At 69.6% G+C, this 113147-nt stretch carries 108 protein-coding genes (1 of these 108 running past the window's edge); 50 read left to right on the forward strand and 58 right to left on the reverse strand.

Going from position 1 to position 113147, the window contains the following annotated elements:
• Positions 1 to 107: 107 nt before the first annotated feature.
• Positions 108 to 1049, reverse strand: coding sequence for a beta-ketoacyl-ACP synthase III (locus ABZV40_RS14320; protein WP_355440155.1), 942 nt, complete (start codon positions 1047 to 1049; stop codon positions 108 to 110).
• 80 nt (positions 1050 to 1129) lie between these two features.
• Here ABZV40_RS14320 and ABZV40_RS14325 point away from each other — a divergent pair, with 80 nt between their 5' ends.
• Entirely contained in the window at positions 1130 to 1732 is a 603-nt protein-coding gene (locus tag ABZV40_RS14325; protein WP_355440158.1) for a TetR/AcrR family transcriptional regulator, read from the forward strand.
• Here the strand turns inward: ABZV40_RS14325 and ABZV40_RS14330 are convergent.
• The 4 genes from ABZV40_RS14330 to ABZV40_RS14345 form a co-directional block, all read right to left on the reverse strand.
• Positions 1719 to 2435: an alpha/beta hydrolase gene (locus ABZV40_RS14330; protein WP_355440161.1), complete on the reverse strand. Its 717-nt coding sequence runs from the start codon at positions 2433 to 2435 to the stop codon at positions 1719 to 1721. The genes ABZV40_RS14325 and ABZV40_RS14330 overlap by 14 nt on opposite strands.
• A complete protein-coding gene (locus tag ABZV40_RS14335) occupies positions 2432 to 2896 on the reverse strand; it encodes a hypothetical protein (RefSeq protein ID WP_355440164.1) in 465 nt (154 codons plus the stop codon). Before ABZV40_RS14335 ends, ABZV40_RS14330 begins: the two co-directional genes overlap by 4 nt.
• 294 nt (positions 2897 to 3190) lie before the next feature.
• Entirely contained in the window at positions 3191 to 4120 is a 930-nt protein-coding gene (locus ABZV40_RS14340; RefSeq protein ID WP_355440167.1) for a hypothetical protein, read from the reverse strand.
• Positions 4121 to 4417: 297 nt separating this feature from the next.
• Complete coding sequence (locus tag ABZV40_RS14345; RefSeq protein WP_355440170.1) at positions 4418 to 6040, reverse strand: C39 family peptidase; 1623 nt, start codon at positions 6038 to 6040, stop codon at positions 4418 to 4420.
• Between the two features lie 63 nt (positions 6041 to 6103).
• On the opposite strand from ABZV40_RS14345, the gene ABZV40_RS14350 reads away from it, so the two are divergent.
• The 7 genes from ABZV40_RS14350 (at position 6104) to ABZV40_RS14380 (ending at position 14343) form a co-directional block, all read left to right on the forward strand.
• Positions 6104 to 8647, forward strand: a complete 2544-nt coding sequence (locus ABZV40_RS14350) for a BTAD domain-containing putative transcriptional regulator (protein WP_355440173.1) — start codon at positions 6104 to 6106, stop codon at positions 8645 to 8647.
• A 23-nt stretch (positions 8648 to 8670) separates the two neighbouring features.
• Complete coding sequence (locus ABZV40_RS14355; protein WP_355440176.1) at positions 8671 to 9579, forward strand: LysR family transcriptional regulator; 909 nt, start codon at positions 8671 to 8673, stop codon at positions 9577 to 9579.
• A 116-nt stretch (positions 9580 to 9695) separates the two neighbouring features.
• Positions 9696 to 10844, forward strand: coding sequence for a CoA transferase (locus ABZV40_RS14360; protein WP_355440178.1), 1149 nt, complete (start codon positions 9696 to 9698; stop codon positions 10842 to 10844).
• Positions 10841 to 11584: a crotonase/enoyl-CoA hydratase family protein gene (locus tag ABZV40_RS14365; protein ID WP_355440180.1), complete on the forward strand. Its 744-nt coding sequence runs from the start codon at positions 10841 to 10843 to the stop codon at positions 11582 to 11584. Before ABZV40_RS14360 ends, ABZV40_RS14365 begins: the two co-directional genes overlap by 4 nt.
• A 1-nt stretch (position 11585) precedes the next feature.
• On the forward strand, positions 11586 to 12317 hold the full coding sequence (locus ABZV40_RS14370) for an acetoacetate decarboxylase (protein WP_355440183.1): 732 nt from the start codon (positions 11586 to 11588) through the stop codon (positions 12315 to 12317).
• Positions 12314 to 13150 (forward strand): 3-hydroxyacyl-CoA dehydrogenase NAD-binding domain-containing protein, encoded by an 837-nt coding sequence (locus tag ABZV40_RS14375; RefSeq protein ID WP_355440186.1) that lies wholly within the window; start codon positions 12314 to 12316, stop codon positions 13148 to 13150. The genes ABZV40_RS14370 and ABZV40_RS14375 overlap by 4 nt, the downstream gene beginning before the upstream one ends.
• Before the next feature lie 2 nt (positions 13151 to 13152).
• Positions 13153 to 14343, forward strand: a complete 1191-nt coding sequence (locus ABZV40_RS14380) for an acyl-CoA dehydrogenase family protein (protein WP_355440189.1) — start codon at positions 13153 to 13155, stop codon at positions 14341 to 14343.
• An 84-nt stretch (positions 14344 to 14427) separates the two neighbouring features.
• Here ABZV40_RS14380 and ABZV40_RS14385 read toward each other — a convergent pair whose 3' ends face one another.
• From ABZV40_RS14385 to ABZV40_RS14405, 5 genes are read right to left on the reverse strand one after another with little or no spacing between them, the layout of a single operon-like run.
• The gene (locus tag ABZV40_RS14385) at positions 14428 to 15081 is read right to left on the reverse strand and encodes a pyridoxal 5'-phosphate synthase (RefSeq protein WP_355440192.1); all 654 of its coding nucleotides are present in this window, start codon (positions 15079 to 15081) and stop codon (positions 14428 to 14430) included.
• A gap of 1 nt (position 15082) precedes the next feature.
• Positions 15083 to 16111 carry an ABC transporter ATP-binding protein gene (locus tag ABZV40_RS14390; protein ID WP_355440194.1) on the reverse strand — a complete coding sequence of 343 codons (1029 nt, stop codon included), beginning with the start codon at positions 16109 to 16111 and terminating at the stop codon, positions 15083 to 15085.
• A complete protein-coding gene (gene modB, locus ABZV40_RS14395; protein ID WP_355440196.1) occupies positions 16108 to 16887 on the reverse strand; it encodes a molybdate ABC transporter permease subunit in 780 nt (259 codons plus the stop codon). Before modB ends, ABZV40_RS14390 begins: the two co-directional genes overlap by 4 nt.
• Complete coding sequence (gene modA / locus ABZV40_RS14400) at positions 16884 to 17642, reverse strand: molybdate ABC transporter substrate-binding protein (protein WP_355440198.1); 759 nt, start codon at positions 17640 to 17642, stop codon at positions 16884 to 16886. The genes modB and modA overlap by 4 nt, the downstream gene beginning before the upstream one ends.
• Position 17643: 1 nt before the next feature.
• Positions 17644 to 18042 (reverse strand): helix-turn-helix transcriptional regulator, encoded by a 399-nt coding sequence (locus ABZV40_RS14405; RefSeq protein ID WP_355440201.1) that lies wholly within the window; start codon positions 18040 to 18042, stop codon positions 17644 to 17646.
• A gap of 113 nt (positions 18043 to 18155) precedes the next feature.
• Between ABZV40_RS14405 and ABZV40_RS14410 the strand changes: the two genes are divergently transcribed.
• A complete protein-coding gene (locus ABZV40_RS14410) occupies positions 18156 to 18311 on the forward strand; it encodes a hypothetical protein (protein ID WP_355440204.1) in 156 nt (51 codons plus the stop codon).
• Positions 18312 to 18380: 69 nt separating this feature from the next.
• Here the strand turns inward: ABZV40_RS14410 and ABZV40_RS14415 are convergent, their stop codons facing one another.
• Positions 18381 to 19346, reverse strand: coding sequence for an aldo/keto reductase (locus ABZV40_RS14415; protein ID WP_355440206.1), 966 nt, complete (start codon positions 19344 to 19346; stop codon positions 18381 to 18383).
• 155 nt (positions 19347 to 19501) lie between these two features.
• Here ABZV40_RS14415 and ABZV40_RS14420 point away from each other — a divergent pair, with 155 nt between their 5' ends.
• The gene (locus ABZV40_RS14420) at positions 19502 to 20506 is read left to right on the forward strand and encodes a polyprenyl synthetase family protein (protein WP_355440209.1); all 1005 of its coding nucleotides are present in this window, start codon (positions 19502 to 19504) and stop codon (positions 20504 to 20506) included.
• Here the strand turns inward: ABZV40_RS14420 and ABZV40_RS14425 are convergent.
• Together ABZV40_RS14425 and ABZV40_RS14430 are read right to left on the reverse strand one after the other, a co-directional pair.
• Positions 20412 to 21263, reverse strand: a complete 852-nt coding sequence (locus tag ABZV40_RS14425; RefSeq protein WP_355440212.1) for an NAD(P)-dependent oxidoreductase — start codon at positions 21261 to 21263, stop codon at positions 20412 to 20414. The genes ABZV40_RS14420 and ABZV40_RS14425 overlap by 95 nt on opposite strands.
• A 28-nt stretch (positions 21264 to 21291) precedes the next feature.
• Positions 21292 to 22194, reverse strand: coding sequence for an NADP-dependent oxidoreductase (locus ABZV40_RS14430; protein ID WP_355440216.1), 903 nt, complete (start codon positions 22192 to 22194; stop codon positions 21292 to 21294).
• Positions 22195 to 22326: 132 nt separating this feature from the next.
• Here ABZV40_RS14430 and ABZV40_RS14435 point away from each other — a divergent pair, with 132 nt between their 5' ends.
• The 4 genes from ABZV40_RS14435 (at position 22327) to ABZV40_RS14450 (ending at position 26863) form a co-directional block, all read left to right on the forward strand.
• Positions 22327 to 23580, forward strand: a complete 1254-nt coding sequence (locus ABZV40_RS14435) for a response regulator transcription factor (RefSeq protein WP_355440219.1) — start codon at positions 22327 to 22329, stop codon at positions 23578 to 23580.
• A gap of 217 nt (positions 23581 to 23797) precedes the next feature.
• Positions 23798 to 24586: an endo alpha-1,4 polygalactosaminidase gene (locus ABZV40_RS14440; RefSeq protein WP_355440222.1), complete on the forward strand. Its 789-nt coding sequence runs from the start codon at positions 23798 to 23800 to the stop codon at positions 24584 to 24586.
• Between the two features lie 19 nt (positions 24587 to 24605).
• Positions 24606 to 25919, forward strand: coding sequence for a nucleotide sugar dehydrogenase (locus tag ABZV40_RS14445; RefSeq protein ID WP_355440225.1), 1314 nt, complete (start codon positions 24606 to 24608; stop codon positions 25917 to 25919).
• On the forward strand, positions 25916 to 26863 hold the full coding sequence (locus tag ABZV40_RS14450; RefSeq protein WP_355440227.1) for an NAD-dependent epimerase/dehydratase family protein: 948 nt from the start codon (positions 25916 to 25918) through the stop codon (positions 26861 to 26863). Before ABZV40_RS14445 ends, ABZV40_RS14450 begins: the two co-directional genes overlap by 4 nt.
• Before the next feature lie 65 nt (positions 26864 to 26928).
• Here ABZV40_RS14450 and ABZV40_RS14455 read toward each other — a convergent pair whose 3' ends face one another.
• Genes ABZV40_RS14455 through ABZV40_RS14480 form a run of 6 tightly spaced genes read right to left on the reverse strand, consistent with a single transcriptional unit; the run spans position 26929 to position 35426 of the window.
• Positions 26929 to 27828, reverse strand: a complete 900-nt coding sequence (locus ABZV40_RS14455; RefSeq protein ID WP_355440230.1) for an NAD(P)-dependent oxidoreductase — start codon at positions 27826 to 27828, stop codon at positions 26929 to 26931.
• Positions 27825 to 28559, reverse strand: coding sequence for a sugar phosphate nucleotidyltransferase (locus tag ABZV40_RS14460; protein ID WP_355440233.1), 735 nt, complete (start codon positions 28557 to 28559; stop codon positions 27825 to 27827). Before ABZV40_RS14460 ends, ABZV40_RS14455 begins: the two co-directional genes overlap by 4 nt.
• A gap of 15 nt (positions 28560 to 28574) precedes the next feature.
• The gene (locus ABZV40_RS14465) at positions 28575 to 29882 is read right to left on the reverse strand and encodes a hypothetical protein (protein ID WP_355440236.1); all 1308 of its coding nucleotides are present in this window, start codon (positions 29880 to 29882) and stop codon (positions 28575 to 28577) included.
• Positions 29879 to 31276: a GT4 family glycosyltransferase PelF gene (gene pelF / locus ABZV40_RS14470; protein ID WP_355440239.1), complete on the reverse strand. Its 1398-nt coding sequence runs from the start codon at positions 31274 to 31276 to the stop codon at positions 29879 to 29881. Before pelF ends, ABZV40_RS14465 begins: the two co-directional genes overlap by 4 nt.
• Entirely contained in the window at positions 31273 to 33327 is a 2055-nt protein-coding gene (locus ABZV40_RS14475; RefSeq protein WP_355440242.1) for a hypothetical protein, read from the reverse strand. Before ABZV40_RS14475 ends, pelF begins: the two co-directional genes overlap by 4 nt.
• Positions 33324 to 35426, reverse strand: coding sequence for a hypothetical protein (locus ABZV40_RS14480; RefSeq protein WP_355440245.1), 2103 nt, complete (start codon positions 35424 to 35426; stop codon positions 33324 to 33326). The genes ABZV40_RS14475 and ABZV40_RS14480 overlap by 4 nt, the downstream gene beginning before the upstream one ends.
• Before the next feature lie 738 nt (positions 35427 to 36164).
• Between ABZV40_RS14480 and icmF the strand changes: the two genes are divergently transcribed.
• Positions 36165 to 39371 (forward strand): fused isobutyryl-CoA mutase/GTPase IcmF, encoded by a 3207-nt coding sequence (gene icmF / locus ABZV40_RS14485; RefSeq protein WP_355440248.1) that lies wholly within the window; start codon positions 36165 to 36167, stop codon positions 39369 to 39371.
• 58 nt (positions 39372 to 39429) lie between these two features.
• Here the strand turns inward: icmF and ABZV40_RS14490 are convergent, their stop codons facing one another.
• Both ABZV40_RS14490 and ABZV40_RS14495 read right to left on the reverse strand, forming a co-directional pair.
• Complete coding sequence (locus tag ABZV40_RS14490) at positions 39430 to 40110, reverse strand: MOSC N-terminal beta barrel domain-containing protein (RefSeq protein ID WP_355440250.1); 681 nt, start codon at positions 40108 to 40110, stop codon at positions 39430 to 39432.
• Positions 40111 to 40114: 4 nt separating this feature from the next.
• Positions 40115 to 40549, reverse strand: a complete 435-nt coding sequence (locus ABZV40_RS14495; RefSeq protein ID WP_355440253.1) for a nuclear transport factor 2 family protein — start codon at positions 40547 to 40549, stop codon at positions 40115 to 40117.
• A gap of 82 nt (positions 40550 to 40631) precedes the next feature.
• Here ABZV40_RS14495 and ABZV40_RS14500 point away from each other — a divergent pair, with 82 nt between their 5' ends.
• From ABZV40_RS14500 to ABZV40_RS14510, 3 genes are all read left to right on the forward strand, one after another.
• Positions 40632 to 41195, forward strand: a complete 564-nt coding sequence (locus tag ABZV40_RS14500; protein WP_355440256.1) for an ABATE domain-containing protein — start codon at positions 40632 to 40634, stop codon at positions 41193 to 41195.
• Between the two features lie 82 nt (positions 41196 to 41277).
• The gene (locus tag ABZV40_RS14505) at positions 41278 to 42435 is read left to right on the forward strand and encodes a hypothetical protein (protein ID WP_355440259.1); all 1158 of its coding nucleotides are present in this window, start codon (positions 41278 to 41280) and stop codon (positions 42433 to 42435) included.
• Between the two features lie 125 nt (positions 42436 to 42560).
• The gene (locus tag ABZV40_RS14510; protein WP_355440262.1) at positions 42561 to 43235 is read left to right on the forward strand and encodes a family 16 glycoside hydrolase; all 675 of its coding nucleotides are present in this window, start codon (positions 42561 to 42563) and stop codon (positions 43233 to 43235) included.
• A 78-nt stretch (positions 43236 to 43313) separates the two neighbouring features.
• Here the strand turns inward: ABZV40_RS14510 and ABZV40_RS14515 are convergent, their stop codons facing one another.
• Complete coding sequence (locus ABZV40_RS14515) at positions 43314 to 43964, reverse strand: hypothetical protein (RefSeq protein ID WP_355440265.1); 651 nt, start codon at positions 43962 to 43964, stop codon at positions 43314 to 43316.
• A gap of 128 nt (positions 43965 to 44092) precedes the next feature.
• On the opposite strand from ABZV40_RS14515, the gene ABZV40_RS14520 reads away from it, so the two are divergent.
• Positions 44093 to 45715, forward strand: coding sequence for a GAF domain-containing sensor histidine kinase (locus ABZV40_RS14520; protein ID WP_355440268.1), 1623 nt, complete (start codon positions 44093 to 44095; stop codon positions 45713 to 45715).
• A gap of 5 nt (positions 45716 to 45720) precedes the next feature.
• Here the strand turns inward: ABZV40_RS14520 and ABZV40_RS14525 are convergent, their stop codons facing one another.
• The gene (locus ABZV40_RS14525; protein ID WP_355440271.1) at positions 45721 to 46377 is read right to left on the reverse strand and encodes a response regulator transcription factor; all 657 of its coding nucleotides are present in this window, start codon (positions 46375 to 46377) and stop codon (positions 45721 to 45723) included.
• An 85-nt stretch (positions 46378 to 46462) separates the two neighbouring features.
• Between ABZV40_RS14525 and ABZV40_RS14530 the strand changes: the two genes are divergently transcribed.
• On the forward strand, positions 46463 to 47266 hold the full coding sequence (locus ABZV40_RS14530; protein ID WP_355440274.1) for a universal stress protein: 804 nt from the start codon (positions 46463 to 46465) through the stop codon (positions 47264 to 47266).
• On the opposite strand, the gene ABZV40_RS14535 is transcribed toward ABZV40_RS14530, so the two are convergent.
• Positions 47253 to 47810, reverse strand: a complete 558-nt coding sequence (locus tag ABZV40_RS14535) for a YceI family protein (RefSeq protein WP_355440277.1) — start codon at positions 47808 to 47810, stop codon at positions 47253 to 47255. The genes ABZV40_RS14530 and ABZV40_RS14535 overlap by 14 nt on opposite strands.
• Positions 47811 to 47904: 94 nt before the next feature.
• Between ABZV40_RS14535 and ABZV40_RS14540 the strand changes: the two genes are divergently transcribed.
• Entirely contained in the window at positions 47905 to 48438 is a 534-nt protein-coding gene (locus ABZV40_RS14540) for a MarR family transcriptional regulator (protein ID WP_355440280.1), read from the forward strand.
• Here ABZV40_RS14540 and ABZV40_RS14545 read toward each other — a convergent pair.
• Complete coding sequence (locus ABZV40_RS14545; protein WP_355440283.1) at positions 48343 to 49287, reverse strand: helix-turn-helix domain-containing protein; 945 nt, start codon at positions 49285 to 49287, stop codon at positions 48343 to 48345. The two genes, ABZV40_RS14540 and ABZV40_RS14545, sit on opposite strands and share 96 nt — an antisense overlap.
• Before the next feature lie 70 nt (positions 49288 to 49357).
• Here ABZV40_RS14545 and ABZV40_RS14550 point away from each other — a divergent pair, with 70 nt between their 5' ends.
• On the forward strand, positions 49358 to 49507 hold the full coding sequence (locus ABZV40_RS14550; RefSeq protein WP_355440286.1) for a hypothetical protein: 150 nt from the start codon (positions 49358 to 49360) through the stop codon (positions 49505 to 49507).
• Here the strand turns inward: ABZV40_RS14550 and ABZV40_RS14555 are convergent.
• Positions 49500 to 50624: a citrate synthase/methylcitrate synthase gene (locus ABZV40_RS14555; protein ID WP_355440289.1), complete on the reverse strand. Its 1125-nt coding sequence runs from the start codon at positions 50622 to 50624 to the stop codon at positions 49500 to 49502. The genes ABZV40_RS14550 and ABZV40_RS14555 overlap by 8 nt on opposite strands.
• 51 nt (positions 50625 to 50675) lie before the next feature.
• On the opposite strand from ABZV40_RS14555, the gene ABZV40_RS14560 reads away from it, so the two are divergent.
• The 3 genes from ABZV40_RS14560 to ABZV40_RS14570 all read left to right on the forward strand — a co-directional run bounded on the left by ABZV40_RS14560 (position 50676) and on the right by ABZV40_RS14570 (position 53645).
• Positions 50676 to 51788 (forward strand): citrate synthase, encoded by a 1113-nt coding sequence (locus ABZV40_RS14560; RefSeq protein ID WP_355440629.1) that lies wholly within the window; start codon positions 50676 to 50678, stop codon positions 51786 to 51788.
• 527 nt (positions 51789 to 52315) lie between these two features.
• On the forward strand, positions 52316 to 52444 hold the full coding sequence (locus ABZV40_RS14565; RefSeq protein WP_355440292.1) for a hypothetical protein: 129 nt from the start codon (positions 52316 to 52318) through the stop codon (positions 52442 to 52444).
• A gap of 103 nt (positions 52445 to 52547) precedes the next feature.
• Positions 52548 to 53645: an acyltransferase family protein gene (locus tag ABZV40_RS14570; protein ID WP_355440295.1), complete on the forward strand. Its 1098-nt coding sequence runs from the start codon at positions 52548 to 52550 to the stop codon at positions 53643 to 53645.
• Here ABZV40_RS14570 and ABZV40_RS14575 read toward each other — a convergent pair.
• From ABZV40_RS14575 to ABZV40_RS14615, 9 genes are all read right to left on the reverse strand, one after another.
• A complete protein-coding gene (locus tag ABZV40_RS14575; protein ID WP_355440632.1) occupies positions 53608 to 55305 on the reverse strand; it encodes a 1-deoxy-D-xylulose-5-phosphate synthase in 1698 nt (565 codons plus the stop codon). The genes ABZV40_RS14570 and ABZV40_RS14575 overlap by 38 nt on opposite strands.
• Complete coding sequence (ispH, locus tag ABZV40_RS14580; protein ID WP_355440298.1) at positions 55298 to 56239, reverse strand: 4-hydroxy-3-methylbut-2-enyl diphosphate reductase; 942 nt, start codon at positions 56237 to 56239, stop codon at positions 55298 to 55300. Before ispH ends, ABZV40_RS14575 begins: the two co-directional genes overlap by 8 nt.
• A 10-nt stretch (positions 56240 to 56249) precedes the next feature.
• Positions 56250 to 57296, reverse strand: coding sequence for a family 2 encapsulin nanocompartment cargo protein polyprenyl transferase (locus tag ABZV40_RS14585; RefSeq protein ID WP_355440301.1), 1047 nt, complete (start codon positions 57294 to 57296; stop codon positions 56250 to 56252).
• Between the two features lie 3 nt (positions 57297 to 57299).
• Complete coding sequence (locus tag ABZV40_RS14590; protein ID WP_355440304.1) at positions 57300 to 58694, reverse strand: family 2B encapsulin nanocompartment shell protein; 1395 nt, start codon at positions 58692 to 58694, stop codon at positions 57300 to 57302.
• A gap of 15 nt (positions 58695 to 58709) precedes the next feature.
• Positions 58710 to 59705: a hypothetical protein gene (locus tag ABZV40_RS14595; RefSeq protein ID WP_355440306.1), complete on the reverse strand. Its 996-nt coding sequence runs from the start codon at positions 59703 to 59705 to the stop codon at positions 58710 to 58712.
• Positions 59698 to 60765 (reverse strand): hypothetical protein, encoded by a 1068-nt coding sequence (locus ABZV40_RS14600; RefSeq protein ID WP_355440309.1) that lies wholly within the window; start codon positions 60763 to 60765, stop codon positions 59698 to 59700. Before ABZV40_RS14600 ends, ABZV40_RS14595 begins: the two co-directional genes overlap by 8 nt.
• Positions 60766 to 60794: 29 nt before the next feature.
• Positions 60795 to 62201 (reverse strand): family 2B encapsulin nanocompartment shell protein, encoded by a 1407-nt coding sequence (locus ABZV40_RS14605; RefSeq protein ID WP_355440312.1) that lies wholly within the window; start codon positions 62199 to 62201, stop codon positions 60795 to 60797.
• Between the two features lie 319 nt (positions 62202 to 62520).
• Positions 62521 to 62994, reverse strand: coding sequence for a heme-degrading domain-containing protein (locus tag ABZV40_RS14610; RefSeq protein WP_355440315.1), 474 nt, complete (start codon positions 62992 to 62994; stop codon positions 62521 to 62523).
• Positions 62991 to 63998 carry a Gfo/Idh/MocA family oxidoreductase gene (locus tag ABZV40_RS14615; protein ID WP_355440318.1) on the reverse strand — a complete coding sequence of 336 codons (1008 nt, stop codon included), beginning with the start codon at positions 63996 to 63998 and terminating at the stop codon, positions 62991 to 62993. The genes ABZV40_RS14610 and ABZV40_RS14615 overlap by 4 nt, the downstream gene beginning before the upstream one ends.
• 37 nt (positions 63999 to 64035) lie before the next feature.
• Here ABZV40_RS14615 and ABZV40_RS14620 point away from each other — a divergent pair, with 37 nt between their 5' ends.
• From ABZV40_RS14620 to ABZV40_RS14640, 5 genes are all read left to right on the forward strand, one after another.
• The gene (locus ABZV40_RS14620; RefSeq protein ID WP_355440321.1) at positions 64036 to 65010 is read left to right on the forward strand and encodes an ROK family transcriptional regulator; all 975 of its coding nucleotides are present in this window, start codon (positions 64036 to 64038) and stop codon (positions 65008 to 65010) included.
• An 87-nt stretch (positions 65011 to 65097) separates the two neighbouring features.
• Positions 65098 to 65889, forward strand: coding sequence for an AraC family transcriptional regulator (locus ABZV40_RS14625; RefSeq protein ID WP_355440324.1), 792 nt, complete (start codon positions 65098 to 65100; stop codon positions 65887 to 65889).
• A 5-nt stretch (positions 65890 to 65894) separates the two neighbouring features.
• Positions 65895 to 66293 carry a VOC family protein gene (locus tag ABZV40_RS14630; protein WP_355440327.1) on the forward strand — a complete coding sequence of 133 codons (399 nt, stop codon included), beginning with the start codon at positions 65895 to 65897 and terminating at the stop codon, positions 66291 to 66293.
• A 64-nt stretch (positions 66294 to 66357) separates the two neighbouring features.
• Positions 66358 to 69756, forward strand: coding sequence for a S8 family serine peptidase (locus ABZV40_RS14635; protein ID WP_355440330.1), 3399 nt, complete (start codon positions 66358 to 66360; stop codon positions 69754 to 69756).
• Positions 69757 to 69902: 146 nt separating this feature from the next.
• Entirely contained in the window at positions 69903 to 70640 is a 738-nt protein-coding gene (locus tag ABZV40_RS14640; RefSeq protein WP_355440333.1) for a methyltransferase domain-containing protein, read from the forward strand.
• 90 nt (positions 70641 to 70730) lie between these two features.
• Here the strand turns inward: ABZV40_RS14640 and ABZV40_RS14645 are convergent, their stop codons facing one another.
• A complete protein-coding gene (locus tag ABZV40_RS14645) occupies positions 70731 to 72392 on the reverse strand; it encodes a DEAD/DEAH box helicase (RefSeq protein ID WP_355440336.1) in 1662 nt (553 codons plus the stop codon).
• Between the two features lie 165 nt (positions 72393 to 72557).
• Here ABZV40_RS14645 and ABZV40_RS14650 point away from each other — a divergent pair, with 165 nt between their 5' ends.
• A complete protein-coding gene (locus ABZV40_RS14650; protein ID WP_355440338.1) occupies positions 72558 to 73400 on the forward strand; it encodes a hypothetical protein in 843 nt (280 codons plus the stop codon).
• Positions 73401 to 73404: 4 nt separating this feature from the next.
• On the opposite strand, the gene ABZV40_RS14655 is transcribed toward ABZV40_RS14650, so the two are convergent.
• Positions 73405 to 73665, reverse strand: coding sequence for a hypothetical protein (locus tag ABZV40_RS14655; RefSeq protein ID WP_355440340.1), 261 nt, complete (start codon positions 73663 to 73665; stop codon positions 73405 to 73407).
• Positions 73647 to 73859, reverse strand: a complete 213-nt coding sequence (locus tag ABZV40_RS14660; protein WP_355440342.1) for a zinc finger protein — start codon at positions 73857 to 73859, stop codon at positions 73647 to 73649. Before ABZV40_RS14660 ends, ABZV40_RS14655 begins: the two co-directional genes overlap by 19 nt.
• Positions 73860 to 73962: 103 nt before the next feature.
• On the opposite strand from ABZV40_RS14660, the gene ABZV40_RS14665 reads away from it, so the two are divergent.
• A complete protein-coding gene (locus ABZV40_RS14665; protein WP_355440345.1) occupies positions 73963 to 74793 on the forward strand; it encodes a helix-turn-helix transcriptional regulator in 831 nt (276 codons plus the stop codon).
• Between the two features lie 10 nt (positions 74794 to 74803).
• Positions 74804 to 74965 (forward strand): DUF397 domain-containing protein, encoded by a 162-nt coding sequence (locus ABZV40_RS14670; protein WP_355440347.1) that lies wholly within the window; start codon positions 74804 to 74806, stop codon positions 74963 to 74965.
• Here ABZV40_RS14670 and ABZV40_RS14675 read toward each other — a convergent pair.
• Positions 74949 to 76898 carry a LuxR C-terminal-related transcriptional regulator gene (locus ABZV40_RS14675; protein ID WP_355440349.1) on the reverse strand — a complete coding sequence of 650 codons (1950 nt, stop codon included), beginning with the start codon at positions 76896 to 76898 and terminating at the stop codon, positions 74949 to 74951. The two genes, ABZV40_RS14670 and ABZV40_RS14675, sit on opposite strands and share 17 nt — an antisense overlap.
• A 161-nt stretch (positions 76899 to 77059) precedes the next feature.
• On the opposite strand from ABZV40_RS14675, the gene ABZV40_RS14680 reads away from it, so the two are divergent.
• A complete protein-coding gene (locus ABZV40_RS14680) occupies positions 77060 to 77581 on the forward strand; it encodes a hypothetical protein (protein ID WP_355440351.1) in 522 nt (173 codons plus the stop codon).
• A 60-nt stretch (positions 77582 to 77641) separates the two neighbouring features.
• Positions 77642 to 78499 carry an ornithine cyclodeaminase family protein gene (locus ABZV40_RS14685; RefSeq protein ID WP_355440354.1) on the forward strand — a complete coding sequence of 286 codons (858 nt, stop codon included), beginning with the start codon at positions 77642 to 77644 and terminating at the stop codon, positions 78497 to 78499.
• A 55-nt stretch (positions 78500 to 78554) separates the two neighbouring features.
• On the opposite strand, the gene ABZV40_RS14690 is transcribed toward ABZV40_RS14685, so the two are convergent.
• Positions 78555 to 79778, reverse strand: a complete 1224-nt coding sequence (locus ABZV40_RS14690) for a family 16 glycosylhydrolase (RefSeq protein ID WP_355440356.1) — start codon at positions 79776 to 79778, stop codon at positions 78555 to 78557.
• 166 nt (positions 79779 to 79944) lie between these two features.
• Here ABZV40_RS14690 and ABZV40_RS14695 point away from each other — a divergent pair, with 166 nt between their 5' ends.
• Entirely contained in the window at positions 79945 to 81117 is a 1173-nt protein-coding gene (locus ABZV40_RS14695) for an MFS transporter (RefSeq protein WP_355440359.1), read from the forward strand.
• 44 nt (positions 81118 to 81161) lie between these two features.
• Here ABZV40_RS14695 and ABZV40_RS14700 read toward each other — a convergent pair whose 3' ends face one another.
• On the reverse strand, positions 81162 to 82598 hold the full coding sequence (locus tag ABZV40_RS14700; RefSeq protein ID WP_355440362.1) for a trypsin-like serine protease: 1437 nt from the start codon (positions 82596 to 82598) through the stop codon (positions 81162 to 81164).
• Between the two features lie 152 nt (positions 82599 to 82750).
• Between ABZV40_RS14700 and ABZV40_RS14705 the strand changes: the two genes are divergently transcribed.
• Both ABZV40_RS14705 and ABZV40_RS14710 read left to right on the forward strand, forming a co-directional pair.
• On the forward strand, positions 82751 to 83314 hold the full coding sequence (locus ABZV40_RS14705) for a WHG domain-containing protein (protein ID WP_355440365.1): 564 nt from the start codon (positions 82751 to 82753) through the stop codon (positions 83312 to 83314).
• Positions 83311 to 83874, forward strand: a complete 564-nt coding sequence (locus ABZV40_RS14710; protein ID WP_355440368.1) for a hypothetical protein — start codon at positions 83311 to 83313, stop codon at positions 83872 to 83874. The genes ABZV40_RS14705 and ABZV40_RS14710 overlap by 4 nt, the downstream gene beginning before the upstream one ends.
• Here ABZV40_RS14710 and ABZV40_RS14715 read toward each other — a convergent pair.
• The gene (locus tag ABZV40_RS14715; RefSeq protein ID WP_355440370.1) at positions 83830 to 84252 is read right to left on the reverse strand and encodes a nitroreductase family deazaflavin-dependent oxidoreductase; all 423 of its coding nucleotides are present in this window, start codon (positions 84250 to 84252) and stop codon (positions 83830 to 83832) included. The genes ABZV40_RS14710 and ABZV40_RS14715 overlap by 45 nt on opposite strands.
• 3 nt (positions 84253 to 84255) lie before the next feature.
• Positions 84256 to 85017, reverse strand: coding sequence for a LuxR C-terminal-related transcriptional regulator (locus tag ABZV40_RS14720; RefSeq protein ID WP_355440372.1), 762 nt, complete (start codon positions 85015 to 85017; stop codon positions 84256 to 84258).
• Positions 85018 to 85110: 93 nt separating this feature from the next.
• On the opposite strand from ABZV40_RS14720, the gene ABZV40_RS14725 reads away from it, so the two are divergent.
• The 4 genes from ABZV40_RS14725 (at position 85111) to paaZ (ending at position 90901) form a co-directional block, all read left to right on the forward strand.
• On the forward strand, positions 85111 to 86763 hold the full coding sequence (locus tag ABZV40_RS14725; protein WP_355440375.1) for an AMP-binding protein: 1653 nt from the start codon (positions 85111 to 85113) through the stop codon (positions 86761 to 86763).
• A 30-nt stretch (positions 86764 to 86793) separates the two neighbouring features.
• The gene (locus tag ABZV40_RS14730) at positions 86794 to 87609 is read left to right on the forward strand and encodes an SDR family NAD(P)-dependent oxidoreductase (RefSeq protein WP_355440379.1); all 816 of its coding nucleotides are present in this window, start codon (positions 86794 to 86796) and stop codon (positions 87607 to 87609) included.
• A gap of 18 nt (positions 87610 to 87627) precedes the next feature.
• The gene (locus ABZV40_RS14735; RefSeq protein ID WP_355440382.1) at positions 87628 to 88803 is read left to right on the forward strand and encodes a hypothetical protein; all 1176 of its coding nucleotides are present in this window, start codon (positions 87628 to 87630) and stop codon (positions 88801 to 88803) included.
• Positions 88804 to 88867: 64 nt separating this feature from the next.
• Entirely contained in the window at positions 88868 to 90901 is a 2034-nt protein-coding gene (gene paaZ / locus ABZV40_RS14740; RefSeq protein ID WP_355440384.1) for a phenylacetic acid degradation bifunctional protein PaaZ, read from the forward strand.
• Between the two features lie 82 nt (positions 90902 to 90983).
• Here the strand turns inward: paaZ and ABZV40_RS14745 are convergent, their stop codons facing one another.
• Positions 90984 to 92462, reverse strand: coding sequence for an FAD-dependent oxidoreductase (locus ABZV40_RS14745; protein WP_355440387.1), 1479 nt, complete (start codon positions 92460 to 92462; stop codon positions 90984 to 90986).
• Positions 92463 to 92613: 151 nt separating this feature from the next.
• Here ABZV40_RS14745 and ABZV40_RS14750 point away from each other — a divergent pair, with 151 nt between their 5' ends.
• From ABZV40_RS14750 to ABZV40_RS14760, 3 genes are all read left to right on the forward strand, one after another.
• Positions 92614 to 93909: an NAD(P)/FAD-dependent oxidoreductase gene (locus ABZV40_RS14750; RefSeq protein ID WP_355440390.1), complete on the forward strand. Its 1296-nt coding sequence runs from the start codon at positions 92614 to 92616 to the stop codon at positions 93907 to 93909.
• Between the two features lie 53 nt (positions 93910 to 93962).
• Positions 93963 to 94469 (forward strand): helix-turn-helix domain-containing protein, encoded by a 507-nt coding sequence (locus tag ABZV40_RS14755; protein WP_355440392.1) that lies wholly within the window; start codon positions 93963 to 93965, stop codon positions 94467 to 94469.
• A gap of 111 nt (positions 94470 to 94580) precedes the next feature.
• Positions 94581 to 95408 carry an extensin family protein gene (locus ABZV40_RS14760; RefSeq protein WP_355440395.1) on the forward strand — a complete coding sequence of 276 codons (828 nt, stop codon included), beginning with the start codon at positions 94581 to 94583 and terminating at the stop codon, positions 95406 to 95408.
• Here the strand turns inward: ABZV40_RS14760 and ABZV40_RS14765 are convergent.
• The 7 genes from ABZV40_RS14765 to ABZV40_RS14795 form a co-directional block, all read right to left on the reverse strand.
• On the reverse strand, positions 95367 to 96029 hold the full coding sequence (locus tag ABZV40_RS14765) for an HAD-IA family hydrolase (protein WP_355440398.1): 663 nt from the start codon (positions 96027 to 96029) through the stop codon (positions 95367 to 95369). The two genes, ABZV40_RS14760 and ABZV40_RS14765, sit on opposite strands and share 42 nt — an antisense overlap.
• 175 nt (positions 96030 to 96204) lie before the next feature.
• Positions 96205 to 96834 (reverse strand): DUF4360 domain-containing protein, encoded by a 630-nt coding sequence (locus ABZV40_RS14770; protein WP_355440401.1) that lies wholly within the window; start codon positions 96832 to 96834, stop codon positions 96205 to 96207.
• 406 nt (positions 96835 to 97240) lie between these two features.
• Positions 97241 to 97753 (reverse strand): ATP-binding protein, encoded by a 513-nt coding sequence (locus tag ABZV40_RS14775; protein WP_355440404.1) that lies wholly within the window; start codon positions 97751 to 97753, stop codon positions 97241 to 97243.
• A 200-nt stretch (positions 97754 to 97953) separates the two neighbouring features.
• On the reverse strand, positions 97954 to 98565 hold the full coding sequence (locus ABZV40_RS14780) for a DUF4360 domain-containing protein (protein ID WP_355440407.1): 612 nt from the start codon (positions 98563 to 98565) through the stop codon (positions 97954 to 97956).
• A gap of 436 nt (positions 98566 to 99001) precedes the next feature.
• Complete coding sequence (locus ABZV40_RS14785) at positions 99002 to 100282, reverse strand: HAMP domain-containing sensor histidine kinase (RefSeq protein WP_355440410.1); 1281 nt, start codon at positions 100280 to 100282, stop codon at positions 99002 to 99004.
• Entirely contained in the window at positions 100279 to 100944 is a 666-nt protein-coding gene (locus ABZV40_RS14790) for a response regulator transcription factor (RefSeq protein ID WP_355440413.1), read from the reverse strand. The genes ABZV40_RS14785 and ABZV40_RS14790 overlap by 4 nt, the downstream gene beginning before the upstream one ends.
• Before the next feature lie 6 nt (positions 100945 to 100950).
• Positions 100951 to 101169, reverse strand: coding sequence for a hypothetical protein (locus ABZV40_RS14795; RefSeq protein WP_355440416.1), 219 nt, complete (start codon positions 101167 to 101169; stop codon positions 100951 to 100953).
• Between the two features lie 139 nt (positions 101170 to 101308).
• On the opposite strand from ABZV40_RS14795, the gene ABZV40_RS14800 reads away from it, so the two are divergent.
• On the forward strand, positions 101309 to 101494 hold the full coding sequence (locus ABZV40_RS14800; protein ID WP_355440419.1) for a hypothetical protein: 186 nt from the start codon (positions 101309 to 101311) through the stop codon (positions 101492 to 101494).
• Between the two features lie 58 nt (positions 101495 to 101552).
• Here the strand turns inward: ABZV40_RS14800 and ABZV40_RS14805 are convergent, their stop codons facing one another.
• The 3 genes from ABZV40_RS14805 to ABZV40_RS14815 all read right to left on the reverse strand — a co-directional run bounded on the left by ABZV40_RS14805 (position 101553) and on the right by ABZV40_RS14815 (position 104838).
• A complete protein-coding gene (locus tag ABZV40_RS14805) occupies positions 101553 to 102692 on the reverse strand; it encodes a glucuronyl hydrolase (protein WP_355440635.1) in 1140 nt (379 codons plus the stop codon).
• A 162-nt stretch (positions 102693 to 102854) separates the two neighbouring features.
• Positions 102855 to 103769, reverse strand: a complete 915-nt coding sequence (locus ABZV40_RS14810; RefSeq protein WP_355440422.1) for a GNAT family N-acetyltransferase — start codon at positions 103767 to 103769, stop codon at positions 102855 to 102857.
• An 85-nt stretch (positions 103770 to 103854) separates the two neighbouring features.
• Complete coding sequence (locus ABZV40_RS14815) at positions 103855 to 104838, reverse strand: alkaline phosphatase family protein (protein ID WP_355440425.1); 984 nt, start codon at positions 104836 to 104838, stop codon at positions 103855 to 103857.
• Positions 104839 to 104947: 109 nt separating this feature from the next.
• On the opposite strand from ABZV40_RS14815, the gene ABZV40_RS14820 reads away from it, so the two are divergent.
• Positions 104948 to 105832, forward strand: coding sequence for an exopolyphosphatase (locus ABZV40_RS14820; RefSeq protein WP_355440428.1), 885 nt, complete (start codon positions 104948 to 104950; stop codon positions 105830 to 105832).
• Between the two features lie 3 nt (positions 105833 to 105835).
• Here ABZV40_RS14820 and ABZV40_RS14825 read toward each other — a convergent pair whose 3' ends face one another.
• Positions 105836 to 106186 (reverse strand): STAS domain-containing protein, encoded by a 351-nt coding sequence (locus ABZV40_RS14825; RefSeq protein ID WP_355440431.1) that lies wholly within the window; start codon positions 106184 to 106186, stop codon positions 105836 to 105838.
• Positions 106187 to 106313: 127 nt separating this feature from the next.
• On the opposite strand from ABZV40_RS14825, the gene ABZV40_RS14830 reads away from it, so the two are divergent.
• A complete protein-coding gene (locus tag ABZV40_RS14830) occupies positions 106314 to 106544 on the forward strand; it encodes a hypothetical protein (RefSeq protein WP_355440434.1) in 231 nt (76 codons plus the stop codon).
• Positions 106545 to 106647: 103 nt separating this feature from the next.
• Here the strand turns inward: ABZV40_RS14830 and ABZV40_RS14835 are convergent, their stop codons facing one another.
• Positions 106648 to 106878, reverse strand: a complete 231-nt coding sequence (locus ABZV40_RS14835) for a DUF6480 family protein (RefSeq protein WP_355440437.1) — start codon at positions 106876 to 106878, stop codon at positions 106648 to 106650.
• A gap of 19 nt (positions 106879 to 106897) precedes the next feature.
• The gene (locus ABZV40_RS14840) at positions 106898 to 107293 is read right to left on the reverse strand and encodes an ATP-binding protein (protein ID WP_355440440.1); all 396 of its coding nucleotides are present in this window, start codon (positions 107291 to 107293) and stop codon (positions 106898 to 106900) included.
• 95 nt (positions 107294 to 107388) lie between these two features.
• Here ABZV40_RS14840 and ABZV40_RS14845 point away from each other — a divergent pair, with 95 nt between their 5' ends.
• On the forward strand, positions 107389 to 107757 hold the full coding sequence (locus ABZV40_RS14845; RefSeq protein ID WP_355440443.1) for an STAS domain-containing protein: 369 nt from the start codon (positions 107389 to 107391) through the stop codon (positions 107755 to 107757).
• Here ABZV40_RS14845 and ABZV40_RS14850 read toward each other — a convergent pair.
• Positions 107730 to 111878, reverse strand: a complete 4149-nt coding sequence (locus tag ABZV40_RS14850) for a HAMP domain-containing protein (RefSeq protein ID WP_355440446.1) — start codon at positions 111876 to 111878, stop codon at positions 107730 to 107732. The two genes, ABZV40_RS14845 and ABZV40_RS14850, sit on opposite strands and share 28 nt — an antisense overlap.
• Positions 111879 to 112009: 131 nt before the next feature.
• Here ABZV40_RS14850 and ABZV40_RS14855 point away from each other — a divergent pair, with 131 nt between their 5' ends.
• Positions 112010 to 113147, forward strand: partial view of a PP2C family protein-serine/threonine phosphatase gene (locus ABZV40_RS14855; RefSeq protein WP_355440449.1) — the 5' portion only. It continues 248 nt past the right edge of the window; the window shows 1138 of its 1386 coding nt (coding positions 1-1138); the start codon lies at positions 112010 to 112012; the stop codon falls past the right edge of the window.

The raw sequence follows: 113147 nt of genomic DNA on the forward strand, positions 1-113147 counted from the left end.
CGCCGAGGGCAGGTTCGTGGAAGCGCACCGCCACCTGGACCGCGCCCTTCATCGACAACAGGGATGCCTGGCATGTCAGGTGACCGAGTTGCTCGTTCAGCGCAATGTCACGGGGCGGTGATGACCTGGCCCGCCCACGAGAGGCCGCCCCCGAAGGCGAAGAGCAGCACCGGCTCGCCGGAGGGGAGCTCGCCCCGTTCGGCCATTTTGGACAGTGCGAGCGGCACGGAGGCGGCGGAGGTGTTGCCGGAGTCCACGACGTCGCGCGCGATCACCACGTCGTCGCGCAGATCGAGGCGGCGGGTCATGGCCTCGATGATGCGCAGGTTGGCCTGGTGCGTGACGATGCCGGCCAGGTCCCTGGTGGTGATGCCGGCGCGTTCGCACGCCTGGGCGGCGACGGCCGGGAGTTCGCTGGTGGCCCAGCGGAACACGGCCTGGCCCTCCTGGGAGAAGCGCGGCTGCCAGGCGTCGACGAGGCGGACGGCGTTGTTGCGGCTCGGGTCGGAGCCCCACGTGACCGGGCCGATCTGGGCGTTGTCGGCGGCGCTGAGCACGGCGGCGCCCGCTCCGTCGCCGAGCAGGATGCAGTTGCTGCGGTCGGTCCAGTCGACGAGGTCGGACATCTTCTCCGCGCCGATGACCAGGGCGTGGCGGGCGGCTCCCGCGCGCAGGGTGTGGTCGGCCGTCGCGAGGGCCGTGCAGAAGCCGGCGCAGGCGTTGTTGAGGTCGAAGCAGACGGCGCTCGGGATGCCCAGCCGGCCGGCCACCTGGGCGGCGATCGACGGGCAGCGGTCGACTGCCGAGCAGGTCGCGACGATGACCTGGCCGATGTCGGAGGGGAGCAGGCCGGAGGCGGCGAGCGCCTTGGACGCCGCCGCGGCCGCCATGTCCGTGACCGACTCGTCGTCCGCGAGGTGGCGGGTGGCGATGCCCGTGCGCTGACGGATCCATTCGTCACTGGTGTCGACCATCTTCTCCAGGTCGGCGTTGGTCAGCACGCGCTGCGGCTGGTGGTGGCCGAACGCGACGACACGGGATCCGGACAAGGTGAGCTCCTTCGGCGAGGCAACGACACGGCGAATATAGCAACCGATCGGTCGGTAGCTAAAGAGGCTAGGATGCGTGCGTGAGCCCACGTCGTTCCGCCGCCGACACGCTTGAGACACGGCAGCGCATCCTCGAACGGAGCCTCGCCATCGCCTCGGCGGAAGGCCTGGAGGGGCTGACGATCGGCAGGCTCGCCGACGAGCTGGGGATGAGCAAAGCCGGTCTGCTGGGCCACTTCGGCACGAAGGAAGGCCTCCAGCTCGCGGTGGTCGACGAGGCGGCGGCGGTCTTCTCGCGCGAGGTGCCGCAACGCGTCAAGCAGCTGCCGTCCGGACTGCCGCGGTTGAAGGCGGTCTGCGAGGCCTGGGTGTCCTACCTCGAACGCGAGGTGCTGCCCGGCGGGTGCTTCTTCACGGCGGCGACCACCGAGTTCGACGGGCGCAGCGGCCGGGTCCGGGACGCGCTGGCCGGCATGAACGCGTTGTGGCGCAGGGACCTGCGCATCCACATCCGCCGCGCGATCAGCGACGGCGACCTGGCGCGGGACACCGACGTCGACCAGCTGATCTACGAGATCGTCGGGATCATGCTGGCGCTCAACCACTTCCTGCAGCTGGAGCACGACGCCGCCGCCCCGGCCAGGGCTCGCAAGGCGCTCGACCGGCTGTTCAGCGGGCGATGAAGTCGTTGACGACCGCGGCGACCTCCGCGGGCCGCTCGTAGACCATGCCGTGCGTCGCGTCGATCTCGCGCACGCGGACGTTGGGGCACACCAGCGGCAGATCGCGGCGCAGGCCCGCGCGGTGGGCGTCCATCAACGGCACGAGGTCCGGTGGCACCGGCAGGTTCCGCGTGGCCAGCGCCAGCAGGAACGGCACGGTCACACCGGCGAACACCGGCAGGGCGTCCGCGAACTCCGGCGACTTCCGCAGCGCCGAGGTGATCTCGCGGTTCGGCCGCGTGATCATCTCCTCCTGCGCGGTGAAGATCGCGTTGAGCTTCGCGAGAGGTCCTGCGACGTCGTCGAGCCCCGCGTAGTTCGCCGGATCCGTTGCGGCGGAACGATGCCCGTCCAGGCTCACGGCACCGGGGCAGTCGGGATGGCGGCGCGCCCACATCCCGGCGAGGATGCCGCCGAGCGAATGCCCGACGACGAACGGCGTGCTCAGTCCGAAGTGGACAGCAGTGCTCTCGATGTCGTCGAGCACCGCGTCCCAGTCCCACGGTCCGTCGGGCGACTGTCCGTGACCACGCAGATCGACCGCCACGCACCGCCCGTTCAGTTGCGGCGCAAGGACGTCCCAGGCCGACATGTCGCCGCCGGCACCGTGCAGCAACAGGATCGGCGGACCGTCACCGCCGTGGTCATGGGCAGCCAGTTTCACGATTCTCTCCGGTGGTCGAGGCGGGCGCGGATCGAGGCGACGGTGACGCCGCCTTCGGGGTGGCGTGCGAGTTTGTTGCGGGTCACCAGGTCGTGGACGCCCTGGCGGGTGATGCCGAGCATCGCGCCGGCCACCCCGAGCGAGACGCCCTCCTTGCTCGGATGACCGGCGCGGCGGGCGGTGACGCGGCCCAGCGGCGTCGCCCACCACGTGTCCGGCGGGTCGAACGGGGCGTCTCCGGGATAGAGGACGGTCATCAGGCGGATGGCTGTTTGTCGGGCCAGTGCGTCGTCGGGGCCCAGCAGCTGGGCCGCCCACATCTCGGCGTCGGCTTCGACGGACTGCCGCAGGCCGGTGAGGTCGGCCTGTGGCAGCAGGATCTCCAGCGGGTCGAGCAGCCGGCTCGTCACGAGCCGGATCAGGTCGTCCCGCAGATCCACGTGCTCCGAGGTGGTCGTCACTTGATGAACTGTAACCGATGCTTGACGTCCGGTGTCAAGTACCCCCCATGTGCGTTCATCTGATCGTCTTGACATAAACTTGAGGTGCGCACCGCTGAGCGTCCCTTCCGGGGCGCTCAGTTGTTTGCTGTGCCTTTCTTCGACTGGTGGGGAACCCCGATCGAGAGAGGCTTGACTCAGTTTGGTGAACAGATGACGAAGTACGCGACAAATAATTCAACAGGTGGTGAATTACGTGTTTGGAATCGGTGGCGAAGGAGGCAGCGGTGGAGCAGACGACAAGTGAGCGCCGCCTTACTTGATGTCCAGCTTCATGCCTACTCGTGAGCCGGTGCTTATCGCATCGGCCACGAGCCTGATCTCCTCGCGCCCGCCGTCGTTGATGTGCTGCTGAATGGAGTACCGTTCAGTGCCCGACTTCAGGCCCACGCTGTCGTAGAAGCTGCTGAAGCCGGGTGGCAGGACCACCGTGTACTCGAGGTGCTCCGGGCCGGGGGTGAATTTCTTGACGAATTGCTCGGGTGCGCCCTGGATGAACGGCAGGCATTTCGCGGGCCATCGAAATTCGGCTTCCAGGCGGATCTCGGTACCACTCGCCGCGGGCTCGCTCAAATGCACCATGACCTTCAGGCGCCCTCTGCTCAGCCAGCAGGTGGTGACGTCGAAACGGCTTCCGCCCTCTCCCTCGTCCTCGACGCTGCGCACGCGGACGTCGACCCCTCGCCGGTGCTTGTCGGGCCACTCCCAGTTCGGGCCCTCCCAGAACGTGAGGAAGTCCAGCGCCTCGCAGTCCGAGACGGCGGTGAACGTGATCGTCTCCACGGTGTCGCCGTTCGCCTCGATCTGGACCACCTGGTGCCAGTCCGAGATGTGCCACGTGTAGTCGCACCGTTCGTGCAGCAGGTCGCAGTAATGCCGCAGGAGCCGCTCATCCCGTTCGGTCTGGCGCCGCCACTCCAGCTTGTTGGCGACAAGAAGAACGAACAGGCCCAGAACGGCCGCTGTCGCGGCGACGACGGCGGTCGTGCGGAGGCCGTTCTGCGTCATCGCCGCACCGACCATTCCGCTTGTCGCAAGAATTACCAGCGTGCCTTCCGCGATGCCGATGACGCCGGCGTGGCGCACGTAGGACCGCAGTGCCTCGACCACTGCGTCCAGCACCGCGGCTGATCCGGTTTTTGACGGCTTGCGGCCTGTCCTGTGTACGTTTGCCCCGAACGTCATCGGCTACATCCTCGTGACCCCCTTGGCGGGTGCACCCGCTGCTGATTCGTACGGTACTTCCGGGGCGAACGCTGACGATCAGGTTCACGCGAACGGGCCAGGGCGAGTCTGCTCCGGACCGGTGAGGTCGGTTCCGGCCGTTCAGGTTCAGGTTAAAATCTTTGCCGCAGGTCGGAGTTTTGTGGCCATTTCCCGGCCAATGCAACCGTTCGGCTCACCGCGGCTGTCACTGGAACGGTCTAATCCTCCTACCCGCGGTGTGCACGGGCAGGAGGACAGGTCGCCGTCCTCAACGGGTCAGGCCGCCCACATCTGCACGGGCGCGATGTAGTTCCACGTGTAGAGCTGGTTCGCGCCGTCGTAGCTGCCGTCCGTCCCCGCGCCGTAGGTGTCGTGGACGTAGAACGACCCGTTGTCGTGGTAGCCGATCACCACGGACAGGTGGCCGGCGGTCGAGCCCCACGAGCCGCTCATGATCACGAACTTGCCCTGGTCGAGGAACGCGCGGACCTCGGCCGGGGTGAAGTTGCCCTGTTGGACGGCGGCGCCGTTGCGGGCCAGGAAGTCGCGTTCGGACTCCCAGGAGGCGCAGGGGCGAGCCGGGTTGCCGCCGCAGTAGTAGCCGGTGATCCAGCCGTGCGCGCCCTTCCAGCTGCCGGTGCGGGACCAGTCGTTCATCGTGCGGTTGAAGGTGGTGCCGCGGTTGGTGAACTCGTCGGTGATGTAGCGGCCCCACTTCGACCAGTGCGAGAACGGCTGCGCGACCTGGACGCCGAACTCGGTGGGCAGCTGGTAGGTGACGAGGTCGATCACGGCGCTGGTCGGGCCGCACGAGGAGTTGCCGTTGAACTCGTTGCGGGTGTCCCACAGCTGGTGGACGTACTCGGCGCGGTTCAGCCTGCCCGTCGTGGTCATCTGGCCGTCCAGCGTCGCGGCTTTGAGGCCCGCTGCCTTCACGTAGCCCTTCTGCGGGCTACCGATGACGGCGTCGGAGCCGTTGACGCCGGTCAGGGCGTAGTTGAACGACAGACCGTCGACCACGCGCGACGCCTTGTGGGTGGCGAGGTCCTGGACGTAGACGCCGTTGAAGTCGTCGAACTGGTTCGGGCCGAGCTTCTTGTCGGACACGCAGCCCATGACCTCGTACGCGACGTGGGTGCCGTCGGTGCTCCACACCGCGCTGCGGTAGTGGTGCTTCGTCTCGCCGACCAACGCGCGGACCTCGCCGGTCTCGGTGGCGAGGCCCAGGTACTGCGGTTCCGCGCCGCCGCAGCGGTAGATCTCGTTGTGCTTGATGAAGCTGACGTGCCGCTCGCCCTTGACGTCGACGAGCTTGAAGTCGCGGTACAAGGACGTGGAGTCGCTGCTGATCAACGGCTTGGCGGCGCCCGACTTCAGGTCGAACCGGACGAGGGAGCCTACGTAGGTGCTGTCGTCGGCCGCGTCCGGGTGTTGCACGGCCAGCAGACCGGTGCCGTCGGAGGTGAAGCCGAGCAGCTGGGGTGCGCGGCCCTTCAACTTGCCGACGGTGACGCCGCCGACGACGACGTTCTCGCCGTCGGCGTAGGCCAGTGTCGGACCGTTGAACACCGCGGACGTGATGGCGCCTCGTGCGACGAAACGGGTCTTGCCGTAGCGGTCGATGGTGTGCAGGGCCTTGCCGACGGTTCCGTCGAAGTCAGAGATCACGGCTGATTCAGAACCATCAGCAGAAGAGGTCGAACGGACTGTGTATGCAGGATCGCTCACGTTGAAGGTGGCTCTCTTGACGCCACCGACGAAGACGTCGTAACCGTCGGCGGAACGGACGGCGTGCGACTGGGACGGGCTCTCGGAATAGGGCTCGACGGCCTGAGCCGGGCACACGGCGGCGGCCGAGGTGCCGAGTGCCACCAGCAGGGCCAGTGAGGTTTTCTTCATGGTTCAAACGTCATGCCGCGTGGCATGTGTCCGGTATGCATCCGGTAGTTACGATCAGGAGTTGTGGAGTTCCGGGTGCTCGGGCCGGTCGAGTGTTACGCCGACGACGGCGCGCGCCTGGGTCTTGGTCCGCCCAAGCAACGGGCCGTGCTCGCGCTGCTGCTCGCCCAGCCCGGGCGGGTGCTGTCGGTCGACCGGCTGATCAGCGTGTTGTGGGACGACGCACCGCCCAAGACCGCGCTGAAGAACCTGCAGGTCTACGTCTACCAGCTGCGCAAGGTCGTCGGCTCGCGGCTGCTGTCGCGGGCGCCGGGCTACCTGATGTCGATCGACCCGGCCGAGCTCGACCTCACGCGGTTCACCGAGCTGCTCGACGTCGCCCGCAGGGAACGCACCCCGCAGCGCTACCGGGAGGCGCTCGCGTTGTGGCGCGGGCCCGCGCTGGCGGATCTCGCCGCGTCCGGACTGCTGCGCGGGGTCGTCGCCCAGCTGGAGGAGCTGCGGCTGGCCGCGCGGGTCGAGTGCGCGGAGGCCGAGCTGGACCTCGGGCGGCACGTGGAGATCGTCGCGGACCTCAACGAGTGGGTGCGCGAGCATCCGTTGCACGAACGCCTGCGCGAGCAGCAGATGGTCGCGCTGCACCGCGCCGGGCGTCCGGCCGAGGCGCTGGCCGCCTACCAGGAGTGCCGCCGGGTCCTGCAGGACGAGCTGGGCGTCGAGCCGGGCGAGTCGCTGCGGCGGCTGCAGGCCGAGATCCTGCGCGCGAAACCCGTTGGCACGTCGGCGATCCGCCAGCTGCCACCGGACGTGGTCACGTTCGCCGGCCGGTCGCGCGAGCTGAACCTGATCAGGGCCCGGCTGCGGCAGGACCGGGTCGCGGTGTGCGTGATCACCGGGCAGGCGGGCATCGGCAAGTCGGCGCTGGCCGTGCGGGCGGCGCACGAGATCGCGGCGCAGTTCCCGGACGGCCAGCTCTACGCGGACCTGTCCGACGGGGCGTCCGACCGGGTCCTGAGCCAGTTCCTGCGGGCGCTCGGCGAACGTCCCGGCGACGAGGAAGCCTTGCGCTACCGCTCGCTCACGGCGTCGCGGCGGCTGCTCGTGGTGCTGGACAACGTTGCCACCGCGGCGCAGGTCAAACGCCTGCTGCCGACCGGTCCCGGCTCGGCCGTGCTGATCACCTCACGCCGCCCGCTCGCCTCGCTGCACGGCGCGTCCTACGTGAAGCTCGGCGCCCTGCCGCTGGAGGAGGCGTCGCAGCTGCTCGCGGGCGTCGCCGGAGAGGTCGGCGACGCAACGGAGCTCGTGCGCTGGTGTGGCGGACTGCCGCTGGCGCTGCGCATCGCGGGCGCCCGGCTCGCCGCGCGTCCACAGTGGACGGCGGCGCTGCTCGCCGCCCGGTTGGCCGACGAGAGGCGGCGGCTCGACGAGCTGAGGCTCGGCGACGTCGCGGTGCGGTCGGCGTTCGAGGTCAGCTACGCCGAGCTCGGGTCTCCCGCGGTGGCAAGGGTTTTCCGTCTGCTGGGCCTGCTGGACGGGCCGGACTTCGCGGTGGCGGCGGCGCGGGCGCTGACCGACGTGCCGGACGTCGAGGAGCTGCTCGCCGAACTGGCCGACGCGCACCTCGTCGAGGAACCGGTGCCCGGCCGGTTCGCGTTGCACGACCTGCTGCGGTTGTTCGCGCGGGAGCGGTGCCGGGCCTCGGAGTCGTCGGACGAGCGGTCGCTGGCGCTGGAACGCCTGCACAAGCACTACCTGGAAGCCTTGGCGGACAACCCGACGGACCTCTGGCTCGCCGAGGAGCGCGACAACCTCATCGCCGCCGCCCACCAGGCCTCCCCGGCCGACGCGATCGCGTTCGCCGCCGGGCTTTCGTGGTACTTCCGGCGCCGTTCCGAGGTGGCGGACTGGGCCGCGCTCAACACCCTGGCACTGGAGGCCGCTCGCACACTGGGTGACGTGCGCGCGGAAGCGTTGGCGTTGAAGGAACTCGGCGCCGCGTGCGAGCGCGGCTTCAAGTTCGCCGAGGCGCAGCAGCACTGGACCGCGGCCCTCGCGCTGGCCCGATCGCTGGGCGACCGGCAGCTCGAAGCCGTGACGCTCAACAACCTCGGCATCGTGCACTGGCGGCGTCGTGAGCTGCCCGCCGCGGTCACGTCGCTGGAGGCCTCGCTGACGTTGCGGGAGGAGCTGTCCGACTCGCAGGGCGCGGCCTACGTGCGCACCAACCTCGGTCTGGTGCACGCCGCCCTCGGTGATCTCCCGGCCGCCTTGGGTTGCTACGAGGAGACTTTGACGACGTTCCGCACGTGCGGCGACCGGTCCGGTGAGCTGCACGCGCTGGCGAACATGGCCGACGCGCACCGCCAGCTGGGCTCGCTGGACCGCGCTCTGGAGCTGTCGGAGGAGGCGCTGCAGCTCGCGCGATCGGTGGGGGACAGGCAGATCGAGGCCGGGGTGCTGCTCGATCGCGGCATCGTGCACGAGCTGGCGGGACGTGCCGAGCAGGCCAGGTCGTCCTACCGCGAGGCAGCGGAGCTGTCGCGGCGCATCGGGTTCCGGTGGGGTGAGTCGGAAGCCTCACGGCGGCTGACCGGCCTCGACTGATCGGGCGCCCTAGTCTGGATCACGTGGAACTGCTGCATCTCAGGTATTTCGTCGCGGTCGCGGAGGAGCTCAACTTCTCGGCGGCCGCGCGGAAGCTGCACATGGCCGCCTCTCCGCTGAGCCAGCGGATCAAGGACCTCGAACACGAGCTGGGCCGGCAGCTGTTCGACCGCAGCACGCATCACGTGGCGCTGACGCCCGCGGGGAACGCGCTGCTGCCGATCGCGCGGGACGTGCTCGACCGGGTCGGATCGATCAGGTGGCGGCTCGACGAGGCCACGAAACCATCCAGGACGACGGTGTTCGTCGGCATGCCCGCCGGGATCCACCCGGCGCTGCGGGAGCGGCTCACGCTGCTGGCCGAGCGCGTGCACGAACGGTTCGAGGTCAAGCGGTGGCCCGGCACGACCACGGACCTGGTCGCGGCGGTGAAGGAGGGGAAGCTCGCTCTCACGCTGGCGCGGTTGCCCGTGCAGGAGGCCTCTCTCGACACGCTGCACGTGATGACTGAACGCCTCGGCGCCGTGGTTCCGGCGGACCAGTTCCAGGGACGTGAGTCGGTCAAATTGGCCGACCTGACCGACCTCGCCTACGCGAAGGGGCCCGAGGAAATGATGCCCGCATATTTCGAACAGCTCGACCGGCAATTGCACGAGCTGGGCATCAAAAAGCGCATCCAGCTGAGCAACACCGGCTACCAGGGCACGTCGGAGATCGTGTCCAGCGGGCTCGGGTTCTCCGTCTCGATGCTCGACGAGGACAGCTCGATGCGCGGTTACCAGCTGGAGAACATGGCGGTGCTGCCGTTCGAGGACTTCCGCGCGCAGCTCGACACCGGGCTGCTGTGGCGGCACGACCGCGGCGCCGACGGTGACCTCAAGGAGCTCGTCGAGGCCGCCCGCGAGGTTTTCGTGGAGCCGATTTCCAAATGAACAATGGTATGACCGCTGTGGTCATAACATTGTTCGCGACATGATCGTTCCCTTTCGCCGAATTCGCCACTAGCTTCGGTTGTGCAAGCAGGAAGCAAGGTGCGAAAGGACGAACGATGAAGGACATCACCGCCGGTCCGCTGGACGGCGTGCGGGTGATCGACCTCTCGACCGTGGTGATGGGCCCGTACGCGGCCCAGATCCTCGGAGACCTCGGCGCCGACGTGATCAAGATCGAGTCGCCTGTGGACACCGTCCGCAACGGCCGCTACCGCACCACGCCGGGCATGACGCCGCTGAGCCTCAACGTCAACCGGAACAAGCGCAGCGTCGCCCTGAACCTCAAGGACGAAGAGGACCGCGAGAAGGCTCTCAAGCTGATCGACACGGCCGACGTGCTGATCACCAACATGCGACCGGGTGCCCTGAGCAGGCTCGGCCTCGACTACGCCGACGTCGCCGAGCGCAACCCCGGCCTGATCTACGCCCACGCGCAGGGGTTCCGCAGCGACTCCGACCGCGCAGGCATCGCCGCCTACGACGAGACGATCCAGGGCGCCTCCGGTCTGGTCGACATCGCGAACCGCGCGATCGGGCGGCCCGTCTACCTGCCGACGATCATCGGTGACAAGGTGTCGTCGCTGACCATCGCCTACAGCGTGCTCGCCGCGCTCGTGCACCGCAACGCCACCGGTGAAGGTCAGCGCGTCGAGATCCCCATGGCCGACACGATGATCGCGTTCAACCTGGTCGAGCACCTCTCGGGGCACGCGTTCGTGCCGGAGGAGGGGCCGACCGGCTTCAACCTCTCGATGGCCAGGGGCCACCACGCCGTGCACACCAAGGACGGCCTCGCCTGCGTCGTGCCCTACAACCCGCAGAACTTCCGCGACTTCTTCGCCGCCGCACAGCGTCCCGACCTGGTCGAGGACCCGCGCGTCGCCGGTGACCACCTCGATCCCGGCGACACCGACGACCTGATGGGTCTCGTCGACGAGTGCGCCTCCGCGCTCACCACCGAGGAATGGGGCGAGGTGTGCGCGAAGCACAGCATCCCGTTCGGGCCGGTGCTGGAGCTCGACAAGGCGCACGAGGACGACTACGTCCGCGACGGCCACCTGCTCGACGTCGTGCAGCACCCCACCGAGGGCGCCGTCCGCTCGATCGGCATCCCGGTCCGGTTCTCCGCCACGCCCGCCACCGTCCGCCGCCTGGCCCCGCTGCCGGGTCAGGACACCGCTGAGGTTCTCGAGGAGTTGGCATGAACGAGATTCGCACCGAACGCATCGGTTCGGCTCTGCTGATCACGATCGACCGGCCGCAGGCGCGCAACGCCGTCAACGCGGCGGTCGCGGCCGGGCTCGCCGCGGCGCTGGACGAGCTGGAGGCCACCCCCGAACTCCGCGTCGGCGTGCTCACCGGGGCGGGCGGCAGCTTCAGCGCCGGCATGGACCTCAAGGCCGCGCTGCGGGGCGAGTCGCCCGAGATCCCCGGCCGCGGCCTCGGAGGGCTCACCGAAGCCGAGCTCACCAAGCCGGTGATCGCCGCGGTCGAGGGGTTCGCGCTGGGAGGTGGGTTCGAGCTGGCGCTGGGCTGCGACCTGATCGTCGCCGCCGAGGACGCGAAGTTCGGGCTGCCGGAGGTGAAACGCGGCCTGATCGCCGCCGGCGGCGGGGTCGTCCGCCTGCCGCAACGGATCCCCTACCACCTCGCGATGGAGATCCTGCTGACCGGTGAACCGGTCGACGGCCGCCGCGCGGGTGCGCTCGGCATCGCCAACAGGGTCGTGCCGAACGGAGAGGCCGCCGCGATCGCGTTGCAGCTGGCCGAGCAGATCGCCCTGAACGCGCCGCTGGCGCTGGCCGCCGTGAAGAACGTCGTGCGGTCGCGGGACCCCTGGGCCGCGCAACGCACCGAGAGCGCGAAGCTGATGACCACGGCCGACGTCCGCGAGGGCATGACCGCCTTCGCCGAGCGTCGCGCTCCACAGTGGACAGGACGTTGACATGCCCAAAATGCAACTCGGCATCACACCCCTGACCGCACCGGCGTTTCCCGCCGTGCAGCCCCGGTTCTTCGACCGCGAGTACCTGAACATCGTGTACCGGACCGATCCGGAGGCGCTGCGGGCCGTCGTCCCGGCGCCGCTGGAGATCGACGAGCCGCTCGTCCGGTTCGAGGTCATGAAGATGAACGACGTCACCGGCTACGGGCCCTACACCGAGGCCGGCCAGGCGATCCAGGTCGTCTTCGACGGCGAACGCGGCGAGTACCTGCACGCGATGTACCTGGACAGCTTCGCCGCCACCGCGTCCGGCCGCGAGGTCAGCGCCTACCCGAAGGTGATGGGCTCGCCGAAGCTCTACGCCGACAACGGCGCGCTGGTCGGCACGCTCGACTACGGAACGCTGCGGGTGGCCACGGCGACCATGGGCTACAAGCACTTCGAGCTGGACCGCCGGGACGCTGAGGCGGAGATCACGGTTCCGACCTTCATGCTGAAGACCATCCCCGACTACAACGGTTCGTTGCGGGTGCAGGAGCTCGTGCGCACGGAGATCACCGACGTCGTGGTCAAGCAGGCCTACACCGGTCCGGCGCGCTTGCAGCTGTTCCAGCACGTCCTCGCGCCGCTCGCCGACCTCCCGGTGCTGGAGGTCGTGTCCGCCAGCCACATCATCACCGACCTGACGCTCGCTCCCGCCAAGCCGGTTCACAACTACTTGGAGGAGTCATGACAACCGTTGCTGTCGTTGGTGCAGGTGTCATCGGCCTGTCGTGGGCGAAGTTGTTCGTCGAGCACGGGATGACCGTGCGGGTCACCGACCCCCGCCCGGACCTCGCGGACGTCGTCCCGGACGGCGCGCAGGTGGCGGCGAGCGTCGCCGAGGCCGTGCGGGACGCGGACTTCGTGCAGGAGAACGGCCCGGAGAACCTGGCGTTCAAGAAGACCCTCTTCGCCGAGCTCGTCCGAGAGGCTCCGGAACACGCCCTGCTGCTCAGCTCGTCGTCGGCGATCCCGTCGACCGCGTTCACCCAGGGCATCGACGGCTCGCGCGTCCTGATCGGACACCCGTTCAACCCGCCGCACGTGATCCCGCTGGTCGAGGTCGTGCCAGGTGAGCAGACGAGCGAGGAGTCGGTCGCCAAGGCCGTCGAGTTCTACCGCTCGCTCGGCCGCACGCCGGTCGTGGAACGCAAGGAGATCCCCGGATTCGTCGGCAACCGGCTGCAGGCCGCGCTGTCCCGGGAAGCCGCGTACCTGGTCGAACAGGGCGTGGTGACGCCGGCCGACCTCGACGCCGTCGTCACGAACTCGCTCGGCATCCGCTGGGCCACCGTCGGCCCGTTCCTCGGCGCCCACCTCGGTGGCGGCCCCGGCGGCTACCGGCACCTCGCCGAGCACATCGGCAAGTCCATGCAGGGACTCGCGCTCGGCACCCCGTCCGACAACCCCGAAAAGCTCATCGAAGCAGTCGAAAGCGCTTACGGCTCCTCCACGTACTCGGCACTGGCCGAGACGCGCGACCGCAAGCAGCTCGCCGTTCTGACGGCATTGGAGGAGAACTAGTCATGGAACGTCTTGAAGACCAGCTCGTCGCCGACTTCTACAACTACGAGGCCCTGCTCAGCGACGAGGAGCGCAAGATCCTGCTGAGCGCCCGCGAGTTCATGACCACCGAGATCAAGCCGATGGTCAACGAGTACTGGGCGCGCGGCGAGTTCCCGCCCGAGCTGATCGACAAGTTCCGCGGCGCCGGCCTCACCGCGTTGTCGTACGAGGGTTACGGCGAACACCCCGCCGCCGTCAGCAACCTGCTCACCGGCATGCTCGCGATGGAGCTGACCCGCACCGACGCGTCGGTCGCGACCTTCTTCGGCGTCCACAACGGACTGGCGATGTACTCGATCTACGCGGGCGGCGACCAGGAGCAGCGCGACCGCTGGCTGCCCGCCATGGCCGCGATGGACAAGATCGGCGCGTTCGCGATGACCGAACCGCTCGGCGGCTCCGACGTGGCGGGCGGCATGCGCACCACCGCGCGCCGCGAGGGCGACACGTGGATCCTCAACGGCGCCAAGAAGTGGATCGGCAACGCCACCTTCGCCGACTACGTCGTCGTGTGGGCCCGTGACGAGGAGGACAACCACGTCAAGGGGTTCGTCGTCGAGAAGGGCACGCCCGGCTTCGTCGCCGAGAAGATCGAGGGCAAGATCGCGTTCCGGATCGTGGAGAACGCCGAGATCACCCTGACCGACGTCCGCGTGCCGGAGGCGAACCGGCTGCAGCGCATCAACTCGTTCCGCGACGTCGCGGAGATCCTGCGCGCCACCCGCGGCGGCGTCGCCTGGCAGGCGCTCGGCGTGATGATCGGCGCCTACGAACTGGCCCTGGCCTACGCCCAGGAGCGCAAGCAGTTCGGCCGCCCGATCGCCCGCTTCCAGATGGTCCAGGACCTGCTGGTGCGCTCGCTCGGCAACATCACCGCCTCGTGGGGCATGCTGGTGCAGCTCGCGAAGCTGCAGGACGCCGGCATCTTCCAGGACGAGCACTCGTCGCTCGCCAAGGCGTTCGTCACCTCCCGGATGCGCGAGGTCGTCGCCTGGAGCCGGGAGATCCTCGGCGGCAACGGCATCGTGCTCGGCTACGACGTGGCCCGCTTCTTCGCCGACGCGGAGGCGATCTACTCGTTCGAGGGCACCCGTGAGATGAACACGCTGATCGTCGGCAAGGCGATCACCGGGCAGAGCGCCTTCGTGTGAGTCCGAGTGCTCGATGAAGGGCGCCTTACTCCACCTCAGGTGGATGAAGGCGCCCTTCATCGACGACGAACGCGTGCCAGAGGTTCAGGGCCACAGCAGTTCGCGCGTCCAGTGCGATCCGCCCTTGCGGACGTACTGGACGCGCACGTGTTTGCGGGTCGTGTCGCCCTGCCAGAACTCGACCTCGTCCGCTGTCAGGTGGTACAGCGTCCAGGCCGGAGCGACGGTGTCCGGTGCGTTCTCGACCCGTTCGACCGACTCGGCGAGCGCGGTGTCGAGCTCCGCGCGGTCGGCCAGCAGGTCGCTCTGCCGTCCCAGCAAAGCGTTTGCGCGGGCGCTGGGGGAGCGGGCCAGGAAGTCCCGCGCGCTGTCCTCGCCGTTGGCCACGCTGACCGCGCCCCGCACCCGCACCTGACGGCCGAGCGCCGGCCAGTAGAACGTGAGTGCGGCCCAGGGCGTGTTCGCGAGCTCCTTGCCCTTGCGGCTCACCGCACTCGACGCGAAGTGCCACACGCCGTCGGCGAGGTCCTTGAGGATCAGCACCCGCGCGGACGGGCGACCGGCAGGGTCCACAGTGGACAGCGTCAGCGCGTGCGGCTCGATCACCCCGGCGTCGACGGCGTCCGACAGCCACGTGCCGAACAGCTCGTCCGGGTCCGAGGGAGCATCGGCGGGGTCGAACGCGGGCAACGGCCCGGCGAGCGACGGCAGGCCACGCAGCAGGTCAGCGACTGTCATGTCACCGAGGATAGGTGTGGATCTCGGTGGCTTTCAGCGAAACCCACAGAGTGGTACCGGGCTGAAGCCGCAGTTCGGCCATCGTGGCGGTGGCGATGTCCGCGAGCACGGCGGGGGAGCCGTCGAGATCGACGCGGGTCGTGTGGGCGTGCTGCTCGACGCCGGACACGACGGCCTGCCAGGTGTTTCGCGGGCTTCCAGCGGGTTTCGACGGGAACAGGCTCACCGCGGACGGCGGGAACACCACGTGCACCGGGCCCTCGGCGGGCTCGGCGATCGTCAACGTGCCGCCCTCGTCGAGCCGGACCTCGGTGCCGGCAGCGACTCCGCGGTAGAAGTTGAGGCCGACGAGGTGCGCCACGTAGTCGGTGCGCGGTTGCCGGACGACCTCACGCGGCGTGCCCTGCTGGACGACGCGGCCGTCCTCCAGGATGACGATCCGGTCGGCGAGCACCATCGCGTCCAACGGGTCGTGCGTGACCAGCAACGTGTGTCCGGGGTAGTCCGCCAGGTGCCTGCCGAGCTCGGACCGCACGCGCAGGCGGGTGCTGACGTCCAGAGCGGCCAGCGGTTCGTCGAGCAGCAGCAGTTCCGGCGACGTGGCGAGGGCGCGGGCGAGGGCGACGCGCTGGGCCTGGCCGCCGGAGAGCGTGCGGGGCTTGGCCCTGGCGAAGCCCGCGAGCCCGACCTGGTCGAGCCACCGCAGCGCGACGGCGTTGGCCTCGGCCTTGCGGGTGCCGCGGGCGCGCAGGCCGAACGCGACGTTGTCGAGCGCGGTCATGTGCGCGAAGAGCAGGTAGTCCTGGAACACCACGCCGATCGGGCGTTTCTCGGCGGGCAGACCGTCCCAAGTGGACTCGCCGACCCGGACGCGGCCACCGGGCAGCAGGCCGGCGAGAGCGCGCAGGGCGGTGGTCTTGCCGGCGCCGTTGGGACCGAGCAGCGCGACGACCTCGCCCGCCTCGACAGCCAGGTCGAGGTGGAGCGAGAAGCCTGCGCGCTGGACGCGGAGGTCGGCGTGCAGGGTCATGCGCTGATCCACCTGTCCCGCAGCCCCGCCAGCACCGCGACGGAGACGAACAGGAGCACGACGCTGAGCACGATCGCGGCGTCCGGGTCGCTCTCCAGCGCCAGGTAGACGGCCAGCGGCATGGTCGTCGTCCGGCCGGGGAAGTTGCCGGCGAACGTGATCGTGGCGCCGAACTCGCCGAGCGCCCGCGCCCAGCACAGCACGGTTCCGGCGACCACCCCCGGCATCACGCTCGGCAGCGTCACGCGGCGGAACGTCAGCCAGCGCGAGGCCCCCAGCGTGGCGGCGGCTTCCTCGTAACGCGGATCAGCCGCCCGCAACGCACCCTCGACCGAGATCACCAGGAACGGCATCGCCACGAACGCCTCCGCGAGCACGACTCCCGCCGTGGTGAAGGGAAGCGAGATCCCGAACCACTGGTCGAGGTACTGGCCGGCCACGCCCCGTCGCCCGAGCACGAGCAGCAACGCCACCCCGCCCACCACGGGCGGCAGGACCAGCGGCACGGTCACGAGAGCGCGGAGCAGCCCCCGTCCCGGCAGGTCGCCGCGCGCGAGCAACCACGCGAGCGGCACGCCGAGGACGAGACAGACGACCGTGGCGAGCGACGCGCAGACCAGCGAGAGCCGCAGCGCCTGCCCGACCTCCTCGCTGAACAGCTGAGCCGGCAGAGTCTCCCACGGCGTCTTGACGAGCAGCCCTGCCAGCGGCACGAGCAGGAACGCGAGCCCGACGACCGCGGGCAGGACCAGGACGACCGGCAGCCGTGACCTCACGGCGCCGCGAAGCCCGCCTCGAAGAGCACCTTCCTGCCCTTCTCCGACAGCACGTAGTCGACGAAAGCCTTGGCGGCCACCGCGTTCGGCGCCTTGGCCAGTGGTGCGACGGGATAGTCGTTGACCGCGCTGGAGGCCTCGGCGAAGTCCACGCCCTCCACCTTGTCCCCGGCGGCCTTGACGTCCGTGCGGTAGACGAGCGCCGCGTCGACCTCGCCCAGCGACACCTTGGTCAGCACGGCCTTCACGTCCTGCTCCAGCGTGTCCGGCGCGGGCGTGACCTTCGCGGCCTCGAACACCTTCTTCGCCGCCGCCCCGCACGGCACCTGCTCCGCGCACAGCGCGATCTTCAGATCGGCCCCGGCGAAGTCGGCGAGCCCGGTGACCTTGCGCGGGTTGCCCTTCGGCACCGCGATCTGCAGCGTGTTCTTCGCGAACGTCGCCGGCGCCGCCGTGACCGCACCGGTGTCGGTCACCTGCTTCATGTTGGCGGGCGCCGCGGACGCGAACACGTCGGCGGGTGCGCCCTGGTTGATCTGCTGCGCCAGCGCCGAGCTGCCCGCGAAGTTGAACGTGACCTCCACGCCGGGGTTCGCGGCCTCGAACTCCGCGCCCAGCTTGCGGAACGACTCGGTCAGCGACGCCGCCGCGAACACCGTGACCTGGCCGGTGACCCCGGTGCCGTTCGTGGTCGCGGGGGCCGGGGACCCGCAACCGGCCAGCAGCAGGGCCGCGACGGCGAGGACTCCCTTCACCTCAGGCCTCCGGGATCTCGACGACGACGTGGGTGGACTTGATGGAGGCGACGGCGACGCTGCCCACCTCGAGGCCGAGTTCGTCCGCGGACTCGCGGCTCATCAGCGAAGTGATGCGGAACGGCCCGGCCTGCATGTCGACCTGGGCCATGACGCCGTCCTTGACGACGCGCGTGACGATGCCCTTCATCCGGTTGCGCGCCGAGGCCGCCACCGTGACGCCGGGTTCGGTCACCTCGGTCATCTTCTGCGCGAACTCGGCCAGTTCGGTGCCGTTCACGCCCTTTCGCCCGTTGTCGAGGACGACGGGGTGAAGGCGTCCCTGGTCTATCCACCGGCGCAGGGTGTCGTCACTGACCCCGAGCAGCGCGGCGGCTTCGCTGATCCGCAGATTCGGCACGGACGGCAGCTTATGTCCGCATCTGCGGAGGATTCAAGCGTGGTGGGACGGTCTTCGTCGAAGGGCTAGCCTGTCGAGTTGAAGAATTCTTCAACTCGACAGGTTGTGGTGCCGTGAACGAGTTCAGGGACAACCTCCTCGCCCGCATCGAGCAGGCCGAGGAAGCCGTGCGCCTGGCGAACGAACAGCAGGACACGTACGCCGCCGAGACGCACGGTGCCGACCTCGCCAACCTCCGCCGGCTCGCCGCAGAGCACGGGGTGAAGTGACGCGCGCTCCACGTCGATGAAGGGCTCCTTCCTCCACCTCAGGTCGATGAAGGAGCCCTTCATCGAACGCTAGGCGTGCCCGGCGATGCGGTGCGGTTCGTACGCGGACTCCAGCAGCTGCACCTCGTCGTCGGTCAGCTCCACGTCCAGCGACGCCACCGCGTCGTCCAGGTGCGCGGGCTTGGTCACGCCGACGATCGGGGCGGTGACCACCGGGTTGCGGTGCAGCCACGCCAGCGCGACCTGGGCCCGTGACACGCCACGGGCGGCCGCGACCTCGGCCACCCGCTCGACGACCGCTCGGTCCGAGTCGACGTACAAAGTGGACCCGAACTCGTCGGTCTCGGTGCGGGCGGTCGTGGCGTCCCAGTCGCGGGTCAGGCGGCCGCGGGCCAGCGGGCTCCACGGGATCACGGCGACGCCCTGGTCCGCGCACAACGGCAGCATCTCGCGTTCCTCCTCGCGGTAGAGGAGGTTGTAGTGGTTCTGCATCGACACGAACCGCGTCCAGCCGTTCTCGCGCTGCGTGAACAGCGCCTTGGCGAACTGCCACGCGTACATGGACGACGCGCCGATGTACCGGGCCTTGCCGGACTTCACCACGTCGTGCAGCGCTTCCAGCGTCTCCTCCAGCGGGACGGACGCGTCGAAGCGGTGGATCTGGTACAGGTCCACGTAGTCGGTGCCCAGGCGCTGCAACGAGTTGTCGATCTCGGCGAAGATCGCCTTGCGGGAGAGCCCGGCGCCGTTCACGCCGGGGCGCATGCGGCCGTGGACCTTCGTGGCGAGCACGATCTCCTCGCGGCGCGCGAAGTCGCGCAGCGCGCGGCCGGTGATCTCCTCGGAGGAACCGGCCGAGTAGACGTTGGCGGTGTCGAAGAAGTTGATCCCGGCCTCGACGGCGGCCTTGATGAACGGCCGGGACTCCTCCTCCGGCATCGACCACGCGTGGTTGCCCAGCGACGGTTCTCCGTAACTCATCATGCCGAGGCAGATCTCGGACACGTCCATGCCGGCGAGCTTGGTGTAACGCACGGTCAGCCCCTCAGGAAAGCAACGATCACGGTCGGGTGACGGCGACGACAACCCGTTCAACATCAACCTAGTCCGGCTCGCCGGATCGTGCCCGTCTTCAACACGACAGTGGCAACTGTGCGGTGACAGCTGACGTGCGGGTTTAGCGTCCTCCTGTGACGAGCATCGAGGTGGTCGCGGCGCCGCAGGACGTGCTGGCGTGGAGCCGGGCCATGATCGACGCACCGCTGAAAGCCGCGATCGCGACGCTTCCGGACGAAACGCGCGAGGTCGTCGAGTACAACCGGTCGGACTTCTCGGCGGCCGCGCTCGCGTTGCTCGCCGCCGACTGCATCGGTGACGCCACCATGGCGATCCAGGTCGCGACCGCGCTCGAACTCGCCGTCCAGCACGAACAGCTGCACGCCGACCTGATGACGCGGGCGGTGAGCCGGAGCCACCAGCCGAGCGCGTGGGTGGAGTTCGGCGACGACCGGGCCGTCTCCGCCGCCGACGCGCTGCTGACGCTCTCCTTCGCGCAGCTCGGCAAGCCGGAGGTGATGATCCTCAACGCCGCTCTGCTGTCCGTTGTGGACGGTTATGTCCAGGAAGCCGAGATGGACGAACGCGACGACGTCGACATCGCCGAGCACCTGGGCGTGGCGGCGGCGAAGCACTCGGCGCTGTCGGCGTGCGCGTGCGAGCTCGGCGCACTGGCCGCCGGGGCGAGCCGGAGCCAGGCCGGCCACCTCAGGGAGTTCGGCGACGACGTCGGCCTGGCGCGCAAGCACGTGGACGACGTCCTGGCCATCTGGGGCGGCGCGCCGGTCAGCGGACGGCCGCTCTACGACGACCTCGCTCACCGCCGCCGCACCCTGCCGGTGGTCGCGGCGATCAACGCGGGTACGGACGTCTACGCGACCGATGCGTCACCACAGGAGCTGGCCGTGCTGGTCGAGCGGGCGGGCGGCCGGAAGTGGTGCGAGCAGCAGGCCGAGCTGCTGCTCGCCCGCGCCCTGCACCACCTGCGTCAGGCGGGGCCCAGGGCGCGGGCGGCGGACGAGCTGTTCGGGCTCGCCAGGGAGGTCACGACCGCCAGGTGTGCACCGGCTCGAACCCCAGCACCCGCCGTGCCTTCTCAATCGACAGCAACGTCTCGTGAGGACCGAACTCCCTCTTGATCGGCACGCCCGGATAGACCTTGGCGACCAACTCGTCGTTCGGCGTCGTCATGCACGTGTCGGCGTTCGCGATGATGAACACGTCGAAGCCCGTCGCGTTGTGCGCCAACGCTTTGCGCACGGCCTGAGCACCGTCTCGTGCGTCGATGTACGACCAGAGGTTCCACTTGCGCGCGAACGGGTCGGCGTCGAACGGGAAGCGCTCGTAGTCGTGCGGCTCCATCACGTTCGAGAACCGCAAACCGATGATCTTCATCTCCGGTTCCCAGCGGCAGAACTGCTGCGCGAGCGTCTCGTCGACCAGCTTGCCCAGCGAGTACGACGTCTCCGGCCGCCCCGCGTACTCCTCGTCGACCGGGATGTACGGCGGGGGCGTGTCGAACGGCAGCCCGAGCACCGTCTCGCTGGACGCCCACACCACGTTGCGCACCTTGGCGAGCCGTGCCGCGGCGAACACGTTGTAGGTGCTCGTCACGTTGTTGTGGAACGTCTTCGCGTTGGGCGCCACGCCAGGACCGGGGATCGCCGCCAGGTGCACCACCGCGTCCAGCCCGTCGTACCGGTCGTCGATCCCGCTGATCGCCTCCACGACCTGGCCGTAGTCGGTCAGGTCGAGCTGGGTGAACTCGCCACCCCGAGGCGTGGACGGAGCCTTCCGGTCGAGGTTGTGGACCTCCCAGCCGTGCTCCAGCAGGTCGGCCACGACGGCGCGCCCGAGCTTGCCGCTGCCTCCGGTCACCGCGACACGTTGAGTCATGAGTCAAATTATTGCCTGACGATGACCGCTACGGGCGCAGGACGAGCTTCCCCGCGGCGTGGCCGGTGGCGCTGAGCTCGTGTGCCCGGCCGGCTTCGGCCAGCGGCAGGCTCTCCGCGACGCGCACGGCGAGCTTGCCGTCGGCGGCGAGGCGGGCGTACTCGGCCAGCCTGGCACCGAACGGCTCACCGCCGCCGCCGGAGAACGTGACACCCAGTTCGGCCGCCTGCGGATCGGCGATGGTGACGATCCGGTCGGTCCCGCCGCGCAGTTCGATCGACAGCGGCAGGTCGCCCTGGCCGGCGGCGTCGAACACCGCGTCGACGCCCTGCGGTGCGGCGGCGCGGACCCGGTCGGCGAGGCCGTCTCCGTAGGCGACCGGGATGGCGCCGAGGGAACGCAGGTAGTCGTGGTTGCCGGGGGACGCGGTGCCGATGACCGTGGCGCCGCGGGCCACCGCGAGCTGGACGGCGACGGCGCCGACCACACCGGCCGCCCCGTGCAGCAGCAGCGTTTCGCCGTCCTTGATCTCCAGGATGTCGAGGACGCGAACCGCGGTCTCGACGGCCACCGGCAACGCGGCGGCCGTGTCCCAGCCGAGGTCCGCGGGCTTCGGCGCGAAATCGGTGGCCAGCGCGTACTCGGCGTACGCGCCCGTGACAGTCCAGCCCAGTACCTCGTCGCCCACCGCGACCCCGGTGACGCCATCGCCGACCTCGTCGACGACACCGGCGGCCTCCAGGCCGGGAGTCACCGGGAACGGCGAGGTGAAGTGCGGCATCCAGCCGTTGCGGATCTTGTAGTCCAGCGGGTTGACCGCGGCCGCCACGACTTTCAGCCGGATCTGTCCGGGTCCGGCGTGCGGCTCCGCGACCTCCTCCAGGCGCAGGACTTCCGGGCCGCCGAACTCGGTGTAGGTGATCGCCTTCATGTCTCACTCCAGTCGTTGATCGATGTGTCAATCCTGGCGACCACGCCGGTCGGGGTGAGCCAGCACTTCGGCTAGTTCGCGCTAGCCGAAAGGCCAGCCGGCGACTCGTCCTGACGGACTACGCTCGACGTCGTGGACCTGCTGACGGCAGTTGAGGTGATCCAGGCGCCGCTGGGCGAGACGTTGCCGCGGCTGTCCGAGGCGCTTGCCGCGACGATTCCCCACCGGGCGGTCGCCGAGCTGTCCAACTGCTCGTTCGCGCCGTTCAAGTTCCGCGGCGAGTCGCCGGGGCCGACCACCGCGGACCTCGACGCGTTGCGGCCGTTCGTGCCCGCGCGGGGCAACTGGCAGGGGCGGGCGGTCATGGCCGGTGTCGAGGTCCCGGTGGTGGTCCTGGCCAGCGAGGTCACCGCGCCGAGTGCGCTGCTGGTCTTCCTGCGCACCGACGACACCGCGCTGCCCGACGAGGTGCTGGCGCCCGCCCAAGCCCTGTGGGACCTGGTGACCGCGCACATGGAGGGCCTGCGCAACGAGGCCGTGCCGGCGACGCTCGCGGTGTCCAGGGCGGCCGCGGCGGCACGTGCCACGACCATCGCCGACCTGGGCGACGCCTACGGCACCGCGCTGACCTCGTTGCTCGGTGTCCTGCGCGACCGCACCGTGGACGACACGACCGCCCGCTCGCGCGCCGTCGACCTCGCCGTGACCGCGCTGGTCGATCTGCGCTCACGGGCCGAGCTCGAACGCGCGCTGACCGAGGAACGGGCGGGCGGCGCCTTCGACCGGCTCGCCGAGTCGGTGCGGCGGGTGTTGCGCGGCCGCGGTGTGCGACTGGACCTCGGCACGCCCGGCGCCGAGGAGGGCGCGGACCGCGGCCTGCCGACCGAGGTCGCGTCCACGGCCAGTGCCGTGGTCAGGTCCACCGTGCACGCGATGCTGGACGACCAGCGCGGCGTGCGGCGCGTGCACATCGCCTGGAAGGTCGCCGGGACGGTGCTGAAGGCGACCGTGCGGGACGACGGTCCGGGCACCCTGTCGTGCGGCAGCCTCGACGTCCGCCGAGTCGCGGAACGCCTGGGCCCGCTCGGCGGAGGGGCGGAGGTGGACGCGGTTCCCGGCTGGGGCACGACCGTGACGATCGAGATCCCGCTCGGCCCGGCGGAGACCCCGCGCGAGGATCCGCTGACCGTGCTGGGCGCGCGGGAGCTGGAGGTGCTGGGTCAGCTCGCCCGCGGCCGCCGCAACCGCGAGATCGCCGGGGAACTGCACATCAGCGAGTCCACGGTGAAGTTCCACGTGGCGAAGATCCTGGAGAAGCTGGGCGTCACCTCTCGCGGTGAGGCGGCCGCGCTCGCCCACGAGTGGGGGGCAACCGCGGTTCGTTAGTTCCCCGGGCAAATTCACCGCGATATTCCTCGCGGCTTGTCCACTTTCTCCGCAGTTCCTCGGAATAGCCCAGGCGGCGCATTGATGAGGAGAAGCGGGTGGGTACTGTGGGTGTGTGACGCGCCGCCTTTTCCGAGCGCTCCTCGTCGTTTTGCTGATGACGTGCGCTGTCGTTTCCCAGGGCTGTTCGGGTGATTCCGGACGGCCGGGAGGCTTTGTGTACCAGTTGCAGGGCTATCCGGACGGGCGGCTCGACGCGCTGGCCGCCGCGCCGTTCCGGATCGCCGTCGTCGACCTGGCCCGCGACGGCGGTTCGTCCTATTTCCGGGCCGATGAGATCAGTGCGCTGAAGGCGTCCGGCAAACGGGTGCTCGCCTACTTCGAGATCGGCTCGATCGAGTCGTTCCGGCCGGACTTCGCGGCGGTCCGCGACGAGGGGCTGCTGCTCAACGAGTGGCCGAGCTGGCCGGGTGAGCGCTTCGTCCGCTACTGGGAGCCGCGCTGGTGGGAGCTGGCCGTGCGGCCGCGGCTCGACCAGGCGCTGAGCAGCGGCTTCGACGGGGTCTACCTCGACACCCCGCTCGCCTACGAGGAGATCGACCTCGCGCTCGTGCCGTCGGCCGATCGGGCCGGGCTCGGGCGCCGCATGACCGACCTCATCATGCGGATCAGCGCGCACGTCAAGCGGGCGAACCCGGCGTTCGGCGTCTTCCCGCAGAATTCGCCGGAGCTGCGCGAAAATTCCGGTTACGTCGACGCGATCGACGGAATCGGAATGGAGGAACTCTTCTTCAGGGCGACCGACGAACCGTGCACCGCGGACTTCTGCGCGGAGAACCTCGCGGCCGTGCGGAAGCTGAAGGAAGCCGGGAAGACGATTTTGGCGGTGGACTACGCGACTCGCCCGCAGAACGTGGCCGAAGCGTGCCGTCGTTATCGCGAAGAAGGATTCGAAGGATATGTGACGGTGCGCGCGCTCGACACGATCGCGGCACCGTGCCACTGATCGCAGGGAGGAGTCGATCGTGACAGGCGAAGAACCGGAATTCCGTCAGGTGGGCATCATCGGAATGGGGTACGTCGGGCTCACGCTCGCCGCGGCGCTGGCCCGCCGCGGCTACGAGGTGCACGGCGTGGACACCCAGCCCGCGCTGCTCGACACGCTGGCGAAGGGCCGTCCGCACATCTTCGAACCGGGCGTCGAGGACGTGTTCCGGGAGTGGGTCGGCAGGCGGATCTTCCTCTCGCACGACCTGCCGGACTCCGGGGTCGACGCGGCGATCATCTGCGTCTCCACTCCGGTCGGCGAGTCCGGGCACGACCCGTACCTGCTCAACCTCGCCGCGGCGGCCGAGCACATCGCGAAGAGGTGCTCGCCGGACACGCTGGTCGTGGTGCGCAGCACCGTTCCGGTCGGCGCGACGCGGTCGGTGGTGCTGCCCAAGCTCCTCGACGCGTGGGGGTCGGCGCGGCTGGTGATGGCACCCGAACGCACGATCCAGGGCCAGGCACTGCGCGAGCTGGTCGAGCTGCCGCAGGTGGTCGGCGGTCTCGACGACGAGAGCCTGCGGCGGGGGCTCGCGTTGTTCGGCGGTCTCTCGGCCCAGCTCGTGCCGGTGTCGGGGCTGGAGACCGCCGAGCTGGTCAAGCTCGTGAACAACTGCCACACGGACGTCATCTACTCGTTCGGCAACGAGGTGGCCCGGCTGACCGAGCGGCTCGGGCTCGACCCGCTGGAGGTGATCAGAGCGACCAATGTGGACTATCCGCGTCCCGACATCGCGAAGCCCGGTTACGTCGGCGGCGGCTGCCTGTCGAAGGACCCGTACCTGCTGCTGTCCGCGGCCGGTCAGGCCGGCTACGTCCCGTCGCTGATCGAGGCCGCCCGCGAGGTCAACGAGGATCTGCCCGCGCACGTCGCGGAACGCGTGCTGGCCCTGATGGGAGAACCGGACGGCAAGAGGCTGCTCGTGCTCGGCTGGGCGTACAAGGGCTGGCCGCCCACCGACGACATGCGCGGCACGCCGATCGCCTCGATGATGCCGGTCTTCACGCGCGACGGCGTGCGGGTGCTCGGCCACGACCCGCTCGTCGGCGACGACGTGATCAGGCAGTACGGCGGCGAACCCGCCGACATCGCCACCGGTTTCGCGACCGCGGACGCGGTGCTGGTGATCACTGATCATCCGGAGTACCGCGCCCTCGACGTCGACGGGTTGCTGCCGGGCTCGAACGTGCGGCTCGTCTACGACTCGTGGCGCGTCCTCGACGAGAGCCGCGTGACCGGGCACGGGGTCCGTTACGCGGGCCTCGGCTACGAACCGGCGGTGGCACGATGAAGCACCTCCTCCTCGGCGGCGCGGGCTTCATCGGCCTGCACCTCGCCCGGCGGCTGCTCGCCGACGGGCACGACGTGACGGTCGTGGACGACTTCTCGCGCGGCCGGCGCGATCCCGAGCTCGACGCGCTGGACGTGCCGGTGATCTCCGCGGACCTCACCGACCCGGCGTCGTTCGCCGCGCTGCCCCGTGACTGCGACCAGGTGCACCTGCTCGCCGCGGTGGTGGGCGTCCGCAACGTCGAACGCGATCCGGCGCGAGTGGTGCGGATCAACACGCTGGTCGTGCTCAACACGCTGGACTGGATCACCGCGCCGCAGCGGTTGTTCTTCGCCTCCACCAGCGAGACCTACGCGGGCGGGGTCTCGATGGGGGTCGTGCCGGTGCCCACGCCGGAGACCGTGCCGCTCGTGGTCGAGGACGTCACCGCACCCCGGTTCGCCTACGCGGTCAGCAAGATGCTCGGCGAGGCCGCGGTGGTGCACGCGGGCCGCGCGAAGGGCGTGCCCGTCGTCGTCGGGCGCTTCCACAACGTGTACGGCCCGCGGATGGGCGCGGACCACGTCATCCCGGAGCTGTCCCTGCGGGCGTTGCGGCGCGAGGACCCGTTCGTCGTCTACGGAATCGACCAGCACCGGGCGTTCTGCTACGTGGACGACGCCGTCGAGGCGGTGGTGCGGCTGACGGGCACGGACGCGGCCGCCGGCCGGATCGTCCACATCGGAGACGACACGGCCGAGACCAACATCGGTGAACTGGCCGAGCTCGTGCTCAGGATCGCGGGGCACGCCCCGGTCGTCGAGAAGGAACCGGCCCCGCAGGGTTCGGTCGCCCGCCGCTGCCCCGACCTCACCCTGCTGCGCGACCTCACCGGGTACGCGCCGCGCACATCTCTCGACGAGGGCGTCCGCCGCACCTTCGACTGGTACCGCGCCCGCTCCTGAACCGCCCGCGATGAAGGGCTCCTTCATCCACTCCAGGTGGATGAAGGAGCCCTTCATCGCAAGCGCTAGGCGTGCTGCCATACCGCGCGCACCGACGACGCCAGGTCCTGGTGGGGCGACCAGCCCAGTGAGCGCTGGACGCGGGTCGTGTCCGCGGCGATCCACGTGACCGCGCCCGACCGCGGCTGGGCCGGGCCGGACTCGATCACCCGGCCCTGGAAGCCCGCCACCGACGCCAGCATCGCCACCACGTCGCGCACCGCCACCGCCCGGCCGCTGCCGACGTTGAGCACCGGTTCCGGCGCGGTGGGCGCCAGGGCCGCGTCCGCGATCGCGTCGGCCACGTCCGCGACGTCGACGAAGTCGCGGTAGGCGCCGAGCGGACCGAGCGTGATGTCGTCACCCTGCCGCAGCGCCACCCGCATCGCCTGCGCCGCCCGGCCCAGCACGGTCCCCGCCGGCAGGTCGGCGCCGATGGGGTTGAAGATCCGCAGCACCACCGCGTCCAGCCGTCCGGCGATCACCGCGTCGCGCACCAGCAGCGTGCTCGCGAGCTTGGTGATCCCGTAGGCGGACACCGGGTCCGGCACCGCGTCCTCCGCGACCGAGAGGCCGTGCGGGACGCGTCCGTACTCGGCGGCGGACCCGAGCGCGACGAGCCGGGCCGACGGCACGGCCTGGGGAATCGCGTTGACGAGGGCCGCTGTCGGGGTCACGTTGGCGGCGACCAGCTCGGCCGCGGTGCCGTCGAGCTGGCCCGTGCAGTTGACGACCACGCGGGGTTCGACCGCCCGCAGCAGCTCGACGAGCTCGCCCGTGCCGCCGCGCACGAGGTCGTGCCGCACCCAGCCGTCGTCGGGCGGAACGGCTCTGCCGACCCGCACGACCCGAGCGCCCCGCTCGCGCAGCGCCTCGTCCGCCGCCCGGCCGAGATAGCCGGACGCGCCGAACAGCAGCACGGTCACGACAGCACGTCCTGCCGTGCGGCGCCGGGCAGCAGCACCGGTCGCAGCCGCTCGAAGTTCCGGTTGGCCTCGTCGTAGTCGTCGGGCCTGCCGATGTCGAGCCAGTAGCCGCCGAACTCGAAGGCCGCCGGCTCCTCACCGCGGTCGAGCAGGTCGAGCACGAGGTCGTCGAGTCCGAAAGGGACGTTGCGCGGGTACGGGGTGAGCGTCTTGCGGGTCATCGCGTACACGCCCATGCTCACGCCGTAGGAGAGCTCCGGCTTCTCCACGAAGTTGACGATCCGGCCGTGTTCGGAGGACAGCGTGCCGAAGTCGATCTTCACCTTGCGCTGGTAGGTCGCCACGGTCAGCGGTGCGCCGCAGGCGATGTGGTGTTCCATCAGTGCCGCGTAGTCGAGATCGGTCAGCACGTCCCCGTTCATGACGAGGAAGTGCTCTGGCAGAAGGTCGACGAAGTTGAGCAACGGCCCGATGGTCGACAGCGGCGCTTTCTCCTCCGCGTAGTCGACTCTCAGCTGCCACCGGGATCCGTCCCCCACGAACGCGCGGATGAGCGAACCCAGATGGCCGATCGCGAGCGTCACGCGGTCGAAGCCCCGCGTGCCGAGCTGTTGCAGGATGATGTCGAGGATCGCGTACTCCTCGCCGATGGGCACCAGGGGTTTGGGCAGCGCCGTGGTGTACGGCCGCAGTCGCACTCCTCTGCCGCCGGCGAGTATCACCGCATGCATGTGGAGATCACTTCCTCATCGGTAGTGGCGGACCTGTCCGACGCTCCCGCGGAGCGCCACGAGCAGAAACAACGACAACGCGGTGGTGCAGACCAGGAAGACCGGCACCGGGTCGGCAGCGAGCCCCGCCACGACGTCGCCCAGCAGAACCGCGGCCAGGATCAGCGGTGCCGTCACCGCGCCCCCGGTCCGGACGAGCACGAACCCCAGGAAGAACGCGCCACCGAGCAGCACGTGGCCGTCGACGAGCAGCGCGCCGGGCAGCGTGAGCACGTCCGCGGCCCGCAGCACGACGAGCAGCACCGCGGCGGCGGAACCGAGTGCCACCAGACACCCGCCCAGCTCCCGCAGGAGCAGGCGCCACAACGCTTTCCGGAACTCCGCCGGTACCGCGCACCTGCGCAGCTCGTCCGACGCCAGCTCGAAGAACCGCTGGGCGCGCCACTCGACCACCCCCATGCCGAGCACCAGGGGCGCGGCGGCCACGGCCAGGTCGAGCGCACTCAGCACATAGCGGGAATCCGTGTACAGCAACAAAGTCGCGCACAACGCCGCGTACACCGCACCGGGCAGCGCGGCGCCCAGCAGTGTGCTTGCTTTTGGCAGGCGCACCCCGTCGGCGTCATGAGCCTCGCGTCCGGCTCGCCACGCACCGGCCGCGGCGAGCAGCACGGTGACTCCGCCGAGCGCCAGCGCGATCCCGGTCGCCTCCCACACCAGGTGGATCACTCCGCCCGCGCTCGCCGGCACCACCGCGGTGACGAGGACGATCTCCCTGCGGTGGAACAGGAGCACTCCGATCGAGAACTGCAGGCCCGCCAGCGCCAGCACGAACAGCGCGGACTGCCAGCCGGACACCGTCGCGACGGCCGCCGCGATCGCCGTCCCGGCCAGGCCGAGCCACCGCGCCAGCCGGGCCGCCGCGGCACCGGCACCCCTGGCCAGCAGCTGGTGGGCCGCCGCGCTCGCACCCGAGCCCCACACCCAGCTCACCGCGGTGGCGACCACCATGGCCCGCACCGCCGCCGGACCGCCGAGCACGTCCGCCACGGCCGGGAACACGGTCGTCGGCGCCAGGTACAACGGCCCGCGCACGGCGTGCGGCCAGCTGCTTCGCCGCGGCTCGCGCTCGGCCTCGACGGTGCCGCGCGGCAGCCGTTCGAACACCTGCCGCCCGAGCGCGAACACGTCCGTGCGCCCGTAGGTGTCGACCGCTACCTGGTCGGTGACGCCCTGGCTTTCCAGCAGCGCCGCCACCTGCAGCTCGTCCACCGGGTCGGGCAGCTGCCCGGCGACGCGGGTCACCAGCTCGTCGAGGATCATCGGGTCAGCTCCGCATATCTCTCGCGGTAGCTGTCGTTCCACCGCTGCACCGTGAACCGTTCGACCACCCGTTTCCTCGCCAGGCCACCGAGCCTGCGCCGCAACCCGTTGTCGGTGAGCAACGTGACGCACGCCCGCGCGACGGCCTCGTGGTCACGCGGCGGCACCACCAAGCCCGCGTCGGCGACGGCCTCGCTGACCCCGCCGACGTCGGTGCAGACCGGCGGGCGCCCGGTCGACATCGCCTCGACGACGGTGAACGGAAACCCTTCCGACACGCTGGTCAGCGCGACGATGTGGCCGGCGTGGTAGGCGTCCACCTGGCTGGGCACCAGTCCCTCGAACGCCGCGCTGCCGGTCAGCCCGAGCTGGTCCATCAACCGCACACAGCTCGCGTGGTAGCCCTTGTTGGCCTCGGGCACCGGACCGAACACCCGCAGGCGCGCCTCCGGAAGCGCGCGGCGGACCTCGCCGAACGCCCTGATCAGCGTGTGCAGGTCCTTCAGCGGGTCGATGCGGCCGACGAACACGATCGTCGGCACGTCCGGTTCTCCCTGCGCCACCGGGAACTCCGCCGGGTCGATGCCGTTGTACATCGTCCACATGCGACTCGCGTCGGCGCCGCTGTGCAGCTGCCAGCGCCGGTTGTAGTCCGAGTGCGGGGTGAGCATGTCGCAGGCCCGGTAGGCCGCGCCCGCGAGTGCGCGGTGGAAGCTCAGCAGCACCACCTTCGCGGGCAGCGCCAGCGACTCGCCGACCGCGCCGAGATACCGTTCGCGCAGGTAAACGCCGTGCTCGGACATCATCATCGGTGTGCCGTAAGCCCACTTGCCCGCCATGCCGACCAGTGCGCTCAACCCGTTCATCGCCAGATGGCACACGTCGACGTTGATCGGCGGGTACGACAACGGCCGCAGCGAGTGTTCGAGCAGGTCGGTCGCGATCACCGCGTCCCGCAACGAGATCGGCCCCTCACCGCAGTCGGCCACCGCGCGGATCAGCCTGTCCACCGAGTCGTCCGACGTCAGCGCCGCGCCCACGTCCGAGGTCTGCGCGAGCACGAAGATCCGGTGCAACGCCGACAGCAACGCCTCGGGGCTGCTGTCGGTGCAGGGCAGGAACGACCTCAGGAAGTCCTCGTGCGCCTGGGCGAACCCGGCGGGCCTGCGCCGCGCCCGCCGGGGCCGTCTACCCCACAACGGCATGGACACCACCTCGGCGAGGTTCGCGGGGGAGGGCCACCACGGCCGCTCGGTGCCGTCCACGGTCAGCGCGACGGTGGTGAACCGGAAGTCGGGCATGCCGCGGATCAGCTGGTCGCACCACAGGCTCACCCCGCCGGGGTGGAACGGGTAACACCCTTCGGAGACGAGGGCGACGTCGAGTGCGGTCATGGCCGTGGACTCGCCTTCAGCACCACGGCCTGCCCCTTGGCCAGGCCCACCCGCGCCACGGTGTCCGCGCCGTAGGTGTCGCTCTCGTCGGCGCTCGACCGGTCGGCCTCGGTCGCCGGACGTTGCTGCACCCCGGTGAGGAACAGCGTGCCGCCCGTTCCCGGCACGTAGGTGATCGCTCCGGTGCCGCGGTCCCACACCGCGTCCTGCCCGGACGCGAGCTCGGCGAAGTGGGCGGTCCTGGCCTCCACGTACCTGGCCAGCGTGAGCCAGTCCGGGCAGAGCAGCGGAACCCGGTACAGCGCCGCGTACTTCGCCACGGTGGCGGTGACCCAGTCGAACGTGAGGGACCGGCCCGGCGCGTACTCCCGCAGGTTGCCCTGGTGCAGCGTGTGCGCGTACACCGATCCTCTCATCAGGTGGCGCACCGCGACCTCGGCCTCGGCGTCGGTGGCCTGTTCGTAGGTCAGGTCGTGGTCGAGGTGGTCGGCGGCCTTGCCGTTGCGGCCGTACTGCTCGTTGTAGAGCGCGGTCTGCTCCTCGGGTGTGGTGGCCTCGAAGGCGATGTTGGTCGGCCAGTCGGGCACGACCAGCACCTCGGGCCGCAACGGGTGGTACACCCCGCAGTTGACGCACTTCGGCCGATGACCGGCGAAGGACATGTTGCCCTGCACGTACTTGACGCCGAGGTCGTGCGCGGCGTCGAGCATCGCCTGGTTCGACCCGTTCAGCCCGAAGTCGGTCGGCGTGTCGGTCGAGTTCGGATCAGGGGTGTACACGCCGAGTCCCGAGTACTCCGGAGTCTTGAGCACCTCGGCCGGCACGGGCAGGCCCGCCTCCGCGGCGATCGCGAGGTTCTCGGCGATCTCGTTCCGGTTGACGTCGTAGGGCGTGTGGTTCATCTGCGGATGGGTCGCGGTGTGGTTGACCCAGCGGAACTCCCGGACCAGCTCCTGGGAGACGGTGCTGAGCGTGTCGTCCGATCTGAACCTGCTTCCGTTGTAGGGCAACGTGAGCGTGAAATCGGCGGCGACCGGATATCGCGTGCGGAGGTCGCGTTGCTGTGCGTTCGTGGCCTTGGCGTCGTCGCCGCTGAGCCGGTACATGTCCGTGACGCCGTCGACGCGTTTGCGGGCGGTGGAGTTGAACCAGTCGTCGACGTCGACGGTGAACCAGTGCCGTTGCTCGCCGAGCAGCACCCCGCGGGTCGCCCACCGCACGAGCCCCGGACCGAGCAGCAGCGTGGCCACGTCCTCCGGCCCGGTCGAGAACGTCAGCGCGAGGCGTTCCCGGCCGTCCGCCGACCGGCTCCTCACCCCGACCACCGCGTCACCGACGGTCAGCAGCGGTTGCGCCGCGCAGCCGGGCGCGAGCCTCGCCCAGTTCACGTACGACCTGGTGAGGGGAATGCGCGCGTCCGGCCTGAGGTGGTCGAAGACGGCGCTGCCGTCGGGTGACAGCGCCATCTCGACCCCGGTGCCGCCCACCTCACCCTCGCCGCCCGCCCGCAGGCAGAGGTCCTCCGGCTCGGTGCCGGGGGAGGTGTTCAGCGACACCTGCCGGACGCCGTAAGCACGTTCGTAGTCCCACAGGACGTTCCACTGTCCCTGGTCGAACGCGCTCGCGTAGCTCCCGTCCGGCTTGGCGTGCAGCAGTGCGCCGTTGGTCAGCAGCACCGCGTTGTACCGGCCCGTGCCGTCCGGCCGGACCAGCCGGTCCGGCGTCAGCGGTTCGGCACCGGCCCGCAGCACGTCGTAGGGCGTGCCGACGGTGTCCAGCACCGACCGCCAGGTGGCCAGGCCGAAGTCGTCCTCGCCGGTCGCGATCACCAGCTGCCGCAACGCCACGACGTCGCCGCGCCGCCCGCCGCCCGCCGGGGGCCGATCCGCGCGCACGGGCACGAACCGCTTGACGGGCAACGGATACGGCACGGGACGCGTCTGGTCGGGGGCCCCGCCCGCCCGGCCGGGGCCGGGCGGGCTGAGCACCGTGATCGTGGTGATGACGAGCGCGATCGCGGCCAGCAGGGGAGCGACCACCTTGACCGTCATGGCCTGGGCACCGCCGTGGCGACGACGGTGGTGCCCGCGGTGATCGACAGGCGGGTGATGGTGTCGGCCCCGTAGCGGTCGACGGTGCCCGCCGGGTGCGTCACGCCGGTGAGGAACAGCGAACCGGTCGTGGCGCTGGTGCGGGTGACGGTGTTGGTGCTCTTGTCCCACACCGCGTCCCCACCGGCGCGGATCTCGGCGAAGTGGCTGGTGCGCGCGTCGACGTAGCGGGCGAGCGTCGGCCAGTCGGGGTTGCGCAGCGGCGCCGAGAACCGGGCGCTGTACCGGTCGACGACCGTGCGCAGCAGGTCGAAGGTCAGGCTGCGGCCGGACGAGAACTGGCGCAGGTTGTCCTGGTGCAGCGTGTGGCTGTAGGCCGACCCGCTCATCACGTGCTGCAGCGCCACCTCGGACTCGTAGCTCAGCAGCTCGGGATAGCTCAGGTCGTGGTCGTAGTAGGGGAACCGGCCGTGCGGGCCGTAGAGGCTGTTGTAGAGCAACGTCTCCTCGTCCGGAGTGGTCACCTGGTAGCCGATGTTGGTGGGCCAGTCCGGCACGATCAGCAGCCCCGGCCGCAGGGGATGGCGGATGCCGCAGTTGAAGCACGACGGCCGATGGCTCGCGAACGACATGTTGCCGTGCAGGTAGCGGACACCCGAGTCCCAGGCGGCGGACAGCAGGGCGGGGTTGGACGCCGACAGCCCGAAGTCGGTCGGAGGATCGGTGTCCGGTGCGTTCGGGTCCGGGTTGTACACCCCGAGCCCGGAGTAGGCGGGGGTCTTGAGCACGTCGGTGGGCACGGTCAGCCCGGCCTGCCTGCCGACCGTGAGGTTGTCCTGGATCTCCCGCCGGGTCGTGGCGTAGTCGGTGAAGTTCAGCTCCGGATGCGTCAGGGTGTGGTTGACCCACCGGAAGGAGCCGGCGAGACACTTCGAGTAGCTGGTGAGCGCGTCCGGCGTGCCGGTGGAGGAGCACTGCGAGGGCGCCGCCGGGGTCAGGTCGCCCCCGTTGTAGGGCAGGTTCAGGGTGAAGCCCGCGGCGGTGGGGTAGCCGGAGCGCAACGCGTTCTGCTGCGTGTTGACCGCCGCGGCATCGGATCCGCTCAGCCGGAAGCCGGGATCGGTCTCCAGGTGGCCGTCCGGGTACAGGTGGTCGCCGGAGTTGAACCAGTCGTCGACGTCGGCGTTGATCCAGTGCCGCTGCTCACCCGCGAACACGCCGCGGGTCGCCCAGCGCACGAGGCCGTAGCCGAGCATGTCGGTCTGCGGCAGGAACTCGTTGGAGGAGAACGTCAACGCCGCCCGCTCACGCCCGTCGGCGGAGGTGCTGAGCACGCCGAGGACGTAGTTGTCCGCCGTCAGCACCGGCTGCGCGGCGCATCCGGGCGCGAGCGTGGACCGGTACACGTAGGAGTAGGTGATGGGCACGGTCGTGGCGGGGTTCAGGCGGTCGAAGAGACCCCGGCCGGCGGCCGTCTGCGCCGCCTCCAGGCCGGCGGCGCCGACACTGCCCTCGACCCCGGGGCGCAGGCAGTAGTCCTCGGGGAAGGTGCCCCACGAGGTGTAGAGCGAGACCTGCCGCACCCGGTAGGTGCGCTCGTAGGCCCAGAGCGCCTGCCACTCCGCCGCGTCGAACGCGCTGACGTAGCCGCCGGAGCCGTCGGGCTGCAGCAGCGCGTTGTCGGTGAGCAGCACCGCGCTGTACCGGCCGCTGCCGTCGGGCCGCACCAGCCGTCCGGCGGTCAGCTGCTCGGTGCTCGCGGTCAGCACGTCGTACGGCGTGCCGATGCGGTCGAGCACGGCCTTCCACGTCGACAGGCCGAAGTCGGCCGAGTCGAGGGCGATCACCAGTGGTCGCAGTGCCACCCGGTCCGCGGTCGCCGCCGATGACACGCTCGCGATCGGTCCGTTCACCGGCTTCAGCCGCGGCGGTGCCGGCGGCTGCGGCCGGGCGACCTCACCGCGGATCAGGCTGTGTCTGTGCTGGCTACCAGACGCCTTCTGTCCTGCTGCTTCCGCCGGTGCCGAAACGGTGGTCAGGGCTGCCGCGACCAGCGCGGCGACGACGGACGCGAGCCACTTCCTGCGTGATGTCAGCATGATGCCTTCCCTCCCCGGAAAGCCGATTCTGGGCATTTGGGCACGCGTCAGTACCGCCTTCACGGCAAAGCGCCGAGAAGGAGACCTGACGTGCGCAGAGTTCGGTCGGGTGTGGTGAGTGAATCCCGTCGTGGCGGTGGTGCCGTCGTCGAGCGACGGTGGAGACGGGTGCGCGTATTTGACCTCCCCTGGTCGGCGCGAGAGAAAAGATAGGACGAGAAGCCCGGTGGCCGGTACCTCAATTCGTGCGATATCCCGCAAAGACACGGAGCAACGTTAGGGCCCGAACGGCCTAACGTATAGGCAGGTGGGATGCCCCTCACTGCTGGTTCTGACGGACGGCTGCCCGAAGCGTTGGGCATGATTTCGGGACTTTCGCCCCTGTTCGTTCGATGCACTGTGTCAGGTGACATGTGTCGTCACCAGGCGCGTGTGCGATTAAACATTCGTACCGTTGGTATGTTTAGCTTAACGTTAGTTGAGGCTGCATTGTTCGAACCGGCACGGTTTCGTTTTCTCGGGAAAATGGAATAATGGCACCGTTGTTCGGGCCGTGCATGTGTTCCCGGATCGCGTGCGTTCGCCGGTGGTCGATCGGGTGTGTCGCGGTGCCTCGACCGCGCCTCCAGCCGTACGGTCGATTCTGGGTTCCCAGACCGTGCCGGTCGTACCTGCTCGATTCAGAGACCTGGGCCACCCTCGGTTGCACGTCCAATAGTAGGAAGTCAAACTATTCTCATGGCCACCACTCTGCACAAGCCGGTGAACCCGGTGCGCTTCGTGACGGCGTCCAGCCTGTTCGACGGGCACGACGCGGCGATCAACATCATGCGGCGCATCCTGCAGTCGCAGGGTGCGGAGGTCATCCACCTCGGCCACAACCGGTCGGTGGCGGAGGTCGTCGACGCCGCGATCCAGGAGGACGTGCAGGGCGTCGCCATCAGCGCCTACCAGGGCGGGCACGTCGAGTACTTCTCGTACCTGGTCGAGCTGCTGAACGAGCGCGGCGCCGGGCACATCCGCGTCTACGGCGGCGGTGGCGGCGTCATCGTCCCGGAGGAGATCGAGCTGCTGCACTCCCGCGGGGTCGCGCGGATCTTCTCGCCGCAGGACGGGCAGACGCTCGGGCTGGCGCGCATGATCAACCTGATGATCGAGGAGTGCGACCACGCGCTCACCGAGCCGTTCAGTCGCGACGCGCTGCTCACCGGTGCGGACGAGGCGCTCGCGCGGGCGATCACGCACATCGAGGCCGGCATCGCCCAGCCGCTGGAGACCACGCGCAAGGTGCCGGTCCTGGGCATCACGGGCACCGGCGGTTCCGGCAAGTCGTCGCTGACCGACGAGCTGGTGCGCCGGTTCCGGCTCGACCAGCAGGACAAGCTGCGCATCGCGGTGCTGGCCGTCGACCCGACGCGGCGCCGCGGCGGTGGCGCGCTGCTCGGCGACCGCATCCGGATGAACTGTCTCGATGGCAACAGGGTGTTCTTCCGTTCGCTGGCCACGCGCCGTGCGGGCAGTGAGATCCCGGACGGGCTGGAGCAGGCCATCACGGCGTGCAAGGCATCCGGCGCGGATCTGGTCATCGTCGAGACGCCCGGTATCGGCCAGGGTGACGCGGCCATCGTGCCGTTCGTGGACTTCTCGCTGTACGTGATGACGCCGGAGTTCGGTGCCGCGTCACAGCTGGAGAAGATCGACATGCTCGACTACGCCGACGCCGTGGCGATCAACAAGTTCGAGCGGCGCGGTGCCGAGGACGCGCGTCGTGACGTGGCGCGGCAGATGGTGCGCAACCGTGAGGCGTTCGGTGCGAAGTGGGAGGACATGCCGGTGTTCGGCACCTCCGCCGCGACGTTCAACGACGACGGCGTGACCGCGCTCTACCAGTTCCTGCGTGACGGGCTCGTGGAGCACGGCCTCCAGGTCGAAGAAGGCTCTCTCGCGCCGGTCAACGGCAAGACGTCCACGTCGGCGTCCACGATCGTGCCCGCTTCTCGCGCGCGCTACCTCAGCGACATCGCCGACACCGTGCGCGGCTACCACCGCAAGACCGAAGAGCAGGTCGAGGCGGTCCGCGCGCACACCCAGCTGGTCGGCGCGCAGAAGGCGTTGGAAGCCGCGGGCAAGGGCGTCGCGGACATCGCGGAGCTGGCCGCGGACGCCGAACGCGAGCTCGACCGCGAGACGCAGGAGCTGCTCGCGCAGTGGCCGGCGACCCGCGAGCGGTACTCCGGTGACGAGCTCGTGTTCAAGGTGCGGGACAAGGAGATCCACACCAAACTGACGCGGGAGACGTTGTCCGGCAACCAGGTCCGCCGGGTCAGCCTGCCCCGCTACGACGACGGGGGTTCGCTGCTGCGGTTCCTGCGCAAGGAGAACCTGCCGGGCTTCTTCCCGTACACCGCCGGGGTTTTCCCGTTCAAGCGCGAGGGCGAGGACCCGGCGCGCATGTTCGCGGGCGAGGGTGACGCGTTCCGCACCAACCGCCGCTTCAAGTACCTGTCGAAGGGCAGCCCGGCCACCCGCCTGTCGACCGCGTTCGACTCGGTGACGCTCTACGGCCGCGACCCCGACACCCCGCCGGACGTCTACGGCAAGATCGGTACGTCCGGTGTCTCCATCGCGTCGCTGGACGACATGAAGGCGTTGTACGACGGCTTCGACCTCGTCGCGCCGACCACGTCCGTGTCGATGACGATCAACGGCCCGGCGCCCACGATCCTCGCCTACTTCCTGAACACGGTGATCGACCAGCAGGTCGACAAGTTCCGCGCGGAGCACGACCGCGAGCCGAACGCCGAGGAGTACGAGCAGCTGCGCCGGTTCGCGCTGTCGAACGTCCGCGGCACGGTCCAGGCCGACATCCTCAAGGAGGACCAGGGCCAGAACACCTGCATCTTCTCCACGGAGTTCTCGCTGCGCATGATGGCGGACATCCAGGAGTGGTTCATCCAGCAGCAGGTGCGCAACTTCTACTCGGTGTCGATCTCCGGCTACCACATCGCCGAGGCCGGCGCGAACCCCATCTCGCAGCTGGCTTTCACTTTGGCCAACGGTTTCACCTACGTCGAGTCGTACCTCGCGCGCGGCATGCACATCGACGACTTCGCGCCGAACCTGTCGTTCTTCTTCTCCAACGGCATGGACGCCGAGTACAGCGTCATCGGCCGCGTGGCGCGCCGGATCTGGGCCGTGGCCATGCGCGACCGCTACGGCGCCGCGGAGCGTTCGCAGAAGTTCAAGTACCACGTGCAGACCTCGGGCCGTTCGCTGCACGCGCAGGAGATGGACTTCAACGACATCCGCACGACCCTCCAGGCGCTCTGCGCGTTGTACGACAACTGCAACTCCTTGCACACCAACGCGTACGACGAGGCGATCACCACTCCCACGGAGTCGTCCGTCCGCCGCGCGATGGCCATCCAGATGATCATCAACAAGGAGTGGGGCCTGTCCGCGAACGAGAACCCGTTGCAGGGCTCGTTCGTCATCGACGAGCTGACCGACCTGGTCGAAGAGGCCGTGCTGATGGAGTTCGACCGCATCTCCGAACGCGGCGGCGTGCTCGGCGCGATGGAGACCGGCTACCAGCGCGGCCGCATCCAGGACGAGTCGATGCTCTACGAGCAGCGCAAGCACGACGGCTCGCTGCCGTTGGTCGGCGTCAACACCTTCCTGCCCGAGGGCGGCGAGCGGGAGCACGTGAAGATCGAGCTCGCCCGCGCCACGGAGGAGGAGAAGCAGTCCCAGGTCGAGCGCACGCGTGCGTTCCAGGCGGCGCACCGCGACGAGGCGGAGAAGGCGCTCGCGCGGCTGCGTGAGGTGGCGCAGACGAACGAGAACGTGTTCGCCGTGCTGATGGACGCCGCACGCGTGTGCACGCTCGGCCAGATCACCGAGGCCTTCTTCGAGGTGGGCGGCCAGTACCGCCGCAACATCTGAGAGCGATGAAGGGCGCCTTCATCCACGTGAGGTGGATGAAGGCGCCCTTCATCGCGGTTCAGACCGCGTAGGGGCGGCCCACGATCCACCCGCCGATCCGGTCGGGGAGCTCGTCGGTCGGCACCACCTCGACGGGGTCGCCGACCCGCACGGTGCCGGGCTGGATCACCCAGCTGTCCAGGCACAGCACGCCACCGAACTCGTGCCGGATCCGCCGGTGCACGTCGAGGTCCTGCGCCCCGGTGTCGGGATCGATCGTGGTGACGACGCATCGGGCGCGCTTCTTGAACATGCCGATCACGACGTCGCCGACCACCAGCGCGTGGCCCGGCCACCCGTCCTCCTCGCCGGGTTCGACGCCGCCGATGAGGATGTTGGGCCGCAACCGCCGCACGTCGATCCCGGCCGCCTGCACCTGGCCGTCGGTCGCCACCAGGACGTTGAGCACGTCGAAGCGTTCCGGTCCGGTGTAGCGGGTCAGCCGGCCTCCGTGCGGGAGCACCAGCGCGTGCGCCTCCCAGCTGTCCCACGGATGCCCGTCCACCAACGGGCCGTCCGGGCCGGTGGAGGCGGGGATGGTCAGCAGGCCGTACCGCGTGCGCCCGGTCAGCACCCCGCGCGGGCCCTGGACGTGGACGAGCCGGTCGCCCGCCACGCCGTCGCGGGTGAACTCCGCCTCCTGAAGTGGTTCGCCCGCCAGTGACTTCACCGGGTAGCGCCACAACGCTTCGACGTGCATCTCGCTACCCCGTGGGGATCTCGCAGGTCGAATCCGGGTCGATGCGGCGGTCTGCTGCCGCGATCCTGATGTCGTTGATGCTCGCCTCGCGCCTGCTCATCAGACCGGACGGCGCGAACTCCCAGTTCTCGTTGCCGTAGCTGCGCCACCACTGGCCCTCGTCGTCGTGCCACTCGTACTGGAAGCGCACGGCGATGCGGTCGTCCCCGAATGCCCAGAGCGACTTCCGCAGCACGTACTCGTGCTCCCGCTCCCACTTCCTCGTCAGGAACGCGACGATCTCGCCGGTACCGCGCACGAACTCGGACCTGTTGCGCCACACCGAGTCCGGCGTGTAGGCGGCGGCCACGCGGTGCGGGTCGCGGGTGTTCCAGGCGTCCTGGGCGGCCCGCACCTTCCGGCTGGCCGTGTCGGCGTCGAACGGGGGCACGAGGGTCACGGGCGGTCCCTCCAACGGTTGGTCGATGCTCTAAACGTTAGAACGAGTGTCTAACGGATGCAAGCGTGTGTTACCGTTAGACGTGCTGACGCCCGACGAACCCCGTCCGGTTCTGCTGATGAACACCATCTGGGCCAATCGGTCGCAGGTGAACGACGACCTGACCACGGTCGGTGGACTCCGCGACTTCCTGGGCGTGCCGGTCGACCAGGGCGACCTGGAGGCCTTTCGCGCGCTGCGGCAGGCGCTCCGCGACCTCGCCGGCGTGCTCACCGAGGACGCGCGCGCGGTCGCGCGGAACCGTGATCTGGAACGGGCGGTGGCCGAGGTGAACCGCGCGGCCAGAAGTGCGCCGCAGTGGCCGCGGCTGGTCGTGCGGGACGGGGAACTGTTGCGGGACAACGAAAGCGAGGGCTCGCCCGCCTGTCAGGCGCTCGCCTCGATCGCGGCGGAGGCGGTGGAGCTGTTCACCGGGGCGGACCGGGTGTTGTTGCGCGCCTGTCATGCACCGGGCTGCGTGCTGTACTTCGTGAAGGACCACCCGCGCCGCGAATGGTGCTCGCCATCCTGTGGCAACAGGGTCCGCGCCGCGCGCCACTACCGGCGCAATCGGGGTGAATCCCCTGGTCCGAACGGGTTTTCCTGATCGCCGAAGCTACACATGAGCCGCTGGAGTTCCGATAACCGGAGAACAGTAGGGCGCGCATTGTGTGTGGTGGTGATCCGCGATGTCCCGAGAATCCGTGCCAGGTCACGACATCAGCTATCACCTCGTCTGCTTCGACGAGACCGGCAACGAGCGGGGGCGCGAGAGCGCGGACGTCCTGTGGGACGCCCGGCGCGGCGTCACCGACGTGTTCTTCTTCATCCACGGCTGGAACGGTGACGTCCCCGCCGCCCGCGAGCAGTACGGGCAGTGGATCAAAACGATGGCCGACTGCCGTGCGGAACGTGAAGCGGCACACGGGCTTCCCGGCGGCTTCAAGTCCTTGCTCGTGGGCCTGCACTGGCCCTCGAAGGCGTGGGGCGACGAGGACGTGCGGTCCGACGAGTTCATCAAGGCCTCCGCGCAACGCCTCGGCGGCGGGGCGGGGCGCACCGCCGCGGTGCGCACGATCGTCGAGGCCGCGCGGCAGCACCCGTGCCGGATGTCGGCCGCCGTCAAGCAGGCCTACGACTACCTGGAGAGCTCGGTCCCCGACCTGCCCGGCGAGGACGGGATGTCGTTCGACGCCGAGCAGCTCTACCGCGCGTGCCTGGAGGACCCCGCGCTGGGCGGGATCCTGTCCCCGTTGCGGATCCTGACGTTCTGGAAGATGAAGCGGCGCGCCAAGGTGTTCGGCGAGAGCGGGGCGGCCCGCATCGCCCGCGAGGTCGCGCAGGCCGCCCCGAACGCGCGCATCCACCTGATGGGCCACAGCTTCGGCTGCATCACCGCCACCGCGATGGCGAACGTGGTGCCGGCCGCGACGCTGACCCTGGTGCAGGGCGCGATGTCGCTGTGGTCGTTCGCGGAACGGCTGCCCGGCGAACCCGGCTCCGGTTACTTCCGCGGCGTGCTCGCCCGCGTGCCGGGGCCGATCATCGTCACGACCTCCGCGCACGACTACGCGATCGGCCGGTTCTACCCGCTGGCCGCTCGGTCGGGCCGTCAGGTGGACCTCGACGAGTACCCGAAGTACGGCGCCATCGGCGCGCACGGCGTGCAGGGCACCTACGCCCACGGCCACAACATCGGGTCTCCTGGCGAACTCACCAGGGGGCAGGTGCACAACGTCGACTGCTCGTCGGTCATCCGCCGCATCGACGGGATCGCCGGTGCCCACAACGACATCTGCCACCCGGAGCTGGCCAGGCTGCTGTGGAGGGCGGTGTTGGCCCGTTAGAGTTTGTCCGTTTTCAGAAACACCGGTTTCCGTTGACTGCTCCGATGTCTCGGTTCTAACGTGGGCTGCACCGTCGCTGCCGAACACCTCGGAGCCGAGGACGGTCACAAATGTTTCGTCGTCCATTGTGGATAGTCGCTGCCTTCGTGCTGGCGCTCGTCGCGGGAACGACCCCGGCCCAGGCCGCGGATCCCGTGCTGGTGCCCATCTTCGACGGCAAGACGCTCGACGGCTGGACCATGCACGCCAAGGACGCGTTCGTCGTGAAGGACGGCGCGATCGCCAGCAAGAAGGACACCACGCGCGGCTGGATCTACTACAACAAGCAGCAGTACAAGAGCTTCCGCTGGATCTTCAAGGTGCGCCAGATCTCCGGCAACCACCGGCCGACCGTGCTGATCTGGGGCAAGATCGCCACGCCCCCGTTGAACGGCCTCGGCGCCATCCAGTTCCAGCCGCCGAACGGCGGCGCGTGGGACTACCGGGTGGGCCACAACAACGGAGGCGGCAAGCTCTTCACGAAGTACCCGCACCCGAACATCGACGTGAAGAAGTGGGCGCAGTGCGAGATCCTCGCCAACGGTGACACCGGGGTCGCGCGCATGGCGTGCTGCCCGTTGCCCGACGGCGCGACCAAGTGCAAGGCGACGGAAGTCCTGAAGTTCGAGGACAAGAAGGAACCGGCCGGCCGCGAGGCACCGGTGGCGATCCAGATCCACAACAAGGGCATCGAGGACGAGTACAAGGACCTGGTCGTCGAGTCCCCGGTCGCCGACCCGACGAAGTTCATCACCACGTAGTACCTCTGGGTAGAGGGATGCCGGCCCGTCCCGCGCCGCGAGTCACATGACCCCCGCGCGCCGCGGGACGGGCACGGCCTACCCCGCGCCCAGTCGCAGGACCATCTGCGGCACCAGCGTGTTGCCCAGGCACGGGCGGAGGTCCGCGCGCAACGCGGACAGGCTGATCGGGTCCAGTGCGGGCGAGACGGCGATCCCCACCGTCCCGGCGGTCAGCACGACGCGCTGCATCGCCTGTCCCGCACGGATTTCCGCTGCGGCACCCTGGCTGAACGTGCACAGCACCAGCTCGGTCCCGCCGGTCACGTGCAGCCACGCGCGTTCCACCTCGGCCGCGCGGGACAGCAGGCCGCGACAGGAGGCCAGCTCGGGGAACGTCGTCCACGTGCGACGGTTCGTGCGCAGCGCGTGCAGCAACGCCAGCACGTCCGGGCTGGGTTTCTGGTAGCCGCCGAGCCGCACGGCCGCGGCGGCGTCGTTGGCGCTCGGGCCGGGCAGCAACGTCACCAGTGGACGGATGCCGTGACCCTGCAACGCCAGCCGGACGTTGAGCAGCGCGACCCCGCAGGCGACCTGCGTTTCCCTGCTGTGCGGGGCCGTGGTGTGCAGCTCGATCTGCTCGGGCCGCACCTCGAACCGCACGCCGGGCGCGGCGGCTCTCGCGAGCGCGAGGACGCCGCGCACGTCCTCACCCGCGAGTCCGAGTGAGTCGGGCACGGCGATCGTCATGCTCACACTGTCAGGTCTCCGACGCCGGGTCGGCCACGGTCGAAGGTCCCCTCTTGATAGGGCCGTGCGATGGGCGGACAAGGCCGTGCGATGGGTGAAAGTGTGCGAATCTAGTCGTCGTGCCTGACATGCCTGGTCGCCGAGGCCTCGACGAGCTGCTCGACGAGGTCCGAGACCGCATGGATGAGATCGTGACCACGCGTGACCACATGCAGGAGCTGCTCAGCGCCGTGCTCGCCGTCGCGTCCGGGCTGGAGCTCGATTCGACGTTGCAGCGCATCGTCCAGGCGGCGGTCGACCTCGTCGGTGCCCGTTACGGAGCGCTCGGCGTCCTCGGCACGCGTGACGATTTGTCCGAGTTCGTCTATGTGGGCGTGGACGAGGAAACGCGCGCCACGATGGGCCACCTGCCCGAGGGCAAGGGCCTGCTCGGGTTGCTGATCAAGGACCCGACGCCGCTGAGGCTGCGCGACCTGGCCCAGCACGACATGTCGGTCGGCTTCCCGCCCAACCACCCGCCGATGCACAGCTTCCTGGGCGTGCCCGTGCGCGTGCGCGACGAGGTGTTCGGCAACCTCTACATGACCGAGAAGATCGACGCCGCCGAGTTCACCGCCGACGACGAGGCCGTGCTGCAGGCACTGGCCGCGGCGGCCGGCATCGCGATCGAGAACGCGAGGCTGTTCGAACGGTCCCGGATGCGCGAGCGGTGGCTGGAGGCGATCGGCGAGGTCAACTCCGAGCTGCTCGGCGGCGCGTCCGGCGAGTACGCGCTGCGCCTCATCACCCAGCGCACCGTCGAGCTGGCGGGCGCCGACGCGGCACTCGTCGTGCTCGGCGACGGCGAGGACACGCCGTTGTCCGTGGCGGCGAGCGCCGGTCTGCGGATCGACGACTTCGACGCCGCCGACTACGCGGTCGACGAGGTGATCCGCTCCGGCGTGCCGCTGCTCGTGGACGACCTGGGCACGGCGTTCGGCTCCGCGCTCGCGGTGCCGCTGCGGTCGGGCCCGGCGGTCACCGGCGCGCTCGTCGTGCTGCGTCGCGGCGGTGAGACCCGCTTCCTGCCCGACCAGGTGCCGGTGCTCGCGTCGTTCGCCGACCAGGCGGCCGTCGCGCTGGAGTTCGCCGAGCAGCAACGCTCCCAGCGGCTGCTGTACGTGCTGGAGGACCGCGACCGGATCGCCCGCGACCTGCACGACCACGTCATCCAGCGGCTGTTCGTGACGGGCCTCACCCTGCAGGCGACCATGAGGCGCATCACCGAACCGGAGATCGCCGCCCGCCTGCAGACCGCCGTGGAACAGCTCGACGAGACCGTCCGCGAGATCCGCACGTCCATCTTCGACCTGCACTCCACCGACAACACCTCGTTGCGGCGGAGGTTGTTGGACCTGGTGGCCGGCCTGACCGAGGCGACTCACCTGTCACCCGCGGTCCGGATGTCCGGCACCGTCGACAACTCCGTGCCGCCCGAGCTCGCCGAACACGTCGAGGCCGTGGTGCGCGAGGCCGTCACGAACGCCGTGCGGCACGCCGAGGCGACCGAGCTCACCGTGCTGATCGACGCCGGTGAGGACGTCGTGATCACCGTGCAGGACAACGGAATCGGCATCCCGCCCGAGGCTTCTCGCAGCGGCCTGCGCAACCTCGCGCGCCGTGCCGAGAAGTTCGGCGGCACGTTCGCGGTGCATGCGACCGAGGGCGGCGGCGCCTGCGTGGTGTGGCGGGTGCCGCTCCCGGTCACGTAGTCCTGTCAGGCCTGGCGGGGTTTCTCGCCGTCCTTGCGGAACTGCGAGGCGAAAACGGCGGCCTGCGTGCGGCGCTGCATGCCGAGCTTCGCCAGCAGGTGCGAGACGTAGTTCTTGACGGTCTTCTCCGCGAGGAACATCCGCTCGGCGATCTGCCGGTTCGTCAGGCCCTCGCCGATCAGGTCGAGCACCGTGCGCTCCTGCTCGCTGAGCATCCGCAGCGGGTCGCCCTCCTCGCGCTCACGCCGGATCCGGTTCAGCAGAGCCGAAGTCGTGCGGGCGTCGAGCAGCGACTGTCCTGCTGCGACGGTGCGGACCGCGTTCACCAGGTCGGCGCCGAGGATCTGCTTGAGCACGAACCCGGACGCGCCCGCCATGATCGCGTCGAACAGCGCCTCGTCGTCGGCGAAGCTCGTCAGCATCAGGCACTGCAGGCCCGGGATGCGGCTGCGCAGCTCGCGGCACAGCTCTATGCCGTTGCCGTCGGGGAGCCTGATGTCGAGCACCGCCACGTCGGCCTCGGCGCCCGGCACCTTGGCCAGGGCCTCCGCGACCGACGCGGCGTCACCGACCACTTCGAGGTCGGACTCCTCACCGAGCAGGTCCGCGATGCCGCGGCGGACGATTTCATGATCATCGACGAGGAAGACACGCGTCGCCATTCGTGACACGGTAGCCCAAAGACTCTGCCAGAAGGGGACCAACGGCACACGGCTCGCTACGACGATCGGGCCTAGTTTTGGGATCATGAGCGCACTGCCTGTGGTGGTCGGTGTCGACGGATCCTCGTCCGCGCTCGCAGCGGTGGCGTGGGCCGCGCGGGCGTGCAAATTGCACGACGCGCCGTTGCGGTTGGTGCACGCGTACACGCTCCCCACGCGCGGGTATCCCGAAGTCATCTCGTCGGCACGTGAGCTGCGGTCGGCGATGTATGACCAAGGGCGGATGTGGCTCTCTCAGGCCGTTGCTGTCGCACGGTCCGAAGCACCTGATGTGCCCGTGGAGCACGACCTGCGCATGGAACATCCCACGCCCGTGTTGCTCGCGGAGTCAGCACGCGCGCGGGAAGTCGTGGTGGGGTCGCATGGACTGGGCGGGTTCACCGGAGCGTTGGTGGGCTCAACGGCGCTGGCGCTCTCGCAACATGGAGAGTGTCCTGTGGTGGTGGTGCGGGGTAACAACCACGACGGGCCAGTGGTGGTGGGCGTCGATCTCTCGCCGGAGTCGGACCCGGCCGTCGGCTTCGCGTTCGACGAGGCGGCGGCGTCCGGGGCGCCGCTCATGGCGGTGATGGCGCACCTCGACGAGCAGTCGTCGCTGTTGAGCACGCGAATGTCCGGGTGGCTGGAGAAGTGCCCGGACGTCGCGGTGGAACAACTCGTGGTGGGGGAGCGGCCGATCCCGTTGCTGCTGGAGCTGGCGCGACGGGCGGGCCTGCTCGTGGTGGGCTCGCGGGGGCGTGGCGGATTCGCCGGGATGCTGCTCGGGTCTACCTCGCAGGCCCTGATCCACCACGCCCCGTGCCCGGTGGCCGTGGTCAGGCCTGCTTGATCGCCGAGATCTCGAACTCGAGGACGACCTTCTCGCTCACCAGGACGCCGCCGGTCTCCAGCGCGGCGTTCCAGGTCACGCCGTAGTCCTTGCGGTTGATGGTGTGCGAGCCCTCGAAGCCCACGCGGGTGTTGCCGAACGGGTCGACGGCCACGCCCTCGAAGGCGAACGGGATGGAGATGCTCTTGGTGACACCCTTGATGGTGAGGTCACCGGTGATCTCGAAGTTGTCGTCGTCGATCTGCTTCGCGGCGGTGGAGACGAACGTGATCTCCGGGAAGTTCTCGACGTCCAGGAAGTCGTTGGTGGTCAGGTGACCGTCGCGCTGCGCGTTGCGGGTGTCGATGCTCGCGACCTTCAGGGTCACCTCGGCGGTGGTGTTCTCCGGCTTGTCACCGTCGATGTTGATCTTGCCGTCGAACTCGTTGAACGCACCGCGGACCTTGGTGACCATCGCGTGACGTGCGACGAAGCCGATGCGGGAGTGCGAGGCGTCGATGACGTAGGCGCCGGTCAGTTCGGAGAGGTTGGTGGCGGTGGTCATGGTGGTCAGTCCTTCGGTTGCTCGATTTGGTTGAAGTGTCATCCACCCTGCCCGAACGTGGATGATGTGTCAACTATTCCCGTATGCTGAGCACGTGACGAGATGGCTGGAACCGGAGCAGCAGCGGGCGTGGCGTGCCTACGTCCGCATGCAGGGGGAACTGAACGCCCATCTGAGCAGGCAGATGTCGGTCGACTCGGACATCTCGATGGCCGACTTCGCCGTGCTGGTGCAGCTCACCGACACGCCTGAGGAACGCGTGCGCGTGCTGGAGCTCGCTCGGTCCCTGCACTGGGAGAAGAGTCGGATCTCACACCACGTGGCCCGGATGGAGAAGCGCGGGCTGGTGCGCCGCGAGAACTGCCGCAGCGACGGGCGCGGGTCGTTCGTCGTGCTGACCGACCTGGGCCGGTCCGCGATCGAGGCCGCCGCGCCCGCGCACGCCGAGACCGTGCGCGCGCTGGTGTTCGACCTGCTCTCCGACGCCGAGGTGGAGGCGCTGCGGGAGATCTCGGAGAAGATCTTCACGCGCCTAACGACAGGAGAATGTGCGGCGGTAATCGCTCGGTGCGATGCCGACGACCCGATGGAAGTGGTGCCGGAGGAGGGCGGCTGTTCCGAAGCCTGACCTGACGGCGACCGTGTCGACGTCCAGGTCGGTCTCTTCGAGCAGCCTGCGCGCGTGCAGCACTCTTTGCAGTGAAAGCCACTTGTTCGGGGTGGTGCCGGTCTCCGCGACGAACTTCCGCGCGAACGTCCGCTCGGACATGACGGCGAGCTTCGCCATGGACGCCACCGTGTGGTTGTCCTCGATCGTTTCCAGCACTCTTTCCAGCACCGGTTCCAGGCTGTCCGAGCTGCACTCGGGGATCGGGAGCTCCACGAACTGCCGCTGACCGCCGTCGCGCTGCGGCGCCACGACCATCCGGCGCGCGATGATGTTGGCGATCTTGGTGCCCAGCTCCCGCCGGACGAGGTGCAGGCAGGCGTCGATGCCCGCGGCCGTGCCCGCGCTGGTGATGATGTTGCCGTCGTCCACGAACAGCACGTCCGGGTCCAGGTGGGCCTTCGGGAACCGGGCCGTGAACTCCCTCGTCTCGCGCCAGTGCGTGGTGCAGCGGCGGTCGTCGAGCAGGCCGGCCTCGCCGAGGATGAACGCTCCGTTGCAGACGCTGAGCAGCGTCGCGCCGGTCTCCTGCACGGTCTTGAGCAGCTTCTCGGGGTAGACGTCCCGGATCCGCGCGGCCGGGAGGGCGACCAGGTCGGCGTCCAGCAGCGCGTCGAACCCGTGCTCCGGCGTGATGCTGACGCCTCGGATGTTCGTCGGCACCGGCCGGTTCGGGAGCTCGCCGCACACGCGGAAGTCGATCAGGGGCACGCCCTCCTCGGTCCGGTCGACGCCGAACACCTCGCAGAGCAGGCCGAACTCGAACGGCGCGACGCCGTCGATGAGCGGAACCGCCACCGATCGCAGCATGGCAGGATTTTAGCGCGCTGCGTCAGATCTGCCACTGTTGGCGGGATATCGATGGTCGCAAACTTCACGTATGACTCTTGCAGCGATCGTCCTCGTCCTGGCAGGTATCTCCGTCTGGCTCGACCGGCACCGCGACCGCGATGCCGGTCTGGCGGGCTCGTCCGACGTCACCGACCGCGACCGCATCCGCGTGCGCAACGACCTGCGGTACCTCACTTGATCTGCGGCTGGCTGATCCTCGGCCGGGGTCCCGTGTACCGGGCGACCGGGCGGATGATCTTCGTGTCCTCGGACTGTTCGAGCGCGTTGGCACACCACCCGATCACCCGGCTGCACGCGAACGTCGGCGTGAACATCTCACGCGGGATCCCGCACTGCTCCATCACCACGCCGGCGTAGAACTCCACGTTCGCGTACAGCTGCCGTCCTGGCTTGAGCTCCTCCAGCAGCTCGGTGACCCGCTGCTCGACCGTGACCGCGAACTCGGTCAACGGCGTGGGCCGTTCCAGCGCGATCTCCTTGAGCAGCCGCGCCCGCGGGTCCTCGGTCTTGTAGACGGCGTGCCCGAAACCCATGATCCGGTCGCCCTGCTCGATCCGTTCGCGGACCCACGCGTCGATGTTGTCCGGCGTCCCGATGAGGTCCAGCGCTTCCAACGCCCGGTCCGGCGCGCCGCCGTGCAGTGGCCCGGAGAACGTCCCGATCGCCGCCGTCACCGCCGACACGACGTCCGCGCCCGCGCTGGCGACCACGCGCGCGGTGAACGTCGACGCGTTGAACCCGTGGTCGATCGTGGCGATCAAGTACTGCTCGACCGCACGGCTCGTCCACGTTGACGGTTCCTGTCCAGTCAACATGTACAACCAGTTCGCCGACGTTGACAAATCAACCCTGGGGTTGACCGGATCAAGTCCGAGCTTGAGCCTGTGCAGTGCCGCGAGGATCGTCGGCGTCATCGCGCTGACCTTGAGCGCGTCCGCCTTCCTGGTGCTCATCGGCGCGTCCCACATCGGCTGGCTCGGCAGCATCGACAACGCGGTCCGCAACCCGGCCAGCGCCGTGCACCCCGACCGTGCGATCGCGGGCAGCACCTCGCGGATCGTCGCCGGCAGCGGGCGGAGTTGTGCGGTCTGCGCGGCGAACAGCGCGGACTCCTCGGCGTTCGGCAGGCGTCCCTCGACGAAGAGGAACCACACGTCCTCGAAGGACCGCGTCCTGGCCAGTTCGATCGCGTCGTGCTCGCGGTAGTGGTAGTAGCCCGCGGCCCCGTTCACGTCCCCGATCAGGGTCGTGGTGACGACGACGTCTTTAAGCCCTTTGGGTGCATCAATCAACATGTACAAGAGGGTCCATCAACATCTCATGTACAGTCAACGTTGATGGAATCAATGTTGACGACGAATCAAGCTGCCCGTCGCCTCGGTGTGAAACCGGCGACGGTGTACGCCTATGTCAGCCGCGGCCTGCTGACCAGCAAGAAGCTGAACCGGCACAGCATGTTCGACGTCAGCGAGGTCGAAGCCCTGGCGCAACGCACTGGTGCGCGCGGAGCAGTGGCGGCTGTGACCGATCGCATCCGCACCCGCATCTCCCTGCTGGAGAACGACCGCCTCCACTACCGCGGCCGCTCCGTTCCGGAGCTGTCCAGCACCAGGCGCTTCGAGGACGTGGCCCACTGGCTGTGGACCGGCGTCGACACCGTCGGTCTGCAGTTCCCCGAGGGCCAGGAGATCTGGATGGCCCTTCCGGACAGCGCCACGCTGACCGACCGCATCCGCGTGGCCGTGGCCCTCGCCGGCGCCGGCGACCCGCTGCGCTTCGACCTCGACCGCGCGGTCTCCACCGCCAAGGCCCTGATCGCCGACGTGGTCGAGTCCCTCCCGCTGGTCAGCAAACCACAGGGCACCGACATCGCCGACCGCCTGTGGGCCCGCCTGTCGCCGGAACCCCCGCAGCCCGACCTGCTCAACGCCGCCCTGATCCTGCTCGCCGACCACGACCTGGCCATCTCGACCCTGGCCGCCCGCGTCGCCGCCTCGGCCCACGCCCACCCGTACGCCGTGGTGTCGGCAGGCCTGGGCGCCATGGAGGGCCAGAAGCACGGCACCGCCACGACCATCGCCCACCGGTTCCTCGCCCAGGCCGAGTCCGACCCGATGGGCGCCGTGGCCGAACATCTGCGATCCGGCCAGCCCATCCCGGGCTTCGGTCACCGCGTCTACGCCAACCGCGACCCGCGCGCCGACCACCTGCTCGCGTTGCTGCGCAGCCACGGCGACCTGGTGGCGGACAAGGTGATCGGCACGCAGCTGCAGACCTTCCCGAACGTCGACCTGGCGCTGGCGCAGTTCGGTCTGATGTTCAAGATGCCGCCGGACGCGGGGGAGGCCATCTTCGCGATCGCGCGGATCGTGGGGTGGATCGCGCACGCGATGGAGGAGTACCAGGAGCCGGGTCTGCGGTTCCGGACGCTCGGCGTGTACACGGGCGACCGCCCGTGACGAGAACGTCTTGGAACCTCTCCAAACGGTGAGCGGTCGCTCGTCGGCGGTGAGCGGTACCGAACACACCAACTTGGCGCGTCGACGATTATTTGTGCAATAGGAAGTCAAACAAAATGCGATTCCGGTCAAAGCTGGTTCCAGGCCGGGCCCTGAGCAGGTTGTTGTGGAAAATTCCGGTATTGGCGGAATGTGGAATTCCAGTGGACGCTGGAATATTGAAGGCCCTCTGAACTGCGAAAACGGCCGTTTTGGTTCGGCGTACCTTGATCGGCCGTACCGAACACCGCTTGCCGCTCTTCGTCGCTTGTAAACCGGTCAGCGCCTGGCTGCTGCGCACGAACCTGTGCCCCTGGTCAGGTTGCGATCAGGTTCCGGTGGCGGTTCTGCGCAAACCAGTCTGAACAGCACGAACGGCCCCCTTCCGGCGGCGAATTCCAGGGGTCGTCGCAACACGGCTGATCAACTGGCTTGGGCCAGGAGTTAGTCAAGCGCTCGGCGAACGGCCGGAAAGTTCGGTCGGGCTGATGGGCCAGGTGATCGGCAACTGGCCGACGACACTGCGGGTCGCGGCGCTGATCGCGTTGCTGATTCTCGGGTTGTGGCTGTTGCCGGTGGACCTGACGCTCGGTCCGCTGGAGATCACCAGGCACTGAGCAGGAGGCGGGCGGCACCTTCGAGAACGAGGAGTCGTCCGCCCCTTCGCCCGTGCGCCAAGGGCCCTGGTGTTCGCGCACCCGGAAGCGGACCATCGACGGCATGAGATTGTCCGCTGTGGACAACCTGAAGGTGGTCCTCGTGGCGTGGGTCATCGGCGGTCACGCGCTGCTCGGTTACGCCGCGATCGGGGGCTGGCCGTACGACGAGGTCAACGAGGTCACGTTCCACCCCGGCGTCGAGACGGTGCTGGCGGCGCTGATCGGGCCGTCCGGGTTGTTCTTCATGGGCACCTTCTACTTCATGGCCGGGATCTTCACGCCCGGCTCGATCGTGCGCAAAGGCAGGCAGCGGTTCGTCGCCGACCGGTTGGTCAGGCTCGGTGTGCCGTGGGTGGTCAGTGCGGTCGTCGTGTGGCCGACGTTCGTGTGGATCGCCTACCGCGGCGCCGGCCGGAACGTGAGCTGGTGGCAGGCGTTCACGCAGCGGGATCCCTTGCTGGACAGCGGGTCGCTGTGGTTCGTGGGAGTGCTGCTGATCTTCAGTGTCGCGCTGGCCTTCGCACCGCCGATGAAAGAACGCGCCATCACCGGGAGAACCGCCTTCGGCACGACGATGGTGGTGGCCGGGACGACTTTCCTGACGCGGCTGGTGTTTCCGGCGAGGAGCGGGCAGATCGGCGACCTGCACCTGTGGTGGTGGCCGCAGTGTCTCGGCATGTTCCTGCTCGGCGCGGTCGGCGGCCTGAGGCTCGCGCAGCGGGTGCCGGACGACCTCTACCGGACCAGTCGCAACGTCGTCATCGCCACGATCGCGGTGTTGCCCGTCGCCGCGGCACTGTTGGGCGCGCTGGACCTCGCCGCGAACGCCGAACCGTTCCTCGGGGGCTGGAGGTGGCAGGCGGCGGCGCTGGCGCTGGTCGAGGGGATGCTGGTCGTCGCGGGCAGTTTGTGGCTCGTCGGGCTGGCGCAACGGAGGCTGACCGGGCAGGGACCGTTCGCGGAAGGGCTGGCGCGGTCGGCCTATGTGGCGTTCGTCGTGCAAGGGCCGGTTCTGCTCAGCCTCGCGACGGCGATGCGCCCGTTCGACCTGCCCGCTGAGGTCAAGGCGCCTGTGGTGGGGGCCGGGGCGGTCGCGGTGTCGTTCGCGATCGGGTGGGTGGTCACTTCGCGCCGAGGCGCTTCAGCACGCTCGTCGTGATGCCGGCCGCGTCCAGGCCGTGCGCGCGCAGGATGCGGGCGCGTGAGTCGTGGGGCAGGAAGCGCGGTGGCAGGGCGAACGTGGCCACGCGGTGGCCGGGCAGCGCCTGGCCGAGCCGCGCGCCCAGGGCACCTGTCGAGGTCGTGTCCTCCACGGCGAGCACCAGGCGGTGCCGACCGCTGTACTTCACGAGGTGCGGGTCCAAGGGCGCGGTCCACCTCGGGTCGACCACGGTGACGCGCACGTCGTGTGCGGCCAGTTCCCCGGCCGCGGCCAGGCACGGGCCGGCCAGCGGGCCCACCGCGACGAGGAGCACCTCGGCGTCCGGGACCTCGCGCAGCACGTCGAAGTGGCTCACCCGGCGCAACGCGGGCACGTCCGGGCCGATCGCGGCCTTCGGGTAGCGCACGACGGTCGGGCCGTCGGACACCCCGACGGCTTCGCGCAGCAGCGACGCCAGGGACGACGGGTCGCGCGGGGCGGCCAGGCGCAGGCCGGGCACGACGGGCAGCACGGAGGCGTCCCACATGCCGTGGTGCGACGCGCCGTCCTGGCCGGTCACGCCGGCCCGGTCCAGCACGAACGTCACCGGCAACCGGTGCAGTGCCACGTCCATCAGCAGCTGGTCGAAGGCGCGCGACAGGAAGGTCGCGTAGATGGCGACCACCGGGTGCAGGCCGCCCATCGCCATGCCGGCGGCCGACGTCACGGCGTGCTGTTCGGCGATGCCCACGTCGAAGACACGGCTGGGAAAGCGTTCGGCGAACGGGCGCAGGCCCACGGGTTCGAGCATCGCGGCGGTCAGGCAGACGACGTCCGGACGGTCTGTGCCGATCGCGACGATCTCTTCGGCGAACACGTCCGTCCAGGTGCCGCCGCCGGGCGAACCGGACCCGCCGACCGCGTGCATGCGATCGGCCTCGTCGGTTTCGGCGGCCTCGTAACCCCTGCCCTTCACGGTTTTGCAGTGCACGACGACCGGCCGGCCCAGAACCTTGGCCTCCCACAGGGCGTTCTCGACGGCGTGCACGTCGTGGCCGTCGACCTCGCCGATGTAGGCCAGGCCCAGCGCCTCGAACAGGCCGCGGGCCGTCCCGGACCGCAGTGACGCCGCGAAGCCGCCCGCGGTCGGGTCGTACGAACGGCCGTTGTCGTTCAGCAACACCACGACCGGTCGCGACGACCCACCGATGTTGTTGAGCGCCTCCCAGCACATCCCACCGGTCAGCGCGCCGTCACCGACGATCGCCACGACCCGCCGGTCCACGCCGGCGAGCTCGAACGCCTTGGCCAGACCGTCCGCATAGGACAGTGCGGTGGAGGCGTGGGAGTTCTCGATCACGTCGTGCGCCGACTCGGCCGCGGACGGGTAGCCGGACATGCCACCGGCCTGGCGCAGCGAGTCGAAGTCGGGACACCGCCCGGTCAGCATCTTGTGCACGTACGACTGGTGCCCGGTGTCGAACAGCACGACGTCGACCGGGGACGCGAACACCCGGTGCACCGCGATCGTCAGCTCGACCGCGCCGAGGTTCGGGCCGAGGTGTCCGCCGGTCCGGTGCACCTTCGAGATCAGGAACGACCGGATCTCCGCGGCCAACGGCCGCAGCGACGCGGACGGAAGCGCGCGGACGTCCGCGGGCGAGGTGATGTCAGCCAGCACGGCGCACCGCCAACGGCACCGTGAAGGAGATCGTCTCCGTGGCCGTCGTGTGCGTGGACACGGAGATCGGTCCCATGGCCTGCAACGCCGCCACCACCTCGTCGACCAGCTCGGGTGGTGCCGAGGCACCGGCGGACACCCCCACCGTCGACACCCCGGTCAACCACGCCGGGTCGATCTCCGAGGCGTCGTCGATCAGGTGGGCGGGCGTGCCGCCACGGGCCGCCAGCTCGACCATCCGGACCGAGTTGGAGGAGTTCTTCGAGCCCACCACCAGCACGAGGTCCGACCGCGCGGCGACCTCCCTGATCGCCACCTGCCGGTTCGTGGTGGCGTAGCAGATGTCGTCCGAGCCCGGCCCGCGCAGTTCGGGGAACTTCCGGTGCAGCGCCTCGACCACCTCGGCCGTCTCGTCCACGGCCAGCGTCGTCTGCGTCAAGTACGACACGGGACCGGCGATGTCCAGCGCCTCGACGTCTGCGACGGTCTCCACCAGCACGACGCGATCGGGAGCCTCGCCCAGCGTGCCTTCGACCTCCTCGTGCCCGGCGTGTCCGATGAGGACGATTGTGTCACCGCGTTCGGCGAACCGCCGGGCCTCGGAGTGCACCTTCGCCACGAGCGGACAGGTCGCGTCGAGCACGTCCAGCGAGCGTTCGACGGCCTCCGCGCGCACGGCGGGGGAGACGCCGTGCGCGGAGAAGACCGCCGTGGCACCGAAAGGCACTTCGGAGAGCTCCTCCACGAACACCGCGCCACGGGCTTCCAGGGAACGCACGACGTGGATGTTGTGCACGATCTGCTTGCGCACGTAGACGGGGCCGCCGCGCTGGTCGAGCAGCCGTTCCACGATCTCGACGGCGCGCTCCACGCCGGCGCAGAACGACCGGGGTGAGGCGAGCAGCACCGAACGCGGCGGGTTTTCCTTCATCTGAGGCCTTTCAGTGGTCTCGATCGGTGACCAGTTGCGCGAGCGTGCCCAGTTCGACCGCCGCGCGGGCGGTCGGCGAGGCCTCGCCGAGGTGGACCAGGGCCTGCGTGTGCAGTTCGTCGGCCTGGGCCCGGCTCCAGGCCCGGCCACCGGCCAGGTCGACGAGAGAAGCCGCCCGCGCAAGCGTTTCCGCGTTCATCTCCTGCGAGCCGAAGTACAACGACGCGAGCTCGGACGCGTAGACGGCGTCGGAGTTCAGCGCGTACACGATCGGCAGGGACTTCTTGCGGCTCATGAGGTCCGAGTGCGCGGCCTTGCCCGTCACCGCCGGGTCGCCCCAGATGCCGAGCAGGTCGTCCACGTGCTGGAACGCGAGGCCCAGCTCGGCGCCGTAGCCGCGCATGGCCTCGACCTGCTCGTCGGTGCCTCCACCGAACAGCGCGCCCAGAGCCGTCGACGCACCGAGCAGAGCGCCCGTCTTGCCCCGCGCCATCTGCTCCACTTCGGACACCCGCACGTCCGAACGCGTCTCGAAGCCGAGGTCGAACGCCTGCCCGTCGAGCAACGCCACCGCGGCGTCACCCAGCGTCCGGATCGCCTCCAGCGCACGCGGATGCCCGGACGCCGCCAGCACGTCCACGGCCACCGCCTGCAACGCGTCACCGGCCAGGATCGCCGCGCTGACCCCGAACACCGTCCACGCCGTGGCCCGGTGCCGACGGGTCGTGTCCCGGTCCATCACGTCGTCGTGCAGCAACGAGTAGTTGTGGATCAGTTCCACCGCGACCGCCGCGGGCACGGCGGACGAGGCGCTGCCGCCGACGGCCTCCGCCGCCAGCAGCACCAGCGCAGGCCGGATGGCCTTGCCGCCGTTCTCCAGCACCGGGTTGCCGTACTCGTCGCGCCACCCGTGGTGGTACTCCGCGACGGTGCGCAGCGACGGTGGCAGCTGTTCGACGGCCTTGCGCAGAGCCGGGAGCACGAGGCCCCGGCTCCACGCGAGCACCTCGCCGGCGGGTCTGCCCGCCGCGAGAGGTTCGGTCAGTTCGGCGGTCATGGCTTAAAGACCGATCTCCACGTTCTCCAGCACGCCCAGCGCGTCCGGCACCAGCACCGCGGCCGAGTAGTACGTCGACACCAGGTACTTGAGCATCGCGTGCTCGTCGATGCCCATGAACCGCACGTTCAGGCCGGGCTCGTACTCGTCGGGGATGCCGGTCTGCCGCAGGCCGACGACACCCTGCTTCTCCTCGCCCAGGCGCATCGCGAGGATCGACGTGGTGCCGTTCTTGTTGACCGGGATCTTGTCGCACGGCGCGATCGGGATGCCGCGCCACGACTGCAGGGGCTTGCCCTCGACCTCGACCGTCGGCGCGTACAGGCCGCGCGCCGACAGCTGCCGACCGAACGCGGCGATCGCCCTGGGGTGCGCGAGGATCAGCCTGGTGTTGCGGCGCCGGGAGATCAGCTCGTCCATGTCGTCCGGCGTGACCGGCCCGGACTGGGTGCTGATCCGCTGCTTGAGGTCGGCGTTCGCGATGAGGCCGAACTCCTTGTTGTTGACGAGCTCGAACTCCTGCCGCTCGCGCAGCGCCTCGATCGTCAGCCGCAACTGGTGCTCGACCTGGTCCATCGGCTGGCTGTAGAGGTCCGCCACACGCGTGTGGACGCGCAGGATCGTCTGCGCCACCGACAGTTCGTACTCGCGCGGCCGCAGCTCGTAGTCGACGAACGTGCCGGGCAGCGTCGGCTCGCCGTCGTGGCCCGACGCGATGTCGATCTCGGCCTCGCCGTGCTTGTTCGACGCGCTCGACGGGCTCGCCAGCTGCTGCGCGATGTGGTCGCGCAACGGTTGGATCTGCCCGTTGAGCTGGTTGAACGTCGCCCGCGACAGCACGACGGCGGTCGTCGGCGTCAACGCACGCGCCGTGAAGCTCCAGTTCTTCCCGACACCGCCCAGGACCGGCTCGTCACCGATGTACTCGCCGTCCGCCATCGTGCCCAACGCCACGTCGTCGCCGTACTCACCGACGCCGGTCTTGGTGACCTTGCCGTGCGCGATGACGACGATCTCGTCGACGGGCTCGCCGCGCCGCGCGATCACCTCACCCGGCTCGTACTCGCGCTGCTGGAACCGGTTCGCCACGGCGGTCAGCGCCGCCTCGTCCTCGAACCCGCGCAGCAGCACGAACTCCGCCAGCTCCTGCGGTACGACCCGCACCGCGGAACCGACGCTGGTGAACGTGATCCGGCCGTCACCGATGGCGTACGCGAGGCGCCGGTTGACCCGGAACGCACCGCCCTTGGCCTCGACCCACGGCAGCATGCGCAGCAGCCAGCGCGGCGAGATGCCCTGCATCTGCGGTGCGGACTTGGTGGTCGTGGCGAGGTTGCGGGCCGCGGCCGTGGACAGGCTCAGCTGCCTGTCGTCAACCCCGGGATCGGTAACAGTCACTGCGAATCCAATCTTCTAACGAACCAGGACTGCGGCAGCGGTGCCGAGTCCTGACGGGGTGTGGAACGACTTCCGGGTGGGGGAGAAGGTGAAACGACCGGAGCGCTGAGTCCAGAGCAGCTCACCGGCCAGCCACGACTTCAGCGCCTCGACGTACCGGTGCAGCCCGGCCTTCGCCTGGGCGTCGAGGTCGTACTCGGCCGCGATCGACGGCAGCTCACCGATGATCGCGACGATCTGCCGCAGCCGTGCCGCGATCAGGTCGGCCACGATCGAGACCGCCTGCGGCTGCTCGCAGTCGAAGAACTGCCGCACGGCGAGCACCGCGCTGGTGGTGCTGCCGCCGGTGCCGTAGAGGCGGTCGAACCCGACGATCTCCTGGCGCAGCGCGGGAACGTCGCCGAACGAGTCGACGAGCGCCCGCATCGTGCTGTTGCGCAACAACTCCGCGGGCAGCTCGGCGCCGACCGACTTGCGCGCGAGCTTCGCGGAGAGCTCGGTGGCGATCGAACGCCGGCGCATCTCCACGAGGTCGATCGGGTCGGGCACCCGGCCCTGGGCGGTGTTGTGCAGCTCCCACGACAACGCGTCCAGGTACTCGCCGAGGTGTTCCTGGTCCCACGAGTCCAGAGTGGACCGCGAGACCAGGTCGGCCAGGCCTCGCTCGGCAGGGCTCGCCGGCGTGCCCGATCCGGTCAGCACGGACTTGAGCCGGGCGACGAAGGCCTTGCCGCCGACGACGTTGCGCGGGCGGAGGAAGCCCTCCAGGAACGCGTCGCTGACGTGGAAGCCCCACGTGTGCCAGTCGTTGATGTGCTTCAGGTCCTCCAGCGACGCCGTGGGGTGGGTCAACGGGCCGAAGCCGCCGTAGTCCGCCGCGTCGTAGAACGCCTCGGTCCACGGTGCGCCGTTGAGCATGCCCATGTCCCGCACCCAAGTCTTCGTGTGCCGGCGGACGCGGTCCGCGTGCGGCGAAAGCCTTGCCGCGAAAGGCATGCCGAACTCAGCCACGACTCACCCCCAGCCACGCGCCGGACGTGCCCAGGCCCGTCGGCCCGCGCAGGATCGTGCGGAAGAAGGCGCTGTTGCCCGCGCCGCCGCCCTCGACCTTGGTGTAACGGCCCGCGTGCAGATGCCACTCGTGCCCGCCGGACTGCCAGTCCTGCAGGCCCTTCACGTACTTGAGCACGCGCGCCTGCTCCAGCTGGTCGACGCCGTGCTCGGCGAACAGCTGCGGCAGCTCGGTGAACACGGTGTTCTCGAACTGGTGCAGCCGCGAGGTCAGCAGGTCGTTCACCGCCTCGACGGCGGTCTGCGTGTCGTGGCCGAAGAACTTCTCGAAGACGAGCACCCCGTTGGAGTTCTCGCCCTCGCGCTGCACTTCCCGCTCGTACGAGAAGATGTCGTTGCGCAGGTGGATCGCGTCGGAGAACGTGTCGGAGAGGACCCGCAGTGGCCGGGTGCCGGCGATGGACGCGGGCACCTCGGCCGCCTCGGAGACCTCCACCAGGTTCGCCGACCACGGCGCGCCGCCGACCTTGCGGCGCATCTCGATGTACTCGATGGGGTTGGCGACCGTGCCGGACGCCATGTTCTTGATCTCCCACATGCATTCGAGCAGCAGGTTGCAGGTGCTCGTGGTGAACCGCCGCCGCCAGTCGGGCGACATCAGCGGGATGGTCCGCTGCCACAGCTCGACGAGGCCGCGTTCGGTGGGGTTGCGCGGTTCCGGTGTCGCGTCCGTGCCGTTGATCGGCATGAACGCGGGCAGCCGGTCCAGGTGGGCCTTGGCTCCCGCTACGTCCTTGGTCTGCTTGAACTCCGCGAAGAACTCGTCGTCGAAGTAGAAGACCCAGACGTACCAGTCCGTGATGAGGTCGAGGATCTCCGCGGGCGCGTCCGGGTGGGTCCACGCGCACATGAACCCGTAGTCGTCGCCCGCGAGGATCTCCGGCGTCCACACCCCGGTGCCGAGCATCCCCATGTCCCGCGCCCACTGCGTCGAGTGAGTGCGGGCGCGTTCGAGGTGCGGGTTCATCCGCGCCGGGTGGGGCACGTAGAACTCCGGCATGGTGAACGACGCTGTAGCCATTTCTTGGCTCAGCCCTCGCGGCCGAGCTCGACGTGCTCCAGGACACCGATCGCGTCCGGCACCATGATCGCGGCCGAGTAGTACGCGCTGACCAGGTAGTTGATGATCGCCTGGTCGTTGATGCCCATGAAACGCACGGACAGGCCCGGCTGGTACTCGTCGGGGATGCCGGTCTGGTGCAGGCCGATGACGCCCTGGTTCTGCTCGCCGACGCGGATGAGCATCACCGACGACGTGCGGGTGTCCGAAACCGGGATCTTGTTGCACGGCAGCACCGGCACGCCGCGCCACGCCGGCACGGACTGGCCGTTGAAGTCGATGTGCTGCGGGTAGATGCCGCGCTTGTTGCACTCGCGGCCGAACGCGGCGATCGTGCGCGGGTGGGCGAGGAAGTAGCCGGGGTCCTTCCACACCACCGAGAGCAGCTCGTCGAAGTCGTCCGGGGTGGGCGGGCCGGACCGGGTGTGGATGCGCTGCTTGAGGTCGGCGTTGTGCAGCAGGCCGAACGACCGGTTGTTGACGATCTCGTGCTCCTGGCGCTCGCGCAGGGCCTCGATCGTGAGCCGCAACTGCTGCTCGACCTGGTCCATCGGGTTGTTGTAGAGATCCGCGACACGGGTGTGGACCTGCAGCACGGTCTGGGCGACGCTCAGCTCGTACTCGCGCGGCGAGAGCTCGTAGTCGACGAACGTGCCGGGCAGCACCGGCTCACCCTCGTGACCCGCGGCCATGCCGATCTCGGCCTCGCCGAAGTCGTTCTGCGGCTTGTTGCGGCTGTTGTAGGTCTGCTGGATGTGTGCGCGCAGGCCGCCTGCCTCGCCGTTGAGGGCCTGGAAGTCCTCCCAGGACAGCGTGAGGGCGGTGACCGGGGTGACGGCCTTGGCGGTGTACTCCCACTCGCCCTGCGGCCCGGCCAGCACGGTCTCGCCGAAGTACTCGCCGTCGGCCAGGTTGCCCAGGACGGTCTCGCCGCCGTACTCGCCGGTGCCGATCTTGTCGACCTTGCCGTGCGCGATCAGCACGACGGTGTCCTGCGGACGGCCCTTCTCGACGATCACCTCGCCGATGCCGAACTCCCGCTGCCGGAAGCGCCCGGCCAGCGCGGCCAGCACGGCGTCGTCGTCGAAGCCCTTGAGCAGCGCGAGCTCGGTCAGTTCCTGGGGCACGACGCGGATCTCCGCGCCGATGTTGGTGAAGGAGACCCGGCCGTCGCCCAGCGTGTAGCTGAGCCGGCGGTTGACGCGGTACGCACCACCCGCGGCCTGGACCCAGGGCAGCACCTTGAGCAGCCAGCGGGAAGTGATTCCCTGCATCTGCGGGACGGACTTGGTGGTCGTGGCCAGATTGCGTGCCGCGGCCGTGCCCAAACTCAGCTGCTGACGGCCCTCATTGAGGTCAGAATCCGTCACAGTCACAACCCACACCCCATCATGTCTGCACTGCGCTAATGGACCAATCCGATAAGCCGGAACGGACGTTAGTTCTCGCAATTGAGAGCTGTGAAGGGGCCAAAAAGGCGACATTCGGGCGGGTGTCTTACGCCTGTCGATGCTACGGAGAGTACAACTTCCGGTAGTCGGGTCAACGTGGAATGCGGTACTCGTTCGGCTCAGTAAGGTCACCCTTTTGTGCGCATTGGTGAAGCATGCCGGGCTGCTATACAACACCACTCCGAGTGGAACTGAATCCACTCGAAGTGGTGTGTCCACATTTTGTGCCAACGGCTATTCGTGGCTATTGCGCGTCACGGGAGTTCAGGAAAGATTCCAGTTGAGTGACGACGAACTCGTGGTCGTCGGCCTGAGGCAGTCCCGACACGCCGACGGTGCCGACCGGGCCGGTGCCGCGGACGATGATCGGGAAGACGCCGCCGTGCGCCGCGTACAGGGCCGGGTCCAGGTGCGGCTCCTCCTCGAACGTCCTGCCCTTCTCTCGGTAGGCCGTGCCGACGTAGAACGAGCTGTGCCCGAACCGGTCGACCACGCGGGCCTTGCGCTCCAGCCAGCTGTCGTTGTCCGGCGCGGTGCCGGGCAGCGCGGCGTGGAAGAGCCGATGTCCGTTGCGCCGCACCGAGATCGCGATCGGCAGGCCCTGCTCGCGGGCCGCGTCGAGCAGGTGCAGGCCGAGCTCGATCGCGACGTCGTTGCCGAAGCGGGCGAACTGCAGGCGCCGCTCCTGGGCGAGCAGCTCTTCGCCGGTGAGGCTCACAGCTCCACCACCCGGTTCTCGCGCGCGGAGGCGAAGGCGGCCTCGATGACTTCGAGCACGTGCACGCTGTCCGCGGGGTCGACGCGGATCCGCCCGGCCTGCAGCTCCGCGTAGAACGTCTCGTAGGCGCCCAGCTCGACGGGCACTTCGACGGTGTCGCCGAGAACGCCGAGCTGGCCGCTGCGGGTCTCGTAACCCCAGTCCGGGTCGGTCGGGCGGCGGCCGGCGTCGAGCGCGTCCTCCTGCTCGTCCATGCCGCTGATCACGAACGCGCCCTCGCTGCCGAGCACTCGGAACCGCGGCCCGTGGTGGGCGGCGTGCGCGTTGGCCCACAGGTGCGAGCGGACGCCGTTCTCGTGTGTGAGCGCCACAAACACGTCGTCGTCGACCTGCACGCCCGGCCTGCGCAGGTCCAGCTCGGCGTAGACGCGCCTGACCGGTCCGAACAGCTGCAGCGCCTGGTCGACGAGGTGCGCGCCGAGGTCGTAGAGCAGACCTCCGGCCTCCTCGGGGGCGCCGAACTCGCGCCAGTTGTCCCAGATCTCCGGCACCCAGCGCTCGTAGCGCGACTCGAACCGCCGGATGTCGCCCAGTTGGCCGATGATCTTGCGGACGGTGCGGAAGTCGCTGTCCCAGCGGCGGTTCTGGAAGACCGTCAGCGGCACGCCCTTCGCCTGTGCGGCCGCCACGAGCTCCTTCGCGTCCGCTGAGGTCGGCGCGAACGGCTTGTCCACGACGACCGCGACGCCCTTGTCGATCGCCTTCCTGGCGTACTCGACGTGCGTGCGGTTCGGGGTGGCGACGACGATCAGGTCGAGGTCCATCGCGAACAGCTCGTCGGCGGTGACGATCTTCGCGTCCGGGTGGGCGGCACGGGCCCGGGCCTGCCGCTCCGGGTGCGCCGTGACGATGGCGACGAGGTCCATGCCCTCCGTCGACGAGATGAGCGGCGCGTGGAAGACGCGTCCCGCGATGCCGTAGCCCAGCAGTCCGACTCGTGTCATGGCACCGATTAAAACAACGCTGTTGCATAATTGCCAGGTGGACCTCACCTCACTGCGTTCGCACAACGACCGGACCGTGTTGCGCCTGGTCCGGTCCGGGGCTCTGAGCAGGGCTTCCATCGCCGTACGAGCCGGACTGACCCCTCAGGCCGTGTCGAAGATCGTGGCGCGGCTCATCGATGCCGGACTGCTGGAGGAAACCGGCACGATGCGGGACGGCGGCCGGGGCAAGCCCAGGACCGCGCTCCAGCTCGCCGCGGACGGGGCTCACGCCTACGGGGCCTACGTCGACCGCGACGAGCTGCGCGTGGTGCGGCTCGGCCTGACCGGTGAGGTGGTGTCGGCGTCCGTGCTGCCGCTGGCGCCGATGTTCACGCCGACCGACGTCCTGGACGCGTTGCAGTCGTTGGTGCAACCGGGGGAGAAGGTGCTCGGACTCGGCATCGGGATCGCCGGGCCGCTCGACTTCCGCGACGGCGTGGTGTCGCCGAACGGCCTGCCTGGCTGGTCTTCCGTGCCGTTGCGGGCGTTGGCCGAGGAACGGCTCGGGCTGCCGGTGGTGGTGGACAAGGACACCAACGCGGCGGTGCTGGCCGAGGCGTGGCGACGACCTCTGCGCGACGCCGCCCTGGTGTTCGTCGGCACCGGTCTGGGCGTGGGGTTGCTGCTCGGCGGCGAGGTCCACCGCGGCGCACGATCCGGTGCGGGCGAGTTCGGGCACACGACGATCCAGCTGGACGGTCCGTTGTGCGTCTGCGGACGGCGCGGGTGCGTCGAGGCGGTGCACGCCGCCGCCACCGGGGTCGAGGCGGCACGGGTGCTCGCCGCCGCGGTGACGAACCTGGTGCAGCTGCTGGACCTCGACCAGATCGTCCTGAGTGGACGGAAGGTGCTGCAGTCGCCGGAGCTGTACCTGCGGGCGATGCCCGAGGTGGCCGTGAGCGTCACGTCGTTCGGTGCGGACCTGGTTCCGATCGGCGCCGGACTCCTGGTCCTGGGCGAACTCTTCTAGGCGTTCGGTGGATGAAGGGCGCCTTGTTCCACCTCAGGTCGATGAAGGCGCCCTTCATCGAGCACCGGCACGGCTAGCATCGGACGCGTGGACGTCGAGCACGTCGTCGGCCTGCCGCACCCGAGGCTGCGGCCGTTCGTCACGCGGTACTCCGGGTATCGGATGCGCACCGAGCCCGGCATCCACCGCGGCCTGCCGTCGCGGTCGTTGACGCTCGTCGTGACCATGGACGGCACGGTCGACCTGGACCAGGGCCGGTTCGCCACGTTGTGCGGCGGCCTGCACGACGAGGCCGTGATCATCACCCACGACGGGTTCCAGCACGGCGTCCAGTGCGACCTCACGCCGTTGGGGATGCGGGCGTTCTTCGGCCTGCCCGCCGGTGAGCTCTCCGGCGTCACGGTGGGACTGGACGCGTTCGACGCACCTGCCGCCGAACTGCGGGAACGGCTGCAGACTGCGACCACGTGGGCGGACCGGTTCACGGAACTGGATCTCGTGCTGGGCCGGTTGGTGCGGCCGGTGCGGCAGCGGGTCGAAGTGGCGTGGGCGTGGCAGCGGCTCGCGGCAGGCGTGCCGGTCGCGGAGATCGCCGCCGAGGTCGGGTGGAGCCGTCAGCACCTGAGCGCGCGGTTCGCCGCCGAGTACGGGTTGACGCCCAAGGTCATGGCCCGCGTGATGCGGTTCGAGCGGGCGAACCGGATGTTGCGCGGCGAACGCCGGCCCACGCTGACCGAGGTCGCCGCCGCGTGCGGGTACACCGACCAGGCGCACTTCAACCGGGACTGGCGGGCGCTGTGCGGGGCCACGCCGACCGAGTGGATCGCGGCCGAGCTTCCATTCGTACAAGGCGGCGAGGACGTGCCGGTCGCACAGTAGCGGCCATGAACACACCTGCACCTACCTGTTGGCCGGCGTTGAGCTACGAGGACGCGCCGGCCGCGATCCGGTTTCTCGTGGAAGGGTTCGGCTTCTCCGAGCACCTGGTGGTGCCCGGCGAGGCCGAGGGCGAGGTCGTGCACTGCGAGCTGGTCTGGCCGGAGGGCGGCGGCGTGATGCTGGGATCCGCGCGGCGTTCGGTCGGCGAGGTCGTGGCGACGCACGTCGGCGCGGCGTCCGTGTACGTGGTGACCGATCGGCCGGACGAGCTTCACGCGCAATGCCTGGCGCACGGGGCGGTTGAGATCCGTGGGCTGAAGGACGAGGACTACGGGTCGCGCGGCTTCACCGTCGCCGATCCCGAGGGCAACCGCTGGAGCTTCGGCACCTATCGCGGAGCGTGAAGCAACCTTCACGCAACAAACGGAGTCTCCTGGGGTGGAGAGGTTCACACCTAGGGGAGGACAGGTGCGCATAGCGCGCTGTTTTGTGGCCACCGCGCTCGTCGCCGGGCTGATCAGCCCGGCGACGCAGGCTCAGGCACAACCGGCGAGCCCTCAGCCGGCGTCGACCATCACTCTGATCAGCGGTGACAAGGTCGTCGTCAACGAGCGAGGCGAGCTCGTCCGGATCGAGGGCCGGCCGGGCATGCAGTTCGCCCAGTACGTCAAGAACGACCACCAGTACGTGGTGCCGGCGGATGCGGTCGACGCGGTGGGGCAGGATCGCGTCGACCAGCGGTTCTTCGACGTCACGGCATTGCACTCGTTCGGCTACGCCGACGACAGGATCGACCGGATTCCGGTGCTGGACAACGGCCTTCGCGCGGCAGCCGCGGTGCCGAAGAAGGAAGCGGCGCAGCGCTGGAAGGGCCGGGCGAACGCCCGCAGCGCCGGAAAGCTGTGGCTGGACGGCAAGTCGAAGATCACGCTGGACCAGAGCGTGCCGATGGTGGGCGCCCCGCAGGCCTGGCAGGCCGGGTTCGACGGAACCGGCGTCACGGTCGCCGTGCTCGACACCGGCTACGACCAGAACCACCCCGAGCTCGCCGGCGTCGTGTCGGTGGCGAAGGACTTCACCACCGCCGGCATCCAGGACAACATCGGCCACGGCACGCACGTCGCGTCGACGATCGCGGGCCACGGCGGGAAGTACACCGGTGTCGCCAAGGGCGCGAAGCTCGCGGTCGGCCGGGTGTGCGAGGCGAACTGGTGCATGGACAGCGCGATCCTGGCCGGCATGGAGTGGGCCGCCCGCGAGGTCAAGGCCAAGGTGATCAACATGTCCCTGGGCGGTGATCAGTCCGACGGCACGGATCCGTTGTCGCGCAAGGTGAACGAGCTCACCGCGGAAACCGGCGCGTTGTTCGTGGTGGCGGCGGGCAACGCGGGCGATCGCCGCAAGGTCTCGGCTCCCGCGTCCGCCGACTCGGCGCTCGCGGTGGCGAACCTGCGCAAGACCGGCACGCTGGAGGACTCGTCGTCACGCGGCCCGCGGCTGGGGGACTACGCGGTCAAGCCGGACATCGCCGCGCCGGGCACGGACATCGTGGCCGCACGCGCCGCGGGCACGCTGCCCGAGTACGCCGTGGACGACCTGCACGCGCGGCTGACCGGCACGTCGATGGCGGCACCGCACGTCGCCGGTGCCGCGGCGATCCTGGCGCAGCGCAACCCCTCCTGGACCGCGGCCGAGCTGAAGGCGCACCTGATGGCGACGGCCAAGCCGGTCGCCGACACGTCCGCGAACGTCGGCACCGGGCTGCTCGACGTCGCCCGCGCGGTGACGCAGCAGGTGCGCGCGGACGCCGGCAGCCTGTCGTTCGGCCTGCTGGAATGGCCGCACACCAAGACGTCCACGAAGACGACCACCTACCGCAACGACGGCTCCGCGCCGGTGACGCTGTCCCTGAAGCACGACCTGGGCGCGGACTTCTCGGTGCCGGCGTCCGTGACGGTACCGGCGGGCGGCACGGCGGCGGTCGACGTGGTGCTGGACCCGAGCAAGGGCAACGGCACCTTCTTCGGTCACCTCACGGCTTCCGCCGCCGGGGTCGAGGTGATCACGTCGGTCGGCGCGTACGTGCAGGAGGAACAGCACACGCTGACGGTGACCATGACCAACCGTGACGGCAAGCCCGTCCCGAACGAGTTCGTCGTGCTGGTCGATCTGTCCACACGGGAAGCCTCGGTGCTGAGCATCACCAACGGTGCCGGTTCGGCACGGCTGCCGGTGGCGGACTACGCGGTGCTCGGCCGGATCGACGAGCTGACCCCGAACTACGCCTGGTTCACGCCGGTGTCCGCGACCGAGGTGGCCGGCCGGGTGTCGTTGCGGACCGACCAGACGCTCGCGCTGGACGCCCGGCAGGGCAAGCAGATCAGCGTCGACATCGACGATCCGGGCGCGGAGGTCTGGTACCGCAACGCCGACCTGACCGTGCCGTTCACCCCCGGCAAGATCAGCGGTGTCGCCAGCGTCATCGACGGCAGGGTTCCGCTGTACGGCCTGTCGTTCGGCTCGCCGCTGCCGGACCTCACCTACGACTCCGGGCTCAAGGCCGGGCAGCCGCTGATCTCGGTCGTCGGCGGGTTCCCGGTGCGGTACTACGAAAGCAGCAAGTACCTGCCGGTGGGCGAGCACAGGTTCGACGTGGCCGAACGCGGTGCGGACGTGCGCGGCAAGCTCGCTCTAGTCCGCACCGCGGGCGAGAACCCGTACGACGTCGCCAGGGAGATGCAGGCGGCCGGTGCCCTCGCCGTGCTGTGGGCTGGGCCGGTGCCGTTCGGGTACGAGGAGCAGACCGTCATCCCGGTGATCGCGGTGGCGGAACACCACGTCGCCGTCACGCCGTCGCAGCTGACGTTGCGCAGCATCGCGGGCTCGCCGGTCTCGTACACGTTGTTCTTGCCGGAGAAGGGCAAACTGCCGATCGGCACCAAGCACCTCCGTCGCGCCGACCTCGCCGAGGTGAAGGCGCGCTACCACACGTCCGGCGCGGACGGCTTCGTCAGGACCAGGAACTACCCGGTCGTCGACGGCGCGATCAACCAGCGCGTGAGCCCGCTGGACGAGTTCCTGACGGCCCCTGCTCAGCGCACCGAGTACTTCACGCCGGGCACCTGGTACCAGGAGGGCTTCGACGGCCGCAGCTTCGGCGGGGGCGACGACCCGACGGTCACCACGTGGTCCGACCTCGCACCGTCGACCTACGCCGCCGGCCAGTGCTACGAACGCACGAACCTCCGCGCGGTGTCGTCACCCCGCTTCGGCCGTCCGACCCAGGTGACCTGGTCGCAGGGCGGCGGTGTGGAGCGGACCGGCGACCAGATCAACTTCCGGATCTCGCCGTTCGGCGGCTCCGGATGGGTCGAGAGCTGGACGTACAGCGGCTACGGCTCGACGGAACTGCGTCGTGGCAACGAGGTCGTGGGGTCCGCCGACGTGCGGCAGGGCTCCTTCACGGCTCCCGCCCGGGACGGTCGCTACACGCTGACGCTGGACGCGGCCCGTGACACGTCGGCGCTGTCCACCAAGGTGCACACCGCGTGGGAGTTCTCGGCTGCCAACGAGGGCCGGCTGCCGTTGCTGGAGGTCGACTACACGCTGCCGGTCGACCTGCGCAACAGCTGGAAGGCCGGCGTGCCGATGCCCGCGAAGTTCACCGCGTCGCGTCCGTCCGGCACCCTTCGTGAGCTGCACGCCTACGCATCGTTCGACGACGGCGCCAACTGGGTGCCGGTGAAGTCGATCGTGCCGGCGGGTGGGAAGCCTGAGGGTTACGTGTCGCTACGCGTGGTGGCGACCGACACGGACGGCAACACGGTCGACCAAACGGTGTTGCGCGCCTACCGCCTTCGGGCGTAACCGGGCGGCCGTTCGGTCGTTGTAACCCCCTGCGGCACCTGCCCGGTTGGATGCGAGACGAAGAAGGACGCGGCGTCTCGCGACACCGGGCAGGTGCCGCCATTTTCAGTGGCCCGCGACACGGGCATGTGGTGGCATGTCCGGCCATGGGGACCTTCGAAGACCTGGTGGCGGAGGGGGCGGCGGTACCGCTGGAGGGCTGGGACTTCTCCTGGTTCGCCGGTCGCGCCACCGAGGAACGCCCGCCGTGGGGCTACGCGCGGCAGATCGCGGCCAGGCTCGGCGCCGTGGAGTCCGCGCTGGACCTGCAGACCGGCGGCGGTGAGGTCACCGCGTCCGCACCCGCGTTGCCACCGCTGATGGCCGCCACCGAGTCGTGGCCGCCCAACGCTCTCGTCGCCGCCCGGAAGCTGCCGCTGGTCGTCCAGGCACCCGACGAGGGGCCGTTGCCGTTCCGCTCCTCGGCCTTCGACCTGGTGATCAGCCGGCATCCCGTGGTGACCCCGTGGGCGGAGATCGCACGGGTGCTCAGGCCGGGCGGGACCTACTTCTCGCAGCAGATCGGCGCCGGATCAAATCGGGAGCTCACCGATTTCATGATGGGACCGCAGCCCGTCAGCGACGCCCGCAGCACCTCGCTGGCACGTGCGGACGCCGAGGCTGTCGGACTGGAGGTGCTCCGGTTGGAACCGGTGGCGTTGCGCGTCGCGTTCTTCGACGTCGGCGCGGTCGTCCACTTCCTGCGCAAGGTGCTGTGGACCGTGCCCGGCTTCACCGTCGAGGGGTACCGCGACCGGCTCCTGGACATGCACGAGCACATCCAGGAGCACGGCGAGTTCGTCTGCACCTCGAGGCGGTTCCTGGTCGAGGCGCGCAAGCGCTGAGCACCTCACGTGGATGAAGGGCGCCTTCATCCACGTGAGGTGGAGCAAGGCGCCCTTCATCCACGTAACTGCCCAGCAGGCTGGGGTCGCTCAGCGGGGCTGGCGTTCGCGGCGGATCGTGATGCGCTTGCCCTTGATGGTGGCGTCGCGCAGGGACGTGATCACGTCGTTGGCCGCCGGGCCCGGCACCTCGACCAGCGAGAAGCGGTCCGCGATCTCGATCGCGCCGATGTCGCGGCCCTTCAGCTTCGTCTCGCCGGTGATGGCGCCGACGATGTCCTGCGGGCGGATGCCGGACGAGCGGCCCGCGCCCAGGAACAGCCTCGTCATGCCCTCGGACGGGCCGCGGCGCTCGCGGCGCGGGCCACCGGTGGTGCCGTCGCGGCGCGGACGGTCCTCGCGCGGGCGGACCTCCGGGATCTCCTCCTCGTCCGCGGCGGCGCCGGAGGCCTCGTGGGCCAGCTTCACGGCGGCCAGGGCGATGTCCATGACGTCGAACTCGTCGGCCAGGGTCTCGACCACGACGCGGAAGCGCGACAGGTCGTCCTCCATCAGCGACTCCTGCAGCGACGAGCGGGTCAGCTCCAGCTGCCGGGCGCGCAGGTCGGCGACCGTCGGGACCTTCTCCATCGGGATCTTGGTCTTGGTGACGCGCTCGATGGTCTTGAGCATCGAGTTCTCGCGCGGCTCGACCAGGGTGATCGCGACGCCCTCGCGGCCCGCACGGCCCACGCGGCCGATGCGGTGGGTGTAGGCCTCGGGGGCGGACGGCACGTTGTAGTTGACGACGTGCGTGAGCTGCTCGATGTCGAGGCCGCGGGCGGCGACGTCGGTGGCCACCAGCAGGTCGGCGGTGCCGCCGCGCAGGCGGGACATCACGCGGTCGCGCTGCTCCTGGCTGATGCCGCCGTGCAGCGACTCGGCGCGGTAGCCGCGGCCGTTCAGCGTCTCGGTGAGCTGGTCGACCTCGTCACGGGTGCGGCAGAACACGACGGCGGCCGTCGGCGACTCGACGTCCAGCACGCGGCCGAGCGCGGCGGGCTTGTGCTCGCGGCGCACCAGGTACGCGGTCTGCCGGACGCGCGGGGCCTCGCCCGGCTCGGTCTTCTCGCGCTCGATCTGGATCAGCACCGGCTCGCGCAGGTGGCTCTTGGCCATGCGGTCGATGCGCGGCGGCATCGTGGCCGAGAACAGCACGGTCTGCCGGTCGGCGGGCGCCTCGGCGAGGATCGCGTCGATGTCCTCGGCGAAGCCCATGTCGAGCATCTCGTCGGCCTCGTCGAGCACGACGATCTTCAGCTCGCTCAGCTGCAGGGTGCCGCGCTGCAGGTGGTCGATCGCGCGGCCCGGGGTCGCGACCACCACGTCGACGCCGCGGGACAGCTCGCGCAGCTGACGGCCGATGGGCTGGCCGCCGTAGATCGGCAGCACGCGCGCGCCCATGTGCCGGCCGTAGCGGTGCACCGCCTCGGACACCTGCACGGCGAGTTCACGGGTCGGCGCGAGCACGAGGGCGAGCGGCTTCTCGCCCTTGCCGATCCGGTCGGCGATGCGTTCGAGCAGCGGCAACGCGAACGCCGCCGTCTTGCCCGTGCCCGTGGCGGCCTGCCCGAGCAGGTCGTTGCCGGCGAGCAGCGGCGGAATCGCTTCTGACTGGATCGGCGTCGGCTCCTCGTAGCCCAGCGTGGTGAGTGCGTTGAGGATGTCGGGCCGCAGCCCCAGGTCGGCGAAACCGTTGTCGGCGGTGGTCATGACCGCTATCTTCCCCCACCGCCCGACATCGCACTCACTCAGACCAGGTCAGATCGCTTCCGCCGAGTTTGCACGGTCGTGATCTCGACCTGACCAGGCCGGACCTTGTCCACTGTGGACACGGAAAGGCCGCCGGTTCGCGGCGCCGAAACCTAGACTGGACAGGTGAAGAATCGCCTGACGGTCTGCTCCTCGCACCTGATCACGCTGCCCGGCGCGCCGCACGGCCCGGTGCGGGCCGCGATCGCCGATGCCGCCGCGGCGGTCGCGGAGTTCGACCCGGAGCTCGTGGTGTTCTTCGGCACGGACCACCGCCGTGCGTTCCGCGCGGTCGTCCCCACCTTCGCGGTGGTGCTGTCGGCGACCGCCCAAGGCGACGTGGCAGGTCCGTCCGGCGCCTACGACGTGCCGTCCGAGCTCGGACGCGCGTTGGTCGCCGACCTCGTCGCGCACGAGTTCGACATCGCCACGGCCTACGAGGCCGCGCTGGACCACGCGTTCGGTCACACCGCCCGCGACCTGCTGGGGTCGATCGACGCGAAGCCCGTGCTGCCGGTGTTCGTCAACTGCGCCTCGCCACCGCACGCGTCCTTCCGCCGCGCGGCGTCGCTGGGACGCCGCGTCGGCGAGTTCTTCGCGTCGAAACGCGTGCTCTACGTGGGATCGGGCGGCCTGGCGCACGACCTGCCGGGATTCCGCGAGCCCGAGACGGGCGCGGTGCTCACGGAGTCCGAGCGCCAGGCCTGGATCAGGTCGGTCAACGAGCAGGCACGGGCCGAGGGCACCATCCGTGAACTGGTGCGCACGTGGGACGAGGCCTTCCTGGCCGGCGTGGGCGGGACGTCGTGGGACTGGCTCGACGAGATCGGCACCGACCTCGTCGAACGCGCCGGCAACGGCGCGGCCGAGTGCCTCACCTGGACGGCGGCCTGGGCCGCCGGTGGTCAGGCCCTGACGACCCTGGCCCACGAGTTCGACACCAACGGCCGCGCGGTCGCGATGTCGTAGGCCCTCAAGTCGGCGGCATCTCGGGCGGCATCTCGACCGTGGCCAGCACGTCGGCCTCGGCCAGGTACAACCGGCCGAGGTCGATGAGAAGCGTCCCTAGCTCCCTATAGTGCGCCGCGCGCTCGATGTCGGGAATCAGTCCGCACGTGCGCAACATATTTTGTGCGAGCATCTCGCCGAACTGTGGATAACTCTTCACCACCTCACGCGAGAGCCGTTGAAGGGATATGCGGAGGAGGTCCTCCGTCAGGATTTCCGCGGCCATGGCAGGATGCCCTCACCCTCTCGCCAGACGCCGTCGCAGTCCCAGCACGTCGGCCAGCAGATCTTGTCTCGCCACAGGCTTATCTCTTGCGGCACAAAGGGATCGCCGCAGAGCGTCTCGACGAGCTGCCCCCTGGCCGGCTCGTCGGGGATGGCGTGTCGCAGCCCCTCGTGGGGTGTCCATCTGAACGTCACGGAATTATTGTCGTTCTTGGCAGGCCTCCAAGCTAACGCCCTTTTGGGTCATGTTGAGGTCAAACGTTCTGGAATGCGCGAGAATGAGACTACCGTCGTCTCCATGCCGAAAAGATTCTCCACTGCAAGGGGCCGGGAGTTCGGTGACGGCCTGCGCGCCGCCATCGCGAACACCGGCATGACCGCGCGCGCCGTCGCCGAACTCGTGGGCTGGCAGGAGGCCAAGCTGTCCGACCTGGTCAACGGGAAGGGCGGCGCCACCGAGCTGGAACTGGCGATGCTGCTGGGCGTGTGCCGCACGCCACCGCAGGAACGCGACCACCTGATGGCGCTGTTCAACGAGGCCAACCTCAAGGGCTGGTGGCAGGACCACGGGGCGTGCACGCCCATCCGGCCGCGCACCCTGATCGAGCACGAACGCGTCGCGAAAAAGCTGATCAGCTGGCAGATCTCGCTCGTGCACGCGCTGGTCCAGCTGCCGGAGTACGCGCGAGCGGTCATCGCCTCGTGTGCGAACGTGCCCGACGACGAGGTCGAGGAGCGCGTGGAGGTTCGCACCGAGCGGCAGACGATCCTGCGCAAGGGCTTGAAATGCCACTTCTACCTCCACGAGTCGGCGCTGCTGGCACCGATCGGTGGCCATGAGGTGATGAGGGCGCAGCTGGAGCACCTGCTGAGGATGGCCGCGCGGCCGTACATCGAGATCCGGATCGTGCCGTTGTCGGTCGGTGCGCACGCGGGGCTCTCCGGGGCGTTCGACATGCTGACGTTCGACAAGTACGAGCCGGTCGTGTTCCTGGACAGCGAGAACTCCAGCCTGATCATCGAGGCCCCGTACGCCGTGAAGTCGTACGAGCGGGTGGTGGAGGCGCTCGATGAGGCCGCCTTGGATGCGGAACAATCGAAGGAGCTGATCAAGCGGCTGCTGACATGAGGAGACACCGATGGCCGAGTGGCGCAAGAGCACCCGGAGCGGCAACGCGGGCAACTGCGTGGAGGTGGCCACCGGCATCGGAATCCGGGACAGCAAGGCGCCCGCCGCGCACATCCAGGTGGGCGCCGTCGCGTGGACCGCGTTCCTCGCCCAGGTCACACGAGAGCGCTGAGGTTCGTCCGGCGGGTGCTGCCGGTCTTCGCGAGCAGGTTGCGGACGTGCGTGTCGACGGTTCGGCGTGAGACGGAGAGCTTCACCGCGATCTCGCCGTTGGTGGCGCCTTGGGCGATGAGCAGCAGCACGTCCATCTCGCGGCTCGTGACACCCAACGCGCGCAGGTGGGCCGGCACGCTGGCGTCGCCCCGGCCTCGGCGGGGGATCGGGATGCCCGCCTCGCGCATCACCTTCTCGCACCGGCGCCGCCACGGGGTGTTGCCGAGCGAGACGAAGGCGCCGTGTGCGGCCGCCGCCCGTGAGGCGTCCTGCACCAGGACGGCGGCGACGGCGGCCAGGAACGGTGAGCGGTCCAGGTCGTCCCAGGCGCGGTCGTCGCCGAACGCCAGCCGTGCCAGGCCGCGGTTCGTCCACGAGCCGACCCCCTCGTCCAGCAACGACGCGGCCGCGGACAGGTCATTGCGGTCCACTGTGGACAGCAGAGCGCGGATGCCGCGCGTCTCCGGGAACGAGGTCAGGGCGTCGGCGTAGTGCAGGGCACCCGCGAGGTCGGCGGCGAGCAGGGCGTGCCACAGCTCGGCGGTCGCGGGCGGCAGCTCGACGGGGTCGCCGCAGAGGACTCCGGCGGTCCGCAGGTGGTGGTCGGCGAGGGTGAGCAGCGCGCCGCGGGCGTGCGGGCGGGCCTGGTGCAGGCGGAACGGGCTGACGACGGTGAGACAGTCGACGACGCCCAGTTCGAGATCGGCCCGCCACTGCCAGCCGGGGATGCAACGCAGCAGGGCCAACGGTTCCACGGCGTCGGCGGGGTCACCGGTCATGGCCTGGCGCGCGGCCAGGAGCAGTTCGGTGCCGTCGCGCAGCTCCGCGGGTCGCAGGTCGCCGAGCTCGACCGCGCATCTGGCCGCACGGGCGCGGGTGTCCGCCGTCGGTGGCGTGGTGGCCAGGTGGGCGAGCGCCTCCTCGAAGCGCCCGAGCTCGACCAGCGCCGCCGTGAGCGTGTCGACGGCGGCAGCGCGGATGTCGTTGGTGGGCGCCAGTTCCACCGCGCGCGACGCCGCGAGAGAGGCCTCCAGCGGTGACCGCCGGGCCAGGCGGTGCCGGCCGAGAGCGACCCACGTCCTGGCCGAACGGGACGGCGAAGCGCACGCCAGCACGGCATCGCGGATCAGGCCGTGGCGGAAGCGGTTGCCGGTCAGCAGGTGCGCGGCGGCGAGGTCGTCGAGCGCGGCGGCGACGGTGTCCGGGTCGAGGCCGGTCAGCGGCTGGACCTCCCGCCACGTCAGGACGTCGTCGACGACGGCGGCGGCGTGGGCGACCTCGGCGGCCGCCGGGCTCAGCGCGGCCAGCGCCGTGCGGGTGAAGGCTTCGAGGGTCGGCGAACCACCGGTCACACACAGCTCCACGATCGCGAGCGGGAGCCCTTCCGCCCGGTCCAGGACGGCCGGTCTGCCGCCCAGGGCGTCGACCAGCGCGGCCGCGGCGTCGTCGGACAGGCGCGGCACCAGGCCGGTGCCGGCGCAGGCGCGTTCGGTGGTGACGACGACTGCGTTGGCGGCGAGGTGGGGGTGCACGGCGGTGTCGTCGAGGAGCAGAACGCCGTCGACGGCGTGCAGCAGGCGGACGACGGCCTCGGCCAGGACGTCCGGGGAGACCGGTCGGCCGGTGCGCCACTCCGGGACCAGGTCGCCGAGTGCCTCGCGGTAGCAGGCCGGCAGGTCCGGCCACCCGCGCCGGGTGACCGGGAGCAGGGCCTCGGTGAGGGTGCGGCCGCGCAGGACCGTGCGGCCGTGGGCGCGGGCGATCCGCGCGAACTCGGTGACCAGGCGCGACTTGCCGATGCCCGGTTCACCTCGCAGGGTCAGCGCACCTCCGGTCGTCAGGGCGTCGTCCCATTGGGCCAGCTGGGCTTCTCGTCCGAAGAGCGGCGTCACCGTTCCAGCTTTCGGCCCCACCGCGCCCCGGCGCCACCTCCATTCCGTTTCCGGCTAACTAGGCGAGGCCGCCGCGCTAAATCCGCAGCCGTTGCCGACGCGGCGGCCCTCGCCCGGTTGGTCAACTGGTCCCGTCGGATTTCCAGGAAGAGGGGGAGAACATGCGGGTGGCAGCAGTGGCGGCGGCGGCCCTGGCGGCGCTGGCCGTGTTCACCGGGACGGCGAACGCGAGCGGTTACGTGCACGACGGGTTCGAGGGGTCCTACTGGAACCGCTGGGAGCCGGGTCAGCAGGGTGACGCCCTGGCGGGCTACGACGACCAGGGCGAGCCCGGTGTGGCGTTCAAGGGTTCGGTCAACGGCTGGCTGTACTCCCACGGCGGGTGGGCGGCCAACCGGCGCAAGGTCGACGTGTCCGGCTGGGGATCGCGCGGCAACTGCGAGGCGCGGATCTGGGCCAACCCGCTCGGCTGGGCCAACCAGGTCGAGCTCCAGGTCTGGGACCCGAACGGCTGGCAGATGATCGCCACGGAGGCGCCGTGGCTGGAGGGTGACCGCTACCAGCAGATCGTCACGCACGTGAACCTGAACGGCCGCAACACCGTCTACGTGCAGGCGATCTTCAGCACCAGGGGCGCCGCGCAGTTCGTCCGCATCGACGAGATGGAACTGCAGTGCGCCTGAGCCGGTGAGGCGGACCGGGCCCCGGACCCCAGCCGGGGCCCGGTCGTTACGATCCGAACCATGACCATGGCCGCGGCGATCGACGCCGTCCGCGCAGCGTTCATCGGGCTGACGGCGGGGGAGTTCGAGCTGCCGCCGCGGCAGGCGTTCAGCGACAGCCGCTCGCTCGTCATGACGGCGCACCACCTGCCCACGGCGTCCACGGCGGTCAAGGTGGTCAGCATCGAGATCGAGCGCGACCCGGTGATCACCGGCACGGTCGTCTACTCCGACCCGGACGGGCAGTTCGTCACGGACGCGGTGCCGCTCACGACGTTGCGCACCGGTGCCGTGGTCGGCGTGGCGACGGAACTGCTGGCCGACGAGGACGCCTCGCACCTCGCGCTGCTCGGCGCCGGGGCGCAGGCCGCGGACCAGGTGCGGGCCGTGCACGCGGTGCGGCCGCTGAAGAAGCTCGTCGTGTTCAACCGCAACGCGCGCAAGGCCGAGGCGTTGCTGGAGTCGTTGAAGGACGAGCTGCCGGACACGGTCCTGGACGTGGCGCTGGACGCGGAGGAAGCCGTGTCGGGCGCGGACGTCGTGTGCTGTGCGACGGCGTCGACGAAGCCGCTGTTCTCGTGCGACGCCTTGAAGGAACGGGTGCACGTCAACGCGATCGGCTCGTACCGGCCGGTGATGCGCGAGCTGCCGGAGGAACTGCTCACGACCGCGGAAGTCGTGGTGGTGGACCAGGTCGAGGCGGCGCTGAGCGAGGCCGGGGAGATCATCCGGGCGGTGCGGTCCGGGGTGCTGCGGCTGGAGTCGCTCGTCGAGCTCGGTGCGGCGCTGGGGAACCCGCCGTTGCGTCAGGGCCGCACGGTGTTCAAGTCGGTCGGTGTCGCCGTGCAGGACTGGGCGGTCGCCCGGTTGCTGGCGTGAAGGACGCCGAACCCTGCCACCGCAAGGGTTCGGCGTCCGCGAGCCGGAAGAGGTCTCACACCTGCCACTTCTGGTTGGCCGTGCCGCCGCACTGCCAGATCTGGAGTCTCGTGCCGTTGGCAGAGGAGTTCCCGGTGGCGTCCAGGCACTTGTTCGCCTGCGGGTTCACGATGTCCTGAGCGCCGCTGACGGTCCACTGCTGAGCACCGGAACCGTTGCAGTCCCACAGCTGGACCGCTGTGCCGTTCGCGGTGCCGCCGCCGGAGACGTCCATGCACTTGCCCAGCGCGCGGATCGTGCCGTCACCGGGACGGCTCCACTTCTGGGCGGCGTTGCCGTTGCAGTCGGTGATCTGGATGGGCGTGCCGTTGGCGGTGTTGGCTCCGGCCACGTCGACGCACTTGCCGCCGATGCCGCGGATCTCCGTGCCACCGCTGGGCGGCGGGCTGTCGGTGCTGGAGGCGCGGACCCAGTCGATCACGAGCTGCTGCGGGAACGTCGTGCTGCCGTCGGGGTAGCCGGGCCACTCACCGCCGACCGCGAGGTTGATGATGATGAAGAACGGCTTGTTGAACACCCACGGGTTGCCGTTGACGTCGGTCGGCGTGTTGCGGGCGTAGACGTTGCCGTCCACCGACCACACGATCTCGCCCGGCCGCCAGTCGACCGCGAAGTTGTGGAAGTCGTCGGCGAAGTTCGGGCCGTTGTAGGCGTGGGACTTGCCGCCGGAGCCGCTGTAGCCCGGGCCGTGGATGGTGCCGTAGACGGTGTTCAGCTGGTGGCCCAGGTTCTCCATGATGTCGATCTCACCGGAGCTCGGCCACGGGGTGCCGCTGTTGATGTCCGCGCCCAGCATCCAGAACGCGGGCCACATGCCCTTGCCGCGCGGCAGCTTCATGCGCGCTTCGAACCGGCCGTAGGTCTGCGTGAACCTCCCGGCGGTGTTGATGCGCGCCGAGGTGTACTCGCAACGGCCGTACCAGCACTGGTAGTTGCCGGGGTTCTCGCGCTTGGCGGTGATCACGAGGTGGCCCTGGCCGTCGTGCACCGCGTTCGAGGTGCCGGCCTGGTACCACTGGGACTCTTTGTTGTTGCCGTTGTTGTTTCCGACTTCGAACTGCCACTTGCTGCCGTCCACGCCGGTACCGGCAGGGGCGTTGAACTCGTCGGCCCAGGTCACCGCCGCGTTGGCAGGGGGAGCTTGGCTGGTGGTGGCGACGGTGATCCCCGCGGCCACCAACAAGGCGGCGGCGAGGGCCGTCCCGATGCGTCGCTGCATCGAACCGACCTTTCGGGTATTTGGTTGTGCGCCCAGTGGTTCGGAAGTGTTGTCACGTCGTGACTCTCGGTCAACGTGTAAACGTTTTCACGTTTACATCAGAGTGAGAGCGCTCCCATAAGAACTCGGTTGCGCCAGGTGGCGGAGATCGGCAGCGTCGAACGGCATGACTCGGGAGATGCGGTGGCTGCTGGCGCTCGCCTGCGGTGTGGCGGTCGGCAACGTGTACTTCCCGCAGGCGGTCACGCCGTTGGTCGCGGCGGGCCTGCGGATCTCGGCGGACCAGGCGGCGGTGGTGATCACGGCCGCGCAGATCGGGTACGCGTGCGGGATCTTCCTGCTGGTGCCGCTGGGGGACCGGGTGCCGTACCGGCCGTTGATCGCCACGCTGTTCGCCGTGACCGGGCTGGGGCTCGCGGTGGCGGGGTTCGCGCCGTCGCTCGGACCGCTCTTCGCCGCCGGGGTCGCGGTCGGCCTCTCCACGGTGATCGCGCCGATCATCGGGCCGATGGTCGCCGGGATGGTGGCGCCGGAGCAGCGGGGTGCCGCCAGCGGGACGATGCTCGCCGGGTCGATCGGCGGGATGCTGCTCGCGCGCACCGTCAGCGGGGTGCTCGGCGAGTGGCTGGGCTGGCGTGCGCCGTACCTGGTGGCGTCGGGGCTCGCGGTCGTGATGGCGGTGGCGTTGTGGCGGGCGTTGCCGGGCGGTGAACCGCACACCCGGCAGTCCATTCCGGACCTGCTGCTGGAACCGTTGCGGCTGCTGCGAAGCGAGCCCGAGCTGCGCCGGTCGTGCCTCTACCAGGCGACGGTCTTCGGGGCGTTCAGCGCGGTGTGGGGGAGTGTCGCGTTGCTGCTCACCGGCCCGGTCTACGGCTTCGGTGCGCAGTCGGTCGGGTTGCTGGCGCTGGTCAACGTCGTGACGATGGTCGCGACGCCGGTCGCGGGGCGGATCGTGGACCGGCGTGGTTCGGATCCGGTGAACCTGGTCTGCATGCTCGCGGTGATCGGGTCGGCCGCGGTGCTCGCGGCGGGTGGTTCGGGCGGCGTCGGCGGGCTGGTCGCGCTGGTGCTCGGCACGCTCGTGCTCGACGTCGCCATGCAGTGCGGCATGGTGGCCAACTCCATCCGCATGTACGCGCTGAGCGACACCCGTCGCGGTCGCCTCAACACCGCGTACATGACCTGCGCCTACGTCGGTGGCGCGGTGGGGTCGTGGCTCGGGGTGCGGGCGCACGTGCTGTTCGGCTGGCGTGGTGTGTGCGCACTTGTGGCGCTGATGACGTTCGTGGCTCTGGCGCGCCACCTCGTCGCCATCAGGCAGCGTGTGAACGCGTGACGTTCCCGGGAGGCCGGGAACCAGGCCTCCCGGGAACGGTGTGCTCAGCCCTGCGGCGTCGTGATCACGTTGAAGACCGAACCACCGCTCGCCTGGCGGGCGCTGAGGTCCTCGAGGATCGTCGAGATCGGGGCGTAGTTGTTCAGCTCACCCGGCTGGCAGGGGCCGCTGCGCGCCTGCTGGCTGCCCTCGAGGATGCCGAGCGCTGCCTTGTCCACCTGGCTGAACAGCGGGCCGCCGCTGTCGCCCGCCCTGGCGCACACGTCGGTGTTGATGCCGACGTCGGTCGAGAGCACCCGACCGCACCTGGTGCCCACGAGATAGCCCTCACCGGCGCCGCTGTCCACGGAGTCCGGGTAGTTCACCGCGCTCGAACCGGAGCCCGACGCGCACACGATCGCGCCCGGCAGGATCTCGGCCAGCGGGGTGACCTTCGTGATCTCCTGGTTCTGGGAGGTCGCCTGCGGGCCGCACGGGGTGTCCGCGTCGCTGTCCTGACCGCCGTTGCGGCAGTACTTGAGCACCACGTTCCGGTTGGGCTGGCTCTCCAGCCACGTGTTGGCGGTGGCCGCGTCCACGTACTGGACGGCGGCGTAGTCGTACGGGTACGAGTTCTTCTCGATCCCGTGCTGGTTCACGACCGGCTGGCCGTTGTGCTGCGTCGGCACGTTGTTCGTCTTGGTCGCCATGCAGTGTCCCGCGGTCAGCACCCACGGCACGCCGGGGAAGGCGCCGCCGGTCGTCCGCAGGTTGAAGCCGCTGGTGCAGCCGCCCACGGTGCCGTTGTCGCGGGTCATGTCGAGCCGCAGGCCACCCCTCATGGGGCCGTAGTTCGTGCAGTACAACGGGTGGCAGAAGCCCCAGTCGACCGAGTACGGGGTCGGCTTGCGCAGGGTGCGGGCGGAGACCAGGCCGGGTTCGACGGCGAACGCGCGGTCTGCCGGCTCCGCGGTCACTCCGGCCTTGTTCTCCTTGAGCCAGTCGCGTTCCCAGACCACGACGCGGTTCTCGGTCGCGCTGACGGACGGCAGGTACACCGAGTCCGGTCCGGCGCCGACCTGCTCGCTGATCCGGTCGCGGGCCGCTCGCAGCGAGGCCAGCGAGTGCTGCACCGTGCGGATCTTGACGTGCCCGCGGTCCGGCATGGCGACGACGTGCCGCTGGGCCGCGGAGGGCTTCGTCATGGCCACGACGAGCCGGCCACCGCCCTCCTGGTCGAGCCACATGCCGCCGTACTCACCGGGGGCCTCGCGCTTCAGGGCTTCGTCGAGCCTGGTCGCGTCGTTCTGGAGCTCCAGCCGGCGCAGCGCCTCCCGTTCGCTGACGCCGTAGGTCTTGACCAGGTAGCCGATCGACTCCTTCACGGTGCTGGGGTCGATCTTGGTGTGGAACGACGGCCCGGCTGTGGCCGGTACCGCTGCGAGTGTCGCCGAGAACAACAGTCCTGCGGCGACCACCCCCATGTTTCTGGCTGACCGCAATGGGTTCTCCTTGCTCGGTTGACTGACGCGGTCATTGAACGTGCCCGGAGAGCCGCGGGTGGCCGTATCCACAAGATCTCCACGGAATCTTTGCCACATCGCCGTGAGTCCACCACTTGACGGATCCGGCTAATGGCATTAGCTTTTGGGCTATGCCTGTTCGCCCCGGTCTCACCACCTCGAAGGTCGTGGACGCCGCGCTGGAGCTCGTCGACGAGCAGGGCGTCGAAGGACTGACGCTCGCCGCCGTCGCCACCCGCACCGGTGTCGCCACGCCCTCGCTGTACAAGCACGTCGCGAACCTCGCCGAGCTGCGCGGGCACGTCGGCGTGCGGGTGCTGGAGGAGATGGCCGGCAGGTTCACCACCGCGGTGCTCGGCCTGGCGGGCGACGACGCCGTCGCCGCCCTCATGCACGCGTACCGCGCCTATGTGCAGGAACACCCGAAGCGGTACGGGGCCATGCCGATGGACCCGTTGCACGACGAACTCCAGCGCGCCGCGGGCATGAAGCTCATGGAAGTCATGCTCGCGACGTTGCGGGGCTACGGCCTGGAGGGCTCCGAAGCCGTCCACGCCACGCGGCGGCTGCGGGTGATCGTGCACGGCTTCGCGTCGATCGAGTCCAGCGGCGGGTTCGGCCTGCCGGAAGGGCTCGACGACACCTACGACCAGCTCGTCCGGATGTACCTCGACGACCTCAGGGGGAAGAAATGAGAGTTCCGCTCGCCGTTGCCGGCCTGCTTTTCCTGCTGTACCCGGCTTTGCGGCCGTGGGAGGACGAAACCACGACGCAGGGCGCGGCCGCCGCGATGGGGTCGGGCGCGTGGGTCGCGTCGCACCTGTTCGCCATGATCGGGTTCATCCTGGTGGCGATCGCGCTGCTGGAGATCCACCGGACGGCCGCGATCACGTTCTGGGTCGGCGCCGGGCTGACGTTGCCCTACTACGGCGCGGAGGACTTCGGTCTGCACGCCATGGCGGGGCAGCCGAACCTCCTCGAACTCGCCGAGGCCGTGCGCTACAACCCCGTCGCCATCACGACTTTCGCGGTCGGGCTCGTGACGATGGGCGTCGCGGCGGTCATGGTCGCGGTCAGGCTGCGCACCACGGCGTCGATCCTGTTCGCCGCCGGGTTCGCGTTGTTCCTGCCGCAGTTCTTCACCCCGCCCGCCGCACGGATCGCGCACGGCGTGCTGCTGCTGGCCGGCTGCGTGTGGCTCGCCTGGGAGTCAGCGCGGCGTGAGGCGAAAGACCCGCAGCTCGCGGCCTCCTGACTGCGTCACGTAGTCCTCGAACGCCGGCCAGGCCGCCACCATCTTGCGCCAGGCGGCCTCGCGCTCGGCCCCCTGCAGCAGCGCCGCGTGCACGTCGCGAATGTCGCCGCGGACGTTCACCTGGATGTCCGGGTTCTTCAGGATGTTCGCGGTCCACGCCGGGTGGTGCGGCTTGCCCCAGTTCGAGCCGACGACCAGCATGCCGTCTCCGTCGGTCACGTACTGCACCTGGTTCAGGCGCTGCTCACCGGACCTGGCGCCCACGGTGATCAACGTCAGTCCGGTCTGCTTGCTCAGCGAGACGGTCATGACCTTGCCGCCGGTCAGCTTGTACAGCAGGCGGTCCGTGCCGATCACGGCCTTCTCGAACCAGGACATTCGCTACAACGCTCCCGTCGACCTCGCCGCGTGGACGGCGGCGGTTCTGTTGTGCACCCCCAGCTTGCGCATCGCACCGCGGAGGTAGGCCTTGACGGTTTCCGTGCTCAAACCGAGCTCTTCGGCGATCTCCCGGTTCGACCCGCCCACCGCGGCCAGCCGAAGCGTATCGAGTTCGCGCGGCGTCAGTCCGCTCGGGACGGTCACCGGGGTCTCGCCGCCGAGGTCCTGGTGCACCTTGCGGAGTCGTTCGCGCAACGCCGGGTCGCCGACGAGCCGGGTGACCTCGGCCAGTTCCCGCAAGGCGGCTTGCGTGTGCAGTGAAGGCATGGTCAGGTCCCCCGCGAGGCCGTGCGCGATCGCGCCGGCCATCCTGATCGCCCGGTCGCCGACGGTCGTCTGCCCGCGCACGGCTCCGTAGAGCACGCCGTGCACGGTGCCGCGGACCGTGACCGGGTAGGCGAAGACCGAGGTCAGCCGTTCGTCGACGACCACCATCTGGTCGAACTCGTGCGTGATCGCGCGGGTCGAGGCGTAGTCGTTGACCCGCACCGGGGCGCCCATCGCGATCGCCGTGCCGCCCAGGCCGCGCCCGGTGCCGACGCGCAACCCGTGCAACGACGTGCCGTGCGTGCCGTAGAAGCTGCTGAGCACCAGTTCGCGGCCGGGCGTGACGGCGCCGCCGAACACGACGGGCAACCCGGTCGCACGGCGGAGCATGTCCAGGCGTTGCGGCAGCAGCGCGTGGAAGCGGTCTGGCAGCACGCCCGCAGTCTCGCCGACCGGAGCACCCTCGAAAAGGGGTGCACCCCCGTCCGGGGGTATCCCGATGGCCGCCGGTCTCCGCACCCTTCGGGAATGTCTGGTCACGACACCTACCGCGCGGCCCGCGACCTGATGCTCACCGACCCCGCCTCGTTCCGCTGGCCGAGCTTCGACGACGGCTTCAACTGGGCGCACGACTGGTTCGACCGCATCGCCGAGGGCAACGCCACCACGGCGTTGCACATCGTCGAGGAGAGCGGGACGGGCCGCGACTACTCCTACGACGAGATGCGCCGCCGGTCGAACCGGGTCGCGCGCTGGCTCGCGTCGCACGGGGTGGGCAAGGGCGACAGCGTGATGATCATGCTCGGCAACCAGGTCGAGCTGTGGGAGTCGATGCTCGCGGTGATGAAGCTGGGCGCGGTGATCATGCCGACGACCACCGCGCTCGGGCCGGCCGACCTCGCGGACCGGCTCCGGCGCGGCAACGTCCGGCACGTCATCGCGCGGGCCGGGGACGCGGGCAAGTTCGAGGACGGACCGGTGCTCATCGCGGTCGGCGGTGCCGCGCCCGGCTGGCTCGACTACGCCCAGACCGCCGAGGCACCGGACCACCCGTTGCCGCACCCGAGGACGAAGTCGGACGACCGGCTGCTGCTGTACTTCACCTCCGGCACGACCAGCCGCCCCAAGCTGGTCGAGCACACCCAGACCTCCTACCCGGTCGGGCACCTCACGACCATGCGCTGGATCGGCGTCAGGCCGGGCGACGTGCACCTCAACATCAGCTCGCCGGGCTGGGCCAAACACGCCTGGAGCTGCTTCTTCGCGCCGTGGATCGCCGAAGCGACGATCTTCGTCCACAACTACACGCGGTTCGACGCGGCCGAGCTGCTGGCCCAGATCAAGGACGCCTGCGTCACCACGTTCTGCGCACCGCCGACCGTGTGGCGGATGCTCATCAAGGCCGACCTGAGCGGAGGACCCGGCTCGTTGCGGGAGGTCGTGGCGGCGGGCGAGCCGCTCAACCCCGAGGTGATCGAACAGGTCCAGAAGCAGTGGGGTCTCACGCTGCGCGACGGCTTCGGCCAGACCGAGACCACCCTGTCGGTGGGCAACCTGCCCGGAGACGAGGTGAAGCCCGGTTCGATGGGAAGACCGGTGCAGGGGGTCCCGGTGGTGCTCGTCGACCCGATCACCGGCGAACCGGCGGACGAGGGCGAGATCTGCATCGACCTGCGGGAACGGCCGATGTCGCTGATGGTCGGCTACCACGGTGACCCTGAACGCAACGCCGAGGCGATGGCCGGCGGTTACTACCACACGGGCGACATCGCTTCCCGTGACGAGGACGGCTACCTGTTCTACATCGGACGCACGGACGACGTGTTCAAGGCGTCGGACTACAAGATCTCGCCGTTCGAGCTGGAGAGCGTGCTGATCGAGCACCCGGCGGTCACGGAGGCCGCGGTCGTGCCGGCACCGGACCCGCTGCGGCTCGCGGTGCCGAAGGCGTACGTGGCGTTGAGCGCGGGCTGGCCGCCGGACCGGGACACGGCGCTGGCGATCCTGCGGCACGCGCGGGAGAACCTGGCGCCGTTCCAGCGGATCCGGCGGCTGGAGTTCGCCGAGCTGCCCAAGACGGTGTCCGGCAAGATCCGGCGGGTCGATCTGCGCACACGGGAGGAACAGGGCATCGACGCGATCGAGTGGCGGGACGATCAGTTCCCCGAGCTGCGCCGGTAGGGCGCTTGCCCGTGGTGATCTACTGGTCACATGGTGCGAAAGATCGCCGGCCGCCCGGCAGTGATCACCGGGGCCGCCTCGGGAATCGGCCGCAGCCTCGCCCAGCGGCTGTCCCGGCACGGCTCACCGGTGGTCCTCGCCGACGTCGACGAGGCCGGGCTGGAGGAGACCGCGAAGTCGCTGCCCGGCCCGGTGCTCAGCCGGGTGCTCGACGTGCGGGACGCCGACGACGTGCACCGGCTCGCCGACGAGGTCCAGGACTGGCTGGACCTGCCGATCGCGGCCGTGTTCAACAACGCGGGCGTTGCCACGTCCACGACCGTGCTGAACTCACGGCCCGAGGACGACTCCTGGCTGTTCGACATCAACTACTGGGGCGTGGTCAACGGCACGCGGGCGTTCCTGCCGTTGCTGGTCAAGCGGAACTACGGCGTCATCGTGAACACCTCCAGCGTGTACGGGCTGGTCGGGATGCCGAGGAACAGCGCGTACTGCGCCGCGAAGTTCGCCGTCCGCGGGTTCACCGACGCGCTGCGCCAGGAGCTGCGCGGCACCGGCGTCTCCGCGGTCACCGTGCACCCCGGCGGCATCAAGACCAACATCGTCCGCAACGCCCGCATCCACACCGACCCCGAGGAGCGCGGCCGGTCGCTGGAACAGATGGCCGAGGACTTCGACAAGGTCGCGCTGACCACTGCCGACAAAGCCGCGGAGATCATCCACCGCGGGGTCGAGCGGGGGAAGGCGCGCATCCTGGTCGGGCCCGATGCGTACGTTTTCGACGCGCTCGCCCGGATCGCTCCGACGCACTACTTCAGCGTGATGGCGCGGTTGTTCGAACACTGAGTTGGATCATTTTGGGGCATGATCTCCGCCGTGGTCTCCCCAGCGGTGGTGCGGCGCGCTGAGCAGTGGTTCGTGCGGCAGGGCGCGCCGACGATGATCGAGGGCTACGGCTTCCGCTCGCACGTGCTGCCCCGGATGCTGCCCGCGCTGACGTTCGTGGCGGTCGGCAGCCTCGCGTGGCTGGTGCTGCTGCGCTCGACCGGGCTGTCGAAGTGGGTGCTGCTCGGCGTGATCGTCGCGGTGGTGGTGTCCGCGTGGATCCTGCTTTCGGTGTTCGTGCGGAGGCTGCCGAGCTTCTCCCGCCAGACGACCGTCGTGCTGCTGGTGGCGTACGCGGCGATGCCGGTGATCGTGCCGCTGCTGCAGTACGTGGTCAACGACGACATCATCACGCCTGGAGCTGACCCGCACGACTGGTGGGTCGTCCCGCTGTGGTTCGTCGCCTTCTTCGGCCTGGCCTTCGTGGCGACCATGCTGGCCACCACCTACGGCCTGGGCGCGCTGCTGAAGGCCGCCATCCGGCACGTGATCGCCGACCTGCGCAACAGCGTGCACCTGCTCGGCAGGGCCCTGCCGCCGATGCTGTTCGTGACGCTGTTCCTGTTCTTCACCGGTGAGCTGTGGCAGGCGATGAACCAGCTGAGGTGGCCGCGGGTGTCGCTGATCGTGCTGATGTTCGTCGCGATCACCGTGCTCGCGGCCGCCGCCCGCCTGCGTGACGAGATCGGCAGGGTCGAGCAGGACCTGCGCCCGGAGGTGCTGGCGGTCGCCTGCAAGGGCACGCCGCTGGCCGGGATCGAGCTCGCGGAACCGTTGCCGCCCAAGCGGTTGAACGGACGGCAGCTGCGCAACCTGCTGGTGATGCTCGCGATCCGCCAGCTCGTGCAGGCGGCGGTGATCGGGCTCGCGCTGTTCGCGTTCTTCGTGCTGCTGGGCCTGATCGTCGTCACGCCCGCCATCGCCGAGCAGTGGATCGGGGCGCCCGCGAACATGTCGGTGTTCCCCGGTGTGCCGTCGGCGATGTTGCGCAACGCGACGCTGTTCGCGGCGTTCGGCAGCATGTACTTCTCGGTGACCTCGATGAGCGACACCGAGCACCGGCAGCGGTTCTTCGCGCCCGTGCTGGAGAAGGTCGAGCGCACGCTGGAGGTCCGCGCGGTGTACCTGGAGGTCAGAGGGCGCGTGCGGGTCTGACTGCTACGGTGCGGGAACGAGGTCGGCGCGGACCCGCCGGCCCAGCGCGAGAAGGGTTGGCTCGATGAGCTTGCTGCGCAGTTACGTCTCGGGTCGGTGGCACACGCCGGACGCCGAGGGTGCGCCGTTGCACGACGCCGTCACGGGTGAGGAGATCGCGCGGATCTCGTCCGCGGGCATCGACATGGGCGCGGCGCTGCGGTACGGCCGCGAGGTCGGCGGGCCCGCGTTGCGCGAGCTCACGTTCCACCAGCGCGCACAGCTGCTGAAGGCGCTGGGGCTGTACCTCAAGGAGCACAAGGCCGAGCTGTACGCGCTGTCCGCGCGCACGGGTGCGACCAAGTCCGACTCGTGGATCGACGTCGACGGCGGCTTCGGAGTGCTGCTCGGGTACGCGTCCAAGGCCAAGCGCGAGCTGCCGAACGATCGCGTGTTCGTCGACGGCGCCGTGGAGCCGTTGGGCCGTGGCGGCACGTTCGCCGGTCAGCACATCTGCACGCCTCTTCGCGGGGTCGCGGTGCAGATCAACGCCTTCAACTTCCCCATGTGGGGGCCGTTGGAGAAGTTCGCGCCCGCGTTCATCGCCGGCGTGCCGTCGCTGGTCAAGCCCGCCTCGCAGACGGCGTACGTGACCGAGAAGCTGGTCGAGCTGATGCTCGCCTCCGGGCTGCTGCCCGAGGGTTCCCTGCAGCTCGTCTGCGGCTCGGCCGGTGACCTGCTGGACCACCTGACGCCGCAGGACCTCGTGGGCTTCACCGGGTCCGCCTCCACCGCGCAGCACCTGCGCACGCACCAGGCCGTGATCCGGTCGTCGGTGCGGTTCAACGCCGAGGCGGACTCGCTGAACTGCTCGATCCTCGGCCCGGACGCCCGTCCGGGCACGCCGGAGTTCGACCTCTTCGTCGGACAGCTGGTGACCGAGATGACGACCAAGGCGGGGCAGAAGTGCACCGCGATCCGGCGTGCGCTGGTGCCTGCCGAGCTGATGGACGCGGTGGCCGAGGCGACGTCCGCCCGGCTGGCCGAGGTCGTGATCGGCAACCCGGCCGACAAGTCGGTGAAGATGGGCGCGCTGGCCGGTCTGGAGCAGCGCGAGGAGGTCCGGCGGTCGCTCAAGGCGTTGCAGGAGAACGCTTCGGTCGTCTACGGCGACGGCCCGCTGTCCCTTGTGGACGCTGATGCCGAGCGCGGCGCGTTCATGTCGCCGATGCTGCTGCGTGCGCCCGCCGACGCCGTGCAGCCGCACGAGGTCGAGGCGTTCGGACCGGTGTCGACGTTGCTGCCGTACTCGTCGGTCGACGACGCGGTGACGCTGGCGGCGCGCGGTTCCGGTTCGCTGGTCGGCTCGATCGTCTCCGCCGACACCGACTTCGTGCGCGACGTCGTGATCGGCGTGGCGCCGTGGCACGGCCGGTTGCTGGTGCTGGACCGCGAGGACGCCGGCGAGTCCACCGGACACGGCTCACCGCTGCCGATGCTGGTGCACGGCGGACCCGGCCGGGCCGGTGGCGGCGAGGAGATGGGCGGCATGCGCGGCGTGCTGCACCACATGCAGCGCACGGCCGTGCAGGGCAGCCCCCGCACGCTGGCCGCCGTCACGAACCGCTGGGTCGCCGGCGCCCCCCGCCGCGACGACTCGGTGCACCCGTTCCGCAAGACGCTGGCCGAACTGCGGCTCGGTGACACGGTCGTCGCGGGGCCGCGTGAGGTGACGCTGGAGGACATCGAGCACTTCGCGGAGTTCACCGGTGACACGTTCTACGCGCACATGGATGAAGAAGCCGCCGCGGCGAACCCGTTCTTCGGCGGCCGGGTCGCGCACGGCTACCTGGTGGTGTCGTTCGCGGCGGGCCTGTTCGTGTCGCCGGAGCCCGGTCCGGTGCTGGCGAACTACGGCCTGGAGAACCTGCGGTTCCTCACGCCGACGTTCCCCGGCGACACGCTCACGGTGACGTTGACGGTCAAGCAGATCACGCCGCGCGAGGACCAGGACTACGGCGAGGTCCGCTGGGACGCCGACGTGGTGAACCAGAAGGGCGAGTCGGTCGCTCGCTACGACGTGCTCACGCTGGTCGCCAAGGGCCAAGGGACTAGCTGATCTTTATGAACGGCGCATTTGTCCACCTGAGGTGGATGAAAGCGCCGTTCATAAAGATCAACACTGGTTGCTCGTCACAGCACTAACGCGGTTCGCGCTTCGGGAGGGGCCGGGTCGCCGGTCCCTCCAGCACCTCGCCGTCCACGTCGAACCGCGACCCGTGGCACGGGCAGTCCCAGCTGCGCTCCGCGGCGTTGAACCGCACCAGGCACCCGAGGTGCGTGCAGCGCATCGACACCGCGTGCAGATGCCCCTCGTCGTCGCGGTAGACGCCCATCTTGCCGAGGCCGTCGCGCACCACGTGAGCCTGGCCGGGCGGCAGGTTCTCGCTGGACGTGGCGTCGGCGGGCAGCACCCGGTCGCCGACGAACTCGGCCGCCACCTCGGCGTTCTTGCGCACCAGCTCCGGCAGCGACTTCAGCGAGAACCGGTGCGGGCTGAACCGCTCCGCGAGGTCGTTCGGCTTGCCGGTCACCAGGTCCGCGAGCAGGGAGGCCGCGAACGTGCCGCTGGTCAGGCCCCACTTCATGTACCCGGTGGCGGTGAACATGGTGGTGCTGCCCGGCGTGTAGCCGCCGATCATCGGCAGGTGGTCGTACGAGGTCGGGTCCTGCGCCGACCAGCGGTGCGTGACCTCCTCGACCTGCCAGTGCCTGCGGGCGAAGTCCTCCAGCCGCCGGAACGGTTCCACCGCGGGCTGCCCGGTCGCGTGGCTCTGCCCGGCCAGGATGAGCTTGTCGCCGTGCGCGGCGATGGACCACGACGGGCTGCCGGTGCTGATCGCGAGCGACCGCGGCGGGTTCGCGACGCGTGCGGCGATGCAGTAGGCGCGGGTGAGCTCCATGCGCGCGAAGTACAGGCCGCGGTCCAGGGTGGGGAAGTGGGTGGCGATCACGATCTGGTTGGCCTCCACCTGACCGTCCGCAGTGGACAGACGGGTGCCGCTCACGTCCAGCACGCGGCTGTGCTCGCGGACCGCGCTGCCGTCTCCGTCGATCGCGGCCGCCAGGCCCAGCAGGTACTTCACCGGGTGCAGGGTGAGCTGGTCGTCCAGCCGGATCGCGGCGTGCACCTCGAACGGCAGGTCGACGTCGACGCTCGCCCGCACCGGCAGCCCGACCTGGCGGGCGGTGATCAGCTCGTGGTCGACGTCGCGCACCTCGGCCTCGGTGTAGGCGTAGGTGACGGCGGGGGCGCGGCGCAGGTCGCAGTCGATGCCTTCGAGCTCGACGAGGCTCGCCACCTGGGCGACGGCGGACTGGGACGCGGTGGCGTAGTCGGTGGCGGCGGCGAGACCGTGGGCGCGCCGGATCTGGGAGTACACAGTGGACTGCAGGGCGGTGACCTTGGCGGTGTTGTTGCCGGACACGCCCGAGGCCACGCGATCGGCTTCGAGCACCACGACCTTCAGGCCGCGACGCTTGAGCAGCAGAGCGGTCGTGAGGCCGGTGATGCCACCGCCGACCACGGCCACGTCGTAGGTGTGCTTGCCGGTCAACGGCGGGCGTGGGTGCTCGGGCAGGGCGGAGAGCCAGAGCGACTGGTCAGCGGTGGTGGTCATGGTCGCGGATACCCGGCGTGCGGAGTGGGTATGCGAGCGCGGCGCGCCTCCGGCCGCTCGTCGCGGTCGATGAAGGGCGCCTTCATCCAACTGTGGTCGATGAAGGCGCCCTTCATCCACCACGGGGCGCGGCCAGACCGCAAGCGGGGGCATGGCGATCGGAGCCAGCGGGTATGCGATCGGCATGGGTACGCACCGAGTAGTCGTAGTCGGTGGCGGGTTCGGCGGCCTGAACGTCGTGCGCGGCCTCAAGCGCGCGAACGTCGAGGTCACGCTGATCGACCGCACGAACCACCACCTGTTCCAGCCGTTGCTCTACCAGGTGGCCACGGCGTTGCTGCCGGCAGGAGACATCGCGCCGGCGTTCCGCGCGGTCCTGCGCAAGCAGCGCAACGCGAAAGTGCTGCTGGGTGAGGTGACCGGGTTCGACGCGCAGAACCGGCAGGTCCACGTCGACCTGCCGGACGGGACGTCGCGCACGGTCGGGTACGACACGCTGGTCGTCGCGGCGGGGGCGCGTGACAGCTACTTCGGGCACGACGAGTGGGCCGGTGCCGCGCCGCCGATGAAGACCCTGGAGCAGGCCGTCGACCTGCGGTCGAGGTTGCTGCGGGCGTTCGAGACCGCGGTGGCGGCCGGTGACCCGAAGCAGTGGCTGTCGTTCGCGGTGGTCGGCGCCGGACCGACCGGGGTGGAGCTGGCGGGGCAGCTCGCGGACCTGGCGCGCCGGGCGTTGAAGGGGCAGTTCCGGGAGATCGACCCGCGAGACATCCGGATCACGCTGCTGGACGCCGCGCCGTACGTGCTGCCCCCGTTCTCCGCGCCGCTGCGCGACCACACCCGGCGCAAGCTCGAACAGCTCGGCGTCACGGTGCTGACCGGTGCGATGGCCGAGTCGATCGACGACACCGGCATCACCACCAAGGACGGCGACCGGGTCGAGGCCCGGACGATCATCTGGGCGGCGGGCGTGCAGGCGTCGCCGCTGGCGCGCGAGCTCGCGGAGGCGTGCGGGGCCGAGGTCGACCGCAAGGGCCGGATTCTGGTGAATCCCTCGGACTGTTCCGTGACCCGCGAGGTCTTCGCGATCGGCGACATGGTGAACCTGAACGACCTGCCCGGTATCGCCGAACCCGCCATCCAGGAGGGCCACCACGTCGCCCGTGTGATCAAGGCACGGCTGAACGGGCGGGAGGCCAAGCCGTTCAAGTACCTCGACCTGGGCACGATGGCGACCATTTCACCTGGTGACGCCGTTGCGGACATCAAGAAGCTGCGGCTGAAGGGTCTCGTCGGCAAGGTGGCGTGGGCGCTCGTGCACATCACGTTCCTGGTCGGGTGGCGCAACCGGGCCGCGGTGCTCGCGCAGTGGGGCTGGAACATCGTCACGGGCCGCCGCGCGCAGCCGATCATCCTTGAGCCGATGCATGCGATAGAGCGGAAATAGCAGGCGCGGCTAGCGTCCACGAAAGCCGAAGCCACGGGGCGGAAGTGGACGGAATGTCGAACCTGGTGAACCAACTGCCCGTCGAGGTCGTGCGGTGGCCGGTGGACGCGGCGGCACGGGAGGCGTGCCAGCGCAGCGGGACGTTGTGCCTGCTGGTGCTGGAGAAGAACGTGCCCGCGCCCGTCCTCACGGACATGCGGGAGGACTGGGTCCGCGCGCCGGTGCCGCAGCAGGACCTCGCCGTGCGCATCGCGATGCTGCGCGCCCGCGCGGCCCGTTACGCCGTGCCGGAGCTGGACATGTCCGGCATCCTGCGCTTCCGTTCGCGTTCCGTGGTGCTCTCACCGACCGAACGGGCGCTGGTCGCCGAGCTGCTGAGACGCTTCCGCGCGCTCACCTCGCGCGAGGACCTGCTGCGCTGCCTGCCCACCAAGGACGGCGACACCAGCAACGCGCTGCACCTGCACATCATGCGGTTGCGGCGCCGGATCGCTCCGCTCGGCCTGGTCATCAAGACCCTGTGGAACCAGGGCTACCAACTGGGCCCGGCAGGGGCGTGAGCGGGTAAAGACAAAGGAAAACCGCAGGTCAGCGTGGATTCCCCGGGTTGGGTGTGATCCCTAGACTCCCTCGCACCGCAAGAACGCAGAGGGAGAACTGGGGTGTTCGAGGTGTTCGAGAAAGACGTCACCAGGCGCGGTTTCGTCACGGGTGCGGCGGCCGTCGCCGGTCTCGCCGGCCTGTCCACCATCGCTCCGGGACTGGCCGCGGCCGACCCGAAGCTCGCCGATCAGCACACCGAGCCGGAGATCCGGGCGGCCGAGGCCGGCGCGCTGGCGATGATGACGTTCCAGAAGATCGACGGCACGCCGGTCTACTACTGGCGGTCCGACCGCGGCAACACGACCCCGCGGAACTGGCAGTGCACCGACGCGTTCTACAACGCGCTCGTGGCGTGGATCCGGGACCTGCGCTCACTGTCGTCGAGCTACGGCTCGATCAGCTACATCGTCTCCGCCGGTTTCTACGTCGACAAGCCCGGCCAGCACGGCGCCGGCACCGCCATGGACCTCGACCACGTGCGCTGGTCCGGCGGCAACACCATCTCGCCGCTCGACCAGGCGCACGCCTCGACCAACGCGGCGATCCGCAAGCGCTACCTGGCGACCGAGGCCGTGTGCCGCCGCCGGTTCCGCTACGTGCTCGACGGCTGGTACAACGCCGACCACCACGACCACATCCACTCCGACTTCGGCGGCCTGCCGGTGCGCGTGCTGAAGGACTCCGAGTCCGACACCAAGTTCGTGCAGGCCGTGTGCAACAACTTCCGCGCCGCGGGCCTGGCGATCGACGGCATCTGGGGCACCAACACGCAGAACGCGTTCAACGGCCTCAAGTCCGCGCTCGGCGTGACCGGTGACCCGCACACCAGCTCGTCGGTGTGGCAGGCGATGCTGTCAAAGATCGCGACCAAGGGCTTCGCGAACCAGAACATCTGACTCGAAGTCGTCGAAGCTGTCGATCCAGGAATCCGGTTCCAGACCGGCGGTTCCGTAGCCGAACGACACGCAGACGACGGGCGCGCCCGCCGCGCGGGCGGCCTGGACGTCGCTGATGCTGTCACCGACCATCAGCGCGGCCGTGCCGCCCGCGCGCCGGACCGAGTCGAGCAGGTGCCGCGGATCCGGTTTGCGGTAGGGCAGTTCATCACCGCTCACCACCGCGTCGAACGCCTCGCCGAGGCCGAGCGCGTCGAGCATCCCGCCCGTGATCCGGCCGGACTTGTTGGTGCACAACGCAAGTCTCACCCCGCGTGCCCTGAGCCGCTGCAACAGTTCCTCGGCACCCGGATACGCCCGGGCCAGGTGCCCCGGGTCGTCGGCGTACGCGGTGAGGTACGCCTCCTGCACCGCCGGAGCCAGCTCTTCCGGGGCTCCGGCCTTCTGCAGAGCCGCTCGCACCAACGCCTTGCCGCCCAGGCCGACGTACCGCCGCGTTTCGTCGTCCTCGACTTCAGGCAGGCCGAATGAGCGCAACGCGGTGTTCACGGCGTGCGTGATTCCGGTGACCGTGTCCACCACGGTCCCGTCCAGGTCGAAGACCACGGTGTCGACATTCATTCCGGATCCACCGCCGCGCCGATCGGTCCCATGAATTCCCCCCAGCAAGAGAAACGCATTGACGCTTGTGCCGCAGGCTACTTGACCTTGTGGAGCCGACACAACGAGGAGGCTCCTCGGTCTCATCTGGCGAGAGACCGAGGAGCCCGGCGGCCTTGCTTCGTGACGCTTTCACCTACGGTTTCGGGCACTTCTTCCAGGCGAACTGGTAGATCGTCTCGATGGAGCCGTCAGTCGAGTCCATGGCCATGAAGCTGGTCTTCTTGGGATCCGACGTGCCCTTGTCCACGCGGAGCTCGGTGTTGATGTTGAAGTTCCGCTTCTCGCCGCACGGGTGGTAGATGATGGAGGCGATATCGGTCTTGTGGGTGACTTGCCAGTTGTCGCTCATCGCGCCGTTGAGGGTCTTCGACCGCTGATCGGTGTCCGACATTCCCTGGAAGTAGTAGCTCGCCTTGACCGTGCCCCTCGCCCCCTTTTCCAGCTGGGCGAATCCTCTGTAGTCGGCCTGGGCGATTCCGTAGGTGAACCCGCCCGGCACGTTGACCTTGAGGTTCAGCTGGCAGTTCTTGCGGAAATCGGTCGGCTTGGCCTGCGGGCCGACCTGGGCCAGGTAGTCGCTGTAGGTGACCGTGAAAGCCTTGTTGTCGGGGGAGACGGCGATGGCGGCCGAGCCCTGGCGGCAGCCGGAGCCGTTGACCGTGACGACGTCGATGGTGATCTGGCCCGTCGGAGGCGGATCTGCGGCCGGGGGAATGGTGATGGTGGACAGAGTCAGGGCGGCCGCAGTCAACGCACCAATCATGGTACACACCTTTCCGAATGTGCAGGACATGTCGGGCGGCGTGATACGAGACCGTATCGGAAAGGGTGTTAATGAACGTCCGCCAACCAGAGCAACATTGGATCGCGTCGTCCCGGGTCAATGTTCTCCAGCCATTTGTCACTATTTGTGGTCGATCGGTCACAGCACTGATGGCCAGGTCGGAAGCGTCGTCGGTTAATTGCTGTCCGTACCGAAAGAACGCCATTCAGGAACGCAATGGTCGGAACGCCGCGCAGAATGTAACAGGGTGCGAACGGGCGAGGCGCCGTCTGGGCTGCGGAACTCAATTGGTGAAGTGTCCACAATTGTGAACCCGCAGATGCGACAAGGGCGCGTCCACGGTCGGACGCGCCCTTGCGGGTGAAACTGCAACTACACCGGTGCCCTACCTCTGAGGTCCGCCGCCCATCGAGCCGCCGAGGCCGAAGAGGATGCGCTGGATGAGCTCGGGATCGACGTCCGGCTCGTCGCCCAGCGCCTCGGCCGCGGGGGAGCGGCGCTTCTCGCGCCGGGGCAGCGGCACGGCGTTCGCGTTGACGCCGGTGGGCAGCGGCAGCTCGCACCAGATCAGCTTGACCCCGCCACCGAGCTGCAGCTCGCCGGTGCGCAGGTCGGGGGAGGTCGGCGGCATCGTGAAGCGGGCCGCTTCGAGCTCGACGACCAGGTAGTCCCCGCTCAACCGCAGGCGCAGCGTGATCAGCCGCGACGTCTTGGGGTCGGCGGACTCGATCGCCGCTTCGACGAGCGCACACGCGACGCTGGAGCAGTCGTCCACCATGTTGCGCAGGCGCCACTCGCCGAGTGTGAAGCGGACGAACAGATCTGCGCAGTTCACCGCGGTGGGCAGCGCGATGAGTGTCAGGTCGTCGACCTGTGCAGTCTGGGCGTTCACCGGCATGCAGCCTCCGTTCGCGTGCGGCGCGCGATCCATCGACGGTCACCCGAATGGCCGTCGCGGTGAGCGGGAATCTACATGGGTATACGCGGGAAGCAATGCCCTGGTTGACTCACCCGTCAAAAGTCACGTCCGGGTCACGGCGAGACGCCCCGGCGCTCACGCTGGGTAGAACGCCGGGAGCGCTCCGTGATCAACTTGGGTCAGCATCGCTTCCAGGCGAACTGGTAGCGGGTGTTGACGCTGCCGTCGGTCGAGTCCATGGACACGAACGCCGGCTGGTTCGAGCTGTTCGTGAACGCGCGGACCTCGGTGTTCACGTTGAGGTTCCGCACCATGCCGCAGGGCGCGTAGACGATCTCGGCGACCTCGGTCGAGTCGGTGAACTGCCAGTTGTCGACCTTGGGACCGGGGATGTCGTGCGACTTCGTGCCAGTCGAGGACGAACCGGAGAAGTAGTAACTGGCGCGTTGCTGACCCTTCGCACCTCTGGGTAACGACGCGAAGCCGCGGTAGTCGGCCTTCGCGATCCCGAAGGTGAAGCCCTGCGGGTAGTGCACGCGAAGGTTCAGCTGGCAGTTCTTGCGGAAGTCGGTCGGGGCCGATCCGGAACCGGCCTGCGCGGTGTAGTCGCTGTAGGTGACCGTGAATGCCGTCTTGTCGTCGGCGACCGCGACGGCGGCTGTTCCGGCGGGGCAACCGGAACCGTTGACCGTCACGACGTCGACGGTGATTTCGCCGGGGGGAACGACATCCGCGGTGCTCGGCGCCTCGGGGGCGACGAGGAGCGACAGTGCCAAACTCGTAGCTGCCATCACACTGAGCATGAGGCGCCTTTCATTTCGGGGGATCGGGATGGCGGCGTGACGGTGACGTTATCTTAAATAGACTTAAGAGGCGGACGGCCGACCGGGCGAACTTAAATATATTTAAAACGGATTAATCGTCTGAACGGTGGATTGGCGACGGCACGCGGTCGGCTAACTTCGTGACAGATCGCGAAAAACGATCAACACGGACCACCTGAATACGCCGGTCCCCACACCTGGCGCCGAGAGCCCCGGCTGATCCACCTCGTTACACCGGTGTGGGAAGGCAAGCGCGCACTGCTCATCGGGTTCCTCCCTCCTGCTCGGAACTCGGTGGTGCGGCAGCGGTGCGGCGCAGCCGGCCGGTGCCCGCCGGCGGTGTCGGACCCGTCCCACGGTCCGCGCCGCCGGCGGTGTTCTTTCCGGCCCCGCACCAGGGGTCCTAGAGCCTCCGGAGCCTCATTTGCACGCGCGCCCCGCCCAGAGGCCCGCGGTCGACGTGGAGAGAGCCACCCGTGCTTTCCGCGGCGCGGCGGGCGATGTCGAGCCCCAGCCCGGTCGACCCACCGCCGCTGGCGCCGCGTTGCAACGCGTGCTCGACGTCGGTGATGCCGGGACCGGCGTCCTCGACCACGAGCGCCACCAGGTCGGCCTGGTGCACCAGCGTCACGGCGAACCGCGTGCCCTCCGGCGTGTACCGGAAGACGTTGCCCAGCAACGAGTCCAGCGCGGCTGTGAGGTCGGTGCGGGCCAACGGCACGTGCGCGGGCTTGTCCGCGCCGCGGATCGTCCACGGCCGTTCCTGGTCGTCGGCGAGCGCGGACCAGAACACCAGCCGGTCGCGCACGACGCCCGCCACGTCCACGCCGGTGGTGTCGGGCTCCAGGCCGGACCGGGCCGCCTTGATGATCTCGTCGACCTCCCTCTCCAGGCCCTGGACGGCCTCGCGGACGCGATCCGCACCCGGACCCCTGCCGAGGGTGTCCGCGTCCAGCAGCAGCGCTGTGAGAGGCGTTCTGAGGCGGTGCGAGAGATCGGCGACCACTTCCCGTTCGGCGGCGACGAGGTGGCGCACGCGCTCGGCCATGGCGTTGAACGCCTTGCCGACCTCCTTGAGCTCGGGCGGTCCCAACACCTGCACGCGGGCGGAGAGGTCGCCGTGGCCCATCCGCCGCGCGCCCTCCGCCAGCGTGCGGGTGGCTTTCACCGCACGCGCACCGAGCCGGTCGGCCACCAGCACCGACACGGCGACGAGCCCGATCGCGACACCCGCGAGCGCCCACCACGTGCCGAGCACGCCGTGGGTCAGCTGCTCGTGCGGCACGAACGCCTCGACGATCACGATCCCGTTCGCGCTGGTGGCCAGCGGTTGCAGGTAGACCACGCCGTCGGGCCGCTCGAGCGTGGACGCCGTCGCGAGGTTCTGCGCGTCCTGCAGGTTGGCCGCGGTGATGTGCGAGGTGCCGTACGTGGCGGAGGGCGCGCTGACGTGCACGGCCAGCCGCTGCTGGCCGCCGTAGCGGGTGCTCCTGATCGCCTGCCGGATCTCCTGCGGCTTGCGGGTGATCAGCAACGCCGGGGTGAGCGCGTTGGCCTGCTTCTCCGCCTCGCTGAGCGCGCGCTGGTACGCCGAGGTCTTGACGACGATCGCGAGCGGGATCAGGAAGGCCAGCGCCACCATGCTGGTCGCCGCGAGAGCGACCAGCACCAGTGACCGCCTCATCTCGGTGCGACCAGACGCACGCCGACCCCGCGCACCGTGTGCAGGTAACGCGGCTGCGCGGCCCGTTCGCCGAGCTTGCGGCGCAGCCACGACAGGTGGACGTCGAGCGTCTGGTCGTCGCGGGTGGACGGCCACAGGTTCGCGAGGATCTCCGCGCGCGGCACGACCTCGCCCGAGCGGGCCGCGAGGTACGAGAGCAGTTCGAACTCCTTGTGCGTCAACGAGAGCTCGCGTCCGTCCACAGTGGCCCTGCGGAGGCTGGTGTCGATCTCCAGGCCGCCGACGACGAGCTGCCTGCGGTCGCGCGCCCTGCGGAGCACGGCCTGCAGCCGCGCGTCGAGGTGCTCGCTGGAGAACGGTTTGACGAGGTAGTCGTCCGCGCCCGCGTTGAGCAGGCGGATGATCTCCGCCTCGTCGTCGCGGGCGGTCGCGATCACCACGGGGGTGTTCGTGACGCCCCGGATCATCCGCAGCGCGTCACCGCCGTCGAGGTCGGGCAGCCCGAGGTCGAGCACCACGACGTCGTAGGTGTTGGCGGTGACTTCGCGCAAAGCCTCGATCGCGAGCGCGACACCGTGCACGATGTGGCCCTGGCCGGTGAGAGCCCGCGTGATCGCCGCTCGCACCACCGGGTCGTCCTCGACCAGCAGCACTGATGCCATGAGTCGCTACAGGAGGGTCGTCGCGGTGAGACGGTCGGTCGGATACCTGCTCGCCTGGGCGGTGGTGACCGCGGTCGCCGTCGGCCTGTCGTGGTTCGGCATCCGCTCGGCCATGGAACCGGCGCCCGTCGCCGCTGTGGAGGCCACGACGGGGCCAGGTGGTGTGTTGCCGATGCCGACCGTCACGTCGATCAGCACGCCGCCCGTCACGCCCTCGTCGTCCACCAGGCCTCCTGTGGTCAGCTCGTCTGTTCCGGCTCCTCCCAGTAGTACGGATGGAGGCGCGTCCCCGGCTCAACTCCAGGAGGGGGAATGGCAGGCGGACGGCTCCTACGTCCACGCCTTCCACCTGCGGGGCGGCGACGTGGTCGTGCGCTACCGCACGCAGGGCGTGGAGGCCCTGTCGGCCACCCCGGCCGACGGCTGGTCGGTCGCCGTCGAACAGCCCGGCGGCCCGCTGGTCGTCAACTTCCGCACCACCGCGGGCCGCCTCTCCCGCCTCGAAGCCACCTGGTCCGACGGCCCGACCGCCCGCGTCATCGAGAAGTAGTGCTCGATGATGGGCGCCTTCATCGACCTGACGTGGATGAAGGCGCCCATCATCGACCTCAGAGGGCGATGGCCTTGGCGAGCTGGGTGGGCTTGAGGACGCGGAGGATGGCCTCGAAGAGGTAGTAGTCGCCGTAGGGGAGGGAGACTTCCACGCCGTCTTCCGACGGGCGGTTGCGGGTGCCGCGGGCCAGGATCGCTTCGGCGCGGGTGGAATTGGTGGTGAGGCACGTGCTGGCCAGGCCGTCGAGGATCTTCAGCGCGTGTTCGCGGTAGCGGTCCGAGCCGGTCGCCTTGGCCAGGTCGAGCAGGCCGCACGCCATGATCGCGCCGGCGGACGAGTCCTTGACGTCGTTGGCGCCCAACGGGGAACGGTAGTCCCACACCGGCACGTGGTCGGGTGTCAGCACGGACAGCGCGTAGTCGGCCATCTTGCGTGCGGTGTCACGGAACTCCCGCAGGCCCGTGCGGCGGTACATCGTCGTGAAGCCGTAGATGCCCCACGCCTGGCCGCGTGACCAGCACGAGGTCGGGCTGTAGCCCTGCACGGTGTTCGGGCCGATCGGCGCGCCCGTGCCGGGGTCGAAGTCGAACACGTGCGGCGTCGAGCCGTCCGCGCGCAGGAAGTTCGCCCGGGTGGTCCTGGCGTGGGCGATCGCGATGTCGAGGAACTTGCGGTCACCGGTCTGCTCGGTGGCGAACGCGAGCAGGTCCAGGTTCATCATCGTGTCCATGATCACGCGGCCCGCGTTGGCCGGCGTGCCGAGCTTGCCCCACGCGCGGATGAACCTGCCGGCCGCGTTCCAGCGCAGGATCAGCGTGTTCGCCGCGTCGACCGCGCCGTCACGCCACTTCGCGTCGCCGGTGAGCCGGTACGCGGTCACCCACGACGGGTAGAACAGGAACCCCAGGTCGTGGTCGCGCGGGTCGAGCCGGCGCGGCGCCAGCCGGTCGTTCGCGGCCTCGGCGAGCGCGCGGAACTGGGCGTCGCCGCTGTCGAGGTGCGCGAGCCACAGCGTGCCCGGCCAGAAACCGCCGACCCAGCCGCCGTCGGCGACGTAGGTCCACTTCTCGAACCGGGTGATCTCCGGGAACGACGTGATGCCCGGTGCGACCGCTTTCAGCCTGGCGATGCCGTGGTCGAGCGCGCCGCGGAGCTTCGCGGGGGAGACACCGGCTTTCGCGGTACCGGTTCCCATGACCAGAGGAGTGGCGGCGGCAGACGCCAGCAGGGTGCGTCGAGACAGGTTCACGAGACCGTCCAGTCCCTTTCGTGTCCTTGCGCCCGGCGTCACCCTGCCAGAAGGAGTCGCATTCTGACAATGATTCACAAGGATGAACAATTCGCCGCGAATGGTGTTTCAGGTGCGGATCAGCGCGGCGTCGAGAGGGCGCGGGCTCAGGCCGTGACGCCGGTTGAAGACCCCGTTGCCGAGGCCGCCTTCCAGCACGCGCTTGCCGAGGCGGACCGCGAGTTTCACCGACTCGGCGAAAAGGACGCCGTACGGGCTGTAGTTGCCGTCGACCGCGTAGTCGATGCCGCACGTCCACGTGTGGAAGCGGGTGGAGTCGGTGAGGCAGACGCCGGCCGCGACGAGCTTGTCGTGCTGCCGGACCTCGATCACGTGCGCGAGGTCGCCGAGCCCGCGCACGAACGCGGCGAAGGTCAGGTCGGGGTGGAAGCCGTTGTTCTCGAAGCGGGACGCGGTCTTGGTGCACAGCAGCAGGAACTCGTCGAGCGCGGCGTGCTCGACCCCGACCACGTCGATCGTGACACCGGCTTCCCGCGATCTTCGCTCGTTGCGCCTGAGGTTCGCTCTCGCGCGCTGGTTCAGCCGCGCGAGGTAGTGCTCGTAGTCGGTGACCCCGCCCAGGTCCGCGGTCCACCTGTCGAGCAGGTGCCGCGCGGGCAGCCCGTTCGCCCGCAGCGACTGCGAAAGCGCGCTGCCGCGCTGGACGTTCACGAACCCGCACCACCGCGCCCGGAAGACCGAGGCGGTCCTGACCATCGCGTCCAGCAGTCGCGGCAGGACCTCGGTCGTGGCCGGCACGTGCGCGTCGTAGCAGTGCCAGGTGTGGCTCAGCAGCGCGGGCTGGTCGCGTGCCTCCGGATAGGCCGTGTAGAGACAGTGCAACGGATCCGCGGCCGTCTGGAGGTAGGCGGGCGTCACCGCGACGGGTTTCTCGCCGTCCCGCACGACGAAATAGGCGAACGCGTCGATGTCCGTCAGCGGCGTCTGTTCGTACGCGCGGAGGTACGCGTGTTCGTAAAACACCGGAGCACCGCTCTCGCGGACCACGAAATCCCAATCGGCAGCATCGATTTCTCTTATGGAGTTCGAAAATTCGACGCGCACCCGCTCACTCTACGGTCTGCCAGACCGCCCAGGGAACGTTGATCTCCTCCGGGCTCAGACCGCCGTGCTCGTAGGCCACCGACGGGTCCGGGACCGGGAACCGCGGTGACGCCGCCACCGCCACGACCGGACCGGTCTCCGGCTGCGGCAGCCCGAGGTCGGCCGCGTGGTGCACGGTCGCCGTGGTGCCCAGAGTCGTTGCCACGCGGTCGAAAACGGCCTCCAGCCGGTCCTGCTTCGGGTAGAGCCAGCGCAGCCGGCCCGCGCCGCCGGACGGGATTTCGCACTCCTCGCGCACGATCGCCTCCCAGGCCTCGACGAGGTCCGGGTCGGGATCGACGGGCACCAGGCCGTGGTCGGAGTGCGCCACGACCGTCCAACCCTCTGCGGCCCAACGGGAAGCGTGCGCGTCGAGCCGCAGCATGGCCTCGTGCACGGACTCGTCGTAGCCGTGCCGGTGCACGTGGTCGTCGATGTTGACGTAGGTCCAGAGGAACCGCGAGTCCGGCAGCGCCTTGTCCAGGTCGGCCACGACGTTGGCGACGAGCAGCGGCGGATCCTCCGCCTGAGCGGTGAGTTTGTGCCGGGGCGGCGCGGGTATCCGGGTGCATCCTCGCAGGAGGGCCTGGGCCCAGGTCCCCTCCAGCAGGTCGAGTTCGCGGGCCAGCGCGGTGGCGCCGTGCCGTTGCAGGACGGTCGGCAGCTCCGGGATCGCGGGCGTGCCGTTGACGGCGTGCACGAGCCCGGACCCGTTGCGGTACACCGTTCCCGGCACGCGGTGGACGTCGGCCGGGACACCGGTCAACGCGGTCAGCCACGCCGTAGCGGACGTGGACGGCACGGTGGAGGAAAGCGTGGAAACGGAGGCCGAGAGCCAGGATTGTTCGGCCACGTCCGATGAGAGCCCGTCCACGGCCAGGACTATTACGCCGCGGTTCGCCGATTTCACCGCGTGGTCGAGCCGGGAAGGGATCTCTGCCAAGGACATCGGGGAACTGTAACGCATCTCATTACGCGAAGTTGCCCTGATCGGGTGCAAAGACTCGCACAATGGTGACCGATGAAGTAAAGGGACCTTGAGAGAAGGAAGGTGGCGGATGTCGGTCGGTGTTCTGGACGTCGGGTGCTTCAGCGCTCACCTGGTCGTCGTGGAACGCGACCTGATGCGTCCGCTGGTGTCCCACAAGGTCCGGCTGCGGCTGGACCGCGAGCTGGATGCCAAGGGGGCCATCAGCCGTCACGGCATCGAGTCGCTGTGCGCTGCCGTGCTGGCCGCGCGGAAGACGGCCGGCGACGTGCCCTTCCTGCCCTTCGCGACATCGTCCGTGCGGGACAGCGCGAACGCCGACGAGGTGATGCGCAAGGTGCACAGACGCACCGGCGTCGAGCTCAAAGTGTTGTCCGGCAAGGAAGAAGCGCGGTACTCCTACACGGCGGCCCGGCACTGGTTCGGCTGGAGCGCGGGCCCGATGGTCGTGCTCGACGTCGGCGGCGGCACCGTGGAGCTGGCTTCCGGCTCCGGCGCGGAACCGGACCGCGCGATCTCGTTGCCTTTGGGGGCAAGGACTTTGACCCGAGCGGGACTGACCGTGCAGGACATGCGCGCCGAGGTCCTGCACAAGATCGCGAAGGCTTTCCCGCCCGGTGAGAGCGCTCGCGCCGTCGGCTGCTCGAAGGTGTTCGAGCAACTGGCCCGGCTCGCCGGAGCGCGCACCGGAACGTACGTGCCGCGGCAGCTGAGGCTCAAGGACCTGGAGAAGTGGATCCCGCGACTGGCGAAGCTGTCGGTGCGCGAACGCGCCGCGCTGCCGGGGATCTCCCGCCACCGGGCCCAGCAGTCGTTGGCGGGCGCGGTGGTCGCGGAAGCGCTGATGCGGGTCGCGGGACACGACGTCGTGGACATTTCGCCGTGGTCCACCAAAGAGGGTCTGCTGCTGGACCTGGTGGAGCGTTCGCGCGGCAGGCGCGAATCGGCGGCCTGAGCGCTAGCAGCCGCTCAGCGCGGTGACGGCGTCGTCGACGTCGTCGAACAACAGCAGCAACTGGTCGACGGCCGTCATTGCCAAGGGGCGCAACACAGCTCGCGTGTCGCTGACGACGCCGAACTTGACGCCGAGCTCGTCGGCCTGGGCCTGGGCCTCCACGAGCGTGCGGATGCCCTCCGACCCGAAGAACCGCACTTCCCGCAGATCGATGACCAACGCGGGCGGCTTGCGGTCGAGCAGCTGGGCGAGGTTGTTCGTCACCGGCCGCGACGACATCATGTCGATCTCGCCGGTGATCGCGACGATCGGAATGGACTGGACGTAGGTAGTTCTCTGGCGAAGTTGGTTCATTAGGACTCCCGTCCGCACCGACCGTACGCGCCTTCGGTGCGGCACCACAAGCCGAGCCGGTTTTCGCCAGGCCACGCCGGGTACACGCCGAGTGACCCCAAAAACCCCTGACAGACGAGGAGGAACCGTGTCGACCACGGAAACCGGTCAGATCACGGGTACGAAGGACAAGGACTACAACATCCTCTGGTTCACGGAGGCGTGTCTGGACAACGCGCTGCGGCTGGAGACCTACATCTCCGACGCGGAGCGCGACGGTGACACCGAGCTCGCGGAGTTCTTCCGCAAGGCGCAGAACGAGAGCCAGAAGGGCGCCGAGCAGGGCAAGGCGCTGCTCGCGTCCCGTCTGGCCAAGTAAGTCACGTGGATGAAGGGCGCCTTCATCCACGCCAGGTGGAGGAAGGCGCCCTTCATCCACCTCACCGGACGGCGAGTTGCGAACGCGACGTCCGGCTGCCCGTTCAGCGCAGCAGGAACGCCTGGGTCAGCAGCATCGCGGCCACCAACGCGGCGGCCACGAGGATCAGCGCGATCACGACGCGTCCCGTGGCCGCCTTGGGCGGACTGGGTTCACGATGCGAAAGACCTGAGGTCTGCCCGGACTCGGGCGGGGTGTCTCCTGGCCGCACCCCGCCACCGGGCTCCAGGCCAGGAGTGTTCTTCGGGTCGGGATCGGGCGGTGTGGCTGTCATACGGGTCAGATACCCGTTCTCAGCCTTCCAACTCGGCCCACACGACTTTGCCCCGTCCGTCCGGTTTCGTCCCCCAGCGCGCGCTCAGCGCCTGCACGAGCTGCATGCCGCGGCCGCGCGCCGAGTTCGGGTCCACGGGTCTGAGCTGAGGCTGTTTCGCCGACTCGTCGTGCACCTCGACGAGCATGCCGCCGGGTCTGCGGCTCACGGTCAATGTGATCAAGCCCTCACCGTGGTCGATGCCGTTCGACACCAGTTCCGTGACGACGAGCTGCGCGTCGTCCGCCAGGTCTTCGGGCAGTTCCCACGAGGAGGCGGCGTCGCGCACCACCTGACGTGCGCGAGCGCACGACCCGCCCTCCGCGGACAGGGTCACCCGCACCTCAGCCAGTGGGTCGTTCAGCACAAGGCGCATCGTCGCACATCCGGACCCCCGTTCGGATCTTTCAGCCCCCCGGTGGTCGCATGCCTTGCCACCGTGCTGCACGATTTGGGTCGCACGAGTCGGGCGTGGCGGAAGGAACGGCGACGATGGAGCTCAACGTCGGCAGCGAGGTCCAGCAGGGGTGGCGCGTGCTCGCCGTCGCCGGTGAGCTGGACATCGACACCGTCCCTGTGCTGGCGGCACGGCTGGACGCCGACGTGACCGGCGCGCACGCCGTGCTGGACCTGTCCGGTCTGCAGTTCATGGACTCGACCGGACTGGCCCTGGTGCTGGAGTGGCACCGCAAGCTCGCCGACGCCGGCGGGCAGCTGCGGATCGCGGCCACCCAGCCGCCGGTCAGGCGGCTGTTCGACCTCGCGGACGTCACCGGCGTGCTGAACCTGCACGAGACGGTGGACGCCGCCGTTCAGGCCTCCGCCGACACCCCCAGGTAGTAGGCGATCAGCCTGATCAGGTGCTCGGTGTCCACGGGCTTGGTCACGTAGTCCGTGGCGCCGGACGCCAGTGACTTCTCCCGGTCGCCCTTCATCGCCTTGGCGGTGACGGCGATCACCGGCAGGTCCGCGTAGCGCTCCATCGCGCGGATGGCCGAGATCGTCGCGTTGCCGTCCAGCTCGGGCATCATGATGTCCATCAGCACGATGGCCACGTCGTCGTACTGCTCCAGCGCGCGCACGCCCGTGATGCCGTTGTCCGCGTAGATGGCTTCGAGCCCGTGCAGCTCCAGCACGCTCGTCAGCGCGAAGACGTTGCGCAGGTCGTCGTCCACGACCAGGACCTTCTCGCCGTGGAACCGGATCGTGCCGGACGCCGCGAGCACCGGGGCGGGCGTGACGATCGGGGTGGGTTCCGGCACGACGAAGGCGTCCGTGACGACCTTGCCCAGCGGCAGGCACAGCGTGAACGTCGAACCGATGCCCGGCTCCGACCGCACCCGCAGCGCGCCGTTGAGCAGCTGGGCCAGCTCGCGGCTGATCGACAGGCCCAGGCCCGTGCCGCCGTACTTGCGCGACGTCGTGCCGTCGGCCTGCTGGAACGCCTCGAAGATGACGGCGAGCTTCTCGGCCGGGATGCCGATGCCCGTGTCGTGCACGTCGAACGCCACCGTGGACGGGTCGTCCATGCGCACGTGCAGGCGGATGCCGCCGTCGTGGGTGAACTTGACGGCGTTGGAGAGCAGGTTGCGCAGGATCTGCTGCAGGCGGTGCTCGTCGGTGCGCAGCGTCTCCGGCACGTCCGGGTCGACCCGGACCGAGAACTCCAGGTTCTTCTCGGCGGTCAGCGGCAGGCACAGCGTCTCGACGTAGCGGACCAGCTCGTCCACCCGCACCGGGTCCTCGTGCACCGTCATGTGACCGGCCTCGACCTTGGTCAGGTCGAGGATGTCGTTGATCAGCTGCAGCAGGTCGGAGCCGGACGAGTGGATCGTGCGGGCGAACTCCACCTGCTTGGCGTTGAGGTTGCCGTCGAGGTTGTCCGCGAGCAGCTTGGCCAGGATGAGCAGCGAGTTCAACGGCGTGCGCAGCTCGTGCGACATGTTCGCCATGAACTCCGACTTGTACTTCGACGCGGTCTGCAGCTGGCGCGCGCGGTCCTCCAGCTCCTCCGAACCGGCCCTCAGCTCCGCGGTGAGGCGCTGGGACTCGACCAGCAGGGCGTCGGTGCGGGAGTTGGCGAGCATCGTGTTCACGTTGACGCCGATGGCCTCCTTGAGCTGGTCGAGGAGGTCGAGGTGCACGTCGGAGAACTCGTTCAGCGAGGCCAGCTCGATCACGCCCAGCGTCTCGCCCTGGAACAGGATCGGCAGGATCACCAGGTTGACCGGCGCCGATTCGCCCAAAGCGGACGAGACGGTCAGGTAACCGCCGGGCACGTCGGTGACCAGGATCGTCTTCTTCTCCAGCGCGGACTGCCCGACCAGCGACTCGCCCATGGCCAGGCGAGTGGCGCGGGCGGCGTCGATGCGGAAGCCGTAGGACGCCGTGAGCTCCAGCGTCTGCTTGGCGTCGTCGTCCTCCTGGACCTGGAAGAACGCGCCGTGGTGGGCGCTGACCAGCGGCGTCAGCTCGCTCATGATCAACGACGCCAGTGCGCGCAGGTCGCGGTGACCCTGCATCAGACCCGAGAGCCGCGCCAGGTTGGTCTTCAACCAGTACTGCTCGCGGTTCGCGCGGGTCGTCTCCTTCAGGTTCGCGATCATCTGGTTGACGTTGTCCTTGAGCTCGGCGAGCTCGCCGGACGCGTCGACCGTGATCTGCCTGGTCAGGTCACCCGCGGTCACCGCGGTGGCGACGGCCGCGATCGCGCGGACCTGGGTGGTCAGGTTCGACGCCAGCTGGTTCACGTTGTCGGTCAGCTTCGACCACGTGCCCGCCACGCCGTCGACCTCGGCCTGACCGCCGAGCTTGCCCTCGGTGCCGACCTCGCGGGCGACGCGGGTGACCTCGTCGGCGAACGACGACAGCTGGTCGACCATCGTGTTGATGGTGGTCTTGAGCTCCAGGATCTCGCCGCGGGCCGAGACGTCGATCTTCTTCGTCAGGTCGCCCTGCGCCACCGCCGTGGTGACCTGGGCGATGTTGCGGACCTGGTTGGTCAGGTTGTCCGCCATGAAGTTCACCGAGTCGGTGAGGTCCTTCCACGTGCCCGCCACGCCGGACACGCGGGCCTGGCCGCCCAGGATGCCCTCGGTGCCGACCTCGCGGGCGACGCGGGTGACCTCGTCACCGAACGCGCGCAGCGTGTCGACCATGCCGTTCAGCGTCTCGGCGAGGGCCGCGACCTCGCCCTTCGCCTCGACGGTGATCTTCTTCGAGAGGTCGCCGCTCGCGACGGCGGTGGCGACGGCGGCGATGTTGCGGACCTGGTTGGTCAGGTTGTCCGCCATCAGGTTGACGTTCTCGGTCAGGTCCTTCCACGTGCCGGCGACGCCCTGCACGCGGGCCTGGCCGCCCAGCCGGCCGTCCGTGCCGACCTCGCGGGCGACGCGGGTGACCTCCTCGGCGAACGACGACAGCTGGTCCACCATCGTGTTCAAGGTGGACTTCAGCTCGAGGATCTCGCCGCGCGCGTCGACGGTGATCTTCTGCGACAGGTCGCCGTTGGCCACCGCCGTCGCCACGTGGGCGATGTTGCGGACCTGGTTGGTCAGGTTGTTCGCCATGAAGTTGACGTTGTCGGTGAGGTCGCGCCAGGTGCCGGCCACGCCGGGCACCTGCGCCTGACCGCCCAGCCTGCCGTCGGTGCCGACCTCGCGGGCGACGCGGGTGACCTCCTCGGCGAACGAGGAGAGCTGGTCGACCATCGTGTTGATCGTGGTTTTCAGTTCGAGGATCTCGCCGCGGGCGTCGACGGTGATCTTCTGGGTCAGGTCGCCGCGCGCGACGGCGGTGGTGACCTGGGCGATGTTGCGGACCTGGGTCGTCAGGTTGTTCGCCATGACGTTCACCGAGTCGGTCAGGTCGCGCCAGGTGCCGGCCACGCCGGGCACCTGCGCCTGACCGCCCAGCCGGCCGTCCGAACCGACCTCGCGGGCGACGCGGGTGACCTCGTCGGCGAACGAGGAGAGCTGGTCGACCATCGTGTTGATGGTGGACTTGAGCTCGAGGATCTCGCCGCGGGCGTCGACGGTGATCTTCTGGGTCAGGTCGCCCTGCGCCACCGCCGTGGTGACCTGGGCGATGTTGCGGACCTGCGTGGTGAGGTTCTCCGCCATGAAGTTGACGTTGTCGGTGAGGTCGCGCCACGTGCCGCCGACGCCGGGCACCTTCGCCTGGCCGCCGAGCTTGCCGTCGGTGCCGACCTCGCGGGCGACGCGGGTGACCTCGTCGGCGAACGAGCTGAGCTGGTCGACCATCGTGTTCAGCGTGTTCTTGAGCTCCAGCATCTCGCCGGAGACGTCGACCGTGATCTTCTGGGTCAGGTCGCCGTTGGCCACCGCGGTCGCGACCTGGGCGATGTTGCGGACCTGGTTGGTCAGGTTGTTCGCCATCGAGTTGACGTTGTCGGTCAGGTCGCGCCAGGTGCCGGCGACCCCCGGCACCTTCGCCTGACCGCCCAGGCGGCCGTCCGTGCCGACCTCGCGGGCCACGCGCGTGACCTCGTCGGCGAAGGACGACAGCTGGTCGACCAGCCCGTTCACCGTGGACCCGAGCGTGGCGAACTCACCGCGCAGCGTCTGGTCCGACATGCGCTTGGTCAGGTCGCCCTCGGCGACGGCGGCGAGCACGCGGCTCAGCTCGGTCGTCGGCCGCATCAGGTCCTCGACCAGGCCGTTCACCGAGTCCGCGATCAGCGACCAGCCACCGGCGGCACCCGCGGGCGCCACCCGTTCGGTCAGTCTTCCCTCCTGGCCGACCGCCTGGCGGACCCGGCCGAGCTCACCGGCGAGCCACTGGTTGCGCTCCGCGATCTCGTTGAACACGTCCGCGAGCGCCGACACCGGCCCGTTCCCCGGCACCACGAGCCTGCGGCGGAAGTTGCCGTCACGCAGGTCTCTCATCGCCGAGAGAACCCTCTCGAGGGTCGCGTCCGTCTCTTCGTTGGCCGTGGTCACTCCAAGCCTCCGTGCCTCGGTGGTCGCAGCCAAGCCTGCCACGTTAGGTTGGGAGCGAGGTAACTTGATGCCGCGATGCACGCCAACTACCCGCAGGAGGCCGTGATGACCCGGCCACAGGACTGCGGCGGATGAGCAGCGCCGTGGACATCGACCTGGACGGCTGGCAGCGCCTGGTGGACGGGCTGCGCGAAGCCGTCTTCGTCGTGGACCCGGCCGGAGTGGTGCGCGTGCGCAACGCCGCGGCCGCCGACCGGTTCCCCCGGCTGTGCCCGGGCGAGCACTTCGACGTGCACTTGGCCGGGCGGCAGCACGACCTCGGCGAGGGTTGGAGTGCCTGGTACTTCACGGACTCCGCGCTCGACCACGCCCACCTGCGGCTGGCGGGCGGCACCTCGCGGCAGGACACGCTGAAGACCATCGTGCAGCTCGCCGCGGAGCTGCTGGGGGAGCACTGCGTCGCCGTCGTGCCGGCCACCCGCGACCGCCTGGAGTGGTGGCGCTGCGGCGGCGGTGAACCCACGGTCATCCGCACACCGCGCCGGGCCTCGGTGCTCTCCGAGGTGCTGACGGGCACGTCAACGTTGACGAGGATCACCTCTTTGGGGGATGGCAGCTGGGGTGTACCCGACGACTTCGGCTGCGCGCTGGCCGTGCCGCTCGGCGTCGGCGGCGCGCTGGTCGTGCTGCGGCGCGGTGACTTCGCGCCGAACGACGTCGAGCGCGTCCGGTTGTTCGGCAAGCACGCGGCGGTGGCGCTGGAGTCTGCGTCCCGGCTCACCGAACAGCAGCGGATGATCGACGTGCTGCGCTCGGCGCTGCTGCCGTTGCCGCTGCCCGAGCTGCGCGGCGTGTCGATGGGGTCGGTGTTCATCCCGGCCCACCAGCGCGCGTTGGTGGGCGGCGACTTCTACGACGTGCACCCGCGCACGGACGGCTCGGCGACGTTCGCGCTCGGCGACGTCTGCGGCCACGGCCTCGAAGCCGCCGTCCACAGTGGACGGGTGCGGCAGTCGCTGCAGGCCCTGTCGCTCGTCGAGACGAACCCGGTGCGGTTGCTGCACCTGCTGAACACCTCGTTGCGCGCCACCGGTTCGAAGCTCTTCACCACGATCGTCGTCGGCGAGCTGGTGCCGTTGCCGGACGGGGGAGTGCGGCTGTCGCTCGCGTCCGGCGGGCATCCGGCGCCGCTGGTCCTGCGCGCCGACGGGTCGGTGCACGAGGTCAGCGCGGTCGGGGCGATCGTCGGCATCCTGTCCGACGTCCGGT

Source organism: Lentzea sp. NPDC004782, assembly GCF_040609115.1.
Classification (GTDB): Bacteria; Actinomycetota; Actinomycetes; order Mycobacteriales; family Pseudonocardiaceae; genus Lentzea.

Excerpts from the sequence above, each read along its gene's own strand:
- ABZV40_RS14340 (WP_355440167.1), bottom strand. The coding sequence starts at position 4,120 with ATGACGTTCGGGGCAAACGTACACAGGACAGGCCGCAAGCCGTCAAAA.
- ABZV40_RS14345 (WP_355440170.1), bottom strand. The coding sequence starts at position 6,040 with ATGAAGAAAACCTCACTGGCCCTGCTGGTGGCACTCGGCACCTCGGCC.
- ABZV40_RS14360 (WP_355440178.1), top strand. The coding sequence starts at position 9,696 with ATGAAGGACATCACCGCCGGTCCGCTGGACGGCGTGCGGGTGATCGAC.
- ABZV40_RS14365 (WP_355440180.1), top strand. The coding sequence starts at position 10,841 with ATGAACGAGATTCGCACCGAACGCATCGGTTCGGCTCTGCTGATCACG.
- ABZV40_RS14370 (WP_355440183.1), top strand. The coding sequence starts at position 11,586 with ATGCCCAAAATGCAACTCGGCATCACACCCCTGACCGCACCGGCGTTT.
- ABZV40_RS14375 (WP_355440186.1), top strand. The coding sequence starts at position 12,314 with ATGACAACCGTTGCTGTCGTTGGTGCAGGTGTCATCGGCCTGTCGTGG.
- ABZV40_RS14380 (WP_355440189.1), top strand. The coding sequence starts at position 13,153 with ATGGAACGTCTTGAAGACCAGCTCGTCGCCGACTTCTACAACTACGAG.
- ABZV40_RS14385 (WP_355440192.1), bottom strand. The coding sequence starts at position 15,081 with ATGACAGTCGCTGACCTGCTGCGTGGCCTGCCGTCGCTCGCCGGGCCG.
- ABZV40_RS14390 (WP_355440194.1), bottom strand. The coding sequence starts at position 16,111 with ATGACCCTGCACGCCGACCTCCGCGTCCAGCGCGCAGGCTTCTCGCTC.
- ABZV40_RS14425 (WP_355440212.1), bottom strand. The coding sequence starts at position 21,263 with ATGACTCAACGTGTCGCGGTGACCGGAGGCAGCGGCAAGCTCGGGCGC.
- ABZV40_RS14430 (WP_355440216.1), bottom strand. The coding sequence starts at position 22,194 with ATGAAGGCGATCACCTACACCGAGTTCGGCGGCCCGGAAGTCCTGCGC.
- ABZV40_RS14450 (WP_355440227.1), top strand. The coding sequence starts at position 25,916 with ATGAAGCACCTCCTCCTCGGCGGCGCGGGCTTCATCGGCCTGCACCTC.
- ABZV40_RS14460 (WP_355440233.1), bottom strand. The coding sequence starts at position 28,559 with ATGCATGCGGTGATACTCGCCGGCGGCAGAGGAGTGCGACTGCGGCCG.
- ABZV40_RS14465 (WP_355440236.1), bottom strand. The coding sequence starts at position 29,882 with ATGATCCTCGACGAGCTGGTGACCCGCGTCGCCGGGCAGCTGCCCGAC.
- pelF (WP_355440239.1), bottom strand. The coding sequence starts at position 31,276 with ATGACCGCACTCGACGTCGCCCTCGTCTCCGAAGGGTGTTACCCGTTC.
- ABZV40_RS14475 (WP_355440242.1), bottom strand. The coding sequence starts at position 33,327 with ATGACGGTCAAGGTGGTCGCTCCCCTGCTGGCCGCGATCGCGCTCGTC.
- ABZV40_RS14480 (WP_355440245.1), bottom strand. The coding sequence starts at position 35,426 with ATGCTGACATCACGCAGGAAGTGGCTCGCGTCCGTCGTCGCCGCGCTG.
- icmF (WP_355440248.1), top strand. The coding sequence starts at position 36,165 with ATGGCCACCACTCTGCACAAGCCGGTGAACCCGGTGCGCTTCGTGACG.
- ABZV40_RS14490 (WP_355440250.1), bottom strand. The coding sequence starts at position 40,110 with ATGCACGTCGAAGCGTTGTGGCGCTACCCGGTGAAGTCACTGGCGGGC.
- ABZV40_RS14505 (WP_355440259.1), top strand. The coding sequence starts at position 41,278 with ATGTCCCGAGAATCCGTGCCAGGTCACGACATCAGCTATCACCTCGTC.
- ABZV40_RS14515 (WP_355440265.1), bottom strand. The coding sequence starts at position 43,964 with ATGACGATCGCCGTGCCCGACTCACTCGGACTCGCGGGTGAGGACGTG.
- ABZV40_RS14520 (WP_355440268.1), top strand. The coding sequence starts at position 44,093 with ATGCCTGGTCGCCGAGGCCTCGACGAGCTGCTCGACGAGGTCCGAGAC.
- ABZV40_RS14525 (WP_355440271.1), bottom strand. The coding sequence starts at position 46,377 with ATGGCGACGCGTGTCTTCCTCGTCGATGATCATGAAATCGTCCGCCGC.
- ABZV40_RS14530 (WP_355440274.1), top strand. The coding sequence starts at position 46,463 with ATGAGCGCACTGCCTGTGGTGGTCGGTGTCGACGGATCCTCGTCCGCG.
- ABZV40_RS14535 (WP_355440277.1), bottom strand. The coding sequence starts at position 47,810 with ATGACCACCGCCACCAACCTCTCCGAACTGACCGGCGCCTACGTCATC.
- ABZV40_RS14545 (WP_355440283.1), bottom strand. The coding sequence starts at position 49,287 with ATGCTGCGATCGGTGGCGGTTCCGCTCATCGACGGCGTCGCGCCGTTC.
- ABZV40_RS14550 (WP_355440286.1), top strand. The coding sequence starts at position 49,358 with ATGACTCTTGCAGCGATCGTCCTCGTCCTGGCAGGTATCTCCGTCTGG.
- ABZV40_RS14555 (WP_355440289.1), bottom strand. The coding sequence starts at position 50,624 with ATGTTGATTGATGCACCCAAAGGGCTTAAAGACGTCGTCGTCACCACG.
- ABZV40_RS14560 (WP_355440629.1), top strand. The coding sequence starts at position 50,676 with ATGTTGACGACGAATCAAGCTGCCCGTCGCCTCGGTGTGAAACCGGCG.
- ABZV40_RS14565 (WP_355440292.1), top strand. The coding sequence starts at position 52,316 with ATGGGCCAGGTGATCGGCAACTGGCCGACGACACTGCGGGTCGCGGCG.
- ABZV40_RS14570 (WP_355440295.1), top strand. The coding sequence starts at position 52,548 with ATGAGATTGTCCGCTGTGGACAACCTGAAGGTGGTCCTCGTGGCGTGG.
- ispH (WP_355440298.1), bottom strand. The coding sequence starts at position 56,239 with ATGAAGGAAAACCCGCCGCGTTCGGTGCTGCTCGCCTCACCCCGGTCG.
- ABZV40_RS14585 (WP_355440301.1), bottom strand. The coding sequence starts at position 57,296 with ATGACCGCCGAACTGACCGAACCTCTCGCGGCGGGCAGACCCGCCGGC.
- ABZV40_RS14600 (WP_355440309.1), bottom strand. The coding sequence starts at position 60,765 with ATGCCGGAGTTCTACGTGCCCCACCCGGCGCGGATGAACCCGCACCTC.
- ABZV40_RS14615 (WP_355440318.1), bottom strand. The coding sequence starts at position 63,998 with ATGACACGAGTCGGACTGCTGGGCTACGGCATCGCGGGACGCGTCTTC.
- ABZV40_RS14630 (WP_355440327.1), top strand. The coding sequence starts at position 65,895 with ATGAACACACCTGCACCTACCTGTTGGCCGGCGTTGAGCTACGAGGAC.
- ABZV40_RS14640 (WP_355440333.1), top strand. The coding sequence starts at position 69,903 with ATGGGGACCTTCGAAGACCTGGTGGCGGAGGGGGCGGCGGTACCGCTG.
- ABZV40_RS14645 (WP_355440336.1), bottom strand. The coding sequence starts at position 72,392 with ATGACCACCGCCGACAACGGTTTCGCCGACCTGGGGCTGCGGCCCGAC.
- ABZV40_RS14655 (WP_355440340.1), bottom strand. The coding sequence starts at position 73,665 with ATGGCCGCGGAAATCCTGACGGAGGACCTCCTCCGCATATCCCTTCAA.
- ABZV40_RS14665 (WP_355440345.1), top strand. The coding sequence starts at position 73,963 with ATGCCGAAAAGATTCTCCACTGCAAGGGGCCGGGAGTTCGGTGACGGC.
- ABZV40_RS14670 (WP_355440347.1), top strand. The coding sequence starts at position 74,804 with ATGGCCGAGTGGCGCAAGAGCACCCGGAGCGGCAACGCGGGCAACTGC.
- ABZV40_RS14680 (WP_355440351.1), top strand. The coding sequence starts at position 77,060 with ATGCGGGTGGCAGCAGTGGCGGCGGCGGCCCTGGCGGCGCTGGCCGTG.
- ABZV40_RS14685 (WP_355440354.1), top strand. The coding sequence starts at position 77,642 with ATGACCATGGCCGCGGCGATCGACGCCGTCCGCGCAGCGTTCATCGGG.
- ABZV40_RS14690 (WP_355440356.1), bottom strand. The coding sequence starts at position 79,778 with ATGCAGCGACGCATCGGGACGGCCCTCGCCGCCGCCTTGTTGGTGGCC.
- ABZV40_RS14695 (WP_355440359.1), top strand. The coding sequence starts at position 79,945 with ATGACTCGGGAGATGCGGTGGCTGCTGGCGCTCGCCTGCGGTGTGGCG.
- ABZV40_RS14705 (WP_355440365.1), top strand. The coding sequence starts at position 82,751 with ATGCCTGTTCGCCCCGGTCTCACCACCTCGAAGGTCGTGGACGCCGCG.
- ABZV40_RS14710 (WP_355440368.1), top strand. The coding sequence starts at position 83,311 with ATGAGAGTTCCGCTCGCCGTTGCCGGCCTGCTTTTCCTGCTGTACCCG.
- ABZV40_RS14715 (WP_355440370.1), bottom strand. The coding sequence starts at position 84,252 with ATGTCCTGGTTCGAGAAGGCCGTGATCGGCACGGACCGCCTGCTGTAC.
- ABZV40_RS14725 (WP_355440375.1), top strand. The coding sequence starts at position 85,111 with ATGTCTGGTCACGACACCTACCGCGCGGCCCGCGACCTGATGCTCACC.
- ABZV40_RS14730 (WP_355440379.1), top strand. The coding sequence starts at position 86,794 with ATGGTGCGAAAGATCGCCGGCCGCCCGGCAGTGATCACCGGGGCCGCC.
- ABZV40_RS14735 (WP_355440382.1), top strand. The coding sequence starts at position 87,628 with ATGATCTCCGCCGTGGTCTCCCCAGCGGTGGTGCGGCGCGCTGAGCAG.
- paaZ (WP_355440384.1), top strand. The coding sequence starts at position 88,868 with ATGAGCTTGCTGCGCAGTTACGTCTCGGGTCGGTGGCACACGCCGGAC.
- ABZV40_RS14745 (WP_355440387.1), bottom strand. The coding sequence starts at position 92,462 with ATGACCACCACCGCTGACCAGTCGCTCTGGCTCTCCGCCCTGCCCGAG.
- ABZV40_RS14750 (WP_355440390.1), top strand. The coding sequence starts at position 92,614 with ATGGCGATCGGAGCCAGCGGGTATGCGATCGGCATGGGTACGCACCGA.
- ABZV40_RS14755 (WP_355440392.1), top strand. The coding sequence starts at position 93,963 with ATGTCGAACCTGGTGAACCAACTGCCCGTCGAGGTCGTGCGGTGGCCG.
- ABZV40_RS14765 (WP_355440398.1), bottom strand. The coding sequence starts at position 96,029 with ATGAATGTCGACACCGTGGTCTTCGACCTGGACGGGACCGTGGTGGAC.
- ABZV40_RS14770 (WP_355440401.1), bottom strand. The coding sequence starts at position 96,834 with ATGATTGGTGCGTTGACTGCGGCCGCCCTGACTCTGTCCACCATCACC.
- ABZV40_RS14775 (WP_355440404.1), bottom strand. The coding sequence starts at position 97,753 with ATGCCGGTGAACGCCCAGACTGCACAGGTCGACGACCTGACACTCATC.
- ABZV40_RS14780 (WP_355440407.1), bottom strand. The coding sequence starts at position 98,565 with ATGGCAGCTACGAGTTTGGCACTGTCGCTCCTCGTCGCCCCCGAGGCG.
- ABZV40_RS14785 (WP_355440410.1), bottom strand. The coding sequence starts at position 100,282 with ATGAGGCGGTCACTGGTGCTGGTCGCTCTCGCGGCGACCAGCATGGTG.
- ABZV40_RS14790 (WP_355440413.1), bottom strand. The coding sequence starts at position 100,944 with ATGGCATCAGTGCTGCTGGTCGAGGACGACCCGGTGGTGCGAGCGGCG.
- ABZV40_RS14805 (WP_355440635.1), bottom strand. The coding sequence starts at position 102,692 with ATGGGAACCGGTACCGCGAAAGCCGGTGTCTCCCCCGCGAAGCTCCGC.
- ABZV40_RS14815 (WP_355440425.1), bottom strand. The coding sequence starts at position 104,838 with ATGTCCTTGGCAGAGATCCCTTCCCGGCTCGACCACGCGGTGAAATCG.
- ABZV40_RS14820 (WP_355440428.1), top strand. The coding sequence starts at position 104,948 with ATGTCGGTCGGTGTTCTGGACGTCGGGTGCTTCAGCGCTCACCTGGTC.
- ABZV40_RS14825 (WP_355440431.1), bottom strand. The coding sequence starts at position 106,186 with ATGAACCAACTTCGCCAGAGAACTACCTACGTCCAGTCCATTCCGATC.
- ABZV40_RS14835 (WP_355440437.1), bottom strand. The coding sequence starts at position 106,878 with ATGACAGCCACACCGCCCGATCCCGACCCGAAGAACACTCCTGGCCTG.
- ABZV40_RS14840 (WP_355440440.1), bottom strand. The coding sequence starts at position 107,293 with ATGCGCCTTGTGCTGAACGACCCACTGGCTGAGGTGCGGGTGACCCTG.